This window comes from Acetobacter persici, from assembly GCF_018256955.1.
Taxonomy (GTDB): Bacteria; Pseudomonadota; Alphaproteobacteria; order Acetobacterales; family Acetobacteraceae; genus Acetobacter; species Acetobacter persici.
This window is the reverse complement of the sequence record NZ_JAERKU010000004.1, coordinates 115,343-219,853: the sequence shown is the minus strand read 5'-3', so window position 1 is coordinate 219,853 and position 104,511 is coordinate 115,343. Positions and strand designations below refer to the sequence as shown.

96 protein-coding genes, 5 tRNA genes and 1 pseudogene (1 of these 102 running past the window's edge) are annotated in these 104,511 nt (G+C 57.6%); 46 read left to right on the top strand and 56 right to left on the bottom strand.

Features of this window, described 5'->3' with window-relative positions:
* Positions 1 to 446 (top strand): annotated as a pseudogene (locus tag JK199_RS07520) (hypothetical protein); the annotation flags it as partial.
* Between the two features lie 202 nt (positions 447 to 648).
* Positions 649 to 2,664, top strand: a complete 2,016-nt coding sequence (locus tag JK199_RS07515) for a M1 family metallopeptidase (protein WP_244984983.1) — start codon at positions 649 to 651, stop codon at positions 2,662 to 2,664.
* Positions 2,665 to 2,757: 93 nt separating this feature from the next.
* Here JK199_RS07515 and JK199_RS07510 read toward each other — a convergent pair whose 3' ends face one another.
* On the bottom strand, positions 2,758 to 3,225 hold the full coding sequence (locus tag JK199_RS07510; RefSeq protein WP_212374896.1) for a methylated-DNA--[protein]-cysteine S-methyltransferase: 468 nt from the start codon (positions 3,223 to 3,225) through the stop codon (positions 2,758 to 2,760).
* A 220-nt stretch (positions 3,226 to 3,445) separates the two neighbouring features.
* Between JK199_RS07510 and mnmE the strand changes: the two genes are divergently transcribed.
* From mnmE to JK199_RS07480, 6 genes are all read left to right on the top strand, one after another.
* On the top strand, positions 3,446 to 4,768 hold the full coding sequence (mnmE, locus tag JK199_RS07505; RefSeq protein WP_212374893.1) for a tRNA uridine-5-carboxymethylaminomethyl(34) synthesis GTPase MnmE: 1,323 nt from the start codon (positions 3,446 to 3,448) through the stop codon (positions 4,766 to 4,768).
* 18 nt (positions 4,769 to 4,786) lie between these two features.
* Positions 4,787 to 6,658 carry a tRNA uridine-5-carboxymethylaminomethyl(34) synthesis enzyme MnmG gene (gene mnmG / locus JK199_RS07500; RefSeq protein ID WP_212374890.1) on the top strand — a complete coding sequence of 624 codons (1,872 nt, stop codon included), beginning with the start codon at positions 4,787 to 4,789 and terminating at the stop codon, positions 6,656 to 6,658.
* Positions 6,655 to 7,251 carry a 16S rRNA (guanine(527)-N(7))-methyltransferase RsmG gene (gene rsmG, locus JK199_RS07495; RefSeq protein ID WP_212374888.1) on the top strand — a complete coding sequence of 199 codons (597 nt, stop codon included), beginning with the start codon at positions 6,655 to 6,657 and terminating at the stop codon, positions 7,249 to 7,251. Before mnmG ends, rsmG begins: the two co-directional genes overlap by 4 nt.
* On the top strand, positions 7,244 to 8,035 hold the full coding sequence (locus JK199_RS07490; protein ID WP_212374886.1) for a ParA family protein: 792 nt from the start codon (positions 7,244 to 7,246) through the stop codon (positions 8,033 to 8,035). Before rsmG ends, JK199_RS07490 begins: the two co-directional genes overlap by 8 nt.
* Positions 8,029 to 8,955, top strand: a complete 927-nt coding sequence (locus JK199_RS07485; protein ID WP_212374926.1) for a ParB/RepB/Spo0J family partition protein — start codon at positions 8,029 to 8,031, stop codon at positions 8,953 to 8,955. The genes JK199_RS07490 and JK199_RS07485 overlap by 7 nt, the downstream gene beginning before the upstream one ends.
* Before the next feature lie 67 nt (positions 8,956 to 9,022).
* Positions 9,023 to 9,098 (top strand) — tRNA-Lys (locus JK199_RS07480).
* A gap of 870 nt (positions 9,099 to 9,968) precedes the next feature.
* On the opposite strand, the gene JK199_RS07475 is transcribed toward JK199_RS07480, so the two are convergent.
* The 9 genes from JK199_RS07475 to JK199_RS07435 form a co-directional block, all read right to left on the bottom strand.
* Entirely contained in the window at positions 9,969 to 10,538 is a 570-nt protein-coding gene (locus JK199_RS07475) for a recombinase family protein (RefSeq protein ID WP_212374884.1), read from the bottom strand.
* Positions 10,539 to 10,766: 228 nt separating this feature from the next.
* On the bottom strand, positions 10,767 to 12,677 hold the full coding sequence (locus JK199_RS07470; RefSeq protein ID WP_212374882.1) for a DUF927 domain-containing protein: 1,911 nt from the start codon (positions 12,675 to 12,677) through the stop codon (positions 10,767 to 10,769).
* Positions 12,646 to 13,716 (bottom strand): DUF7146 domain-containing protein, encoded by a 1,071-nt coding sequence (locus JK199_RS07465; protein WP_212374880.1) that lies wholly within the window; start codon positions 13,714 to 13,716, stop codon positions 12,646 to 12,648. Before JK199_RS07465 ends, JK199_RS07470 begins: the two co-directional genes overlap by 32 nt.
* Entirely contained in the window at positions 13,713 to 14,330 is a 618-nt protein-coding gene (locus JK199_RS07460; RefSeq protein WP_212374878.1) for a hypothetical protein, read from the bottom strand. Before JK199_RS07460 ends, JK199_RS07465 begins: the two co-directional genes overlap by 4 nt.
* A complete protein-coding gene (locus JK199_RS07455; protein ID WP_244984968.1) occupies positions 14,327 to 14,542 on the bottom strand; it encodes a hypothetical protein in 216 nt (71 codons plus the stop codon). The genes JK199_RS07460 and JK199_RS07455 overlap by 4 nt, the downstream gene beginning before the upstream one ends.
* A gap of 202 nt (positions 14,543 to 14,744) precedes the next feature.
* Positions 14,745 to 15,833: a hypothetical protein gene (locus JK199_RS15760; protein WP_244984967.1), complete on the bottom strand. Its 1,089-nt coding sequence runs from the start codon at positions 15,831 to 15,833 to the stop codon at positions 14,745 to 14,747.
* Positions 15,830 to 16,261 carry a hypothetical protein gene (locus JK199_RS07445; RefSeq protein ID WP_244984966.1) on the bottom strand — a complete coding sequence of 144 codons (432 nt, stop codon included), beginning with the start codon at positions 16,259 to 16,261 and terminating at the stop codon, positions 15,830 to 15,832. Before JK199_RS07445 ends, JK199_RS15760 begins: the two co-directional genes overlap by 4 nt.
* The gene (locus JK199_RS07440) at positions 16,258 to 16,698 is read right to left on the bottom strand and encodes a hypothetical protein (protein ID WP_212374876.1); all 441 of its coding nucleotides are present in this window, start codon (positions 16,696 to 16,698) and stop codon (positions 16,258 to 16,260) included. The genes JK199_RS07445 and JK199_RS07440 overlap by 4 nt, the downstream gene beginning before the upstream one ends.
* Positions 16,695 to 16,940: a hypothetical protein gene (locus JK199_RS07435; RefSeq protein WP_212374873.1), complete on the bottom strand. Its 246-nt coding sequence runs from the start codon at positions 16,938 to 16,940 to the stop codon at positions 16,695 to 16,697. The genes JK199_RS07440 and JK199_RS07435 overlap by 4 nt, the downstream gene beginning before the upstream one ends.
* A 144-nt stretch (positions 16,941 to 17,084) precedes the next feature.
* On the opposite strand from JK199_RS07435, the gene JK199_RS07430 reads away from it, so the two are divergent.
* The 4 genes from JK199_RS07430 (at position 17,085) to JK199_RS07415 (ending at position 19,334) form a co-directional block, all read left to right on the top strand.
* Positions 17,085 to 17,318 carry a helix-turn-helix domain-containing protein gene (locus tag JK199_RS07430; protein ID WP_280528590.1) on the top strand — a complete coding sequence of 78 codons (234 nt, stop codon included), beginning with the start codon at positions 17,085 to 17,087 and terminating at the stop codon, positions 17,316 to 17,318.
* 28 nt (positions 17,319 to 17,346) lie between these two features.
* Complete coding sequence (locus JK199_RS07425; protein WP_212374871.1) at positions 17,347 to 17,931, top strand: DUF4238 domain-containing protein; 585 nt, start codon at positions 17,347 to 17,349, stop codon at positions 17,929 to 17,931.
* Between the two features lie 73 nt (positions 17,932 to 18,004).
* Positions 18,005 to 18,953, top strand: a protein-coding gene (locus tag JK199_RS07420) for an IS630 family transposase (RefSeq protein ID WP_212374869.1) whose coding sequence is annotated in 2 segments (ribosomal slippage) — positions 18,005 to 18,345 and positions 18,344 to 18,953 — 951 coding nt in all. Because the reading frame shifts where the segments join, the coding sequence is not laid out codon by codon here.
* 21 nt (positions 18,954 to 18,974) lie between these two features.
* Complete coding sequence (locus JK199_RS07415) at positions 18,975 to 19,334, top strand: hypothetical protein (protein ID WP_342356299.1); 360 nt, start codon at positions 18,975 to 18,977, stop codon at positions 19,332 to 19,334.
* 260 nt (positions 19,335 to 19,594) lie between these two features.
* On the opposite strand, the gene JK199_RS07410 is transcribed toward JK199_RS07415, so the two are convergent.
* A complete protein-coding gene (locus JK199_RS07410; RefSeq protein WP_212374864.1) occupies positions 19,595 to 20,926 on the bottom strand; it encodes a tyrosine-type recombinase/integrase in 1,332 nt (443 codons plus the stop codon).
* 624 nt (positions 20,927 to 21,550) lie between these two features.
* Positions 21,551 to 21,742, bottom strand: coding sequence for a CsbD family protein (locus JK199_RS07405; RefSeq protein ID WP_025828430.1), 192 nt, complete (start codon positions 21,740 to 21,742; stop codon positions 21,551 to 21,553).
* A gap of 503 nt (positions 21,743 to 22,245) precedes the next feature.
* Here JK199_RS07405 and JK199_RS07400 point away from each other — a divergent pair.
* On the top strand, positions 22,246 to 22,665 hold the full coding sequence (locus JK199_RS07400; RefSeq protein ID WP_408742355.1) for a DUF4186 domain-containing protein: 420 nt from the start codon (positions 22,246 to 22,248) through the stop codon (positions 22,663 to 22,665).
* 149 nt (positions 22,666 to 22,814) lie between these two features.
* Here the strand turns inward: JK199_RS07400 and ubiM are convergent, their stop codons facing one another.
* The 9 genes from ubiM to JK199_RS07355 all read right to left on the bottom strand — a co-directional run bounded on the left by ubiM (position 22,815) and on the right by JK199_RS07355 (position 31,111).
* Complete coding sequence (gene ubiM / locus JK199_RS07395; protein WP_212374862.1) at positions 22,815 to 24,017, bottom strand: 5-demethoxyubiquinol-8 5-hydroxylase UbiM; 1,203 nt, start codon at positions 24,015 to 24,017, stop codon at positions 22,815 to 22,817.
* Positions 24,018 to 24,021: 4 nt separating this feature from the next.
* Complete coding sequence (locus JK199_RS07390; RefSeq protein ID WP_025826583.1) at positions 24,022 to 24,612, bottom strand: nitroreductase family protein; 591 nt, start codon at positions 24,610 to 24,612, stop codon at positions 24,022 to 24,024.
* A gap of 41 nt (positions 24,613 to 24,653) precedes the next feature.
* Complete coding sequence (locus JK199_RS07385; RefSeq protein WP_025826581.1) at positions 24,654 to 25,028, bottom strand: histidine triad nucleotide-binding protein; 375 nt, start codon at positions 25,026 to 25,028, stop codon at positions 24,654 to 24,656.
* Positions 25,029 to 25,031: 3 nt separating this feature from the next.
* Positions 25,032 to 25,523, bottom strand: coding sequence for a phosphoribosyl-ATP diphosphatase (locus JK199_RS07380; protein WP_086654534.1), 492 nt, complete (start codon positions 25,521 to 25,523; stop codon positions 25,032 to 25,034).
* Complete coding sequence (gene hisF, locus JK199_RS07375) at positions 25,520 to 26,308, bottom strand: imidazole glycerol phosphate synthase subunit HisF (protein WP_077930747.1); 789 nt, start codon at positions 26,306 to 26,308, stop codon at positions 25,520 to 25,522. The genes JK199_RS07380 and hisF overlap by 4 nt, the downstream gene beginning before the upstream one ends.
* A complete protein-coding gene (gene hisA, locus JK199_RS07370) occupies positions 26,308 to 27,642 on the bottom strand; it encodes a 1-(5-phosphoribosyl)-5-[(5-phosphoribosylamino)methylideneamino]imidazole-4-carboxamide isomerase (protein WP_212374918.1) in 1,335 nt (444 codons plus the stop codon). The genes hisF and hisA overlap by 1 nt, the downstream gene beginning before the upstream one ends.
* Complete coding sequence (gene hisH / locus JK199_RS07365) at positions 27,635 to 28,303, bottom strand: imidazole glycerol phosphate synthase subunit HisH (protein ID WP_212355913.1); 669 nt, start codon at positions 28,301 to 28,303, stop codon at positions 27,635 to 27,637. The genes hisA and hisH overlap by 8 nt, the downstream gene beginning before the upstream one ends.
* 90 nt (positions 28,304 to 28,393) lie before the next feature.
* A complete protein-coding gene (hisB, locus tag JK199_RS07360) occupies positions 28,394 to 28,990 on the bottom strand; it encodes an imidazoleglycerol-phosphate dehydratase HisB (RefSeq protein ID WP_025826575.1) in 597 nt (198 codons plus the stop codon).
* Between the two features lie 69 nt (positions 28,991 to 29,059).
* The gene (locus tag JK199_RS07355) at positions 29,060 to 31,111 is read right to left on the bottom strand and encodes an NAD(+) synthase (protein ID WP_212374860.1); all 2,052 of its coding nucleotides are present in this window, start codon (positions 31,109 to 31,111) and stop codon (positions 29,060 to 29,062) included.
* 199 nt (positions 31,112 to 31,310) lie between these two features.
* Between JK199_RS07355 and JK199_RS07350 the strand changes: the two genes are divergently transcribed.
* Positions 31,311 to 31,385 (top strand) — tRNA-Gly (locus JK199_RS07350).
* 186 nt (positions 31,386 to 31,571) lie between these two features.
* On the opposite strand, the gene JK199_RS07345 is transcribed toward JK199_RS07350, so the two are convergent.
* Complete coding sequence (locus JK199_RS07345; protein ID WP_212374858.1) at positions 31,572 to 34,733, bottom strand: glycosyltransferase; 3,162 nt, start codon at positions 34,731 to 34,733, stop codon at positions 31,572 to 31,574.
* A 320-nt stretch (positions 34,734 to 35,053) separates the two neighbouring features.
* On the opposite strand from JK199_RS07345, the gene JK199_RS07340 reads away from it, so the two are divergent.
* Both JK199_RS07340 and JK199_RS07335 read left to right on the top strand, forming a co-directional pair.
* Positions 35,054 to 36,475 carry a beta strand repeat-containing protein gene (locus tag JK199_RS07340; RefSeq protein WP_202205794.1) on the top strand — a complete coding sequence of 474 codons (1,422 nt, stop codon included), beginning with the start codon at positions 35,054 to 35,056 and terminating at the stop codon, positions 36,473 to 36,475.
* Between the two features lie 114 nt (positions 36,476 to 36,589).
* Positions 36,590 to 39,484, top strand: coding sequence for a glycosyltransferase (locus JK199_RS07335; RefSeq protein WP_212374856.1), 2,895 nt, complete (start codon positions 36,590 to 36,592; stop codon positions 39,482 to 39,484).
* Here JK199_RS07335 and JK199_RS07330 read toward each other — a convergent pair.
* Positions 39,423 to 40,382, bottom strand: coding sequence for a rhamnan synthesis F family protein (locus JK199_RS07330; RefSeq protein WP_212374854.1), 960 nt, complete (start codon positions 40,380 to 40,382; stop codon positions 39,423 to 39,425). The two genes, JK199_RS07335 and JK199_RS07330, sit on opposite strands and share 62 nt — an antisense overlap.
* Positions 40,383 to 40,496: 114 nt before the next feature.
* Between JK199_RS07330 and JK199_RS07325 the strand changes: the two genes are divergently transcribed.
* On the top strand, positions 40,497 to 40,766 hold the full coding sequence (locus JK199_RS07325) for an HU family DNA-binding protein (RefSeq protein ID WP_025826565.1): 270 nt from the start codon (positions 40,497 to 40,499) through the stop codon (positions 40,764 to 40,766).
* A 113-nt stretch (positions 40,767 to 40,879) separates the two neighbouring features.
* Here the strand turns inward: JK199_RS07325 and JK199_RS07320 are convergent, their stop codons facing one another.
* The 6 genes from JK199_RS07320 to JK199_RS07295 all read right to left on the bottom strand — a co-directional run bounded on the left by JK199_RS07320 (position 40,880) and on the right by JK199_RS07295 (position 44,787).
* A complete protein-coding gene (locus JK199_RS07320; protein WP_077930742.1) occupies positions 40,880 to 42,127 on the bottom strand; it encodes an MFS transporter in 1,248 nt (415 codons plus the stop codon).
* 85 nt (positions 42,128 to 42,212) lie between these two features.
* Positions 42,213 to 42,287: transfer RNA gene (locus JK199_RS07315), tRNA-Gln, on the bottom strand.
* Between the two features lie 84 nt (positions 42,288 to 42,371).
* A complete protein-coding gene (locus tag JK199_RS07310; protein WP_212374853.1) occupies positions 42,372 to 43,007 on the bottom strand; it encodes a TetR family transcriptional regulator in 636 nt (211 codons plus the stop codon).
* 59 nt (positions 43,008 to 43,066) lie between these two features.
* Positions 43,067 to 43,891 (bottom strand): pyrroline-5-carboxylate reductase, encoded by an 825-nt coding sequence (gene proC, locus JK199_RS07305; protein WP_212374851.1) that lies wholly within the window; start codon positions 43,889 to 43,891, stop codon positions 43,067 to 43,069.
* Positions 43,891 to 44,391, bottom strand: a complete 501-nt coding sequence (locus JK199_RS07300; protein ID WP_025826560.1) for a type III secretion system chaperone family protein — start codon at positions 44,389 to 44,391, stop codon at positions 43,891 to 43,893. The genes proC and JK199_RS07300 overlap by 1 nt, the downstream gene beginning before the upstream one ends.
* A 96-nt stretch (positions 44,392 to 44,487) precedes the next feature.
* Complete coding sequence (locus tag JK199_RS07295; RefSeq protein ID WP_086654544.1) at positions 44,488 to 44,787, bottom strand: accessory factor UbiK family protein; 300 nt, start codon at positions 44,785 to 44,787, stop codon at positions 44,488 to 44,490.
* Between the two features lie 253 nt (positions 44,788 to 45,040).
* Between JK199_RS07295 and JK199_RS07290 the strand changes: the two genes are divergently transcribed.
* Positions 45,041 to 45,217: a hypothetical protein gene (locus JK199_RS07290; RefSeq protein WP_167552538.1), complete on the top strand. Its 177-nt coding sequence runs from the start codon at positions 45,041 to 45,043 to the stop codon at positions 45,215 to 45,217.
* The gene (locus tag JK199_RS07285; protein ID WP_212374849.1) at positions 45,214 to 46,119 is read left to right on the top strand and encodes a DnaJ C-terminal domain-containing protein; all 906 of its coding nucleotides are present in this window, start codon (positions 45,214 to 45,216) and stop codon (positions 46,117 to 46,119) included. Before JK199_RS07290 ends, JK199_RS07285 begins: the two co-directional genes overlap by 4 nt.
* A 76-nt stretch (positions 46,120 to 46,195) precedes the next feature.
* Here the strand turns inward: JK199_RS07285 and JK199_RS07280 are convergent, their stop codons facing one another.
* Positions 46,196 to 46,603 (bottom strand): hypothetical protein, encoded by a 408-nt coding sequence (locus JK199_RS07280; RefSeq protein WP_086654546.1) that lies wholly within the window; start codon positions 46,601 to 46,603, stop codon positions 46,196 to 46,198.
* Positions 46,604 to 46,778: 175 nt separating this feature from the next.
* Between JK199_RS07280 and JK199_RS07275 the strand changes: the two genes are divergently transcribed.
* Positions 46,779 to 47,057: a hypothetical protein gene (locus JK199_RS07275; protein WP_212374930.1), complete on the top strand. Its 279-nt coding sequence runs from the start codon at positions 46,779 to 46,781 to the stop codon at positions 47,055 to 47,057.
* A gap of 84 nt (positions 47,058 to 47,141) precedes the next feature.
* Here the strand turns inward: JK199_RS07275 and JK199_RS07270 are convergent, their stop codons facing one another.
* The 4 genes from JK199_RS07270 to JK199_RS07255 all read right to left on the bottom strand — a co-directional run bounded on the left by JK199_RS07270 (position 47,142) and on the right by JK199_RS07255 (position 52,437).
* On the bottom strand, positions 47,142 to 47,783 hold the full coding sequence (locus JK199_RS07270; protein ID WP_212374847.1) for a uracil-DNA glycosylase family protein: 642 nt from the start codon (positions 47,781 to 47,783) through the stop codon (positions 47,142 to 47,144).
* A gap of 145 nt (positions 47,784 to 47,928) precedes the next feature.
* Positions 47,929 to 49,344, bottom strand: coding sequence for a c-type cytochrome (locus JK199_RS07265; protein WP_025826551.1), 1,416 nt, complete (start codon positions 49,342 to 49,344; stop codon positions 47,929 to 47,931).
* 56 nt (positions 49,345 to 49,400) lie between these two features.
* Complete coding sequence (locus JK199_RS07260; protein ID WP_077930736.1) at positions 49,401 to 51,629, bottom strand: PQQ-dependent dehydrogenase, methanol/ethanol family; 2,229 nt, start codon at positions 51,627 to 51,629, stop codon at positions 49,401 to 49,403.
* 232 nt (positions 51,630 to 51,861) lie between these two features.
* On the bottom strand, positions 51,862 to 52,437 hold the full coding sequence (locus JK199_RS07255) for a 2'-5' RNA ligase family protein (RefSeq protein ID WP_212374845.1): 576 nt from the start codon (positions 52,435 to 52,437) through the stop codon (positions 51,862 to 51,864).
* A gap of 86 nt (positions 52,438 to 52,523) precedes the next feature.
* On the opposite strand from JK199_RS07255, the gene JK199_RS07250 reads away from it, so the two are divergent.
* The 5 genes from JK199_RS07250 to cyoD all read left to right on the top strand — a co-directional run bounded on the left by JK199_RS07250 (position 52,524) and on the right by cyoD (position 57,792).
* Positions 52,524 to 53,300: a Bax inhibitor-1/YccA family protein gene (locus JK199_RS07250; protein WP_212355895.1), complete on the top strand. Its 777-nt coding sequence runs from the start codon at positions 52,524 to 52,526 to the stop codon at positions 53,298 to 53,300.
* A gap of 634 nt (positions 53,301 to 53,934) precedes the next feature.
* On the top strand, positions 53,935 to 54,858 hold the full coding sequence (cyoA, locus tag JK199_RS07245) for a ubiquinol oxidase subunit II (protein WP_025826547.1): 924 nt from the start codon (positions 53,935 to 53,937) through the stop codon (positions 54,856 to 54,858).
* Positions 54,859 to 54,863: 5 nt separating this feature from the next.
* Entirely contained in the window at positions 54,864 to 56,855 is a 1,992-nt protein-coding gene (gene cyoB, locus JK199_RS07240; RefSeq protein ID WP_212374843.1) for a cytochrome o ubiquinol oxidase subunit I, read from the top strand.
* On the top strand, positions 56,855 to 57,460 hold the full coding sequence (cyoC, locus tag JK199_RS07235) for a cytochrome o ubiquinol oxidase subunit III (protein WP_025826545.1): 606 nt from the start codon (positions 56,855 to 56,857) through the stop codon (positions 57,458 to 57,460). Before cyoB ends, cyoC begins: the two co-directional genes overlap by 1 nt.
* Positions 57,460 to 57,792 carry a cytochrome o ubiquinol oxidase subunit IV gene (gene cyoD / locus JK199_RS07230; RefSeq protein ID WP_025826543.1) on the top strand — a complete coding sequence of 111 codons (333 nt, stop codon included), beginning with the start codon at positions 57,460 to 57,462 and terminating at the stop codon, positions 57,790 to 57,792. Before cyoC ends, cyoD begins: the two co-directional genes overlap by 1 nt.
* Positions 57,793 to 58,138: 346 nt before the next feature.
* Here the strand turns inward: cyoD and fdxA are convergent, their stop codons facing one another.
* Together fdxA and JK199_RS07220 are read right to left on the bottom strand one after the other, a co-directional pair.
* Complete coding sequence (gene fdxA, locus JK199_RS07225) at positions 58,139 to 58,471, bottom strand: ferredoxin FdxA (protein ID WP_025826541.1); 333 nt, start codon at positions 58,469 to 58,471, stop codon at positions 58,139 to 58,141.
* A gap of 167 nt (positions 58,472 to 58,638) precedes the next feature.
* Positions 58,639 to 61,236, bottom strand: a complete 2,598-nt coding sequence (locus tag JK199_RS07220; RefSeq protein ID WP_244984963.1) for a helicase-related protein — start codon at positions 61,234 to 61,236, stop codon at positions 58,639 to 58,641.
* A 106-nt stretch (positions 61,237 to 61,342) separates the two neighbouring features.
* On the opposite strand from JK199_RS07220, the gene JK199_RS07215 reads away from it, so the two are divergent.
* The 3 genes from JK199_RS07215 to JK199_RS07205 all read left to right on the top strand — a co-directional run bounded on the left by JK199_RS07215 (position 61,343) and on the right by JK199_RS07205 (position 64,003).
* The gene (locus JK199_RS07215; RefSeq protein ID WP_212374840.1) at positions 61,343 to 62,788 is read left to right on the top strand and encodes a leucyl aminopeptidase family protein; all 1,446 of its coding nucleotides are present in this window, start codon (positions 61,343 to 61,345) and stop codon (positions 62,786 to 62,788) included.
* Positions 62,789 to 62,947: 159 nt separating this feature from the next.
* Positions 62,948 to 63,364, top strand: coding sequence for a MarR family transcriptional regulator (locus JK199_RS07210; protein WP_212374838.1), 417 nt, complete (start codon positions 62,948 to 62,950; stop codon positions 63,362 to 63,364).
* Positions 63,365 to 63,544: 180 nt separating this feature from the next.
* Positions 63,545 to 64,003: a hypothetical protein gene (locus JK199_RS07205; protein ID WP_025826533.1), complete on the top strand. Its 459-nt coding sequence runs from the start codon at positions 63,545 to 63,547 to the stop codon at positions 64,001 to 64,003.
* 28 nt (positions 64,004 to 64,031) lie between these two features.
* Here JK199_RS07205 and JK199_RS07200 read toward each other — a convergent pair whose 3' ends face one another.
* Entirely contained in the window at positions 64,032 to 65,141 is a 1,110-nt protein-coding gene (locus JK199_RS07200) for an MraY family glycosyltransferase (protein ID WP_212374836.1), read from the bottom strand.
* Here JK199_RS07200 and JK199_RS07195 point away from each other — a divergent pair.
* Genes JK199_RS07195 through JK199_RS07185 form a run of 3 tightly spaced genes read left to right on the top strand, consistent with a single transcriptional unit; the run spans position 65,135 to position 68,801 of the window.
* Positions 65,135 to 67,186: a polysaccharide biosynthesis protein gene (locus tag JK199_RS07195; RefSeq protein WP_212374834.1), complete on the top strand. Its 2,052-nt coding sequence runs from the start codon at positions 65,135 to 65,137 to the stop codon at positions 67,184 to 67,186. The genes JK199_RS07200 and JK199_RS07195 overlap by 7 nt on opposite strands.
* Entirely contained in the window at positions 67,183 to 68,322 is a 1,140-nt protein-coding gene (locus tag JK199_RS07190) for a DegT/DnrJ/EryC1/StrS family aminotransferase (RefSeq protein ID WP_212374832.1), read from the top strand. Before JK199_RS07195 ends, JK199_RS07190 begins: the two co-directional genes overlap by 4 nt.
* Before the next feature lie 14 nt (positions 68,323 to 68,336).
* Positions 68,337 to 68,801 (top strand): hypothetical protein, encoded by a 465-nt coding sequence (locus tag JK199_RS07185; RefSeq protein ID WP_025826527.1) that lies wholly within the window; start codon positions 68,337 to 68,339, stop codon positions 68,799 to 68,801.
* Between the two features lie 83 nt (positions 68,802 to 68,884).
* Here JK199_RS07185 and JK199_RS07180 read toward each other — a convergent pair whose 3' ends face one another.
* The 4 genes from JK199_RS07180 to JK199_RS07165 all read right to left on the bottom strand — a co-directional run bounded on the left by JK199_RS07180 (position 68,885) and on the right by JK199_RS07165 (position 74,021).
* Positions 68,885 to 70,171 carry an Hsp70 family protein gene (locus JK199_RS07180; RefSeq protein WP_212374830.1) on the bottom strand — a complete coding sequence of 429 codons (1,287 nt, stop codon included), beginning with the start codon at positions 70,169 to 70,171 and terminating at the stop codon, positions 68,885 to 68,887.
* A gap of 3 nt (positions 70,172 to 70,174) precedes the next feature.
* Positions 70,175 to 71,569: a dihydroorotase gene (locus JK199_RS07175; protein ID WP_077930727.1), complete on the bottom strand. Its 1,395-nt coding sequence runs from the start codon at positions 71,567 to 71,569 to the stop codon at positions 70,175 to 70,177.
* Between the two features lie 129 nt (positions 71,570 to 71,698).
* Positions 71,699 to 73,096, bottom strand: coding sequence for a glutathione-disulfide reductase (gene gorA, locus JK199_RS07170; protein WP_212374828.1), 1,398 nt, complete (start codon positions 73,094 to 73,096; stop codon positions 71,699 to 71,701).
* Between the two features lie 67 nt (positions 73,097 to 73,163).
* Entirely contained in the window at positions 73,164 to 74,021 is an 858-nt protein-coding gene (locus JK199_RS07165) for a ferredoxin--NADP reductase (protein WP_086654595.1), read from the bottom strand.
* Between the two features lie 299 nt (positions 74,022 to 74,320).
* Here JK199_RS07165 and JK199_RS07160 point away from each other — a divergent pair, with 299 nt between their 5' ends.
* On the top strand, positions 74,321 to 76,687 hold the full coding sequence (locus JK199_RS07160; protein ID WP_212374826.1) for a helicase-related protein: 2,367 nt from the start codon (positions 74,321 to 74,323) through the stop codon (positions 76,685 to 76,687).
* Between the two features lie 45 nt (positions 76,688 to 76,732).
* The gene (locus JK199_RS07155) at positions 76,733 to 77,290 is read left to right on the top strand and encodes a nucleotidyltransferase family protein (protein ID WP_212374824.1); all 558 of its coding nucleotides are present in this window, start codon (positions 76,733 to 76,735) and stop codon (positions 77,288 to 77,290) included.
* A gap of 28 nt (positions 77,291 to 77,318) precedes the next feature.
* On the opposite strand, the gene JK199_RS07150 is transcribed toward JK199_RS07155, so the two are convergent.
* Both JK199_RS07150 and JK199_RS07145 read right to left on the bottom strand, forming a co-directional pair.
* Positions 77,319 to 78,269, bottom strand: coding sequence for an SDR family oxidoreductase (locus tag JK199_RS07150; RefSeq protein ID WP_212374822.1), 951 nt, complete (start codon positions 78,267 to 78,269; stop codon positions 77,319 to 77,321).
* The gene (locus JK199_RS07145; RefSeq protein WP_025825926.1) at positions 78,266 to 78,868 is read right to left on the bottom strand and encodes a DedA family protein; all 603 of its coding nucleotides are present in this window, start codon (positions 78,866 to 78,868) and stop codon (positions 78,266 to 78,268) included. The genes JK199_RS07150 and JK199_RS07145 overlap by 4 nt, the downstream gene beginning before the upstream one ends.
* Positions 78,869 to 79,208: 340 nt before the next feature.
* Here JK199_RS07145 and JK199_RS07140 point away from each other — a divergent pair, with 340 nt between their 5' ends.
* Positions 79,209 to 81,173: a prolyl oligopeptidase family serine peptidase gene (locus JK199_RS07140; protein WP_212374820.1), complete on the top strand. Its 1,965-nt coding sequence runs from the start codon at positions 79,209 to 79,211 to the stop codon at positions 81,171 to 81,173.
* 158 nt (positions 81,174 to 81,331) lie between these two features.
* Here JK199_RS07140 and JK199_RS07135 read toward each other — a convergent pair whose 3' ends face one another.
* From JK199_RS07135 to JK199_RS07120, 4 genes are all read right to left on the bottom strand, one after another.
* Positions 81,332 to 82,966, bottom strand: a complete 1,635-nt coding sequence (locus tag JK199_RS07135) for an NAD-dependent malic enzyme (protein ID WP_212355223.1) — start codon at positions 82,964 to 82,966, stop codon at positions 81,332 to 81,334.
* Between the two features lie 338 nt (positions 82,967 to 83,304).
* On the bottom strand, positions 83,305 to 83,835 hold the full coding sequence (nusG, locus tag JK199_RS07130) for a transcription termination/antitermination protein NusG (RefSeq protein ID WP_025825928.1): 531 nt from the start codon (positions 83,833 to 83,835) through the stop codon (positions 83,305 to 83,307).
* 9 nt (positions 83,836 to 83,844) lie between these two features.
* Positions 83,845 to 84,039, bottom strand: a complete 195-nt coding sequence (gene secE / locus JK199_RS07125) for a preprotein translocase subunit SecE (protein WP_025825930.1) — start codon at positions 84,037 to 84,039, stop codon at positions 83,845 to 83,847.
* A gap of 114 nt (positions 84,040 to 84,153) precedes the next feature.
* A tRNA-Trp gene (locus JK199_RS07120) sits at positions 84,154 to 84,230 on the bottom strand.
* 224 nt (positions 84,231 to 84,454) lie between these two features.
* On the opposite strand from JK199_RS07120, the gene JK199_RS07115 reads away from it, so the two are divergent.
* From JK199_RS07115 to atpC, 6 genes are all read left to right on the top strand, one after another.
* Positions 84,455 to 84,528, top strand: a tRNA-Gly gene (locus JK199_RS07115).
* A 493-nt stretch (positions 84,529 to 85,021) separates the two neighbouring features.
* The gene (gene atpH, locus JK199_RS07110) at positions 85,022 to 85,606 is read left to right on the top strand and encodes an ATP synthase F1 subunit delta (protein WP_212374818.1); all 585 of its coding nucleotides are present in this window, start codon (positions 85,022 to 85,024) and stop codon (positions 85,604 to 85,606) included.
* The gene (gene atpA / locus JK199_RS07105) at positions 85,606 to 87,141 is read left to right on the top strand and encodes a F0F1 ATP synthase subunit alpha (RefSeq protein WP_077930719.1); all 1,536 of its coding nucleotides are present in this window, start codon (positions 85,606 to 85,608) and stop codon (positions 87,139 to 87,141) included. Before atpH ends, atpA begins: the two co-directional genes overlap by 1 nt.
* A 17-nt stretch (positions 87,142 to 87,158) precedes the next feature.
* On the top strand, positions 87,159 to 88,058 hold the full coding sequence (locus tag JK199_RS07100) for a F0F1 ATP synthase subunit gamma (RefSeq protein WP_212374816.1): 900 nt from the start codon (positions 87,159 to 87,161) through the stop codon (positions 88,056 to 88,058).
* A 31-nt stretch (positions 88,059 to 88,089) separates the two neighbouring features.
* A complete protein-coding gene (gene atpD, locus JK199_RS07095; protein ID WP_025825939.1) occupies positions 88,090 to 89,562 on the top strand; it encodes a F0F1 ATP synthase subunit beta in 1,473 nt (490 codons plus the stop codon).
* A 28-nt stretch (positions 89,563 to 89,590) separates the two neighbouring features.
* Positions 89,591 to 90,001 (top strand): ATP synthase F1 subunit epsilon, encoded by a 411-nt coding sequence (gene atpC, locus JK199_RS07090; RefSeq protein WP_077930717.1) that lies wholly within the window; start codon positions 89,591 to 89,593, stop codon positions 89,999 to 90,001.
* Positions 90,002 to 90,174: 173 nt separating this feature from the next.
* Here atpC and queF read toward each other — a convergent pair whose 3' ends face one another.
* Positions 90,175 to 90,645 (bottom strand): preQ(1) synthase, encoded by a 471-nt coding sequence (queF, locus tag JK199_RS07085; RefSeq protein ID WP_025825941.1) that lies wholly within the window; start codon positions 90,643 to 90,645, stop codon positions 90,175 to 90,177.
* A 128-nt stretch (positions 90,646 to 90,773) separates the two neighbouring features.
* Here queF and rnd point away from each other — a divergent pair, with 128 nt between their 5' ends.
* Positions 90,774 to 91,961 (top strand): ribonuclease D, encoded by a 1,188-nt coding sequence (gene rnd / locus JK199_RS07080; RefSeq protein ID WP_212374814.1) that lies wholly within the window; start codon positions 90,774 to 90,776, stop codon positions 91,959 to 91,961.
* A gap of 66 nt (positions 91,962 to 92,027) precedes the next feature.
* Here the strand turns inward: rnd and JK199_RS07075 are convergent, their stop codons facing one another.
* On the bottom strand, positions 92,028 to 93,026 hold the full coding sequence (locus JK199_RS07075; protein ID WP_077930715.1) for an adenosine kinase: 999 nt from the start codon (positions 93,024 to 93,026) through the stop codon (positions 92,028 to 92,030).
* 194 nt (positions 93,027 to 93,220) lie between these two features.
* Here JK199_RS07075 and JK199_RS07070 point away from each other — a divergent pair, with 194 nt between their 5' ends.
* Positions 93,221 to 93,934, top strand: a complete 714-nt coding sequence (locus JK199_RS07070) for a bactofilin family protein (RefSeq protein ID WP_199897405.1) — start codon at positions 93,221 to 93,223, stop codon at positions 93,932 to 93,934.
* 111 nt (positions 93,935 to 94,045) lie between these two features.
* Here JK199_RS07070 and JK199_RS07065 read toward each other — a convergent pair whose 3' ends face one another.
* Together JK199_RS07065 and JK199_RS07060 are read right to left on the bottom strand one after the other, a co-directional pair.
* On the bottom strand, positions 94,046 to 94,648 hold the full coding sequence (locus JK199_RS07065) for a GcrA family cell cycle regulator (protein WP_212374812.1): 603 nt from the start codon (positions 94,646 to 94,648) through the stop codon (positions 94,046 to 94,048).
* Positions 94,649 to 94,792: 144 nt separating this feature from the next.
* Positions 94,793 to 95,404, bottom strand: coding sequence for a LysE family translocator (locus JK199_RS07060; RefSeq protein WP_244984961.1), 612 nt, complete (start codon positions 95,402 to 95,404; stop codon positions 94,793 to 94,795).
* 114 nt (positions 95,405 to 95,518) lie between these two features.
* Here JK199_RS07060 and JK199_RS07055 point away from each other — a divergent pair, with 114 nt between their 5' ends.
* Positions 95,519 to 96,964, top strand: coding sequence for an aminotransferase-like domain-containing protein (locus JK199_RS07055; RefSeq protein WP_212374810.1), 1,446 nt, complete (start codon positions 95,519 to 95,521; stop codon positions 96,962 to 96,964).
* Between the two features lie 179 nt (positions 96,965 to 97,143).
* Positions 97,144 to 98,259, top strand: coding sequence for an S-(hydroxymethyl)glutathione dehydrogenase/class III alcohol dehydrogenase (locus tag JK199_RS07050; protein WP_077930712.1), 1,116 nt, complete (start codon positions 97,144 to 97,146; stop codon positions 98,257 to 98,259).
* A 51-nt stretch (positions 98,260 to 98,310) separates the two neighbouring features.
* Here the strand turns inward: JK199_RS07050 and arsC are convergent, their stop codons facing one another.
* Together arsC and JK199_RS07040 are read right to left on the bottom strand one after the other, a co-directional pair.
* Entirely contained in the window at positions 98,311 to 98,661 is a 351-nt protein-coding gene (arsC, locus tag JK199_RS07045) for an arsenate reductase (glutaredoxin) (protein ID WP_212374808.1), read from the bottom strand.
* Positions 98,662 to 98,722: 61 nt separating this feature from the next.
* Complete coding sequence (locus tag JK199_RS07040; RefSeq protein ID WP_077930710.1) at positions 98,723 to 99,184, bottom strand: Lrp/AsnC family transcriptional regulator; 462 nt, start codon at positions 99,182 to 99,184, stop codon at positions 98,723 to 98,725.
* Between the two features lie 115 nt (positions 99,185 to 99,299).
* On the opposite strand from JK199_RS07040, the gene JK199_RS07035 reads away from it, so the two are divergent.
* The gene (locus JK199_RS07035) at positions 99,300 to 100,772 is read left to right on the top strand and encodes an aminotransferase class V-fold PLP-dependent enzyme (RefSeq protein WP_212374806.1); all 1,473 of its coding nucleotides are present in this window, start codon (positions 99,300 to 99,302) and stop codon (positions 100,770 to 100,772) included.
* Between the two features lie 198 nt (positions 100,773 to 100,970).
* Positions 100,971 to 102,647 carry a SulP family inorganic anion transporter gene (locus JK199_RS07030; RefSeq protein WP_212374804.1) on the top strand — a complete coding sequence of 559 codons (1,677 nt, stop codon included), beginning with the start codon at positions 100,971 to 100,973 and terminating at the stop codon, positions 102,645 to 102,647.
* Between the two features lie 346 nt (positions 102,648 to 102,993).
* On the opposite strand, the gene JK199_RS07025 is transcribed toward JK199_RS07030, so the two are convergent.
* The 3 genes in view from JK199_RS07025 to JK199_RS07015 are tightly spaced (at most 27 nt apart) and all read right to left on the bottom strand, a layout consistent with a single transcriptional unit that may run on beyond the window.
* Positions 102,994 to 103,197, bottom strand: a complete 204-nt coding sequence (locus tag JK199_RS07025; RefSeq protein WP_025825954.1) for a hypothetical protein — start codon at positions 103,195 to 103,197, stop codon at positions 102,994 to 102,996.
* 14 nt (positions 103,198 to 103,211) lie between these two features.
* A complete protein-coding gene (cydB, locus tag JK199_RS07020; protein ID WP_212374802.1) occupies positions 103,212 to 104,351 on the bottom strand; it encodes a cytochrome d ubiquinol oxidase subunit II in 1,140 nt (379 codons plus the stop codon).
* 27 nt (positions 104,352 to 104,378) lie between these two features.
* On the bottom strand, positions 104,379 to 104,511 hold the 3' end of the coding sequence (locus JK199_RS07015) for a cytochrome ubiquinol oxidase subunit I (protein WP_212374800.1). It continues 1,484 nt past the right edge of the window; the window shows 133 of its 1,617 coding nt (coding positions 1,485-1,617); its start codon lies beyond the right edge, outside the window; the stop codon is at positions 104,379 to 104,381.

The following is a 104,511-nucleotide window of genomic DNA, read 5'->3' as shown; positions in this document are numbered from 1 at the left end:
GCTTCAGGGGCGGCTTTCACGGCGGGCCCGGCTGGGGCGGCAGGCCGGGTGGCTTTTACCGTGGCGGCGGCTGGGGTTACCCCGGTTACGGCTGGGGGTATCCGGGCTATGGCTGGGGATATGGTGTGTGGGGCAGCCCCTACTGGGGTGGCGGCTGGGGCTGGGGCGCGCCTTTTGCGTTCGGGTCCGTGGTTGGTCTGGCTATAGGCGCTGCAGCAGCCTCTGCTGCGGAGGAGAGCTATCAGGCACCTCAGACCATGTATGCCCCTCCGTCTTACTATGCTGAGCCTACGGAAGCGCCTGTGGCGCAGGGAGGGTATCCCTCTGATACGCAACCGGCTTATTACGGAACGGCCCCTCAGGCGGCGCCGCAGGGGTCTGATGTGGTGCATTGCAGCGCCGGGCGGTTCTTCAATTCCTTAACGGAAAGCTGCGATAAACGCTGATCTCTTTTTATCAGTTCTGAAAAGGCCGTCTTGAGAACATACCCTCTCAGGCGGCCTTTCTTTTATTCCGGCACCATTCTGGTTTACCCTCTCGGACAGACAAGAATCTGTGTGAAAAGGTGGTGCGACGGTGTCTGGCAGTTTTGAAAAAACGTGGCTTTTTAAATTCATCCGTCCAGCCCGCACAGGGCTTCTGACGGCCCTGCTGGCCGGGAGCGCCTTCTCGGCCGTACAGGCTGCGGAGCCGGATCCGTTCCAGATTTTTGCGCCGCTTTCATACCCTCAGCCGGTCAATCTTTATCATTCCGGTAACGGGGCTCCCGGCCCTATGGCCTGGCAAAACCGGTCTGATTACACCATCCATGTGCATATTGACCCCGCCACACATACCCTGTCTGGCAGTGAAACGCTGACTTACACCAATAACAGCCCGGAAAGTCTCTCAACGCTCTGGCTGCAACTGGACCAGAATATTTATCAGCAGGGCTCACGCGGGGCCTATGCCGCGCCACAGCGCCTCCAGAACCACACCGATGGGATGGTGATTGAGGCTGTGGCCGTGAGTCTGGATGGGCATGAAACACCTCTCACACCGCTTGTTTCAGACACCCGGATGCAACTCTCCCTGCCGCAGCCTCTGGCGGGGAAGGGCGCGCATCTGAGCCTGAAGATTTCATGGCATTATACGATCCCTGCGGAATGGGGCGGCCGTACGGCTTACAGCCAGAACCGGGATGGTGAGATGTATGAACTCGCCCAGTTCTACCCCCGCATGGCGGTGTATGACGCCCAGCGCGGCTGGGATACAGCCCCGTATCTTGGGCAGGAATTCTATCTGGATTACGGAGATTTTGACTACAGTGTTACCGTGCCAAAAGGATTTCTGGTGGCGGGGAGCGGTGTGCTGACAAACCCGGATGCCGTGCTGAGCGCGCAGGAAAAAGCCCGTCTGGCTCAGGCGGCTACCAGCGAGACGCGTGTGCAGATCCGCACGGCGGATGATGTAAAGGCTCTTGTGCGTCAGCCTCAAACGGAGATGCAGACCTGGCAATTCCATATGGCCAATACGCGGGATGTTGCTTTTGTGGCGTCTCCCACATTGCTCTGGGATGCTGCACGGCTGGACCTGCCCCCACTTGAGAAAGGGGATGCCAAAAATCCTGCCCCGCGTCTGGCGATGTCGGTTTACCCCGCAGAGGCTGCCGGAGCTGCAAAATGGGATCGTTCAACCGAGTATGTAAAACATGCCATTGAGTATTTTTCGGGCAAATGGTTTGCATATCCCTGGCCGAACGCGGTGAATGTTGGCGGGCATGGTGCCGCCATGGAATATCCGGGCATAGTTTTTGACGGTAAGGACGATGCCGGAGCAGAGCTGTTCTGGGTGACAACTCATGAACTGGGGCACGGCTGGTTCCCCATGATTGTTGGCTCCAATGAGCGCCGGAATGCCTTTATGGATGAAGGCTTCAATACGTTTATTGACGTGTATGCCTCGGACCATTTCAACCACGGGGAATTTGCCCCCAAAAAGGATGTGGAGTTTGCGCCGCAGACCGGGCGCCCGGCCGATGATATTGTGCCGGTGCTGAAAGATAAATCAGCCCCGGTTCTGATGACGCCGTCTGACCTGATTTCTGAAAAATATCGTCATAGCGTGACGTATTTTAAGGGCGCCTATGGCCTGCAACTGCTGCGGGAGCAGATACTGGGGGCAGAGCGGTTTGACCGGGCGTTCCAGCATTATATTGCGCTCTGGGCCTTCCGGCATCCCACACCGTCTGACTTCTTCCGGGTGATGGAAAGCGAGGCCGGGGAAGACCTCTCATGGTTCTGGCGGGGCTGGTATTTCCATAACTGGGGGCCGGATTACAGCCTGAAATCTGTTTCTTACGTCAATGGGAATCCCGTGCAGGGGGCCCGCGTGCAAGTTGAAAACAAAGGGTGGCTTCCTCTGCCTGTGGTGCTGGCCATTACATGGATGGACGGAAGTTCTGCCCGGCTGACCATTCCTACGGAAACCTGGTATCAGCGCAATACGGTCACGCTCCAGATTCCGGGCAAACAGGCCATTCGCTCCGCGGTGCTGGACCCTGATCACATGATCCCGGATCTGAACCGTGCGGATAACAGCTTCAGCGTCAAGCTGACTTCGGCGCATGCCGCGGCTCCCGCAGCCACGCCTGCACCAACTCTTCAGGGCACCCCCGTGCCCTGACAGACGTGCCCTGACAGGTGTGTCTGTTATAAAGAGTGTCCGTATAAGAGTGGCATATCAGGAAGGGGCGCTCCAGCCATCAGGCAGGCTGTTTCAGCTGCCTGATGGAATGGGTGCCCCTTCAAGATTCAACAGCCAGCGTTTATCGTCTATGCCACCGTCACCAGAATATCCGCCAAGTCCGGTCTGAGAGACAATGCGATGGCAGGGGATCAGAATGGGAATGGGGTTGCGGCCAACGGCCTGCCCGACAGAGCGGGCGCTTCCCCCCACGTCTTGTGCCAGTTCCTTATAGGTTTTAACGGTCCCGACCGGGATCGCGCAGAGCGCGTTCCACACCCGCTTCTGGTAGTCCGTGCCAAAGATGGGTTCCAGCGGGAACGGAAAATCACCTGCGGCTTTCGGATCATCAAACCATGTATCCAGCCAGTCCCGCGCGGCGCAGAGCATGGGTGTTTCTGTCTGGTCTCGCCCCCAGCCCCAGTCGAGCGAGATGATTTTGTCGTCCTCTTCCGTCAGGGTCAGCGGCCCGATGGGGGAATGGAGAGAAAGCTGGGGCATGGGTCTTTGTCCGTCATAATGGGGGCTTTATAAGGCCCATAGTATGCGCGGCAGCCTGAGGCTTGTCATGTTAAGAAAGACAGCGCGACTGTCTGGCTGGAAACACGGATGCGTTTTTAGCTGCCACTTGCATGCCGATTTGTTTTAGAAAGCGCGGATAAAGCCAGTATTTCAGAACACTCAGGCTTTTCAGAGATTATGCAGGAAGGAAAACATCCCCGTGGCGTATCAGGGTGAAGACACAATTTTTGCATTATCTACCGGGCTTGGGCGGGCGGCGATTGCTGTCATGCGCGTCAGTGGTGCGGGAAGTGAAACACTGTTGAAAAAGCTGATTGGCCCCCTTCCGGGAGCACGCTGCGCAGCACTTCGGCGCGTGTGGCAGGATGCTGAAACCCGGAATAACCTTCTGGATGAGGCACTGGTGCTCTGGTTTCCCGGCCCCAGAAGCTACACGGGGGAGGATGGGTTTGAACTCCATCTGCACGCCGGCCCAGCCGTCATCAAAGCGGTGGCGGAGGCTCTGGTTGAAGGCGGCGCCCGCCCGGCAGAAGCCGGAGAATTTACCCGCCGGGCATTTATGAATGGCCGCATGGATCTGGTGGAAGCTGAAGGGGTCGCCGATCTGGTTGAGGCGGAAACCGAAAGCCAGCGTAAACTGGCTCTCGCGCAGACAGACGGGGCGCTCAGCCGCCTCTATCAGGACTGGGCTGACCGGCTGAAACGTGTTCTGGCGCATCAGGAAGCCTTGATTGATTTCCCGGATGAAGACCTGCCACCGGAGGTTGAACAAGGCCTTCTGGATGAAATTCATGCGCTGATCGCCGCTATGCAGACGCATATTCAGGAAGGGGATCGCGGGGAGCGTATCCGCCGTGGGGTCGTGTTTGCGATTACCGGCCCCCCCAATGCGGGCAAATCCAGTCTTTTAAACTGGCTGGCAGACCGGGATGCCGCTATTGTCTCCCCCATAGCGGGAACGACGCGGGACGCTATAGAAATCAGCGGTATTCTGGCCGGGGTACGTGTGACGTTTGTTGATACAGCAGGCCTGCGGGAGACAGAGGATGCCATTGAGGCTGAGGGCGTAAAGCGCGCATTGTTTCACGTGAAACAGGCCGACTGTGTGTTGCAGATGTTTGCCGGAGGCGACGCACCGCAGGAGGTGTTTCCTGCGAGTGTGCTGATCGGCAACAAGACGGATCTTGGACCTGTGCCGCAGGCTGTTCAGGGGCATCGGGTGATGCCGGTCAGCCTTGAAACAGGGCAGGGGCTGGACCAGCTTAAAGCTATGCTGGAGCAGAAGGTGGAAGTTCTGACGGCCTCCTCAGCCTCTGGTGCACCGCTTTTGACCCGTGCACGGCATAAAGCAGGTGTTAAAGAGGCCTGTGCGTGTCTTGAAGGGGCCTTGCAGCAGGACTGGCCGGAAATGCGTGGGGAAGAATTACGGCTTGCTATGCGGGCTTTGGGGCGGTTGACGGGGCATGTGGGGGTGGAAGACCTTCTGGATGCTGTGTTCGGCCAGTTTTGTATCGGAAAATAAAGGTAAGGCGGCAGGATTATGGACCGTTCGTTTGATGTGATTGTGGTCGGGGGTGGCCATGCGGGGTGCGAGGCTGCTGCTGCTGCTGCCCGGTGTGGTGCGCGCACGCTTCTGCTGACGCATCGCAAAGATACCGTTGGGGCAATGTCCTGTAACCCGGCCATTGGCGGTATTGGCAAAGGGCATCTTGTGCGTGAAATTGACGCGCTGGATGGCATTATGGGGCGCGCTGCGGACCGTGCCGGGATTCACTTCAAACTGCTCAATCGCTCCAAGGGGCCTGCTGTGCAGGGGCCCCGCGCTCAAGCTGACCGCTTTCTTTACAAACAGGCCGTGCAGGATCTGCTGGCTGAAACGCCTAATCTTACCTGTGCTGAAGGCGCTGTGAGTGATCTGCTGTGCTCGGAGACAGGGGCTGTGCAAGGTGTTGTGTGTGAAGATGGCACACACTGGCAGGCCAGTGCGGTGGTTTTGACAACCGGAACCTTTCTGGATGGTGTTATTCATATTGGGCATAAAAGCCAGCCTGCCGGGCGCGTGGGAGAACAACCTGCGGTTGCGTTAGCCAGGCGCCTGAAGTCTTTAAACCTGACCATGGGACGCCTCAAAACAGGCACCCCGCCGAGGCTATTAAAAAACAGCATAAATTGGGAGAGTCTGGCGGAAGATAAGGGGGATGCGTCCCCCGAACCCTTCAGCCGTCTGACCACTACAATTACAAACCCGCAGATGGTATGTGGCATCACGTTCACAACAGAAAAAACGCACGATATTATCAGGGAGTCTCTGCATCTCTCGGCAGTCTATGGGGGGGCAATTTCAGGCCGTGGGCCGCGTTATTGTCCGTCGATTGAAGATAAAGTCGTGCGGTTTGCGGAAAAAACCAGCCACCAGATCTTTCTGGAACCTGAAGCTCTGCCTGAGCACGAGGGCGGGCATCTGATCTATCCGAACGGTATTTCCACCAGCCTGCCTGCCGACGTGCAGGAGGCGATGATTCACTCAATCCCCGGCCTTGAGAACGCAGTGATTGCCCAGCCGGGCTATGCGGTTGAATATGACTACGTGGACCCACGGGAACTCACGACGTCTCTGGAACTCAAAAAATGTAAAAACCTGTTTCTGGCCGGGCAGATTAACGGAACAACAGGGTATGAAGAAGCTGGCGCGCAGGGGCTTCTCGCAGGTGTTAATGCCGCGCGCAGGGCTGCCGGGCAGGAGGCTGTCAGCCTTGATCGCGGGAAAGCCTATATTGGCGTGATGGTGGATGATCTCACTACGCAGGGTGTGAGTGAGCCGTATCGGATGTTTACCTCCCGCGCGGAATATCGTCTGACTTTGCGATCCGATAATGCGGATATGCGACTGACACAGATTGGCCTTGACTGGGGCTGCGTTGGGGAAGAACGACGCGCTGTTTTTGAAAAAGACTGCGCAGATATCAAGGAACTGACTGAAAGAGCCGAGCAGGAGGGCTGGCTGCCGCAGGCCTTGGCGCAGGCCGGGCTGAAAGTGGCACTGGACGGGCGGCGCAGAACCTTACTGGAAATTCTGGGATATGGTCTTGAGGATGCTGTGCTGGAAAAGCTGGCTCCCTGGTATCTGGCCGCACCGGAACGTGCCCGACATTACGTGACGACACAGGCGCGCTATAAAGGCTATCTTGTGCGGCAACAGCGTGAGATTCGTCAGCTTGAAGCAGAGGCTGAAATCCGTTTTCCCGGAGATATGGATTTTAACGCAATCGGGGGGTTGAGTTCAGAAATGAAGGAACGTCTTGAGCGTGCCCGTCCAGAAAATTTTGGGGCAGCCCAAAGAATTCCGGGCGTGACCCCCTCTGCTCTGGTGGCGGTTCTGGCGCATGTCAGGCAAAAGGCGTCTGCGCGATGATGAACCTGCCAGAAACAATGCATGTTTCACGTGAAACGCAGGAACGGCTGGAAACGTTTGTAGCTCTTCTGGAAAAATGGAACCCGAGGATCAATCTCGTCTCCTCGCGGGATATTGCCAGTGTGTGGGGCCGGCACGTGCTGGACAGCCTCCAGTTGGCCCCACTAGTGGCCGGGCAGGCACGGTTTATTGATATGGGGTCCGGTGGGGGCTTCCCCGGTGTGATTGTCTCAATCGCAACGGGTGTGCCCGGAACATTGATCGAGTCTGATCAGCGTAAGGCGGCCTTCCTGCGGGAAGCTGCACGGGCCACGAAGGCTCCCCTGACGGTGCTTGCTGAGCGGATTGAGCAGGCTGAGGTCCTTCCGGCCCCTGTGGTAACGGCCCGCGCCCTGGCCTCACTGAGCAGGCTTCTGGACTGGACTGCGCCCCTGCTGGAAAAAGATGGGAAAGCCTTTTTCCTGAAAGGGCAGCAGGCGGATGAAGAGTTGACCGAGGCCCGACGCAACTGGCACATGGATGTGCGCATCCACCGCAGCATAACAAGCCATGATGGTGTGATTCTTGAAGTGAGCAATCTTGAACGTGTCTAAGTCTGACAAAAAAACAAAAACGTGCCGTATTCTGGCAATTGCAAACCAGAAAGGTGGGGTTGGGAAAACAACCACGGCCATTAATGTTGCCGCAGCTCTGGCGGAAGACGGTGCACGGGTCGTGCTGCTTGATATGGACCCGCAGGGGAATGCCTCCACTGGGCTGGGTGTCGGGTATGATGCCCGGCAGGGCGGGGCTTATGCCCTGCTGATGCATGAAAAGCCCGCAGCCGACCTTTTACAGCCAACCGAAATAAGCGGTCTGTCCGTCATTGCCGCTAATACCGAGCTGGTCGGGGCTGAGATTGAACTGGTGGACGCGGATGAACGGGAAACCCGTCTGCGCGAGGCCCTTGTCCCGCTGGCGGAGAGTGCGGATTACATCATTATTGATTGCCCGCCCAGCCTCAGCCTGCTGACCCTGAATGCCCTTGTTGCCGCTGATGGTGTGGTGGCTCCCTTGCAGTGTGAGTTCTTTGCGCTGGAAGGACTGGGGCATCTGGTCAAGACGATCGACCGGGTGAGAAAAAAGCTCAATCCCGCCCTGAAAATGGCCGGTATTGTGCTGACAATGTATGACAGACGAAATAACCTGTCCGAGCTTGTTGCAGCGGATGCCCGGAGCTTTTTCGGGGATGATGTGCTTGAAACCATTATCCCGCGTAATATCCGTATTTCTGAAGCACAGAGCTATGGGCAGCCGGTTATGACGTATGACCCGCGGGCCAGTGGTGCCGCCTCTTACCGGGCTTTGGCGGCGGAAATTAAGGGGAGAGCATCCTAGGCATGTCTCAGCGTAAATCTTCTGCCCGCCCTAAACTCGGTCGCGGCCTTGCCGCCTTGCTGGGCGACGTTGCTCCCTCGGTTGCCGCGTCTTCTTCAGGGGACGCGCAGCCTGCTGCTGTGCCTAAGACGATACAGCCTGTCAGTTCTTTATCGGTAGACGTGCTTGTCCCCGGACCATTTCAGCCCCGTCAGGATATGGAACCGGGCGCTCTGGAGGAACTGGCGGAATCGATCCGGGCGCGGGGGATTCTTCAGCCTATTCTTGTAAGGCCTGACCCGGACAAAAAAGGGCAGTATCAGATTATTGCCGGGGAACGCCGCTGGCGTGCCGCACAACTGGCGCAATGCCACACAGTACCCGTGCATGTGCGTGATCTGGATGAAGTAGACGCCATGGCGGCGGCTCTGGTTGAAAATCTTCAGCGGGCCGACCTCAACCCCATCGAAGAAGCTGACGGTTTCAGCCGCCTGATGGAAGATTACAGCCTGACGCAGGACGAACTGGCAAAAGCCATTGGCAAGTCCCGTCCGCACGTTGCTAATACAATGCGCCTGCTCCGCCTGCCAGAGAGCGTGCGGAAGGCCGTTGGGGCAGGGGCCCTGTCTGCCGGGCATGCCCGTGCTCTTCTCGCGCATCCTGACCCGATTGCGGCTGCGAAAGAGGTTATTGAAAAAGCGCTTTCCGTAAGACAGACGGAAAAGCTGGTGCAGAAGGCACTGGAAAGCAAAGGGAAGCCTCAGCCTGCTCCGGTGAAGAAAACAGCAGAACCGGAAATTGCCGCACTGGAGCGGGATCTGGGCGCAAGGCTTGGTCTGAAAGTCCAAGTTCACTTCGATGGGCGGAAAGGGGGCTCGCTGCAAATTCACTATAAGAGCCTTGATCAGCTTGATGATGTGCTGGCACGTTTAAAAAGCTGAAAATTCAGACTTGTCTTAAAAGAAAGTGGGTGATAGAAAGCATCCACTTCAGTTCAAAGAACTGTAAGGGCGCATAGCTCAGTTGGTAGAGCAGCTGACTCTTAATCAGCGGGTCCAAGGTTCGAGCCCTTGTGCGCCCACCAATCTTTTCAAAGGCTTAGGTGGTTTTCAGGCTTTAGAGTGCTTCACCCTCATAGCTTTCCGGAGTCAATCCGGAGTCATTTGATGGGCCTTTATGTGCTGACAGGGTAGGGGGTTTTTCCCGAGTCTGCTCAGAGCACCTTCCGGCTCAGTTATCTCCGCAAAATTTTGATCGCTGGCTGGTGACTTTTGCCTGCAATTTCGCGGGTATGAAAATTTGCCTATGGCGCGGTCCCGGCACTCATAGACCCTAGAGATTTAGCACCCCCCACCCCTTTTCGGGCACTAGACCCCAAATCAGAGGAAAAATGGCTGTTTCCTGCTGTTTTTCCTGATTTTTTATCTCTTCTCTTTGATTTTTTGATTAATTTCAAAAACCTGCGAAAAATCTGCGCGTGAGCCTGATGCGGTTGCGGTGCCCAAACGGCATGAGACTTTAATCAGCCCCCCTCGGCTGAGACAGGTAGAGCCATGCGCTGTCTGCATGGACTGAGCCAGTTCTCTTACGGCCACACTTCCAACCCTTACCTAAAAAAAGGTGTACAAGGTGTGACAGGTGTAACAAACCCCATAACTATCTGTTTTATAATAGAAAATCTGTTACACCTTTTTGGTGTCAGCCGTTACACCCGGTCCAAAAAGGTGTAACAGCCTGAATGTAGGAATGGCTGTTTTCTGCCATTTATGAGCAAACCCCCAAGAAAACACCTTGCCAGTCTCTCTTTTTGAGACAGGAAAAAAGATTGTTTCCAGCCTGTTTTGTCATGATCTGAGCGCATAGCAAGCGACCTTATTCATTCCAAAGGCTAAAAAACGCGGGAAAGAAACCCGCGCGCTGCCCGCGCACACCCAGCCCACGGCACAATGCCTCGTCAGGAAGTAGCAGAAGCCACCAGACAGCGATAAACAGAGGTCCGGCCCATGCCCAGACGCTTCGCTATCTCCGTAGCACTCACACCCTTAGCCGCCAGTGCCTGCACCTGTTCCGCCTGACTCCGGGCTGTAGGCTTGCGTCCTTTATAGCGGCCATCCGCTTTGGCCTTGGCTATGCCCTCACGTTGCCGCTCTTTCATAATGTCACGCTCAAACTCAGCGACAGCGGCGAGCATGGTCAGCATCATCTTGCTGGTGGGGCTGGTGGTATCCAGTGTCATGCCGTTCATGGACAGCACGATCAGGCCGCAACCCTTTGCCTTAACCTCTTCCACAAGCCGCAACAGGTCCGTAGTGGAACGGGCCAGCCTGTCCGGCTTGGTGACTACCAGCACATCACCGGCCCGCATGTGATCGAACGCCGCACTCAACTGAGGCCGGTCTGTGCTGCTACCACTCACCTGTTCACGGAAGATACGTTCACACCCATTGGCTGACAGGTCACGGGCTTGCGCTTCAAGCCCTGCCACCTGATCGGTGGTGCTAGTCCGTGCGTATCCAATTTTCATGTGAGGGTGTTCCTAAAACTGTTCCAAAAGGTCTAGACCCTAGATCTATATAGTCCCAAAAAACGAAAAACAACCCTATTGGAACAGAAAACGAGGGTAAAAGTGTTCCATATCATTTGTACCAATAGATCTTGCCCTAATGGAACACAGCAAGCCATTCTGAAAACGCATGGCGAGGCAGGAACGGAAAGCACGGAGGGCTATCGCTTACCCTCCGGCCTGTCCGGCTTACTTGTCACCCGTGGCAACCGCCAGAATATCGTGATGCACTTGGTAGAGTCTGACTTGCCCCTGACCCGGAGGGCGTAAGATTTCGGAGAATTTGCCATCTTTGGCCGGAATGAGCAGGCCGCGCTCAACAAGCATTTTCTTGGCATCCCGTGCGTTCAAGCCGTTCAGGGCTTCATTCATGCCCGCAGAGGTCAGCAGGTAGCGCCAGACATAGCGGCCATCCGGAGCTTTGACCCAACATCGCCAGCCAGCCCGGTTCATGGTGCGGTAGCGTTCTGCCGGTGGTTTGCCATCTTCTCCGCTCTGAGGCTGTTCCTCTGCCGACTTATCCACCCAATCTTCAAACCGGGCAGACGCATTGCGCGAGATGAAGTCCCGGAGTTGCTGGATTGCCTGTTCGTCTTCCCTCCGGCCTGCTGTGCCGCGTAACCGCAGCCAGTCGGCAAAGCACAGACCGACCAGCACTTCCGGCGTGTCACGGTCCCAGCCGGTCAGGTCAAATTCTGTGGCCAGTTCTCCGGCCAGAGCAATCATGGCAAAGCGCCGTGCTACAGAGCGCACCTGTCCGGAAGCCTTAGGCCAATTTTGCAAATAGGCGGTTGCTATAGTGTCCATCCGTGCCAGCAGGACTTCACGGAATTCTCTCATGCCCTCCGCTGCCAAGCGGTCTGCCAGATGCTCCATAAAGGCCCGGAAGGGTGCGCCATAGAATTGCCCGCAGGCGTTTGCCAGATAGTCCGCAAATTCTCCGGGGGTGTCGCAATGGTGTATTTCCTCAAATAGACCCATACCGGCTCCGGCATCGGCTGGTGTGTCCACAAATCTCACCTCCATCCCGGCCTTGGTGCCTTTGCCGGATTCCTTGTTCAGATCATCCAGTGTCTTTTCACCTGTTGAGAGGAACAGCACCCGCCAGCGGGCTGTAACCCGTGCGCCACCTGTGCGGCTGGCCCGTACCTTGCCTTGCCCGTTGGCGAGCATGTAGGCCACGTCACCAATTTCTTTCGGGTCTAGCTGGCCGATTTCATCCATAGGCAGCAGAGCATCACAGCTTGCCAAGGCCACGCTTTCCAAACCGTTAGAGGTAGAACGCCATGACCGGGCATAGCCCTTGGCTCCGCCTTCTGGCGTTCCTCCGCACACGCTGGACGCAACCACAAGGGCCGTGGACTTGCCTGCACGGGATGCACCCACAAACGAGACGCCACCACCATCCAGTCCCAGCACATCCAGCAAAGGGGCTGCAAAGCCTGTGGATGCTGCCAGAACAAGGCGTGAGTTTCCTTTGCAGAACTGGCCGATATTGCTTTTCCAGCCTTCTGCAGAGCCAGATACGCCAAAAAGGTTTGTTTCCTGTTCGGAGGTTTGTAGAACAACCCGCTCTTTCAGGTTGCCGTAGGTTCCGTCTGGAAGCACGTAAACCTTGCCACCGTTCAGAGTGTGCCAGCCTATCCGGTTGACGGAAAACGCGCGTTCCTCTGTGGCGATGGAAGCCAGCCAGTCTGCAAAAGCGGCTTTGGCGGCTGGGCCTGCCTGAAGGGTGAGGCCTCCGTCTGCTAACTGGCTCCGCAGTTCCGCACAGTCACCTGCAAACATGGCACGAGGAAAGGCCTGTTCATGCTGTTGGCCGTCCCGGTCTGTCCAGCCGAGCAAAATGCCCCAGCCTTTACCGTCTGCCCCGCGTGTTTCGGCTATGATCCAGACAGGCCCGGAAAGCTTCATGTCTGTTTTGCTGTTGTCCGCTGCCTTCCGGAACAGCCCGTGAGCATCACAGAAAAACCGGCCGCACTGAGACTCTATGCGCTTGCCTGCCGCTTTGCTTTTTGCGCCGGGCATGGAAACAACTTTGGCGGAGGTCAGGCCTGCGCGCACACCGTCACGACCGTTCTGGCCCTGTGTCTTTGTCATGATGTGTCAGGACATTATTCCAGTCCTGCCCCTGTATTTCAGGCATAGCGAGCCGAACAGTGCGGCCCTGCTGTGCGAATTGTGAGAGTGCAGCATCCAGCGCCTTCCGTGCGGAGGCATTGCCGGTATCGTTATCTGCTGCGACGATAATTTCCGTGAGTGTGTCGGGAAGTTTCATGGCGGCCATGTTGCTGAGGCTGACAGCAGAAAGAACCCTGTGTTCCGGGCAGGCGATGGCACAGGACAAAGCGGTTTCTATGCCCTCGGCAACAATCGCTACATCCCCTGCCGGTGCTAAATCCAACGCCTTGCCGGAAACTCCGCGCCAGAGGCGGATGCAACCACCAGAAAAACCACCAAGAACCTTCTTTGCGTTTTGAAGGTCAGCTTTGGCCCATGTGCCGGAGGGCGATTGCGCCAGCCATGTCCGATGCACGGCCACCAGCTTTCCGGTAGGTCCGCAGATTGCGGCCAGCATGGCGGGGAGGGGTTTACGCACCTCCGCACACCAGACGGCAGGATGAAACCGCAAGGCACCGGGAGCGCGGCCCAATGCCCGGAGGTCTATGCCACGCCCTGCCAGATAGGCCTCAACAGGTGTGCCAGCTATTCCGGCTGAGGTGTCCATCCATAACCGGCGAGCCTTGGCCCTCCGCTGCTGTGCTTCTTTGTCCAGTTCCTGAGAGTTATTCAGTTTTTCTTGAATGGGACGGCGCTGGATAGGGGCTGCATTGGTGGTTTCACTCAGCCCCAGCCAGTTAGAGCCCCATGCCATAGCCTGCTTACGGTCACCACCAAACAGACAGCCCGCCACAAGGTCCAAAGAATCGCCACGCTCACCGCTGGAAAAGTCAGCCCATACGCCCCGCCGTGCGCCGGAAAGACGCACCGCAAGGGATTGCCCCGGCTCTCCAGCCAGACTGCCCACGCGCCATTCTGCGCCGTCCTTTTTGCCACGTGGTAGCAGTTCCGGCGCAAGGCGCGTGATGTGGTCAGCCAGAAGGCGCGCCAGTTCGGAGGCATTAGGCCGGGACCTCATGCCGCAGCCTTGGCGAGATAGTCAGCTATGTCAGGCTGCGGACCAGTTCCACCCGCACGCACCCATTGCTGCATTGCTTCTTCCCAGTCACGATCAGCTTTTTTTCGTGCGCGGGTATATGCGGGCTTTTCCTCAATATAGCAGCCATATGATACAGCGTGACCAGCCAGCACTAATTTAATGGCAGCATCGCGTTTCTCAGCCTGTTTGAGAATAGAGGCCCAGCCTATGGAAAGGAGCCATTTTTTTGCTTCAACGGCTCTAAGATCGTTTTCTATTCCATGCCAGAACCAGCGGAGGGCAGGGGCCATAGGAATGAAGCGTTCTTCCGCTCCCTCCGTTTTGCTGCCGTCAGAGAGTTCCTCATAACTTTTTTCTGCCACTGTAAGCTTACTGAGGTGCAGCCACGCCTGAGACAGGCCTATGACAACATTTTCTGAAAATCCCGGCGTAAAGTCCCTGCTGTATTCTTTTACAAGGTTGGACATATCGGAATTGAATGGGGTGGCATGTAACTGCCAGTCAATTTGCCAACAGAGATAAAGGAAGCGGGTAAGCAAAGCAGGCTTTCCGTTAGAATCACCCCAATTCCATAATTCTACGGGGCGCTTCATGCTGCACCTCTGGCTTTTACAGAGGCTTCAGCCGTGCTTTTGCAGGACTGTGCAGCAACCCAGATACGGAGGGCTTCTACCGCGTAACCAATACGGCGCTTGGTGAGTTGCACGTAAGCCGGGCCGGTGCCATCCAGCCTCTTTGCCTGCAAGGTGCGAGGCGCAAGGTTGAGCAAGGCAGCTGCTTTGGCTTCTGATAGCACCAAAGGCATGACAGCCTCTTTATGGTGCTGAGACGGAAAGGGGGCAATGTGGCCCGTAGTTCCAGTCGTTTCATTCTGAACTGTCGCCATAGAAGGCATGTGAAAATCTCCCTGTTTCACAAGCACCGGGCTGCATGGCTATGCGCGCCGGGTGATGTGAGGGAATAAAAACCGTAAGTGAGTTAAGAGGTCAGCCGATATGGCCGAAAACCTAGTTTTCGGCCTTTGGGGGACGTTGTTTCATCTCAGTCGTATTTTCACTGCAAGCGCGGACGAAAGCTTTCGCATCGCTTTCACTTGGCAGGGGGCGACCATCTTCCTCCAGACGATTGAATAAATATTCGACAGCCTGAGCTTGTGATCCACGTTCATTAGGATTTGGTTCACCGTTGTCGAGTATATAACGGACCATAATTCCAGCTATATAAGCCCAATCATGCTTAGAAGGCCGACCGCCAGTATTCCTTTTTGACGAAGGCTTAGTATTACATTCTGCTATGAAGGTATTAGAATTTTTTGATATAAGTATATCAGTCCAATTGGGATTGATTTTTCCCAAAGAAGGTAAGTGCCAAAAAAGTGGGAATCCATTTATATCATATAAATTCCAAGATTCTTTTGATATTTCTTCTCTTTCTCCTAAACTGTTATAGCCGTTGTCTACAGCGGTTGCAGTTAATTCACCGGAAAGTAACTTTTCACGAATATCGTTTTCAAGCTTGCTATGTAGTGCCCCGAATCTTTTGCTTTCAGGACTATTAGGAGTAGGTATTTTTTTATTAATCACACGTTGATAGGTATACTCAGCCAATTCTTCAGCATATTTTGGGGTTCCAAAAACATAAAGAGCGATGAATGGGGTTAAATCGCTATCGCCAAATTCTTTTTTGATACAAAAAAGAAAAGGAGAATCAATATTTTTGTTTATTTCTTCAAATGATTTTAAAAGTCTATGTGATATATTTTCTTTCTGTGATGCATCATTTTTTTTATCGCTTTTTTGATTAAAACCAAGTGAGGTTCTTTGAAGGTATTCTTCCTCAGTTCGTTTCATCAAAGCCCGCAGTTTAAGTTCTTCCTGCTCTTCGTTCTGAGCGCCTTCAAGTATTTCCCGTAACGTCGCCATTTCAACAACCGCCCCACGCCGGCTATCCCCATGAATCATAGACGGGAGCGCGGCGGGCCTGTCATGGGGGTCAGGCGTTCGGCGGCCAAACCTAGCCGCGCTCACCTCATTAATCGGGAACAAAAGCGGAATAGGCAATAGGGAACCAGCGGAGGGCTGCTGTATAGCAATCATGCTGCACCTCCGGCCACATCCCGCGCCAGAGACAAGACCAGCCGGATTTCAGGTATATCTGCTCCGGCATCACACCAGAGCAGGCAGGGTGGCAAACACCTTTCAAGAACCGTGGCTTTGCCTCGCTGGCCCTCAGCCGTCATGGCCCGCAAATCCGCCATCTGGCCTATTGCCACCGTACGGGATGCTATCAGGCGATCAAACCGTGATTCCCATGCGGGATACTCTGGAGCCGTGAAAGAGGGTTCAGGCACGGCCTCCATAGCTAGAATGGAGCGTTCTGCCTTCCAGTAGCGGGCCAGCACATCCATAAGCAGGGCGTCCGGCCCCGGAGCAGGGCAGGAAGAAGCCACAGCAGGAATGGCCGCAGCCGTGGCAGCGAGAGACGCCCCCAGAACGCTACGGCGCGGAATGGAGGGCCTGCTCATACGTCGACACTCCCAGCCAGATCACGCAACAAGCTCATGACCAGATGCATTTCTGCGGAGTCTTCACCGATATAACAGTCTCTCAATATGCCGGGTAGCAAGGTCTGTAAGACAGCGGCTTTGACTTTCAGGCCGGACGGCGAGCAGGCTGGTATTTCAGCCATTTTCCTCACCATCTGGCCTTCCTGCCTGCAAAGGTCATTGGTTCTCGCTTCCCGCTGCTGCTCTTCATAAGAGCCAAATTCGTATTCCGGTGCGTCATCAATCGCCTGTATTTGCGCATTGACCCGGCAGAACTTCCGATAGAGCGCGAGTAGGGCTGTATCCTTGCCGGTCGCTGCTGTGGCTACGGCAGGGAGTGCGGCGCATGTCGCGGCCAGCACAGAGGCAAGGGCACTGCGACGAGACAAGCCGGAGGGCTGTGTGGTCTGGCTCATTGCATTACCTTCGCACCAACAGCAGCAGAAGCCACCAGAACAGCGTGAGAGCTGCTGTGGTGGTGCGTGTGGGTGGCCACCCCTCCGGAGGGGCGGTGCAGGTGTTCAGGGTGCAGTAAGCCAGCCAGAGCCAGCAGAGAAAGGCCAGCCACAGCAAAGGCGGCCAGAGCATCGCCATGCAGGCGAGCAGGTGTAAGCACTGCCCAGCGTGTGCCGGGCATGGTATAGGCGCGGTCAGCCATTACCGTCTCCTAGTGCGAGCGGTTGTGGTTAGGCCAAGTGTGGGAGGGTCCAAGCTCCCCATTTGGCCGCAAATTGCATTGCCCTATTATCCGAACATAGTTACGATAAATCTGCAATGAAAAAATCGTATCAGGGTTCGGATTTTGTTAGCTGTTCAGTGTAAAATGGCCCGTGCAGCTATAGGCTGGGGAGTGCGTGACCTCGCAAAAGAGGCAAGTGTTTCGCCTGATACCATCGCCCGCCTTGAAAGAGGCGAGGAACTGAAAGCCAGCACTATAGAAGCCATCCGTTCCGCCCTAGAAGCCGCAGGGGTTGAGTTTATCCCTGAAAATGGCGGGGGAGCTGGGGTGAGGTTGAAGAAAAGCAAGTCACTATAGAATAGTAAAAATAAACGTAGGATTTTTTATGTCTGAAGATGAAACAAGAAAGCATCATTACATACCTGTATTTTATCTTAAAAAATGGCTTTCGAAAAATAATGCAAAAAATGACAGCCTTACGATAACAGAATTTCAAAAAACGCCCGCAGGAGTAAAATATAAATATAAAACTCCTGCTCAAACAGCCTATGGAATAGATTTATACAGGCGGGATGATTTGCCTCAATCTATTAGAGATGTTTTAGAAAAAAAAGTTATGTCCATAATTGATAATGAAGCATCTATTATTCATGAGGCTTTGCTGGAAAATAAAATACCGAATAACACTCATGATCGTTCCGTGTGGGCGCGGTTTATTATGTCAATAATACATAGGAATCCAGAAAGAGTTTATGATTTAACGCATAGTTTTGAGAAATCAATGCAAATGGTTTCCGAAGATATTAGAAAAAATTATGGGAAATATAGGAATGATACAAACCCACATTCTTATCAAGAACTGGAAAAGCAGCTAGATCCCTTCCAAAATGGATATGATTTTAGTCTACTACTTAGTAATTTAATGAATGATAGAGAGTTCGGAAATGTTCTAGAGCATAATCCGATCTAACGGGTTCATTTTAGGATTCCCATACTGGTGGAAATCTGATTCATACTGTGTGCCGGCATGGAGGCCGGTCCATATGACCCGAGCCCTGTCTGCTGATCTTCGCCGCCGCACGATTGTGGCTGTTGCCTCTGGCATGACCCGTCGTGCGGCTGCGGTTCGCTTTGGTGTGTCTTCGTCGAGCGTTATCCGCTGGGTAGCTGAATGGCAGGCCAGCGGTCGTGACCACGCCCTTAAACAAGGCGGTGATCGCCGTTCTCACCGGATCGAGGCCTGGTCAGCCTTCCTGCTCGCTGCGATTGAAACGAAGGCCGATATTTCCCTCGTCGAACTGGCGGAGAAACTTGCGGCGGAACATGGTGTCCGCTTTGCGCCGAGCACGATCTGGCGCTGTCTTGACCGTCACGACATGACCGTCAAAAAAAACGGCGCACGCCAGCGAGCAGACACGGCCCGACGTCGCACAGCGGCGCGAGGCCTGGTTCGACGGTCAGCCTGACCTTGATCCGGCAAGGCTGGTCTTCATCGATGAAACTGCCGTCTCGACGAAGATGGCCCGCCTGCGGGGACGGTCACGCCGAGGCACGCGCTGTCGGATGTCCGTGCCCCATGGGCATTGGAAAACCACGACGTTCATCGGCGGGTTGCGCCTGTCCGGCATGACCGCGCCGATGATGCTGGACGGCCCCATGACCGGTGAGTGGTTTGCCGCCTATATCCGCAAGGTGCTCGCGCCAACCCTCTCGCCGGGAGATGTCGTCATTCTGGATAATCTTCCAGCACATAAAGGGGCCGCAGCACGGGAGGCAGTAGAGGCAGTCGGTGCCCGTCTACTATTCCTGCCGCCCTACAGTCCCGACTTCAATCCGATCGAGAACATCTTCGCCAAGATGAAGGCGTGGATCAGACGGGCTGCTCCCAGAACCCTCGACGCCCTTCAGAATACGATCTGCGGGGCGATGGACGATATCTCTCATAGCAATGCCGCCGCCTGCTTCACCGCCGCAGGATATGAACCAGAATGATCGGATTATGCTCTAGTTGGTATGTTTTGGAACGTGGTCGAGACAGATAAATTTCCAATCATGACCTCTGATAGGCCTTTAGTAGGAAGTAATGGTCTCCTTTGTGGTAATAATATTCGAAAAACTGATGGCCATCTTTGTATGGCTTTAAGTCCAAGAAAAATATTTTTGGCGACTAATACAAAAGAATACATGAATAATATACTTAAAAAATCAAATAGACCATTTTATACATTTAATAAAAGAATTTCTGAGTGCTGTAAGAAGTTTGTGTATAGTAACACATCAGATCAGTATTATTTTATAAAAAGACATTTTGGTAGAGAGAAACCCGTAAATCTTGGAATTCCAGATGAAATAATGAATTTTACAGATGCGTAGAGAATGCTTTGATTTTGATTATAGGTAAGAAATTGATTTCAAAAAATTCTGCTTTTGGAAACCAACGGACAGCGTGATTTCCATAATTGACAAAACACGTCTGACACCAAGTTATAACCCTGTGCGCTGCCCTCTAGCCGTAACTGGCAGATCAGCATCTCAAGACCTCTTCAGAGGCCACCGTGCAGCGAAGCCATGACAAGCTTATGTACGGTGTAGATATAAAGGGCACACATTCTTCGCGGATGGGTGCCCTTTTTTCACCTCCGCATAAGCACCACATTCCCTGCCGTGGGTTCGATTCCCGTCGCGGAAGCCACCTTCAGCACATGCCCGGCCCAAGCATCCAAAGCCGCAGACCGTTCCTTCAGGAACTCATGTCGCTGATACACGGCGGCCACGCCACTTATGGCTCCCTCCGTATGGTTCAGCACCTTATCAGCCACATGGGGGCCAATGGCTAAACGGGCCATTGTGGTCACACCCGTGCGCCGCAGGTCATGGAGCCGCCATCCGCTTGCGGGCAGGGCGGAGGGCTTCTTTCCCGTGTTTTTTGGTCCTCCGGGGGCGTTGGTAGCCCGCTCCTGTTCCATCAGAGCTTCCAGCCGCTCTTTGCCGTCAGAAAAGCCAGATATGGGCGTCCGGCCCGTATTGGTGAATACAAACGGAGAGACGGCCCCGGTTTTTCTGTCAGTCTGCCGGTGCAGGGAGGCCAGAACCTGCCGGGCAGGCTCGGACAGGTGGACGATATGCTCTTTGCCGTTCTTGGTGCGGCTGGCCGGAATGGTCCATGTGATCAGGTCTGGCGTTATTTCTTCCCACCGCATCCCCGCAACCTCACTCCGGCGCTGGAGCGTGAGAACAAGCAGCCGAAAGAACGGGCCAAAAGCATAGGGCATCTGGCAGGCGGCTCGCCATGTCGCGCCTAACTCGGCATCGGTCAGCACACGGTCACGGGATACCTCACGGCCTTCTACCACGACATGAGCAAAGGGGTTTTCCTCCACCAGTTGGCGCTTCACCGCCCAGCCATACAGAGCGCGGCCATAGGACAGCAGGCGGCGGGCTGTGGTCGGGTGCTGTTCCGCCACATCATCCAGCCGAGTCTGCACCTCCGCCACGGTCATGGCATGGGCTGGCCGGTTCAGCATGTCCGCAAAATTAAGCCGCAGGCGGCGCGGGGCTTCCGTGCGGTGGCTCTCGCTACTGTCCCGCAGGGCGTTGCTGGTCCAGCGGTCTATGAGGGCTTCAAACGTGAGGGCATTGGCCGCAGCCTGTCTGGCATCCTCTATGGCCTGCTGCTGGAAGGCCTGAGCAACGGCTTTCTTCTCTTCGGCAGGGTGGCCACCCGCCAGAACCTTGCCGCGAGCCGCCTCTGCCAGCTTGCGGGCATGTGCCAGGGTCAATTCCCCATACTGGCCCAGCACCAGCCTGCGGCCCTTACCTCCAAAGCGGTAGTTGAACACGAAGGTCTTGCTGCCGGTTGCGTTCACACGGATGGCAAAGCCCTTCACCTCGCTATCCGTAAACATCACGTCCCGCTTTCCCGGCGGACAGGTGAGGGCGTCTATTCCCGATTTTGTAAACTTCATGCCGAACCTTCTGTTACACCTTATACACCTCACCAAACCGTGAGGTGTAGCAGTCTGAGAAGGAAAAAACTGAGGGAAAACAGTATATTATCTATGAGTGTTACACCTATACACCTTGTACACCTGCTTTTGGTGTAGCGCCGCCCTCCGTTTTTCCTCTCTCACCCGCTGATAGACTTTTCCGGAGTCGCTCCGGAGTCATTTGAAAAGGTAACCCGTGCAGCTTGCTGCGTCACGTTGCGTCATAGCCGTTCGGTAATATGAGGGAAAACAAGGGTTTTTGCGGCTCTTTGCATCTGCCTGCGTCTTAACGGTATCTCACCGCCACTGACTCTTAATCAGCGGGTCCAAGGTTCGAGCCCTTGTGCGCCCACCAATCTTTTCAAAGATTAAGGTGGATTCCAGACGCTAGAGTCTGATGATGGTTGTTTAAGACCGTTCACGCCATTTCATGCTTTTACAGTCCAATGGGGCCGCTAGTTTTCTATTGGAAAACAGTGCGTAACGTAATCTGGCGTCCTGATCTTGTAGAAACTCAGTTTTATTTCTGTATTTCGAAGATAATAAAAAGCCCCGGCATATTTTTGATGCCGAGGCTTTTTACAAACGAAAGCTTTTGGACGCTTAGAGTTTATCGATCCCGCTTTTAACGGTATCTTTTACGTCACCGGTAGTTTTCTGCACTTTGCCTTTCAGGTTCTGTGCAATGCCTTCGGCTTCAAGACGTTCATTGTCTGTCAGCTTGCCGGTTTCTTCCTTCACCTTGCCTGCAACCTGATTAGCAATGCCGGTTACTTTGTCTTTCATGGAGCTCATTGAGATATCCTCCTTAATTCTATGCAATCTAAACGTAGGGATTTGAGTTCAGTTCCTCGAAGAACGCACAAAAAATTTTAGACGTGGCATTCTGGAAGTGATTTCGCGATGAATTATCTTTTCGACCTGTGTTCAGTCGCGTGGCAAAAATCTTTTGAAGCAACTGTTTGTTATTCAGTCTAAATATAACAGTTGTGGCTGCTTAATGTCCCATTACAGCACTAATGACTAATGCCATCTGGTGATGAAGGATAAGCAGACGAGCTCTGATTATGGTTCTTGGTGGTCTGTTGCTTTACATTGACTGTAAACGCCTCCCAAGACTGTAAAAATATGAGGAGATGCTTTTTCCTTGGCGGAGTGTTCTCCATGCTGAGTTGAGTTCTCACCGTAATTTACGCTGTGTATGATGATAAGGTGGAGCGTTAGGTCAGTAAGTGCGAAAAAAACGTAGATACAAAATATGTAGATACGAAATGTCTGGCGAGGGTATGGAAAGCGTGTTGTCTCAGGGTGATCTGTTCAGTGTATGGGACGACGAGCGTGATGAGCGCGCGTTGCCTCCTGTTGAACAGGAACTTTGGGAGAAGCTGGCGCGGTCCGCATTCCGGAGAAAATTTCATTTAAATAAAGATGATTTATCATATCTCGAGGATAAAACTCTGCCCGTTGTGCTGGAACATGGGGCAGAGTTTATCACCAGACGGCTAGCTCCTGCGCACCCGGCTCGTGATGGCAAACAGACCCCATGGAAGGGGCATCCTGTTTTTGTAGCCCAACATGCCACAGCAACATGCTGCCGATCCTGTCTTGAAAAATGGCATCATTTTTCAAAAGGAACTCAGTTAACTGTCTGGCAGCAGCGCTATGTCCTGGCTGTTATTGCGGCGTGGCTGGAGCGGGAAGTGCCACGAGACGAATAGACGGGCGCTTGACCCGTGAACAAATTTTTGACGCCGTCTTTGATCTGATCTGACTTCAACTTTTGCTCTGCCATTATAGAAAGCGACAGAGCAGAGTTAGTAAAATCCCTGTTCTGCCCAATGGAAGAGCTAAAAAATCCTGAGATAATTCATGAAGCTTTAGGGGGCTGAACTTCCCGGTCCATCAGCAGGGCTGTCACAGCATTTTTGAAAGGTGTGAACGAGTCCGCAAGGCGAATACCGGCCTGTCGAAGCTGGCGGAAAGGCGCGCCATCATGTGTATAGAGCGTGGCAATTCCGTTGGTTCCGGCAAAGAGCGGAGCTGTTATCAGGCGGTGCTGGCGTTCAAAGCGTCGTAAAGCCCGTGCATCTCCGGCATCACCAACGGTTGAAAATGCTTTAGCAACTTCTGTTGCCAGTGTTTCCTGCCCGCGCAGACCAAGATTGAAGCCATGAGCGGTAATCGGGTGCATTCCTACGGCGGCATCGCCCACAAGTGCTAGGCGGCGCGCGGCAAAGCGATGTGCATAGACACCCTTCAGCGGGTAAGCGTGCCGGGTGCTGACAAGGCGCATCTGGCCCAGCCGGTTGCCAACGCGCTGCATGATTTCCTGATTAAAGGCATCTCGGGGCATATCCAGCAGGCGCTGGATATCGTCCGGGGGGAGTGTCAGCACGATGGAGGACGCCATGCCATTGACGGGCAACAGGGCGACCGTCTGGCCCTCATCAAACCATTGCGTTGCAACATTGTGGTGCGGGGACTCATGCGCCATGCGGCACACCAGCATGCTGCGTTTGAAGTCATGAATAATCGCCCCGATCCCGGCACGCCGCCGGGTGGGAGAGAAACGCCCGTCTGCCCCGACCACCAGTTGCGCAGCCGTCTGGCCATGCGAATGGTGGACAACAGCCTCTGCCGGGTTTTGCCGGACCGTTTCAACGGATGTGGAGTCCAGCAGCGTGATGCGTGGGCGTTCTGCCGCCGCCGCAAACAGGGCGCGCCGGATATGGTTGTTGGAGACAAGCCAGCCCAGAGCATCCACCCCTTGCCCGTTTGTATCAAAACGTAGCGGGTGCGGAAACTTGCCTGTTTCTACGCGGGCTTCCCGAAGCGGGCAGATGGCGGATTCCGGAATATAATCCCACGCACCATTTTTTTGCAGGGTATGAACTGCATGGTGCGTGAGGGCAATTTCCCGCCCGTCAAAAGACGGCTCTGCCCAGACGGCACGGGGAGCGCGTTCCAGCACCGTGACAGACAGACCGGCACTTTCGAGAGAAAGTGCTGTAGCCAGTCCGACCGGCCCCCCTCCGATAATGGCAACATCTGTCTGTGCTGGTGTGGTCATGGTCTCAGGTCCTGTCTGCGGCAAAGGTGACGGGTTTGCCAGTCCATGTCGCGGTAAACTCTGCCGGGTCCGGCCGTTTGGGTGTAGGCAGATCACCCTGCGGTGTACCGATAAACAGGAAGCCCGCCAGACGGTGAGGTGCCGGGAAACCGATCTCTTCCGCAAGAACAGGATCTTCCACTACATCGCCAGAAACCCAGACGCCGCCAAAGCCTGTCGCGTGCAGGGCGTTCAGCACGTTCATGGTTGCAGCGGCAACGGCCATTTCCTGCTCCCATAACGGAATTTTATGGTCAGGGCGCAGATGCATGCCGAGGGCCAGAATCAGCGGCATGGTTGAAAAACGCTTACGGCGCTTTTCAATTTTAAATTCCGGAGCCTCTGCATCCAGCCGCTTCATGCTGGCGATGATGCGTTCGGCCATAACAGGACGGGCTTCCCCCTGAATAATGACATAACGCCAGGGCCGCAGCTTGCCGTGGTCAGGGGCGCGCATGGCGGTAGCCAGAATTTCGGCAAGCTGGGTCTCTGACGGGGCGGGGTCTGCCAGATGGTCGCAGGAGGCGCGGGTCAGAAGCATGTCCATGGGTGTCATGATCAAAGGTCCTGTTTCAAACAATGAAGAAAGAAGCCTGTTCAGACGGGGAAAGGCGGCAGAGGCTGGCCTCCCAGCAGGTGCAGGTGGAAATGCGGCACTTCCTGCCCGCTATTTTCCCCCGCATTGGTAATCACGCGATATCCGGTTTCATCCAGCCCGAGATCGGAGGCAATTTTTCCGGCGGCCTTCATGACACCGGAAATTTCATCCTCAGATGCGCTTTTTGTAAAATCAATAAATGAGACATAAGGTTTTTTTGGGATAATCAGCACATGCACCGCCGCTTTGGGGGCAATGTCCTGAAACGCCAGAACCCACTCATTTTCAAAAACCTTTTTGCAGGGAATATCTCCCCGCAGAATTTTGGCAAAAATGTTTTCCGGGTTGTAAGGCCCTGTTCCTTTAACAGCCATAACTTATCCCTTTTTTGACAAATTTTCTTTAGGACGAGAGGCTTTTTCGGCAATACCGCTTGTCCCTTCGCGGCGGCGCAGCTCCGCCCAGACGTCTTCTGGCGCTACACCCGCATCCACCCACAGAACAATAAGGTGGTAGAGGACATCGGCACTTTCACCAACCAGAAGATCCTTGCGGCCAGCCACGGCTTCAATCAGACATTCTACCGCTTCTTCCCCAAATTTCTGGGCGACCTTGTATGTGCCGCGAGAAAGAAGGCGGGCGGAGTGGCTCAGGCTCGGGTCTGTGCCCTTACGGCTCAGGACAACCTGATACAGCCGGTCCAGCACGGTTTCATCCGCGGACTGAGAAAGCGTGTCTTCCAGAATCTCTTTGGCCTTCACACTCTTTTTTGCAGGCGCGGCCTTCTTCGGACTGCTTTTTGGCGCGGCTTTTGTGCTGGCTTTGGAAGGGGCCTTTACCGGCGTCTTGATGCTGGGCTTTTTGGTCATGTGCGGGGATTTGCCTGAAAAGAGAGTGGGTTGGGACGGACGGGCAGACCGGCTTCAGCCAGCGCGGTTTTAACCTGAGACACTGTAAACTGGCCAAAATGAAAGACGCTGGCGGCCAGAAGTCCGGTGGCGCCTGCTTCTGCCCCTTCCACAAAATGCTTTAGCTCTCCCACACCGCCTGAGGCGACAATAGGAAGTCTGACGGCCTGTGTTGCTGCTTTCAGCAAGGACAGATCAAAACCTGAGCGGGTGCCGTCCCGGTCCATGGAGGTCAGCAGGATTTCTCCGGCGCCTCGCTCCGCTACGTCCCGGCACCAGTCAATTACGTCGCGTCCGGTCGGGGTGCGGCCACCGTGGGTATAGACTTCCCATTTGCCGTCCGATGTCTGGCGGGCATCAACGCCGACCACTACGCACTGGCTGCCGAATTTCTGAGCAGCCTCGTTAATCAGGTCTGGCCGGGAGACGGCTGCGGAATTCATGGCGCATTTATCCGCCCCCGCCAGCAGCAGGCGGCGCATGTCATCCGTGGTGCGGACCCCCCCGCCGACCGTCAGCGGCAGAAAAATCCGTTCTGCTGTGCGGCCCACAACATCCAGAATGGTATCACGGTTTTCATGGCTGGCTGTGATGTCCAGAAAGGTCAGTTCATCAGCCCCGGCGGCGTCATACAGGGCGGCCTGTTCCACAGGGTCCCCGGCGTCACGCAGTTCAACAAAGTTCACGCCTTTGACAACGCGCCCGTTCTTGACGTCCAGACAGGGGATAACCCGGAGTTTCAGCATCAGGCCAGAACCTTCAGAGCCTCAGCCGGGGAGACCCGGCCATCATACAGTGCCCGGCCAACAATTACGCCTTCAAGGCCCGGTGTGTCATCTGCTGCTTTGCGCAGAGCGGCCAGATGGTCGAGATTGCCCACCCCGCCGCTGGCGATCACCGGCACCGAGACGGTGTTGGCGAGGGCGACGGTCTGGTCAATATCCAGCCCGTCCAGCATGCCATCGCGGCTGATCTCCGTGAAAATAATGGCGGCCACCCCGGCTTCCTGCATCCGCAGGGCGAGTTCTGTTGCCTGCATGTCAGAAACTTCGGCCCAGCCTTCCGTTGCGACATGGCCGGAGCGGGCATCAATCCCGGCGACGATCTGACCGGGGAAAATGCGGCAGGCTTCTCTGACCAGAGCGGGATTTTTCACCGCGACCGAGCCGAGAATAACCCGCGTGACACCGGCTTCCAGCCAGGAGGCAATGGCCTTCATATCCCGCAGGCCGCCGCCAAGCTGCATCGGCACCGTGGTGGCATTCAGAATGGCCTGTACCGCAGGAGCATTGGCAGACTGGCCTGCAAAGGCTCCGTTCAGATCCACCGCATGCAGCCATTTGAACCCGGCATCACACCACGCGCGGGCCTGAGCCGCCGGATCATCTGAATAGACGGTCGCATCTTCCATTTCCCCGCGGCGCAGGCGCACGCAGGCTCCATCCTTCAGGTCAATAGCCGGGTAGAGAGTGAGCGGGCGGGAGGAAGGAGAGAATGCAGTCATGTCCGGTGTTTCAGCCTGAGAGGAGAAGGAGGGCTCCACAAGGGGAGAGCGCACGGTATCAAGAAGTTTGGTGAAGAACAGCCCGCTCACCGTCTGGTCTCCCATTCGCGCAAAGTGCGGATGGGTGCCCCAGTGCAGGAATCCGGCTTTCTGGAACAGGGAGATGGCGGCTGTCTGGGTGTCGGGCACATCCATATTCATGACCCGGAAGCCCATGCTGCGGGCGGCGTTTTCCACCTCATGCAGCAGCGCGCCCCCCAGCCCCCGGTTGCGGGCGTAAGGGGCAACAAACAGGTGCATCAGCGTGATGCACATAGCCTGACATTCATTATTGCGCGGGGCACGGACGAGCTGGGCGCAGCCGACGATCTCTCCCTTCAGCCGCACCACAAACAGCATGCGCTCGGGGACCAGCAGCAACCCTTTGAAGTAGCGTTCCAGAACCTGCCGCCCCTGCGGCTGGCCCCACCCAAAACCACCGCCATCCAGAATGGCGGCGTCCGCGGCTTCACACAGAGCCTGAAGATCATCATCCGTCAGGGAGAGAACGCGCTGAACAAGTTTGCTTTTAGACATAGACATCGCAGAGGGTTTCCGGAGTCCAGCTCAGAAAATTGGCCAGAATCTGCAAGCCAACGGTCTGGCTTTTTTCGACATGGAACTGTGTTCCGGCAACATTCCCGTTGCACACGATGGCAGGGACCGCACCGCCATAATCCGTGGTGGCAATCAGGGTATCGGGCTTCGTGTTTCTCAGCGCATAGGAATGGACAAAATAGCCGTGGGGGGCGGCGCCGAGCCCTTCCGTGAGCGGGTGAGAACGGGTGAAGTTCAGCTCATTCCAGCCCATCTGCGGCATCCGCAGGCCGGGGGCGTCCATGGGGGCAATTTCGCCCGCAATCCAGCCAAACCCTTCCGTTGTGCCATGTTCCAGCCCGCGCTCGGCCATCAGCTGCATGCCGACGCAAATTCCCAGAAAGGGCGTGCCCGCGCGGGTGGCCGTCAGAATGGCGTCTTTCAGGCCAGAGACGGACTCGAGCCCGCGGGCGCAGTCAGCAAACGCCCCCTGACCGGGCAGGATGATGCGGTCCGCCGCTCGGACATCTGCCGGGGAGCTGGTAATCCGTACCGAGGCTTCAAGGCCCGAAAGCTCTGCCGCCCGTGCGGCCGCACGGGCGGCAGAAGCCAGATTGCCGCCTTCATAATCAACGACGGCAATGGAGAGGGATCTGGTCATAAGGACCTCGCACGTCTGATTCCTCTCAGGAACCGGGCCTTCCCGGCGTCTGAGCAGAATGAGGTTCGGGGAAGAAAGTCTCGGGGTGCCTTATAGCACACCCTTGGTGGAGGGAATGCTGCCCTGCATCCGCGGGTCTGCTTCCACGGCCATGCGGAGGGCTCTTGCCAGCGCCTTGAACGCGGCTTCCGCAATATGATGGCAGTTTTTGCCGGCCTTTTGCGTCAGGTGCAGGGTGAGCATGCCGGACATGGCAAAGGCGCGGAAAAACTCTTCCACCAGTTCCGTATCCAGTTCCCCAATCCGGTCCCGGTCGAAGGTTGCGTCCCATGCCAGAAACGGGCGGCCAGAGAGGTCCACCACGGCTTCACACAGGGCTTCATCCAGCGGCACCAGCGCATGGCCAAAACGCCGCACGCCGCGCTTGTCACCAAGTGCCTGCCGCAGGGCCTGCCCGATGGCAATGCCGGTATCTTCCACCGTGTGGTGGCCATCAATATGGAGGTCACCTTTTACAATCACGGTCAGATCCAGCAGGCCATGTTTGGCGAGGGCCGTCAGCATATGGTCAAAAAAACCAATGCCCGTATCAATGTTGGCCTGTCCTGATCCATCCAGATCAAGAGTGACGGCAATATCGGTTTCGCTGGTAACGCGATGCAGGGTGGCGTGGCGTGCTGTGTTCATGGTGGGGAGCTTTATAGCGGAAGACCGGCCCCGACACCATGAGGCAGGTGCCGGAAGGCTGGAAGTGTGTCAGCTTTTTGGAACATTCTGCTCAAGTTCCGCAAGCCACAGGGCCGCATTGCCATCGGAGGGGGCGCGCCAGTCCCCGCGGGGTGAGAGACTGCCTCCTGCCATGATCTTTGGCCCGTTGGGCATGGCGGAGCGTTTGAACTGGCTGGTGCCAAAAAAGCGGCGCAGAAAGATGTGCAGCCAGTGGCGGATGGTGGGCAGGTCATACGCCATGCGGTCCTGCTCCGGGAAGCCGGGAGGCCAGCTACCGGAGGAGGCATTCTGCCAGACCTGTTCCGCCATGAAGGCAATGCGGGAGGGCGTAAAGCCGTAACGCAGCACGTAAAACAGTGTGAAATCATGCAGGGCATACGGGCCGATGATATCTTCCGTGCTTTGCGGCCCGTTTTCCCCCACCGGCACCAGTTCTGGCGAGATTTCCGTGGCCAGAATGGTGGAGAGCAGGGGGGTGACGTCCGGTGAAAAATGCCCCGAGGCAATGGCCCAGCGGATAATGTGCTGGATCAGTGTTTTCGGGAGTCCGGCATTGACGTTGTAATGCGCCATCTGGTCCCCCACACCGTAGGTGCACCAGCCCAGCGCCAGTTCTGAAAGGTCGCCGGTGCCGATCACCATTCCCTGATGCATGTTGGCGAGCCGGAACAGGAAATCTGTCCGGAGTCCGGCCTGAACATTTTCAAACGTAATGTCATGCACAGGTTCACCCTGAGCAAAGGGATGTTTAATTTCGCGCAGCATCAGGCTGGCGGCCGGGCGAATATCCAGAACCTCGTTCCCGGTGCCCAGTGCGGCCATCAGAGCTTGTGCGCTGGCCAGTGTTTTTTCTGTCGTGCCGAAGCCGGGCATGGTGTAGCCCAGCACAGCGCTGCGGGGCCAGCCGAGTTCATCCGCGGCTCTGACGGCCACCAGCAGAGCCTGTGTGGAGTCCAGGCCGCCCGATATGCCAATCACCATGCGTTTGACGCCACTGGTGCGGAGCCGCTGCTTGAGGGCGGAGACCTGAATGGTAAAGGCCTCAAAACAGTCCTGCGCCAGCCGCTCCGGATCATTGGGAACAAAAGGAAAGCGGGAGAGGGGGCGGCGCAGGCCAAGACTGGTTACGGGCGGAGCAAGGGTCAGGCGGATGCGCCGCCATGCCGGGGTCTTGGGCTGCATGGCATGGGCATTGGCGGCAAATGTGCCCATGCGCAGGCGCTCCTGCCGGAGCAGGGTGAGGTCAATATCCGCCACCACATGCCGGGAGCCGGAGGGGAAGCGCTCACTCTGAGCCAGCACCTCACCATTTTCAAAAATAGCAATCTGGCCGTCCCACGCGACATCGTTTGTGGATTCGCCCTCTCCGGCGGCGGCGTAGAGGTACGCCGCGACACACCGGGCAGACTGCGCCCGGCACAGCAGGGTGCGGGTTTCCGCTTTGCCCACAGTAATATCGCTGGCGGAGGGGTTTACCAGAATGGTGGCCCCGGCGAGGGCGGCCAGTGTTCCCGGAGGCACCGGCACCCAGAGGTCTTCACACAGTTCCACCCCAAGGCAAAATCCCGGCAGGTCTTCTGCTTCAAATAACAGATCTGTGCCGAAGGGGACGTCCGCGCCGTTCAGGCGCAGTGATTGGCCTTGTGTGGCGATACCGGGCGTAAAGTGCCGGGCTTCATAAAATTCACGGTAATTCGGCAGGTAGCTTTTGGGCACGACGCCCAGCACCGTGCCCCGATGGATGAGAACGGCACAGTTATAGAGTGCATTGTCATGCCGCAGAGGGGCCCCGACCACTAGTACGGGCAGCAGATCGGCCGAGGCGGATGCCAGATCCGCAATGGCCTGTTCGATAGCATCCAGCAGGGTTTCCTGCTGGCGCAGATCATCTATTGCGTATCCCGATAACCCCAGTTCCGGAAAGACACACAGCACAGCGCTGTCCTGCCCGCAGGCCTGAGCGGCTTCCAGTGTGCGTTGCATGTTGGTGGCCGGATCTGCCAGGGCAACAGGAACAGTGCAGGCTGCGACACGGGCAAACCCCTGATGATACAGCGCGTGAAATGCAGAAGCCGACAACGTGTTCCATCCTTATCCTGATGGGCAAAGAACTCCTGAACATGATTGCAGAGAAGTGGAGTTGCGCCAACTCAGGGACTTTCAGGGTTTTCTGTGGGGCACGGTTGGGGAGGGGAGAGGCCTTTCAAAATAAACGAAAAAAATATCAAAAAGCCTCTTGCGTGTTTGGCCGAACCCCCTTAGAAGGAGGCCATCCAATGCGGGCGTAGCTCAGGGGTAGAGCACAACCTTGCCAAGGTTGGGGTCGTGGGTTCGAATCCCATCGCCCGCTCCAAATTTTCATGAAAATTTGAGTGGTTAGCATAAAGGTCGCGTGAGCGGCCTTTTTTGCGTTTTGGGGGGGTGAAGTGCCTCCTACTGAAGTCTGTCCAATCCTCCTTTCTGGCGACTTCGGAGGGTGCTTAATCCTGTGGCTCCCAGACTAAGGCCACAGGAAAAAACGGGCGGATTAAGAGAGTTTTTAAGACTCAGCCGTTCGGTCTTTGGCTGCTCTCTGCACCAGCCTGATCCAGTCATGGCGGCTTTCTACCAGTTCAACCACGCGCTGTTTATGCGCCTCCTGCTCCGTCACGCTGCTGGTCATGGAGGTGTGATGAACGCGATATTCCGCCAGAATTTTTGGAACATGCGTGCCCTGTAGGCCAAGTTCCGCAAAAGAGCACCACAGGTCATAATCTTCCCACCCCATGGCGGAGCGGCTGACATAATAGCCTCCGGCAGCGGCCCATGCCCATTTTGCGACAAGCGCCATGGCATCAATATAGTTACCAGCAACAAGTTGCATCGGGTGGTAGGGTTTATCGCCCAGCAGTTTGTGCAGAGTTGGTTCTCCAAACTGTTCCAGAATCGGGTAGGCATAGGCCGTCATGTCGTTTGTGGCGGCCGCAAGGTCCGCACAGGCGTCTTGCAACAGCCGGTTATCGGCATCCAGAGGGAGGAAAAAGGGTGTTTCTGCATGGGTGACGCCGCAGTTCCGTGCTCCGCCCAGCCCTGCATTGACGGTTGTTTTGAGCAGAATAAGCCGGTTGAAGCGTGCGCTGTGTCGCGTCATCCATGCGGTTATTAAAGGAACGGATGCGTCTGAAGAGCCATCATCCACCACAACCAGATCAAGCACAGGCATGGTCTGGGACCGAACCGAGTCCAGAGCCTCCAGAATAAAGGTTTCATAATTATAAGAGGTGATAATGACGGTGACAGGTGCTTCCTCCAGCCCGTCCTGATGGAACAGAACCTCATGCGGAGGGACATCCGGCAGGCCTTTGCCACGGTAAGTGCCGCGGGCAATCTGGAGTTCAGAAGCACGGGCTGCCGCCTGTTCTCCGCCGAGTCCTTCAAGAAGACTGTCAAATACCAGAGCCTGTCGCTGCGGGCCAAAATACCACAGGGACCCATGATAGGCTGCGTCCGCCATGCGCTGGCGTAAATCCGGGTTATCCAGCAGGGCAACCAGAGCGGCTTCCCACTCCTGAGGTGTATCCGCCAGAAAACCGCTCACACCCTCCACGACGCACTGCCTGAACGGCGTGGTCGGGGAAACAATGGAGGGAACACCGGCCAGAGCGGCTTCAAAAAACTTCAGTTCACTTTTGGCGTTGCAGAAAAGGGAGCCGCTTTCCAGTGGAGCGATGGCGATATCAAACCGCGCGGTTTCCGCAGGCAGGTCGGGCAGCGGGACCATATCCCGCCATTCAATCTGGTGCGCTACTGGAGTCAGTTCCGGGAATTCATTCATCAGCAGCACAGGCTGGTGATTGCCCGGTTCCCGGAACAGAACGAGGCGAAGGTCCGGCCGCTCCCGCATCAGGTTGGCCAGAATACCTGCAACACCAGCAAAATCACGCTGATGCGTGCGGGAGCCGGTGGCATAGCCGATGCGTAGAAGACCATCTGATCCGGTCCATCGTTTTTTACGCATGGCCATGCGGCTACGGCGCAGAGCATCCGTATCAAATGTATTGGGGACAGTATAGGTTAGCGGTTTATTGATGCGCATCAGCCCTGCGAGTGTATCGGTCGGGGCCAGACACAGGTCAGAACGCATCAGAGTGCGTCGCATTTCTGTGAAAACGGTCTCAATACGTTGCTCGGTCGCACCAATGCTGCGGATACCGTCAATAATATCAAACCGTGCCATATGCGGCAGGAACGTGATGTCATCGGTATCAAAAATAACGTCCGCCCCGTTTTCGCGCGCCAGTTGCAGCAGAATATCGACGTGCCCGCTAAACTCCACGCGCCAGAGAATCACGACAGTTGCCCAGCTCAGATCATCCGGATTGACCTCTGCGCAGGGCTTCCAGCGGGCTTCATGACCAGCCCGGATGCAGGCTGCCGCATTCCGGATACAGCGATATTGTACGCCGGGGGACTCCGGCTCACCCGCCACAAACAGGATTTTGCGGCGCGGGCTGCGCTGCGCAACAGGCGGACAGGAGGGGAGTTTTTCTTCCTGTTCAGACGGGGGAGGCGTTGCCGGTTCACTTGAGGGCGCACTGATCAGAACGGGAGGTTCGGGCTGATCCAGTTCAACGGGCGGTGGAATGGCAATATCTGGTGTGTACAGAGTGGGTGGAATCGGCAGGTCAGGCACAAAAGGGGCCATTGTGCCACGCACCATTGTGCGGGCCAGTGAGCGGAGGAAGCCCGCCGGGGTTGAGAGAAAACTCCGCAGGGCATTCAGCCCTTCCGTGCGGCTCATGATTTCCTGAGAAAAGGCTGACCACACGTCCGCGTTCTGCCGAAGATGAGAGAGAGCCTGAGACAAAGCCTGCGAGAGGGCCGTATTGGCCTGTGTGAGTGCAAGACACTGGTTGCGCCAGAAGGTTCCATAAGTAACAAGAGTTGAAATGTCAGAATTCAGACGATTTTTTTCAGTATTCAGTGTTGTTTCGAGAGATGTTTTATCTTCTCTGAGGTCTGAGAACCGTAGGCGTTCCTGACAAAGCTCGGTCTGAAGGCGCTGTATCTGTTCCTTCTGGCGTGACAGTAAAGCCTTATCCTCCCAGAACTGCCCGGCCTGACTGAAGCGCTCACGCAACAATGTTTTTTTGAGGAGGGCGTCTCCAGAGCCACTGGCGGCTTTGGTGAGGAGGAAATGGATATCCGGGGTTTCGGGAGCGGTTGTTGCAAAAACGCCCAGCCCGTTCGCGTGGAAAAAACTGAAAGTCGGGTACGTCTTCTCAAGCTCTTCCCATATTTTTCCCGCGGCAGGAGCGGCAATGCCGCTGAGCAGCACGAGAGATCCGGCGGGAAGCAGGCCCAGTTCCATTTTCAGATGGTCAGGGTTCTGCCATGCGGGGTGAGCGTAATAATATAATGTGGAGTCGGCAGCGCTACTGGCGGAAAAATGCCGCGCTTCTATGAAGCGTGTTGGCAGACTCCGGGTGTGGATGGCCTGTTTCAGGGTCGTGCTGACGGAGCGGCTTGCGCCGATGAGAACCAGAGTCTCCGGGGCTAGCGTTTCAAGCAGCCAGAGCATAAACGGCAGATGCCCGCAGTCTGCTGTGTCGCCCTCCACCAGAGTAATCTGTGTAAAAAAAGCCTCAGACTCCATGGCGCAGAGCGATGCAACAGAGGAGACGGGCTTACGGGACGGTAAATCTGATAAAGATGCAGGCATGGAGAAGCACAGAACCCTGATTTTAAGTCGGGAGACTATTTTGCCGGGAACTGTCTATTTGACAATCTGAAAGCAGATTTTTCCGACATTTAGTACTAATAATGACAGGATCGGGTTGAACATTGTTCTTTATCTAATTTTGGTTACCTGTCTCTTTTTAAAAACTTTTGCGAAAAAAATCGTTAAAGCTTGAGAATACTCATAAGATGCTTGCATGTTCGTGTTGGCTTCGCCTAAAACGAAGCCTGACGTTAGTGTGCCGCTATATGGGTGTGAGCCGATCGTGCCTTGTAGAGCGGGCGTAGAAAAGGACGGATAAAATGGCGATTATCACCGTTGCCGGTGCGTCGGGAGGGACCGTACAGGTCACTGTTGACGGGGCTATGAACACCGCGTTCGTAGGCCGGACACAGGCTCTTGCGGACCAGCTTTCTGACCAGCTTAACAATCAGGGCATTCTTGATGCCCGCTATCTGAACACTGGTTCAAATAGTAAAGCCTCCAGCACCAGCAACCAGTCCGGTTATGGTGTGATCACGGCTGCTGGTTCCTACCAGGTTTCCGGCGACTTCCGCTGGCTGACCGTTGGTGCGAACTCTGCAACGACGGCTCCGAGCACGGCTCTGGACGCCTGGGTCAACATCGATGCGACCAAAGTCAGCACCGAATATCTGAGCGTTGTTGCTGGCACCACGCAGGGCGTCAGCTTCCGCGCTGGTTCTCAGGGCGGTCTGTTCGTCGGTGGGTCTGGTGACAACCTGTTCCAGGGTGATTATCTGGACCACAACCCGGGTGCATGGGATATCCGCACGGGTGCGGGGAATGACATCATCAACAGCGGCAATGGTAACGACACCATTTACGCTGGCGCCGGGAACAACACCATCACTCTGGGCACGGGCGTGAACTATGTTCACTCCGACGGTCAGGACACGATCACGGCAACCTCTGGTGTGCAGAGCATTACCCTGAACGGTGGCAGCTCCTTCGTGAACGTGGGCAACAACTCTCTGGTTGTTGACGCTGCGGGCAACGAACAGATCACTGTTGGCGGTGCAAGCACGGTAACGGGTGGCACGCACGACTCCATCAACATGGCCGGCACAACCGGCACGGTTGAAGGTGGTCTGAAGAACACCATTTCCGCTGCACATGGTGACCTCTACACCACGCACACGGATACGGCACTCATCAACGTCAGCGGCGCGCTCACCTTCGTTGGTGGCACGGGCGACACGACCATTACGGCTGGTCAGGCAACCATCTTTGGTTCCAACAACCTGTATGCTCGTCTCGACTCCACCGATGCAACATCCCTGTTCGTTGCAAACGATGGCAACGAAACGCTGGACGGCGCGTCTTCCGCATTCGGTATCCACGCATTCGGTAACGTTGCGGGCACGACCGGTACGCAGACGTTCATCGGTGGTTCTGCTTCCGATACGCTGGTTGGCGGTGTTGGCAACGCAACCCTGACGGGTGGCTCTGGCGCAGCAAACGTCTTCGGCTTCCGCGACGGGATCGCAGGCGCTGACTACACGATCACCGACTTCGGTAGCGCTGCTGGCAACTCTGTGCTGCTGGTTGACTATGACTACACGGCGTCTCAGTTCCAGCAGGATGTGCTGGATAAGGCTGCTCATAACGGCAACAACACGACGATCACCCTGTCTGACGACAGCAAGATCACTTTTGTTGATGTCTCCAGCCTGACGTCCAATCAGTTCAGCGGCCTGAAGTAAAATTCAGCCCTCAATTGGTTTGAGTGTTAAAGGGAACCGGGCCGAAAGGCCCGGTTTTCTTTTGTGAGGACTACTTTTACTTATTTTCCAAGTCTTTATTGTGCTGAGAGAGTGATGCCTGTGAGTGATTTGAGTGAAGATTCAGAAAAAATCAGACAGGTTTTAACGCAGGCCGAAGCCTTGTCAGCCAGCTACCGTGCCAGCGCCCGGATTCAGGGTATGCGGGTTGATGGCCTGCTGCATGAAGCTGGCAGCCTGCGTCATGCGCTGGAAACACAGCGGCATACACTCTCATGGCGTGTTACGGCCCCTTTGCGCGTTGTCCGCCATCTGATGAAAGGGCAATTGCCAACCGGGCAAAAAATCCCCGTCGTCTATCAGCGCGTTCGGGAAATCTATCAGGATGAAGGCCTGCAGGGGGTTACGCAGCGTCTTCAGGCTCGCCTGCCGGGCACCCGGCTGGGGCGAACCGTGGCCCGGTATAGACCGGGTGGGCAGAAACCGGCACCTGCACAGGAGTCTATGTCTCAAAATCCCGCGCTCAAACATAGCGCAGAGCTGAGGCCCGTTACGCCGGAAGAACGGCAGAAAGCGCTTGAGGCCGTTTATACACGACCCCTTGAGGCGGACACTCTTGACCAGCTTACACCGCGTATTCTGATTATTGCCGAACTCACCTTACGGCAGTGTGCAAAATACCGCGTCTGGCAGAAAGAGGAGCAATTGCGGTCTCTGGGATGGACAGTCGATGTGGTGGACTGGCGGGACGCCCAAAAAGCACTTTCAGCGCTGCAACTCTGTACAGAAGTTATTTTTTACAGGGTTCCGGCATTTGAATCTGTTGAAAATCTTCTCCATGAAACGCGGCGGCTGGGTCTGTCCCCCTGGTGGGAGGTGGATGATCTGATTTTCTCTGCTGAACTGTATCAGGAGAACGGAAACCTCCAGACGCTGGACACTGCGGAACAGAAACAGATCCTGTTTGGTGTCAGGCTGTTCAGGAAATGTCTTCTGTCCTGTGACCGCGCGATAGCGTCCACCCGCGTTCTGGCGCAGGCCATGCTGGATGCCGGGATTCCCTCAGCAGTGGTGATTGAAAATGCACTGGACCAGCAAACCATAGAGATTGCGGAAAGTCTGTCAGAACGCGGCGTGCCCACGCATGATACAACGCAGGAAATCCGGATTGTCTATGGCTCCGGCACCAAGACGCATGATGCGGATTTCCGGGTGGCGGCGAGCGGGATTCTTGCCGCGATGCAGAGGGACTCGCGCCTGACCCTGCATATTATTGGCGATCTCACCCTTCCCGAGAGTTTTGAGGCCGTTAAAGAACGGGTGCAAACCCTTGCCGGGCGTGATTACGCGGCCTATCTGGGGCTTCTGGCGCAGGCCGATATAACTATTGCACCTCTTGAGCCAACGATTTTCAATGATGCCAAAAGTAATATCAAATTTCTTGAAGCCGCCGTCCTGAAAATCCCCTCAGTCTGCTCTCCGCGTGATGCGTTTTTACAGGTCATGCAGGACGGGAAAAACGGGCTTCTGGCGGAGGAAGAAAAACAGTGGCGGGATGCGATCCTGCGTCTGGCGGCTGATCCTGACCTGAGAGCACAGCTTGGTCAGCAGGCTTATGAGGATGTTCTGGACCGGTACAGTCCTGCCCAGATTGCCCGGCAGCAGGTTCTGCCGGTTTTTGGACGCCCTGTTGATAAACGGTCTGCCACCAGCCTGCGCGTGCTGTGTGCCAATGTCTACTTCACGCCCCGCTCTTTTGGAGGCGCGACATTTGTCGCGGAAGAGATGGTGCGCCGGTTACAGCGCCTGCCGGATATGGATGTCTCAGTGGTGACATCCCGTCCGGAACTGCACAATCGGGGCAATGCGTCTATCCGCTATAGTGCGGAAGGCGGTCTTGTTCTGGGCGTGCGTGTTCCGCCGGATCATGACCGGGTTGGCGCTCTGGATAATGAGGCCGCAACGGACCTGTTCCGGGGCTGGCTTGCCGCGGTGAAGCCGGATGTTGCCCATTTTCATGCCACGCAAGGCCTTGGTCTTGGCATGTTGCGCGCCTGTATTGAAGCCGGTGTGCCGTATATTGTGACGGTGCATGATGCCTGGTGGCTGTGTGAGCGCCAGTTTATGGTGAAGGCTGACGGGCAGTATTGTTTTCAGGAAAAAATCAATCAGCGCGTGTGTCAGATGTGCGTGCCGGAAGCGCGCCATCTGTCAGAACGGGCGGAAATGATGCGGGCCGCGCTGGAAGGGGCGGCATTGCTGCTTTCGCCCAGTGAGACCCATCGCCAGTTGTTTATTGCCAACGGGGTTTCTCCGGAGCGCATTCTGGTAAACCGGAATGGGTTTGTCTGGCCTGCACAGCCTCGGACCCCGCGTAAGCCCGGCAGCCCGCTGCGTTTTGGGTATGTTGGGGGCACGGAAGATATCAAAGGCTATTCTCTGGTGCGACGGGCGTTTCAGGCTCTGGCGGACAGCAACTGGGAGTTGCGGGTTGTTGATAATAAGCTGAATCTGGGCATTCGCTCCGTTTATACGGAATCCTGGAAAGTCAAAGGGACCGTTACGACCATTCCGGCTTATAAGCCTGAGACAATGGATGCTTTTTTTGACGGAATTGATGTGTTGCTTTTCCCGTCTCAGTGGAAAGAAAGCTACGGTCTGACTGTAAGGGAAGCCCTTGCGCGCGATGTATGGGTGATTGCGACGGGGCCGGGCGGACAGTCCGAAGATCTGGTAGACGGCGTGAATGGTACGGTCATTGCCATTGATGGGCGGCCGGAGACCTTGCAGAAAGCCGTTGAGGCGCTTCTGAAAAACTCTGAACGCCTGACAGGCTACGTCAATCCGTTCAAGCAGCAGCTTGCGACGTTTGAAGAGCAGGCTGCGGAACTGGAAGGGATTCTGCGAGACGTGGTGGAGACCAGAACCGCTAGCGCTCAGTGCCTCGCCGACGGTCTTTCCGCCATTTCAGCCGATCCCACTGATTCATGAGCGTGTAGACCGCGCGCCCTTTCCATGTGGGATGCAGGGTGAGGGGGCGCGACGGATGCTGCCGCAGATAGGCTTCAATCCATTCCGGCTGGAAACCGTTTTCAGTCGGGATAAGTGTGCGCCAGTCTTCAAGATGCGGAATACTGAACGGATTGTCCCGTAAGACTTCCTGTTTGAGGAATGGCACAGTTTCCGTCTGAACCATGTCGCGCCAGTGTGTGTGCATCGGGTTGGCAGGGAAAAAGCGGGCGAGTGGCCTATCAAGATCACTCCATGCCGCATGAAGGGGAATGTTCGCGGCTTTCAGGGCGACGGACAGGCCGAGTTCACCATGCCAGATGATTTCATCCCGCGACATTTCGGCAAATGGAAGGGTCAGAACACGCTGGACTGAGGGCGTGCGAAAGGCTGCCTGCGACAGTCCGATAAACCAGGATTGCAGATGCGGGGTTATGGCGCGTGAGGCCACCAGCCCCCAGGCGGGACGCTGATTTGCCTTCAGTTTTTTCAGCAGAGGAGGCAGCGGCGTGAAGGGGCCAAAAACGCTGTCATTAGCAAAAAGGATGTAAGGCGCGTCTTCAACGAGTCCTTTTTGCAGTAAAAATTGCCATGCTCCAAAATCCAGACCGCCATTTGGCCTCTTCCACGCCTGAATTCCATGGTTATTACAAAATTTCTGTGTGCTTTCATGAATAGTCTCTGCACCAGAGAGAATAATGTGCAGAACAACACCACAAGATAATAGGTTTTTCAGGTAAAAACGGGTATGAAGAGGAATGTTCCCATCCGGGACATAGCATGCAAACAGGCAGATTGTTCCTGTGGGCAAAACGGTGGATGAAGTGCTTTCAACCTGTTTTTTTGTGATGCCTGCGGGAAAAATCGGAACTGATTGCATTTTTAATTTGGTTTTTCCGGTGAAATATGACTATCAAGCCGCGAGCGTTGCTGATTATAGTAGCCTAAGAATTGTTACTCACATAGTTCTGTCTGAAAGGGAGTTAAAGTCTCAATGAGCAAGGCCTTTATTGCTGCGGTGATCCAGGACTCGATCAACTGCACCGGCGTTGCCGCCAATCAGGCTGCGAACGACCTTCTGGATGCGATTGTAGAAGAATTGAAGCGTGAAGGCGGGTTTACCCTTCCGTCTTTCGGCACATTCACAGTTCGCAAGACAAAGGCGCGCAAAGCTCTGAATCCGCGGACGGGTGAGCCTGTAAAAGTGAAAGCCGGTAAGACGGTACGCTTTAAAGCCAGCCCCAATCTGAAAAAAGCCGTCTGAGTATTTTTTACGTTACGGTGTGCTTTTTTAAAACGGCTCTGAGGACATCCTCAGAGCCGTTTTTTTGTCTTTTTTGCCAGAGCTGGTGCTGACTTCCGGTAAACCCGAAACCTTTAAAGAGGCTTTTCGTCGGGTGTGATATCGTCCAGCCGGTCAAGCTCCCGCAGGCCGGGGAACAGCGCCATCCACACTGCTGTAATAACCAGTGTGCCAATACCGCCAACAACCACGGCGGGAACCGCCCCTATGGCGCTGGCCAGCATCCCGCTTTCAAATTCACCCAACTGGTTTGAGGACCCGATAAACAGCATGTTCACGGCGGAAACGCGCCCACGCATTTCATCCGGTGTGCCAAGTTGAACCAGCGCACTCCGCACCATGACGCTGATGACGTCCGCACCACCCAGCACGGCCAGAGCCAGGATGGAAACCGGAATGGAACGGGAGAGGCCAAAAATAATGGTGGCAACCCCGAAAATCATGACAGAGACAAACATCCACCGGCCCGCATGGCGGCCGAGCGGATAGCGGGCCAGCACTGTGGCAACCAGCAGGGCACCAATGGCCGGAGCAGCCCGCAGCAAGCCGAGTCCCCACGGGCCTGCATGCAGGATATCCGTGGCAAAAAGCGGCAACATGGCCGTCGCACCGCCCAGCAGAACGGCAAACAAATCAAGGGAGAGTGCGCCCAGCATCGCGGGCTTCCGGCGCAGGAAGGAAATGCCGCCAAAAACAGCCGCCAGTGTGGCGGGTTGGCGGGGGCGGGCGGGAAAGCGCAGCGTCATGCTGGTTGTTGCCAGAGCGGCAATGGCAAAGCCTGCCGCACAGAGTGCGTAACAGACGCCTGCTCCGAGCCCGTACAGCAAGCCCCCCAGAGAGGGACCGGCAATGGAGGCGACCTGAAACAGGGAGGAGGAGAGGGCGGCCGCCCGTGGAAACACCGAGGTAGGCACAAGAGACGGCAGAAAGGTCTGCTGCGCGGGCATTTCAAAGGCCCGGCAGACGCCAAACAGCGCCACCAGCCCGTAAATCATGCCCGGTGCGAGAAAATGGGCAAAAGATGCCAGCGCCATGAAGGCTGCGGCCAGTGCCTCAATGGCCTGACAGGTGATGACAATGCGCCGCCGGTCATGCTGGTCCGCTGCGTGACCAGCGGGGAAAATAAACGCCACCATCGGCAAAAACTGGGCAAGCCCGACAAACCCGAGGGCTGCCGCGCTATGGGTCAGCGCATAAATCTGCCATCCGACAGCAACGGCCTGAACCTGAGAAGAAAATGCGCCGAGTGTGCGGGATGTGAGGGCCGCAACAAGACCGGGCTGTGATAAAAGAGGGGGAGGGGCTGCCGGATTATTTTCCATAGAGACGAGTCATAACAGGAGGGGCTGGTAACCGCCTATCCTTTTGGAGCAGCGTTCTTTTAAATAAAATGCGATGTGTGGAAAGTGGCTGGGGCGGGAGGATTCGAACCTCCGCATGGCGGAATCAAAATCCGCTGCCTTACCGCTTGGCTACGCCCCAAAAATGCGGTTGGCTCTTATTAAGGCCAACCTGTAGGATTCGTAAAGAGTGGGAACGCGCTGTTTTTTCTTCCCCGGGAAATTTTCAGGCGTGTGAGGGGGCGGCAGGAGCATCCGGTTCTTCAAAATCCAGATCCGGCAGGCCGTCGTCTTCCAGTGCGCTGTCTGCCGGGAACAGGCGGAAGCGGGCTGCTTTATTCAGTGCCAGATCAAGCGCTGCCATGGTGGAGCCCATATCCGCGCTATCATCTTTTTCCCAGGCGCGCAGCGTATGCGTCCAGATGGCAACCACCATATTGATGCGGACCAGCCCCCCCAGTCCGGTAACGCTGATCCCGGCGGCGTCGGCCATCCAGCGCATGCTTTCCAGCGTGGCGCCACCCAGCAGCAGGGTCAGCGGCGGGTCCATCGGCAGGGCACGCAGAACGGCGCGGATGCCGTGCCGATACTGCTGAAAAACGTCCAGACGGCGCATCAGCAGATCAAACAGACGTTCGCGCGGTGACCCAAAGGTTGTGTTATCGGCCAGAGCGGACTCGTCAGCCATGCGGCCCAGCCGGAGCAGCAGAGAGGCCCGGCAGGGAAAGCGTTCGCGCGTCTGCGGGAAAGACAGGCCCGCGGCACGGGCGGCATCCAGCAGAGAGACAGACGCCCAGCCCCCGTGTTCCGCCTGTGTCATGGCGGCACTCAGAAGGGCGGCGTCAAAGTCATCATGATCCATAAGAAGAAGCCTGTTCGCAGAAAAATAGAGACTTTAAGGCAGCCTGTCAGGCGCCTGTGTCAGGTTGAAAGCTCTTTGGCGCGTCTTGCCGCGGCCGCAACGGCACGCGGCACACTGGCAGGCCATGCGTCAGGAGCCATGAAGATTTTAAGGGCTTCTGCCGTGGTCCCGCCGGGGCTGGTGACGCGGCGGCGCAGTTCCTCGGCATCTGCCGGAGACTGGTTGAGCAGAGCTCCCGCGCCATAAATGGTTTTACGGGCCAGTGTGCGGGCCGTTTCAACGGGAAGCCCCTGTTCCACACCAGCCTTTTCCAGCAGTTCCGCCAGCAGGAAGATATAAGCCGGGCCACTGCCGGAAATAGCGGTGACGGAGTCAATCAGCTCTTCCCGCTCAACCCAGACTGTTTCCCCCACAGCGTGCAGCAGCGCGTCACACTGCGCTTTTTGCGTGTCGGTCGCGTGAGGGGGCGCATACAGTCCGCTCATGCCGGCACCAATAGCACAGGGGGTGTTGGGCATGGCGCGGATAATAACGGGCTGCACCTGAGGGTTCCCGTGCTGGTAGCGGTCCGTCAGGCTCTGCACCGTGCGGCCTGCCATAACGGAGAGCAGCGTCGCTTTGGGGAAGCGCCGGGCCAGAGCTTCCAGCGTCGGGTCGGCTTTCTGGGGTTTGACGGCCAGAATAATGACGTCTGGCTGAAAGTCGGCCGGGACATCGTCCAAGGTAGCGGCCAGATGATGAGGAGCGGGCAGGGTGCGGTCATGCCGGTCCAGCACGACGGAGGGTTTCAGGCCGTGCGCCATCCAGCCTTCCAGCATGGCGCCCCCCATCTGGCCGCAGCCAACCAGCAGAACAGATGGCAGGGGAGAGGTTGGGGCCGTCATTACGCTTCTCCCTGACAATCCAGCATGGCAACGGCCAGCGCATCCGCCGGGCTTTGCCCACCCCACAGGAAAAACTGAAAGGCGGGGTAAAAGCGCTCACATTCCGTCAGAGCGATGTCGATCATATCTTCAAACACTTCGATGGAGAGACTGGTGCCACGCAGAAGCAGCGCGTGGCGGAACAGCAGCACGCCATCGTCCTGATCGAGACTGAAATGGCCGATCCACATGCGTTCATTGGCCATGCCGATCAGCTCATACAGCGGGCGCTGCTGCGCCTGCGGCGCTTTGAGGTCAAAGGCACAGGTAAAATGCATGGCCCCGAGTTCTGCTGACCATGAGAAAAACAACCCGTAATCACACCATTTGCCGGGTGCTTCCACGGCCATTTCGGTCGCGTTGCAGCGTTCAAAATTCCAGCCATGTCCACAAATGACCTGTTCCATCAGGTCCAGCGGATTAACGGGGGCGGAGGGGGTGTTTGTGCTTAACGCGGGCATGGCTCACTCTCGGCTGCAAGGTGAAGCGGGCAGATTACAGTCTGACCGGAAGCGCAGGGCACGCAGGCCCGGCCTGTTCCCGGAAAGACGATGCGCTCAGGACGTATGCGGGGCGTGGTGTGCGTGGGTGGTGTGGCTGGACTGCTCCAGCGCTTCAACACGCGCTTCCAGCGCGGCCAGACGGCGTTCCGCTTCTTCCTGCCCGATACGGGCGCGGGCGGCGAGTTCACGCACGACTTCAAATTCTTCACGCCGCACAACCTGAAGGCTGGTCAGCACTTCATCCACGCGGCTGCGCACAATGGCGTTCAGCTCTTCCTTAGCGCCTGTCAGGGCGGACAAAGCACCGCCGGCCACACCAGCAAGATCATCAAAAAAGCGCGGTTTGTCAGACATTGCCGGTTCTCCGTTCAGAAAGTTCAGTCGTCTTCCTTAGGCTTATAGTCAGTCTGCGGGCAGGAGGCTATCGCTTCTTTGGAAATGTCTGGACAGCGTTTATCTGACCGGGGTGCAGTTCACGCCTGCCTTTGTTGTCCATTGACCGCGCCCCGGAGCGTTCCCATTATTTAAAGTAAGAATTTGAAACCATGACACGGGCCGCACGGACAAAGGATGCGGTCTGTGTACGAGACGCGGAGAAACAGACTTTATGGATAACATGACGGCGGAGGCATTTCTTAAACCCCGCCTTGAGGCCCTTGTGCGGGACGCTGACAAAGCCGGATACAGTCAGGACGTGACGGTCGCCCTGCTGATCAGCCTGCTGGACACACTGAATTTTGGGGCAGACCCCAATCCGCCGTCTGATCAGGGAGGTGCAGCATGAGTGTGCGTGATCCGTATGAGGTTCTTGGTGTTTCCAAAACGGCCAGTCAGGATGAAATCCGTAAGGCCTACCGTAACCTTGCCAAGAAATACCACCCGGACCTGAACCCCGGAGACAAGGTCGCGGAAGAACAGTTCAAGGCGATCGGGCAGGCGAATGATCTGCTTTCCGATACGGAAAAGCGCGGCCGGTTTGACCGGGGAGAAATTGATGCCTCCGGGCAGGAGCGCCATCCCGGTTTCGGGGGTGGTGCAGGCTACGGCAACTATGGGGCCGGGCCGGGTGGCTTCCGCTACAGCGGTGGTGCCGGGCATGGCTTTTCCGAGGAAGACCTCGGGGATCTCTTCAGCGGCATGTTCACGGGCCGTGGGCGGCGTTCTGCCGGGCCGCGGAAAGGGGCTGACCGGTCTTATTCGCTCAAGGTCAGTTTTCTGGACTCCGTCACGGGCGGGAAATCCCGCATCACGCTGCCGGAAGGAGCGACGCTGGATGTCCGAATTCCGCCGGGGATTGAAGATGGGCAGACCCTGCGCCTGCGCGGCAAAGGTGGCCCCGGTGTGCAAGGCGGTCCGGATGGCGATGCCCTGATTACGGTGACAGTCCAGCCCGACCCGACTTACACGCGCGATGGGTTTGACCTGACGGAAGTGCTGCCGGTGGATCTGAAAACAGCCGTGCTCGGTGGGCCGATTACGGTCCCGACGCCGACCGGCCCGGTAAAAATGAACGTGCCCCCACAGTCCGATAGCGGCACCAAGCTGCGTTTACGCGGCAAGGGCGTGCAGGCGCATGGAGCGCGGGAGGCCGGTAATCTGTACGTGACGTTGCAGATCAAAATCGGAAAGCCGGACGCCGCGCTGGAAGAGTTCCTGAAAAACTGGACGCCTGAGAGCGCCGAGTAACGTCAGACCCTCCTGTGCCTGAACCATAGACGGGGCAGGCACAGGGAGGTCGCCCGTTCGGGGCGAAAAGGATGCGTCAGTTGTTTCGGTAGAGGGGGAGATCCAGCTTATGGGTGCCTTCTCCCGTAATCTGGATCTGTGCGCTGTTTTCTGAAACCAGTCTGAAGGTCACCGTCAGGTCGTCCTGCTTGCCGGACCATGCGGTGCCAGACGTGCGGGAGAGGCTGAAATGGTCCTGTCCGACAATTTTCTTCAGGGACTCAGGCAGCGTAACCAGCAGCCGTTCTGCCGGTCCGGACGCCTTGTTAGCAGCAACAGTGATCGGGTCCATCGCCATAATGGCCCACTGGCCTGCAAAGGCTGAGGTCTCATAATGCGTCTGAGCAGCCGGAGCCTGCACCGCAGTCTTCGCGGCCTGTGCGGGGAGCGGCAGAGCAAAGGCCAGACCAAGCGGAATAAGGGCAGAGGCAAAAAGCGGCTTCATGACAGGCTCTCCTGAAAACTGATCTTTTCATGTGCCTGTCTACAGGCTTTCCGTCCACCCCGGCGGCCGGAATGTGATCGGGTTTATTTAGGCACCGGACTTGACGGAGCGGTGTTTCAGACCCAGATAAGTAGGCGTTACAAATCTGCATTGCAAAAACGGAAGGGGTCTCGCCATGTCAGGAACAGATTCATCACATGATGCATCCGTGACCGCACAGGATCATTCCTCTGAATCCGCTGTTTATGCAGAGCATGAGGCAACAGTGCAGGAAGCCCACGCCGTGATGGCCGATCCGGTGGTGCCTGTTACGGCAGCCCCTGTCCCGTCCGCGTCTCAGCCGCATCCTGAACATGTGGCGGTTAAGGAAGTCTTCCAGATGGTTGGGGCCATGGTGTTTGTCTTCTGCTTTGCCGCCCTTGGCTTTAACGCCATGTATCACGCGGGTTATTAAGGGCAGGGACTCCTCAGGATTTTTGCGGAGAAATGCGCAAAAATCTGAGCTTATGATCAGTCAGACACCGCCGACACAAAGAGCCTAGACGTCCAGCGCGTGCCGGACAGCCTCCCGCAGAGCGGGGATAACACTATTCTGAAATTCCGGCGTTTTTCGTTCCCACGCTCCTGTCCGCCAGGACGGATGCGGGAGGGGGAAATAATCCGGCAGATAAGATCTGAAATCCAGAACCCGCTCAAACACCTTTCCTTTCCCCAAAACGTAATTCTGCGCATAGGACCCGACAAGCAATGTCAGGCGCAGGTTGGGCAGGTAGGATAAGATGCGTTCCCGCCAGAGGGACGCACATTCCGGTGGCGGCGGCTTATCACCACCTTTTGGCAAAACACCCGGATAGCACAGGGCCATCGGCACAATGGCGATTTGTTCGGTATCGTAAAAGACGTCCGGGCGCATATCCAGCCAGGACCGCAGGCGCTCGCCTGAGGCATCGTTAAACGGGATGCCGGTGTTATGCACATGGGTTCCGGGCGCCTGCCCCGCAATCAGCAGCCGGGCGCGGGGGGAAATGCGGATAACGGGGCGTGGCCCAAGCGGGAGCTTGTGTGCACAGGTCTGACAGCCGCGGAGTTCCTTCAAAAACTGAGCGAGAATGTCGTCCTGCTGCTCAGCCGTGCTGTTTGCCGGAAAGCCGGATGTGTGTCTGGAAAAAAGCGATGCCATGTTCAGGGAGATGGGGTGAAGTCCTCTGTTGCACAATATGCGGTGCAGCACGGAACAGGCCCATAAAAAAACACCGCGCCGGAAAACCTGCGCGGTGTTTTTAAGGTCTGCCCCGGTTAAGGGGCAGAGTGGAGGAAGAAGCGGCTTACTGTGCTGCGTCTTCACCCGTGTGGGTCTGCGGAGAGAACGTCCAGCCAGCACCGTAAGGCTGCGGATGGAAGACACCCCATGTTGCCGTGTCATCCCCACCAAAGCCCCAGGAGGTGGTGGAAATCGGTGCATGGTCAACACGCAGCTTCTGGATATCAGAGGCCGTGACATTCGCCGGAGCCTTGTTACCCCAGGAGGTACGGATGAAGTTCACGACGTCAGCCATCTGCTGGTCAGACAGAACGTTCTTGTAACCCGGCATTGCCACAGCGGACGGAGCCCAGTTGGTCGGCGGAAGAACCGCACCCGCCACAATGATGTGGGCAACGGAGGTGGGGTTTTCAGACACAACAACCGGGTTTCCTGCCAGCGGCGGGAACATACGGGCGACACCACCCCCATCATTACGGTGACAGATAGCGCACTGCTCAACATACACGCTGGCGCCGGGGGTGCCGGACGTGTTGTTGGAGTCCAGAGCCTGTGCCGTAGAGGCGTCATACTTGTAGTCACCCCGTGCCGGCGGAACCGGGGGCAGGGCCTTCAGATATTTTGCCATGGCGTGCAGGTCGGCATCCGTGAAGTACTGGGTGCTCCAGCCCACCACGTCAGCCATGCCACCAAAGACGGCGGAGTGGTCAATACGGCCGGATTTCAGGAACTGGTAGACGTCTTCTTCAGACCAGCGACCAATCCCCAGAACCGGATCGTTCCGCAGGCTGGGGGCAATCCAGTTATCAATCGGAGCGCCACCGGCCAGGAAGTCAGCCCCGCCCGTTGCATCCAGAGCCTTTTCCTGCATGCCAAAGCCGCGCGGCGTATGACATGCACCGCAATGGCCCGGACCCGTTACAAGATATTCACCACGGGCAATATCGGCATCCGTACCGGGAGCCGGGGTGAAGTCCTTGGGTGCCGGAGCAAATACGGAGCGCCAGATGGACAGCGGCCAGCGCATGGACATCGGCCAGGAAATGCCAACCGGCTTGTTCGGCTGGGCGACCGGCTTCACGCCGTGCATGAAGTAGGCATACAGCGCCTTCATGTCGTCCTGCGTCATCCGTGCAAAGGACGGATACGGCATGGCCGGGTAAAGCGTGCTGCCATCCTTACGGACGCCGTGACGCACGGCTTCATCAAATTCCTTGAACGTGTAGGTGCCGATCCCGTGCGTGGGATCAGGCGTGATGTTCGTGGAATAGATGGTGCCAATGGGGGTCTGGATGGACAGACCGCCCGCATACACCTGCCCATGCAGCGCAGTATGACAGGCTACGCAGTCACCCAGACGGGCAACATACGCACCTTTTTTCACCAGTTCATCATCGGTGCTCTGGGCATGGGCCAGAGAAGTTCCTGCCAGAAGCCCGACAGTGACCGCCCCCAGGGCGGCTTTTAGTCCTTTGATCATCGTTTTTACCACTGTATCGCTTGTGTGCCGAATGACGTCATGACTCTGCCGGACCATTACGGCGTGATGCCGAGGGTCGCGTTTTCAGGAATGCCCTTGTCATTCTTACGAGCATCCACTTCACGCTGGTACGTTTCGTTCGCACGCTTGATGATGAACTGGCGGATGGCCTCAATTTCATCAGGCTTCATGCTCGTGTCAAAACGATCCATGCCGTAGGCCGTCAGCGCACCGCGGCCGACAACATTGTAGAAGGCATCCTGATGGCGGATTGAGCCGGACCAGCGCAGATCAGGCAGAACGCCCGCACCTTCAGCGTTATCGCCATGGCAGGCGGCGCAATAGGTCTGGAATTGGAAGTACCCGTTATCCGTCACTTTGGTATCATACTGGGCCGGCGGCTTGACGGGCAGGAAGCCCTTGTCGTTCTGCGGGGGCAGAACAGCATTGCCGTCCAGAGAGAAAGCAACAACGCGGGAGTGGTTGACTGTCCAGCCGGATGTACGGGCCAGACCACCGAGGAAGAACGGATAGATCCCGCCCCAGCCCACTTCTACAGCAACATACTGCTTGCCCTGAGCCTTATAGGTGATGGGCGGAGCAATAATGCCGCTCTGCGCATCAAAGTGGAACAGGTCAGCGCCGTTTGTGGCGTCATAGGCGTGGAATTCACCGTTAGCCAGACCCTGGAACAGGAGGTCACCACCTGTGGCCAGAATACCGCCGTTCCACGGACCTTTATGGTCAACAACCCATGCGGCTTTCTGCGTCTTGGGATCCCAGGCGATAATCCAGCCCTTCAGATCTTTCATGAACGCGGTGCGGGCTTCCGGGGTATCCGGCAGACCAGCCTTGTTCATGTCCAGACCAAGGTTCCAGGAGTCCGGGTGGGCTTTAAAGCCACCAACCTGGTTCTTGTAGAGGAACGGCACCTGCTGGCCAGGAATATAGACCAGACCCGTTTTGGGGCTGTAGGCCATGGCAGCAAAGTTATGCCCGCCCAGATCGCCCGGAATGCCATACCATTCCTTGCCGTTCAGGGTGTAGAGCGCATCCGGGTTGTAGATCGGACGGCCGGTCTTCGGGTCCAGACCCTGTGCCCAGTTCTGGTACACATAGTTGTTGCCAGACAGGAATTCACCCGTTTTGGCGTCCAGAATGTAGAAGAAGCCGTTCTTCGGTGCATGCACAATCACGTGGCGCTTTTCACCGTTGATCGGCATATCAAGCGTCATGATCTGCTGGACAGAGGTATAATCCCACTGGTCCATCGGCGTTTCCTGGAAATGCCAGACATATTCGCCAGTCTCAGGCTTCACGGCGACGATGCTGCCCAGGAACAGGTTATCGCCAATCCCGTCGGAACGATATTTGTAGTTCCAGGGGGAGCCGTTACCGACAGCCAGATAAACCAGATCGGCTTCCGGGTCATAGACAATGGAGTCCCAGACCGTGCCGCCGCCGCCCTGCTTTGTCCAGGCGCCCGTGGGGCTCCAGGTCTTGTAGGCTTTGGTCATCAGTGCGGAGTCTGATGCTGCGTGGTCAGGCTGGTTCTTGTTGTTGGGAACCGTGTAGAAGCGCCAGTCCAGCTTGCCGGTTTCTGCATCATAAGCAGACACAAAACCACGGGCACCGAACTCGGAACCACCGTTACCAATCAGAACGCGGCCTTTTGCAACACGCACAGCGCCGTCAACCGTATAGGAGCGCTGCTGACCCAGAGAGGCATCTTTGGGGATGGTGTTTACGCTCCACACCAGTTTGCCGGTCTTGGCATCCAGTGCGATCAGGCGGCCATCAAACGTCCCGAAATAGACCTTGCCGTTCCAGTAGGCCGCACCGCGGTTAACCGTATCGCAGCAGCCTTTGTCCGCAATGTTGCCGGGCGTGCGCGGGTCATAGGCCCACAGCAGCTTGCCGGTGGCGGCATCCAGCGCTTTCATCTTGGACCAGTTGGTGGTGGCGTACATTACGCCGTCCACAACCAGCGGCGTACCTTCCTGCCCGCGGTTTGTGTCCAGATCATAGAACCAGGCGAGCTTCAGGTTACCAACGTTGGACCGGTTAATGTCCTCCAGAGGGCTGAAGCGCTGTTCCGTGTAGGTCCGGCCATAAGACAGCCAGTTTTCGGGATGATCATCCGCGTGGATAATCGCTTCCCCGGTGTCGGTTTGGGCGTCGGCGTAAGCAGGAACTGCCGCATACGGCAGCGATGCGGCGCAGATCGTTCCAGCCGCGAGAATTCCTAGCAGCGAACGTCTCTTGGCGGAGGCGGGGCGGGTCATGCGTTAGCGTCCTCGACTGATATTAAGGTGAGGAAAGAAGAAAAAAGCCGGCAGGCCGGTTTCCCACACTCAGCCAAGAGGCCCTGTTTCTGTCAATCACGCCAGATGAATAGCTGCCTCCATGTTCATGGATATTATCTAGCCGTTACAGCAGCGTAGAGCCGGTGTACCCGCTTCTAGCTGCGGGATCACGAACTGTAATGGTTTATGTTATAACGCGTGAGGGAATGACCTAAATACTTCCGTTAAAATGATATTCCTCCTCCGGAATAATGAGGGGGATTTCCTCGTTTTTCCAAGAGCTGAAAAGGGTAATTTCGGAAATGCTTCCTGTGGAAAACGTCTGCGGATGATGCATCTGAATCCACTGACTGACGGTGGGGGGAGGCACGTCCGTAATCCGCGCCAGAGGAATGGTGAGAGGGTTGTGCGCCCTTGGGTTTTGCACCCCGGCGCGCTGCATGGCCGCACGGATTTTCACGGAAAGGTGATCAAGCTGTGAGGGCTGTATCTTTATTCCAAGCGAGATTCGGTCCTTGCGCAGAGAGACTTCAAATCCATCTGTTGTGAAAGAAAGCGGCGCACGAGGGCAAACGTTCCGCAGGGCATGATCAATTTCTTCCAGAAGCCCGGGGTGCGTAATGGTCCCGAGTGTGCAGAACGGCAGGAAGAGGTAGGACTCCGGCACCCAGCTCTTGTCCGGAAAGTGGGCCTGAAGGCCGAGCAGGGTTGTCCGCAGTTCCGCGGGGAGAGCCGCGCCAATTATAAGGTACATGGTCAGACCTTCATCAACTCTCATGCTGGTCACGAAAGGGATTGCTAACCCTTGACGCAGAGGCAGGGCAGCCACAAGTATAAAGCAACGCCGGCTTGTCCGGACAAGGAGAGGAAAAGATGTCGTTCAGTCACGACTACCGTTCACCTACAGCATCTTCAGGCTGGAACGCCCAGGCCGGCGCGCTGGATGCAGGGCTTCGGGCCTACATGCTGCGCGTTTATAACTGGATGGCGTCTGGCCTGCTGCTGACAGGCATCGTGGCCTACGCCGTAGCCTTTACCGGCCTGCGGAATCTGTTTTTTCATCTGGCCCCCACAGCGGGTGGTCTGGCCCTGCGCCCCACACTGCTTGGGGATCTGGCCATGATTGCGCCTCTGGGATTTGTGCTGGTGATGTCCTTTGGCGTGAACCGTCTGTCCCGGCAGGGAGCACAGGGGCTGTTCTGGGCCTTCTGCGCCACCATGGGTGCCAGCATGGCCAGCATTTTTCTGGTCTATACCGGTGTTTCTGTGGTGCGTGTGTTTCTGGTAACGGCCTGCACCTTCGCTGCAACATCTCTGTGGGGATACACGACCAAGGCGAACCTGCTGCGCTTCAGCTCCTTCCTGATGATGGGGCTGTTCGGGATGGTGATTGCCGGTCTGGTCAACATCTTCCTGAAAAGTTCGGCGGTGTATTTCGTCTACAGCATCATCGGGGTGTTTATCTTCACGGCGTTCAGCGCGTTTGACGCCCAGCGCATCCGCGTGACCTACCCGCAATACGCGGCGTATGAAGGCCCGGATGAAGCCGCTAAACGCAGCGTTTATGATGCGCTGAGCCTGTATCTCAACTTTATCAACCTCTTCCAGTTCCTGCTTCAGTTCATGGGTGTCCGGAACTCTAATGACTAACCCCTGAGTGGAAACAGAAGCAGCGGACTCCCCGGATTGAGGAGTCTGACCAAATCAGGAAAGCCCGGTCTGCAAAGGCCGGGCTTTTTTGTGTGACCAGCTATGCAGTGACGGAAAGGGCTTCTGCCCATTCGGAATACGTTCAAAATAAGACTTATGTTGTGCACGATGAAGTGGGTCACGACTCTGTGATTTGGGATGTATTGCTATAAGTGTCTGATTTCAAAAAGAAAAAAAATCAGGACATTTTTGGTATGAAATATTTGGTAACAAATAGTGAAGTCTTGCCACCCTCGAAATTCAGCGAAATAACACAGGGACGGAATGTTCTTTCGGGAATAGATCGACTGTGACGAAAGGCTGATGGAACTTTTCGGACATTGAGAATCTGCGCTTTAGGAATAAAGTAGGGCGCAAGGCGTTTTCGCTGCCCGAGGAGCCTGTTGAACTGTCGTTCCGACGCGGACTTCTCCCTTCTCTTTTCCGGAGGAGAGGGATGGTTCGGGCGGGGTTGCCGGCATTTTGGCACCCAGGGGCGCCGGAGCGCGGTTTCTTGCTGTTGTCGGGCTTCTATGGCAGCAGGAGCGAAGAGTCTTTGTGAGGCTAAGTAGATGTCAGAACCAAGAGGCGTGCGATGAAAAACAAGTTACTGGCGAGAATGGCGCGATTGGGCGGCCTATCGTCAGCGTTGCTGCTTGCCGGGTGTGAGATGGATGTCTTGGATCCGAAGGGCCCGGTTGGCGATGGGGTGAAATCACTGATCGCCACCTCTACAATCGCAATGCTGATTGTGGTCGTTCCGACCATTATTCTGTCTGTGTATTTTGCCTGGCATTACCGCCAGTCAAACACCAGCGCAGAATATCTTCCGAAATGGTGTCACTCCAACAAGATCGAGCTGATCATCTGGGGCGTGCCCTCCCTGATCATTCTCTTCCTTGCCGTGATCACCTACCAGACGTGTCATTCTCTTGACCCGTACAAACCGCTGGAAGCCGAAGCAACCACCAAGCCGCTTCATGTTGAAGTTGTGGCTCTGGACTGGAAATGGCTGTTTATCTACCCGGAGCAGGGTATTGCGACTGTCAACCAGCTGGCTATTCCGGTTAACACCCCCGTCGATTTCGTAATCACCTCTGATTCCGTGATGAACTCTTTCTTCATCCCGCGTCTTGGTTCCATGATTTACGCAATGGCCGGTATGCAGACTCAGCTTCATCTTCTGGCTAACGAGCCGGGCGACTACCTGGGTGAATCCGCCAACTACAGTGGCCGTGGCTTTTCTGACATGAAATTCCGCACGCTGGCTGTAAGCGGTGATGAATTCAATGCATGGGTTGATAAAGTAAAGTCTTCCTCCGAGCAGCTGGATGGTCAGACCTATCCGAAGCTTGCTGCGCCGAGCGAAGCAAATCCTGTCGAATATTTCGCGCATGTTGAACCCGGATTGTTCAACACGATCGTGGCCAAATACAACAACGGCATGGTCATGGACAAAAGCACTGGCAAGATGATTCAGGTGCAGTCCGCGATGTCCGACATGAATATGAAGGAATAGGATCTATGCTAGGGAGACTATCGTTCTCGGCCATTCCGCTGGATGTGCCGATTCTGGTTGGGACGTTCCTGGCCGTGGCCATTATTGGCGTCGCGGTACTGGGACTGATCACCTATTACGGCAAGTGGGGCTATCTCTGGAAAGAGTGGCTGACGTCTGTTGACCATAAGCGTCTGGCTGTCATGTACATTGTACTGGCGCTGGTTGCTCTGTTCCGCGGTTTTGCGGACGCTATCATGATGCGTACCCAGCTTGCGCTGGCCTACGCGGGTAACCCCGGCTACCTGCCCCCGCATCACTACGATCAGATCTTCTCCGCTCACGGAACGATCATGATCTTCTTCCTGGCCATGGCTTTCATGACCGGTCTGTTCAACTTCGTTGTGCCGCTTCAGATCGGCGCCCGCGACGTTGCCTTTCCGTTCCTGAACAACCTCAGCTTCTGGATGACCGCCATTGCATTCATTCTGGTGAACGTCTCCCTGTTCATCGGTGAATTCTCACAGTGTGGCTGGCTGGCTTATCCTCCGCTGTCTGAGACTCAGTTCAGCCCTGGCGTTGGTGTGGATTACTATATCTGGGCCATTCAGCTTTCCGGTGTCGGCACGCTGCTGACCGGCGTGAACTTCTTCGTGACGATCGTGAAGATGCGCGCTCCGGGCATGACCTGGATGAAGATGCCTGTCTTCACCTGGACGGCTTTCTGCGCTTCCATCCTGATCATGGTCTCCTTCCCCGTGCTGACGGTTGCCGTCGCTCTGCTGGGTCTGGACCGTTACTTCGGTATGCACTTCTTCACCAATGATGGTGGCGGCAACCAGATGCTGTATCTCAGCCTGATCTGGGCCTGGGGTCATCCTGAAGTTTACATTCTTGTTATCCCCGCCTTTGGCGTGTTCTCTGAAGTTGTTCCTGCCTTCTCCGGCAAGCCGCTGTTCGGCTACGGCACCATGGTTTACGCAACCTGCTCCATCATGGTTCTGTCCTTCATCGTGTGGGTTCACCACTTCTTCACCATGGGTGCTGGTCCGGACGTGAATGCGTTCTTCGGCATTGCAACCATGATCATCTCGATCCCTACAGGCGTGAAACTCTTTAACTGGATGTTCACGATGTATAAGGGGCGCGTCCAGTTCCATGCCTGCATGTACTGGGCTGTTGGCTTCATGGTGACCTTCACCATCGGTGGTATGACCGGTGTGATGATGGCCATTCCGGGCGCTGACTTTGTTCTGCATAACTCCCTGTTCCTGATTGCTCACTTCCATAACGTGATTATCGGTGGTGTGTATTTCGGTTACATCTGTGGCATGAACTTCTGGTTCCCGAAGGTCATGGGTTTCAAGATGAACGAGGCCTGGGGCATCCGTGCCTTCTGGTTCTGGTTTGTTGGCTTCTACTTTGCGTTCGTTCCGCTGTATGTCCTGGGCTTCGACGGCATGACCCGTCGTATGAACCATTATGACAACCCGCAGTGGCATGTTCTGATGCTGATTGCTGAAGTTGGCGCTGTGCTGATCCTTCTGGGGATCGTCTGTCAGCTGACCCAGCTTTACGTGACAATTCGTGACCGTAACCTGCCCGCAAACCGTGATCTCACGGGTGATCCGTGGAATGGTCGCGCTCTGGAATGGTCCACGTCTTCACCGCCGCCGCCGTACAACTTTGCTATCGTTCCTCATGTTCATGAACTCGATGCGTTCATGCACGACAAGGAAAACGGCATTGATACGCGTTGCGCTGGTGGGCCGTATGCTCCGATCCATATGCCGAAAAACACGGCTGCCGGGTTCCTTGTCGGTGCGTTCAGCCTCGTCTTCGGCTTTGCTGCAGTATGGTATATCTGGTGGCTGGCAGCCATCGGCCTGATCGGTGTGATCGGGACGGTTATTGCCCGTAGCGCCAACAAGGATATCGATTACTACATCCCTGCTGAAGAAGTTGCCCGGATCGAGAACGAGCATTCCCGTAAACTCATGGCACAGGCAGCTGAGTAATGGCGCACGACACAACTGTTCAGACCGCAGGCCACGACGAACACCATCACGAGTCCCCGGTGGTGTTCGGGTTCTGGGTCTATCTGATGACCGACTGCATTATCTTCGGCTCACTTTTTGCCGTGTTTGCAGTTCTCCATAACCAGGTTAACGGCGGCCCGAGCGGTCGTGACCTGTTTGAATACAAAGGACTGGCAGAGGAAACCGCTCTGCTGCTGATCTCTTCCATCACTTATGGGTTTGGCATGATTGCCGCCCATAAGAATGAAGTCAGCAAAGTCATCATGTGGCTGGGTGTAACCTTCCTTCTGGGTCTGGGCTTTGTTGGCCTGGAACTGAATGAATTTGCGCACATGATCCATGAAGGAAATGGCCCGGATCGCAGCGCGTTCCTGTCCTCCTTCTTCACACTGGTGTCCACGCACGGTCTGCACGTAACGTGTGGTCTGATCTGGATCGTGACCCTCATCGTTCAGCTGATGGGCACGACCGAGATCCCGGAACGTATGATGAGCAAGCTCACCTGCCTGAGCCTGTTCTGGCACTTCCTGGATATCGTCTGGATCTGCGTCTTCACCTATGTCTATCTGGCGAGCATGATCTGATGAGCGATCTTCACACATCCCCCTCGGGTGAGAGCCACGGTAGTGTATCGTCTTACATTATCGGGTTTGTTCTTGCTGTTATCCTGACGGCGGCGGCTTTTGGTGTTGTTGTAAGCCATAGCCTCTCTCCTTCAGGCACGCTGACGGCACTTGCGGTTCTTGCCTTCGTTCAGGTGCTGGTGCACCTGCACTACTTCCTTCATATGGGTAACGGGTCCGAACAGCGCTGGAACAACATGTGTTTCTTTTTCACTGTTGGTTTCGTCGTGATTCTGATCATCGGCACCATGTTCATTATGAACAACACCGCCCTGCACATGATGTCCCGCTAATAAGGGACAGCTTTGCCGGTTTCATACCGGCAAGGTCTTGTGTCAGGTTAAGAAAAAGCCCCGGAAGACATTCCGGGGCTTTTTTTGTGCTTTGGTTTTATCTGCTCAAGGGAGCGCGCTTGCGCCAGACTATGGTGCCAAGGTACTTGCGGCTATGGCTATGGCTATGGCTATGGCTATCGCTATCGCTATCGCTGATGCTGATGCTGATGCTGATGCTGATGCTGATGCTGATGCTGATGCGGGGCCGCGGCATCTGTCATTTGCAGTAGGCCAAAAAAAACGGCGCGGACCGCCCGGTTGGGGGTCAACGCGCCGTTTCTAAAATCTCCTGAACAGGAGGAGATCAGCCTTTGTGCGGCTCCGGAGAGAGCAGGCCAGCTTTATCAGGCTTGTCTTTCCATTCTTCCGCATCAGCCGGGGGTGTGCCCTTGCGGGTGATGTTCGGCCATTTGGTGGAATAGGATGCGTTGAGTTCCGCCCATGCTGTCGCGCGATCATCACTATCCGGGAAAATCGCTTCTGCGGGGCATTCAGGTTCACACACGCCGCAGTCAATACATTCGTCCGGGTTGATCACCAGGAAGTTTTCGCCGGCGTAGAAGCAGTCAACAGGGCAGACTTCCACACAGTCCATGAATTTGCAGCGGATGCAGTTTTCAGTGACCACGTAGGTCATTGCCATCTCCGAAGATTTTGGGGGATCGGAGTGCGTCCGGTCCCGGGGTAAATGGCATGGTCATTCCGGGCCATGCCACCAAGGATGGCGAAGATATGAGGGGCTTTTTGTTCCGTGGCAACCCGCTTCTATTAGGTATTACTGTTTCTTGCTGAGCAGAGCTTGCGTTAACGACGTTTTTGCAACACTGCGAGGGCCGCAAACGGACCTGTCACAGGGGGCATTGTACGTCTGCGTTCTGTCAGGGCGCTCTGTTGTCGCCTTTTGCCATTCGGGGCTGATGTCCGGGGTGGCAGAAGCAGGGTGGGGGTGGCGGGGCCAAAATGTTTTTTGCCCAGAACGGACGCTTTCTGCACTCTCAGTCCAAGGCTGATCAGCACATCAGGCAGATCTGCCGCGGGCACCCCCAGACGGGAGGCCATACCCGGCTGAAGCGGGCAGCCACCCGAGCGGACGGCAAGCTCGGATAGTGTTTTGTAAGTCTCCTGCGCAATATCCAGCCGGATCAGGAAGTCCTCCGTACAGTGCCAGCCTATTTGCAGCAGTAAGGCTCGATCTTGTGCGGAAAATCTGGTGTCCGGGGGCTGGCGGCGTGAGACAGCTCCCGGTTTGGGGAGCGGTGGGACAGCGTGGCCTGTGTAAAGCTGTATGAGCAACGCCCGCAGCGTCATGGGCTGTGGGCGCAAAAGCTGCGGGCAGAACAGAATATCTTTCCCCACCCGCAGTCCCAGCTTATGCAGCGCATGGGCGTCCTTTTTAGGGAGGACGCTGTTGCCGGGCAGCGTCATGATCCCGCCCTGTTCCATCAGGCCATGAATCAGGCCGCGCAGGGCGGGTTTATCCGCGACGGTCTGCGCGGCCCGGTAAAGTGGTGCAAGTGTGCTGTGCAGCGTTGCCGCTACAAAGGCGGTCAGCCGCATCCGGATGCGTTCGCGGTGAGAGGGTTCCAGAAATTCCGCTGTGGTGACATGCACGGCGGGCCGCAGGAGCTCTTCGCCTTTTTGCAGATGCCCGATGGCATCGCCCTCCCACAGCAGGATGCCGGTGGCCGGGTCCAGCGTCAGGCTTTCATCCGGCGTTTGCAGAAAGTGGGTGACACGGCGCGGGATTTCACTCCGGGCCGCACGGCGGGCCGCGCGCATGAGCAAAGGCTGGTCTGACCGGGCGGCATCCTGATCCGGAATAAACGCAAAGCCCTGCATGTGGCCTACGGCATGGCCTTCCACGCTCACTTCCCCGGTGCGGGTAATGGCGGACAGAAGCGGTTTGCTGTCTGCTTCTTCCAGCCTGCGGGCCAGACTGGTCGCGCGCTTATCCACAAAACGTGCGGCCAGACGTTCATGCAGCAGGTCTGAGAGTGTATCTTCAATGGTCCGCGTGCGGGTGCGCCAGAGTTGCGGGTTTTCCACCCAGTCGGACCGGGTCGCGACATAGGCCCAGATACGGATGCCCATCAGGCGTTGCATCAGGGCGTCAATATCGCCTTCGGTACGTTCCAGATTGGCCAGCCGGGGTTCTAGCCAGCTTGAGGGCAGGAGGCCTTCCTTTACCAGTACCGTAAAAATCTGGGCACACTGGCGGATATGGCTGTCTTCTCCCAGTTTGCGGAAATCCGGAATCTGGCAGACTTCCCAGAGCAGGCGGGTCCGGCCCGGCTCTCTGGTCAGGCTCTGGATGGCTGTGTCCCGCATCAGGGCGCTGAGCACAATGATATCAGAGGCAGGCTCGGCGGCCCGCAGGCCGGGATAAGGCGGCTTCTGGCATAAGCTGGCATACAGCGCGCGGGGGGATGTGTAATCCAGCGCGCTGTTCCGCCAGTAGAGATGGTGCAGAGCCTCAAACTGATGGTTTTCTACGGCTTCCACACTGCTTTCTGGCAGCGGCGGGCAGTCGCCTGTGGTGCCAAAGGTGCCATCCTGCGTGCCGCGTCCGGCACGGCCAGCAATCTGGGCGATTTCCGCCGGGGCCAGCAGCCGGCGCTGTGACCCGTCAAACTTGGAGAGGCCAGCAAAGGCAACATGGTGGATATCCATGTTCAGCCCCATGCCAATAGCATCTGTGGCGACCAGATAGTCCACCTCCCGCTTCTGGTAGAGGTCCACCTGTGCATTGCGGGTGCGGGGGGAAAGCTGCCCCATGACAACAGCGCAGCCGCCGCGCCTGCGGCGGATAGCCTCGGCAATGGCGTACACCTCGCCTGCGGAAAACGCGACAATGGCGGAGCGGGGCGGCAGGCGGGAAAGGCGCGTAAAGCCGGTATAGGTTAGCTCTGACAGGCGGGGCCGGGACTCGATTTCAATCCCCCGGATCAGGCTGCGCAGCAGCGGCGCGATGGTTTCCGCGCCCAGAAACAGGGTTTCAGACTGTCCGCGTGCATTCAAAAGCCGGTCTGTAAACACATGGCCGCGCTCAGGGTCCGCACAGAGCTGGATTTCATCAACAGCGATAAAATCAACCGGCCGGTCCATCGGCATGGCTTCCACCGTGCAGGAAAACCAGCGGGCCCCTGAGGGGATGATTTTTTCTTCCCCCGTAATCAGCCCTACGGCGCGCACGCCTTTGAGCCGCACCATGCGCTCATAATTTTCCCGCGCCAGCAGGCGGAGCGGGAACCCCATGATTCCGGAGGTGTGGGCCAGCATGCGTTCAAGCGCCAGATGGGTCTTGCCGGTGTTGGTCGGCCCCAGTACAGCGCGCACGGGCGCATCTTCCGGGCTGGCGGGGGGCCGCAGGCGCGTGGCCTGCCGGCTTGGGGTATCCATCATCCTGCCATGGTCCGCTGGTATGCGTTCAAAAGCAACCCGTTCCCTTCTGCGGGGGCATTGTGCCGGAGGCGCTCCCGGCGCAGGTTTAAAGAAGGAGGAACTGTCCATGTCCGTGAGTGAACCTGACTGTCTCATCGTCTCCCGTAGCCGCCGCAAGGCCGGAACGGGTGCCTTGCGCATCGTGCACGGGGTTAGGGGGGCTGACCAGAAGGCTCTTGTGCCGCTGCTGGGGGCGGAAGGGACTGCCTTTGCAATGGCCTGTGGTTTTACCGGCAGGCCGGGCCAGCTGGTACTGGTGCCCGATGCGCGCGGCGTGCCGGTAGGGCTGTTTGGCGTACCGGAAAAAGGCCAGCGTGACCCGTATTTGTTCGGCGCTCTGGCGCAGGACCTGCCTGCCGGAGACTGGCAGGTGAGCGTGCCTGCCGATATTGCGCGGGATGATGTGATTCTGGGCTTCTGCCTTGGAGCCTATCAGTTTTCTCTGAAATCCGCTGCGAAACCGGCAAAGCAGGCGCGACCGCGTCTGGTCGTGACCGCGGCTGAGGAAACCGGTGTGGCGGTTGAGACCGCTCTTTCCATCTGGCTGGCGCGGGATCTGATCAATACGCCTGCGAACCTGCTCGGTCCTTCTGAGCTTGCGCGTGCGGCCCGCGCGGCGCTGACGCCGTTTGGCGCGGATGTTGAGATTATCAAAGGCGCTGCCCTTGATAAGGCTTATCCGTTGCTGGCGCATGTCGGGAACGGGTCTGACCGTGGGCCGCGTGTGGTTCTGGCCCGCTGGAAAGGGAGCAACGCAGGAAAAACCGTACCGCTGCTGTCACTGGTCGGGAAGGGCGTGTGCTTTGATTCCGGCGGTTATGACATCAAACCCTCCTCCGGCATGCTGCGCATGAAAAAGGATATGGGCGGGGCCGCGAGCGTTCTGGCGCTGGCACGGCTGATCATGACGCAGGATCTGCCGGTGCGGCTGGAAGTGCGGCTGGGATGCGTGGAAAACAGTGTGTCTGGCCACGCCATGCGGCCGCTGGATGTGGTGACAAGCCGGGCGGGCCTCACGGTGGAAATTGGTAACACGGATGCGGAAGGCCGGCTGGTGCTGTGTGACCTGCTGAGTGAAGCCGGTGAGCAGACACCAGACCTGCTGCTGGACATTGCGACGCTGACCGGCGCTGCGCGTGTGGCGCTGGGGCCGGATCTGCCCGCTTTGTTCTGTAATGATCAGGGCGTTGCGCAGTCCATTCTGGCTGCCGGGCAGCAGCAGGCAGACCCGTTATGGCAGTTGCCTTTATGGCAGGGTTACGCCGGATGGCTGAAAAGCCCTGTGGCGGACCTGAACAATATTTCCTCCAGACCTATGGCCGGGGCAGTAACAGCGGGACTGTTTCTTGAGCGTTTTGTAAATGCAGGCCAGCGATGGGCGCATATCGACAGCTATGCCTGGAACGATAACAGCAGGCCCGGACGCCCTGAAGGCGGCGATTCTCCTGGGATTCGCGCACTTTTCGATGCGGTGTGTCAAATTTTTGAGACGCACTCCGACGCGATATCGTAAAGAAATGTCACATTTCTGGAACTATTTTTAGAGTACAGGTTTTAAACACCTGAACCGGCTCCTATATAAGCGTCACCAAGTATGCCGGAAGTAAAAATGCAAAAGCCGGAAATTGCCCGTTCCGGGTGGTGGCCGGAGTTTTTGAAAGGATAAAATCTGATGGCACAGACTGCCGCCCAGGCTGAAGAGCTGGTTAAAACTCTTCGCGATACCGTCGTCTCTCTGGTGCGTGGCGAAGGCCCTGACCTCTCTGCACGCCAGCTTGCGGTTTTCCTGACCTGCTATCTGGATGAATCCGGCCATACGGTGCGTGGTTTGGCCTCCAGCCTGAACGTCTCCAAGCCGGCCATTACCCGCGCGCTGGACCGTCTGGGTGAGCTGGATCTGGCCCGCCGTAAGGTTGACCCGCTTGATCGTCGCTCCGTTCTGGTACAGCGCACGCCCAAAGGTGCCTCCTACCTGAAAGAAATTCGCTCCATCATGGGTGAAGCGGCTGATGATGAAGCCAAAAAGGCACGTCAGGACGACAAACCCGCACGCCGTGGCGCCACGCTGCGCCGTGTGGCCGCTGCCTGAGAACACCGTATTATACGGGCCTGTCCGTTTGTTTCTTTTTTTCAGGGAAACAACAGACAGGCCGGTTCTGAGAAACTTTTTTTCGTATCGGGCGTTTTTTTCTCAACACTTCCCACAAGCCTCTGGCCTACCGCCGCAGGGAAACGGGGAAGGGATAAAAAGAGAATAAGGAACGTTCCAATGCGTTTTTCTTCTGTTGCTTCCGTGGCCGCTGTGGCGGCACTGGCATTCTCTTCAGCCAGCATGATGCCCGCCGCATATGCGGCTGACGCGATGGGCACACCCACCGGAAAAATCACCCTCAGCGCAAAATCAGCCGATGTCGGAGTAGGGTATACCTGGGGTGATGGTAAGCTGACCTATGGGGGTCACACCTACAAATTCTCTGTTACAGGTGGCACGATTGCCGCCGTCGGTTTCTCCAAAATTGAAGGGGTTGGCACCGTTTACAATCTGCACCGCGTGCAGGATTTTGACGGCACCTACGGCGCTGCCCACGGGGAAGCGACGCTTGGAAACGGTCTGGGCGGGGCTGTTCTTGAAAACAAGAACGGGGTCCGTATCAAGATCGAGACCGCCACCAAAGGTGCACGCCTTGCAAGCTCTGCTGAAGGCCTGACCCTGAAGATTGAAAAATAAGCGTCTGACGCCTTTAAAAATACGCCGCCTACCACGGGCCAACCGGGTGGCGGCGTGTTTGCAGGACGGCAAACCCTGTCCAGAGAAGCTGGGGGACAAGCAGTAACCCCAGCCCGCAGGCCAGACCGGGGAGGACAGGCAGCGGTGCGATAAAATGCGCCACTACCGCTCCCCACACAACAAATCCCCATTCAGCCAGCGTAATCAGGGCCGGGTTCACACCGCTGCGGTGCAGAACCTGATATAAATGCCCACGGTGGGCCTGTACCAGAGAATGTCCGGCCAGCTTGCGGCGGACCAGCGTAAACAGCACATCATAAATCAGCGGGAAGAGCAGGCACGGGCCCAGAAGCCAGCCGGACGGCAGAGGCGTGGCATGGGCCACATGGAGTGCTGCAGCGCCCGCCAGCAGCCCGCAGCCCTGACTGCCGACATCGCCCAGAAAAATTCGCGCCTTTGGGTAATTAAAAGGCAAAAAGCCACACAGACAGGCGCAGAGCAGCAGCGCAGGCCAGAAGAGGTCTGGCACACCAAACGCGGGGCCAGTCAGCGCAATGAGGAGGCAGCCTACAGCCAGAGAGCCGGAAATCAGCCCGTTCAGCCCGTCCATAAAATTGATCGCGTTGGTGATAAACACCAGCCAGAGAGCGGAAATGAGCGCTCCGGCTATCGGGCCGCCCCATGTCATGGGTAGTGGCAGGGACGTGCCTCCGGCCACCACCAGCGCGGCAGCCAGACATTGCGCCGCAAATTTGATGGAAGGCGGCCACTGATACAGGTCATCCAGCCAGGACACACCGGCCAGTAATGCCGTCGCCAGAGCAGTCAGCAGCACCGGCGCGCTCAGCACGGGCTGGCCTGTTTCAGCAAGCAGAATGGGGCACAGCACAAAAAATGTGGCCATCACCCCCACGCCGCCGCCTTTGGGGGTTGGGCGTTCATGCGCGCTTCTGTGCCCCGGATGGTCCAGAACGGCCACGCGGATCATCATTTTCACCAGAAAGCCAGTGAAAAAAACGGCGCTGATCAGGCAGAAAACCGCCAGAAAAGAAGAAGAGGGGGCGATGGACATGGTCTCGGCTGGTTGTGCTGCTTCTAGGATGGCAGGTGCTAGGCTATAGGTGCAAGGTAATGGCACTGCAACGCTCTGAGTCTCTGCACCGCAGCCCCCGGCTGCGCCCGCTCAACAGAATCATGGTCAACATCCTGCTGGACGGGATGCTGGCGGCTCTGGCTGCGCCGTTCGCCCGGTGGCTGGCTGCCCCGCAGGACGGACTTCTGCACCCGCTGTGGTTTCTGGCCGGGGGAGCGATCACCCTGCTGGTTAGTGGTCTGCCGTTCAGAATGCCGCAGCAATACTGGCGGTTTTCAGGGGTTTCTGACCTTCTGGGCATTGCCGGTGCCTCGGTGGCCAGTGCGGTGCTGTTTTCTGTCGGACTTGTCTATGCCGGGTTCCGGCTCCCCAGCCTGACCTTCCCCATTATTTACGCGCTTGTATTGCTGATCATGCTGGGCGGGCTGCGGATTGGTTACCGTCTGGCGCATCGTCTTGCGGCCCGGAAGGCTGACCAGCGGCGCGTGGTGCTGGTGGGGGTGGATACCGAGGCAGATCTGTATCTGCGGGCTCTGGAGCGCAATCCGGCGGCGGGGATCCGCGTTGTGGGGATGGTTGCCCTCGGCACCCATCAGGCTGGGCGCAGGCTGCATAATGTGCCGATCCTCGGGCATGTGAATGAAATTGACGTGGTGCTGGACCGGCTGGACAAAGCCGGAACCCTCCCCGAGTCGCTGGTGGTGACAGATCCGTCCTTTAGGGGGGCTGCGCTCACAAAAGTGCTGGATGCCGGGGCCGCGCATGGCATTTCCGTGCTGCGCACACCCGCCCTGACGGACCTGACCCCAGCCGAGCGGGTGGAACTGCGGCCCGTGCCGATTGAGGATCTGCTTAACCGCCCTCAGGTGCCGCTGGACCGGGCAGGCATGGAGCGGCTGGTTGGCCATAAAACCGTGCTGGTGACGGGGGCTGGCGGCAGCATCGGCTCGGAACTGGTGCGGCAGATTGCCATGCTGGGGCCGGATAGGCTGATCCTGCTGGACCACGGTGAGTTTGAACTCTGGCAGATTGACACCGAACTGGCTGAATGGGCGTCCCACGTGCCGCGTGAGGTTGTGGTCGCGGATGTGCGGGATGAACCACGCATTGAAGACGTGATGGGCAGATTCCGGCCCGAACTGGTGTTCCATGCGGCGGCCCTCAAACATGTGCCGATTGTGGAAGCCAACCCGGCGGAAGGTCTGCTGACCAACGTGCATGGCACCCGCGTGGTGGCCGATGCCGCAGCCCGTAACGGCGCACGGGCGATGGTCGTGATTTCAACCGACAAGGCGGTGAATCCTTCCAGCCTGATGGGGGCCGCCAAACGCGCTGCGGAAATGTATTGTCAGGCGCTGGATATCAAAGCGCGGACCTCCGGCAATCCGGAGGCCATGCGCTGCATTACCGTGCGGTTTGGCAATGTGCTGGGGTCTACCGGCTCCGTCGTGCCGCTGTTCCGGCGGCAGCTTGAACGGGGCGGGCCGCTGACCGTCACGCACCCGGATATGCGCCGGTACTTCATGACCGTGCCGGAGGCTGTGGGGCTGGTGCTTCAGGCCAGTGTGCGCGGGACATGCGGTGTGGATGGGTCCGGCACGGATGCCCTGCTGCGGGATGGCGGGATTTTTGTGCTGGATATGGGTGAGCCGGTGAAGATTGTGGATCTCGCCCGGCAGATGATCCGTCTGGCAGGTCTCCGTCCGGAAGAAGACGTTGCTATTCGCTTTACCGGCCTGCGTCCGGGTGAAAAACTGTACGAAGAACTGTTTCACGGGCGGGAGGCCCCGGTGCCCACGGATGCGCCGGGCCTGCTGATGGCAACTCCCCGCGTGGTGGACCTGACGGATGTGGCGCAGGCAGTGGACCAGATTGCAGCCTGTGCACGCAAAGGGGATGTGAAGGCAGCCCTGCACATTCTGTCATTGCTGGTCCCGGAATTCGATCATAACCCCACAGGAGAAGTGCGCTCTGTTGCCCCGCCGGGAGCCGCAGAGGAAGCTGGAACGGCCGCAGGACACTCCGGGGCGATACAGACCAGAGGCCCCGTGGAGGGGCCGGACGGCAGCAGGAAACAGGGGACATCATGACCGATAAGACAGCAGATAAACCGATTGCGTTTCTTGATCTTCCTGCGCAGCAGAAGCGTCTGGGTCCGGCCCTGCGCGCCCGTGTGGATGCCGTGCTGGACCATTGCCGCTTTGTGATGGGGCCGGAGGTGGCTGAACTGGAACAGCGTCTGGCCGACTGGTGCGGGGCGAAGGAGTGTGTTGGCGTTTCTTCCGGCACGGATGCGTTGCAGATTGTCATGATGGCGGAGGGGATTGGCCGGGGGGACGCGGTGTTCCTGCCCGCCTTTACCTACACCGCGACGGCTGAGGTGCCGCTTGTGCTGGGGGCAACCCCGGTGTTTGTGGATGTGGACCCCAACACGTTCCAGATCGACCCCGAGCATCTGCGCGCCCGTATCCGCGCCGTGAAAGAGGCCGGAAAGCTGACAGCCCGCGCTATTGTGGGGGTGGATCTGTTTGGTCAGCCCGCGCCCTGGCCGGAACTGCGTAACATTGCGGAAGAAGAGGGCCTGTTCCTGCTGGCGGACTGTGCGCAGTCTTTTGGCGCCGTGCTGGAGGGCAAACCGCTGGGGCGGGAGGCAACAGCAACGACCCTCTCTTTCTTCCCGTCCAAGCCGCTAGGTGGCTATGGGGACGGCGGCGCTATTCTGACGGACGACCCGGAGCGGGCGGCGCTGTACCGCTCCCTGCGGACGCATGGGGAAGGCGGCACGCGGTATGAAGTGCTGCGCACCGGCATGAACGGGCGTCTGGACACCTTGCAGGCAGCTGTGCTGCTGGCCAAGCTGGATGGGTTTAAGGAAGAACTCTCCCGGCGGGACGCCATTGCACAGGCCTATGACGCGGGGCTTGCCGAAACTGTGCAGGTGCCGGTGCGGGTTCCGGACAGTGAGAGTGCGTGGGCCATCTACGCCATTCTGCTGAAAGACCCGGCAGAGCGCGCACCGCTTCAGGCCCGCCTGAAAGACCGGGGTGTGCCCTCCGCCATTTATTATCCGCTGCCGCTGCACAAACAGCCTGCGTATCGGGACCATCACGACGGCACGGTGCTGCCGGTATCGGAAGATCTGGCACAGCGTATTCTCGCACTCCCCATTCACCCGGAACTGACGGATGATGACGTCGCCCGCGTGATTGCGGCTGTGCGCGGTTAAGGAGAGATAGGGGAATGAGGAAGGAAACCGCGTTTCTGATCGGGTTTCTGGTGCTGACCATCGGCACGGCATCGTTAATCTGGATGGTGGCGCTGCCCAATTTCAAGCCCGTGGAGTTCCCTCAGGTTGCCAGTGGCGAGATTGAGGTCGGCCCCATGCGGCACAAGCGGGTGCTGAGCGCTGAGGAAGTGAAAACCGTCAACACATGGCTGGAAGAGCATAAAGGGGGTTGGGGGCCGCTGGGCCGCACCCCGCCCTCTTCCGGCGATTCGCGCATTATGCTGAAAGACGCCAGCGGTAAGGATGTGCTGGCGCTAACACTCTGGACCGGCATCAGCGCTGCGGACTGGAATGATACGGTGTTTGTGGAAGCGCCGGATGGCTCCAAAGTGCATACAGAAAGCTTTTCTGACAAAGCCTTCGCGCCCCTGCGCGCACTTGTGGATATGCATGTTTTTAAGCGGTCTGCTTTTCCGTAAAATAAAAAGGGCGCGGGATATGTTCTCCTGCGCCCTTCTTCAGACATTCCGGGTTTTCCGGTTCCGGATGAGCCGGGTTGGCCTCAGTCTGCGCGGCCTGACATCAGCGCCAGCCCTTCGGCTACGGAGACAAACTCGCCTCCGGCATCCACGCGCTCTTCTCCAAAACGGTTGATGAACAGAGAGCGCACCGCAGGCACAAAGGATGTGCCGCCGGTCAGAAAGACGCGGTCAATATCGGACGCGGCAAGGTTTGAATTTTCAAGCGCCTTGTCCACAGCACCGGCAAACTGGGCGAGGTCCGGGGCAATCCAGCTTTCAAACTCCTGCCTCGTGATGGTGCGTTCTACCTTCAGCCGTTTATGCTGGAAGGTCAGCACCGTGCTCTCTGCGGAGGAAAGCGCGCTTTTGGCGGCCCCAACAGCGCGGTAGAGCGCCTGCCCCTGCTGGTCATTCACCAGATCAAGCAGAGCGCGGAGTTTTTCCGGCTCGGCTGCGGTGCGGATAACGTCTTCAATATCACGCAGGGTCTGCGGCGTGCGCATCAGGGCCAGACGGTGCCAGTGGCCAAGGCTTGCGTACCATTCAATCGGCACCGGTAAGGGCTGGCCGCCCATAATGCGGTACGTGCTGTCCCGCCCCAGCAGGGGCGCAATGACGGTGTTGATAATGCGGTAATCAAACTGATCCCCCGCAATCCCGACGCCCGCATGCCCGAGCGGCGTGGCGCGGCCTGTGGCCGGGTCAAACCGCAGCACCGAGAAGTCACTGGTGCCGCCGCCAAAATCGCCCACCAGAATGGTGGTGGGTTTTTCCAGCCGCTGCGCAAAGCGCCAGCCTGCCGCTTCCGGTTCCCACGCAATGCCAATGGGGCCGAACCCTGCTGCGGTAAAGCTGTCCCGCAGGCGCTGCTCGCCCAGCGCATCATCCGCGCGGTCTCCGGCAAAATGCACGGGCCGGCCGACCGTGACCTGCACGGAGGCCGGGTCAATCTTCACGGCCTGCATCAGATGCGTCAGGAACCGGGCAATCAGCATTTCCAGCGTCATGCGACGGCTGAAAATCTGTGTCTCGCGGAAGGATTTCTGCGCGAGGTAGGACTTCATGGACATGATCATGCGGCTTTCCGCAGGATCTTCCAGATAGGCATCCACTGCTGCCGCCCCAATGCCTTCATGCAGCTTCAGGCGGCCGCCCTCTTCATCATGCCAGAAGCAGAGCAGGGTGCGGCAGGTCTCAGACGCGCCGTGGTGCGGGAAGGTAAACCGGGCGGTCTCTGTGCGTCCGTCCGGGTGGGCCAGCACCACCACGCTGTTGGTGGTGCCGAAATCAAGACCAATTTTCAGGCTGTTGGAAGGCGTCGTCGTCATGTTTCAGCGGGCAGCCTGCGGTCTGTCGGTTGCGTCAAAACGGAGCGGTTCGCCAAGGGCTTTGTCCGCCAGCGTGCCTTCCCACATGACCTGATTCCCACGGATGATGGTGCCCACCGGGCGGCCCGTGACGGTCTGGCCCGCAAAGGGAGACCAGCCACAGCGGGAGGCCATCCAGCTCTGTTCCATCGTCCAGCGGGACTTGAGGTCCACAATGGAGAAATCCGCATCATACCCCACGGCAATACGGCCCTTGCGCACCAGCCCGAACAGGCGCTGCGGCCCGGCGGACGTCATGTCCACAAGGCGGCGCAGGGTGAGGCGGTTATTGGCGACGTGATCCAGCATCAGCGGCAGCAGAGTTTGCACGCCCGGCATACCGGAGGGGGAGGCCGGGTAGGGCTTTTCCTTGGCGGAGAGCGCATGGGGGGCGTGGTCGGAGCCGATAATGTCCGGCATGCCCTGACTGACCCAGTGCCACAGGCCATCCCGGTGCGCGCCGGAGCGGATGGGCGGGTTCATCTGCGCCAGCGTGCCCAGACGCGGGTAGGCTTCTTCCCCGGCCAGCGTCAGGTGCTGCGGCGTCAGCTCACAGGTAGCAATGTCCCGGTTTGCTGCAATCAGTTCCAGCTCCGCAGGCGTGGTGATGTGCAGGATATGCACCCGCCGCCCGGTTTTGCGGGCCAGATGCAGCGCGCGGGTGGTGGCGCGCAGGGCGGTTTCATCATCCCGCCAGACGGGGTGGGAGGATGGGTCTCCCTCCACGCGGTAATCCATCCGTTCCTTCAGGCGGGCTTCATCTTCCGCATGAATGGCCACACGACGCATGCCGGACCGCAGGACACGCTCCAGCATATCATCTTCTGAAATCAGCAGGTTGCCGGTGGAAGACCCCATGAACACTTTGACGCCTGCCGTGCCGGGCAGCTTTTCCAGTTCACCACACTGGTCCGCGTTGTCCACGGTCGCCCCCACGTAAAAGGCGTGGTCACACCACATACGGTGTTTTGCGCGGGAGAGCTTGTAGGCCACAGCTTCCGGCGTGGAGGTCGGCGGGCGGGTGTTGGGCATTTCAAACACGCCCGTCACGCCGCCCAGAACAGCGGCGCGGCTGCCGGATTCGAGGTCCTCATTAGCCTCGGCACCCGGTTCACGGAAATGGACCTGCGTATCAATCACGCCCGGCAGAATGGTCAGCCCCGTGCAGTCTATGGTGCGGCCTGCGTCAGCCTGCCCGCCTATGGCGGCAATCAGCCCGTCCCGCACATACACATCCGTCTGCACGGTGGCGTCTGGCAGCACAACGGTGCCGCCTTTCAGAACCAGATCGTAAGACCCGCGGGCCTGAGCGGCAACGCTGCCCGGTGTCGGGCCAGAGGATGTGGGGGAAGAGGACATGGCGTTTTTTCCTGTTCTGGCGGAAGGCAAAAGGAAAAGGCGAGGGGAGAGCGCGGGGTAACGGGAGAAATGAGTCGGAAAGGCTCAGAAGGCGGGAGAGGCCGCGCCGGAGCGCAGCCCGTGCCGTCCTCAGGATGCGGCGGGTGTTTCCCGCGTGCGGGTGCGCAGGGTCACCAGTTCCTCGGCGGAGGTGGGGTGAAGACCAATGGTGCGGTCAAAATCCTGCTTGGTCAGACCAGCCGTGACAGCCACGGCAACGCCCTGCAACATCTCCGGAGCATCATCGCCCAGAATATGTGCGCCCACGACTTTCTGGCTGTCCTGCTGCACAACCAGCTTCATGACGGTCTTGCGGTCCTTGCGGCCACTCAGCGTGTGGCGCATGGGGGTAAAGCGGGTGAAGTAGATGTCCACCACGCCATGCTGCGCGGCTTCCTCTTCCGAAAGACCGACAGAGGCCAGCGGCGGTGAGAAGAAGACGGCCTTTGGCGTGGTATCGAACGCCCACTCACGCGGCGGTTCCTTGCCGAACAGGCGATCAGCAAGGTTATGGCCTTCCGCAATGGCGACGGGGGTCAGGTTGATGCGGTCCGTCACGTCCCCAATGGCATACACGCCGGGTTCCGTGGTCTGGCTACCCGCATCCACCGTAATCTGCCCGTGTTTGCCGATTGCGATGCTGGTCTGGTCCAGCCCAAGTTTTTCAATCTTGGGTTTTCTGCCGGTCGCAAAAAATACGCAGTCCGCTTCCAGCGTCTGCCCGTTATCCAGCGTGACGGTATAGACCTCACCCTCTTTGGTGATGTGCTTCGGGGAGGTGTGCGGATGCTGGGTAATGCCGCGCACGGTAATGGCTTCAGCCATAGCGGCGCGCATGTCTTCATCAAACCCGCGCAGGGGCAGGTCCTGCCGGTAGACGAGGTCAACCTGTGACCCAAGACCTGCAAAAATCCCGGCAAATTCCAGTCCGATATAGCCGCTGCCCACAAGCACCACGCGCTGGGGGCGGGCGGGCAGATGGAAGGCGTCATCGGACGTAATGGCCAGCTCAGCGCCCGGAATATCCGGGCGGACAGGCGTGGAGCCGGTTGCAATGACGATATGTTTTGCCGTGACGGTGCGCGGGGCCTCATCCGGGGCGAGCGGAGAGGCTTCAACCCGCACGGTATGCGCATCCACAAAACGGGCATGGCCCGTCAGCAGGGTGATGCCTGCCTTTTCCAGCATGGAGACGTAAATGCCGTTCAGGCGGGTAATTTCTTTGTCTTTGGCGGCAATCAGGGTGGCCCAGTCATGCGTGCCGCGGGTGGAGGACCAGCCAAAGGCGTGGCTGTCATCCACCATATCGCCATACTCGCTGGCCTGAACCATCAGCTTTTTGGGCACACAGCCCAGATTGACGCAGGTGCCGCCCCAGTGGCGGCTTTCCACTACGGCCACGCGCGCGCCATGCCCTGCGGCAATACGGGCGCAGCGCACCCCGCCGGAGCCTGCTCCGATGACAAGAAGATCAAAATCATGCGTCATGGCGCAGCCTCCGTTTGGTCAGTGTTGGGGCGCTGGCAGCCCGGAGACCGCCAGCGGGCAAAAAGCCTCAGCGTTCAGCAAAGGCCTTTTCCACGACGTACGAGCCGGGGTTGGACATATTGCCTTCATCAAACCCGCGGGCCTGAAGCAGGGCTTCCGTATCGGCCAGCATTTCTGGTGACCCGCAGATCATCACGCGGTCATGCTCGGGGTCCAGTTCCGGGATGTTCAGGTCCGTAAAGATCTTGCCGGATTCGATCAGCTTGGTGATGCGGTCGGTCACGGCAAAGGCTTCACGCGTCACAGCCGGGTAGTACAGCAGCTTGCCGGACACGTCCTCGCCCAGAAACTCATGTTCCGGCAGTTCATGGCGGATGTGGTTCGCATAGGCCAGTTCACCGGAGATACGCACGGTGTGGCTCAGGATCACATGCTCGAACCGCTCATAGCAGTCCGGGTCCTTGATCAGGCTCATGAAGGGAGCCAGACCCGTGCCGGTGGACAGGAAATACAGGTTCCGGCCCGGGCGCAGGTTATCCAGCAGCAGCGTGCCGGTCGGCTTGCGGCCGATCAGCACCGTATCCCCCACTTTAACGTGGCGCAGGCGGGAGGTCAGCGGGCCATCCGGCACGGCAATGGAGAGGAATTCCATTTCATCGGCGTAATTGGGGGAGGCAATGGAGTAGGCGCGCAGCAGCGGCTTGCCGTCCAGCTCGATCCCGATCATGGCGAACTGGCCGTTTTCAAACCGCAGGCCGGGGTCACGCGTGGTGGTGAAGGTGAACAGGCGGTCCGTCCAGTGATGCACCGTCAGCACTTTGGCCGGATACAGGTTGCCGTATTCCTTGGTGGGGGGGGCAAGGTGCCACACACCGTCCTGACCTTCGACCGGCAGAAGGCCTGTCGGGACTTCAGAGGCCGTCATTTTCGGCAGAATGTCGGAAAATGTTCCGGTTGACGTTTCAGACATGGTTTCAGACATGGGCCGCTTATACTCCGCTTGCAGCAGATCGAGAGGATATGCCCCGTAGCCGGCCTGTGGTCCCGGTGCGGACTCTTGAACGGCACGGAGGCGTGCTTCTGGTCGTGGCGCGTTTCTAAGGGGCAAGGCGGCGCGACGCCAGTGCAAATTCATCACGCGTCGCTTTCTGGCAGTGCACAGGTGCGGTTTTATTGCTGTTTCAGCCATTGTTCCGCCCGCGCGGATGCCGCATGAATACGGCTATGACATCAGAGACTTTCGCATCCCCCGCCCGTGAGGCCTTTGCCCGTGTTTCCGCCCGCACCGGGCTGAGTATCGAGCCACGGGAAGAGCAGGATGTTCTGCGCCGTATTGCCCGCGCGCTGGAACCCGGTGCGCGGGATATTCCGGATGAAACCTACCGCGAGATTCTGTGCGTTGCCCGGCGCAAGAAACGCGTCTCGCGCCTTGTGGACCTGACGCGGCGCAGTGGCCGGATCTGGGTTTCACGGGATGAAATTGAAGAAGCCGTTGGAACGATAGAAGATCCGGAAGCGGATGACAGAGCGCTGGAGCGTGCTCTGGCCCCCGTCTCCCGCGCGCGGCTGCGGTCTTACGGGGCCAGCCCGCGCGCGGTGTTTGAGACAGTTCAGGCGGATCTGGTGGATACCGGGCGCGTGCTTTCCCCGCCTCAGACAGACCTGTTGCTGATGGCTATTGCGCTGGCGTTTGACCTGCCAGAGGGCGACCCGTTTCTGGATACCGCCCGGCGGGAGGAAGCACAGCGCCAGAAGGTTGCCAGCACTATTGAGCGCACGGCGCGGGAAAAGCGTGAGAAAGAAGAATCGCGCCTCCGCACGTGGGAAGAAAGTCTGGTGCCGTTTCAGGAGGTGCCGCGCCTGCTGCGCTGCTCCCATAAGGAAGCGTTGCGCTGGATTGCGGAAAATCGCCTGCCCGTCGCGCGAAAAGTGCGCGACTCGGGGGACCGGGAACGCTGGGAGTTTGACCCGGCGGAACTTATTGCCCTGCGCGGCAAGCTGGGGGAGTGGCGGAACGGGGGTGTGCCGGCTGCTGTCGGGGCAGGCGGCAAGGCTCCGGACATGGGCCGGAAGGTGGCCAATTCCGTTATTGCCCGCGTGGCGGCGCTGGACCGGTACGTTGCTCATTTCCGCACAGCGCGGGCGCTCAACCGACGCATTACTCTCGTCACCGGCCCGACCAACAGTGGCAAATCCTACACGGCGCTGAATGCGCTGGCGCAGGCGGAAAGCGGCCTTGCGCTGGCTCCCCTCCGCCTGCTGGCGCATGAATTTAAGGAAGCACTGGCTTCGCGCGGGGTTGAGGCCTCTCTGGCAACCGGGGAGGAGCGTATTGTCGTGCCCGGTAGCCGCCATCTGGCGGCCACGGTGGAAATGTGCCCGTTCCATAATCCGGTGGATGTCGCGGTCATTGATGAAGCACAGATGCTGTTCGATACCGATCGCGGAGCAGCATGGACGGCGGCGATCATGGGGGCTCCGGCCCGCCATCTGTATGTGCTGGGCGCGCCGGACTGTATTCCCATGGTGCGGCGCATTGCCGAACTGTGCGGGGACCCGCTGGATGAAATCTCTCTGGAGCGCAAAAGCCCGCTCAAACCGGCGTCCCAGCCGGTGCGGTTGCAGGAGCTTCAGGCCGGGGATGCGCTGATTGCCTTTTCACGCCGGGAGGTGCTGGACCTGCGGGCCGCCCTTATGCAGCACGGACGGCGCGTGGCGGTGGTGTATGGCGCGCTCAGCCCGGAGGTCCGCCGGGCGGAAGCCCAGCGTTTTAATTCCGGCGCGGCGGATATCCTGATCGCGACAGACGCCATTGGCATGGGGCTGAATCTGTCCATCAAGCGCGTGGTGTTTGCCGCACTCAAAAAGTTTGATGGCAAGCAGACGCGGGATCTCACGGTGCAGGAGGTCAAGCAGATTGGCGGTCGCGCCGGGCGCTACGGCAAGCATGAAGTGGGCGTCGTGTCTGTTCTGGCAGGGGCGGGCAGTCCGGCCTTTATCCGCCGTCAACTTGATGCGGATGCTGAAATTCCGGAAGATCTGCGGCCTTTCGTTCAGCCGGATGCGGATATCGTCAAGGCTGTTGCGGCGGAAATCGGGTCAGAAAGCCTGTACGGCGTGCTCTCCCGTATTCACCGTGCGGTGTTGCGGAAGGATGACCCCAATTATCGTCTGGCGGATATGGAGCAGGCGTTTGCCATTGCCTCAGCACTGGAAGGGGTGGAGGGGCTGGATCTGACAACCCGCTGGTCTTACGCCATGTGCCCGGTGGATGACCGGGATAATGGCATCCAGCGTTTGGTTGGCTGGGCGGCGGATCATGCCGCAGGCCGCCGCGTGCTGCCGCCGGGCACCGGGCGCCTGCCTCCCAGTGAGCGTGCCAGCCGGGAAGAGCTGGAGCGCGCGGAAAAGCGGCATAAACGTCTGGTGGCATGGCGGTGGCTGGCTTTACGCTTCCCCGAATTCTACCCGGACCGGGAGGACGCCGAGGAGACTACGCGCCGCCTGAATGAATGGATTGAAAACGTCCTGCGCCAGCAGAGCCGCACCCGGAGTGCCGCACCGGGCGGGAGTTCCCGCAGGCGGGGTTAAGAGAGGTATCGCGTGTGACGTCGCCGCGAAGGAGCCTTCATCATAATGGATGCTTTGCGCGAAATATCGACTTTGCTTAAGGCAGACCCATTCCGGTGGCGTCTGCTAGGACTGGTGCGTGACCTGAGATTGCCGGATGCATGGATTGGCGCGGGCTTCATACGAAATGCTGTCTGGGATCATTTACATGGTCGGACAGGATCTGAGTTGCTCAGCGATGTGGATGTTATCTGGTATGATCCAGCACGGCCGGACCCTGAAACAGACCGAAGCTATGAAGCTTTCCTTCGGGCAGCAGAGCCCAGTGTTTCGTGGTCAGTGAAAAATCAGGCGCGCATGCATGAGCGTAATGGCGACCAGCCTTATTCATCCAGCATTGATGCCATGCGTTACTGGCCTGAAACAGCAACAGCGCTCGCTGCCCAACGCAGCATGACCGACGCGTGTTATCTAGCGGCCCCTCTGGGCACAGACGACTTGATGAATCTGGTCCTGCGGCCAACGCCGCATTTTGCCCGTAACAGAATGAAGGACTACCACGAACGGACGCAGGCAAAAGGATGGACCAGCATCTGGCCACGCCTGACGCTGGTTAGCGGATAATAGATAGTCTGTTGCCGCCGGTCGTGTCCTACCAGGCCACCCCGGTCAGGCGTTCGGATGCATCCCACAGGCGGGCTGCCGTGCTGATTTTTTGTGCGGAGGGCGGTACGTGGGCCGGGCCGGGTGGGCCGCGCCGTTCGCCCGCGCCCTGCGGGCCGTAATAATCGCCATCCCGCGCGGCGGGTGAGAGTGCGGCATATAGCAGCGGTTCCGCGCCACGGGCGGCAGACTGCCCCATAACACGCAGGATCGCGGTGCCAAGCACGCGTTCGGCCTTGCCCACAGCATCCGGCAGGCTGGAGGCCGGGCCGTTGGCGATAATGGAGGTGGAAGACCAGCCCGGATGCGCTGCGCGGGAATGGATGTTCCAGCCATTTTCTCCGGAACGGCGGGCCAGTTCCCGTGCAAACAGCAGATTGGCCAGTTTGCTTTGCTGATACGCGCCAAACGGGCTGTAGCGATGGCGGGACTGCAAATCATCAAACTGGATGGTGTTTTTGCAGGCGGCCAGACTGGCGACGGTCACAACCGTACCGCCACCGGAAGCGGCTTCAAGCAGCGGGCGCAGGCGGGTGGTGAGTGCAAAATGGCCCAGATGATTGGTGCCAAACTGCATTTCAAACCCGTCTGCCGTTTCCTGTCTGTGGGCAAGGGCCATGACGCCAGCATTATTCACCAGAAAATCCAGCGTGCGGGTGCGACTGGCCACGTCCGCGGCACAGGCGGCAATGGAGTCGAGCGAGGACAGGTCAAGCGTCAGCAGGTCCACCTCAGCACCGGGGCAGCGGGTCTGAAGGGCCGCCAGAGCGGCTTCGCCTTTTGCTTTACTGCGTACGGGCAGCAGCAGGCGCGCGCCACGTGTGGCCAGACCACAGGCAACTTCAAACCCAAGGCCGCTATTGCCGCCCGTCACCAGCGCCACACGGCCTTTCAGGCCGGGCTGGCGGTTGGTTACGGCCCATTCGTGCTTGCCGATCATGAAGGCATAATCCGCAGGCGTTCATCTTTTTCTGCTGCCGCCAAGGCTTCCTCCGTCAGACGTTTTTCATTGCGTTTCAGGAAAAGGAACGAGACGACGATGATTGTCGCGGCGCAAACCCCAAAGACAATCCCCAGTGGTCCGGAAAGCCGCAAAACCTCGTTCCCCAGCAAATAGGTGCAGATGGCATAGCCGCCTGCCCAGCAGATGCCGCCCAGCGCATTATGCCATAGGAACGTATGCCAGGGCATATGGTTCGCCCCGGCCAGCAGCGCGACAAACATCCGCAGCACGGCAATAAAACGGCCAAAAAAGACAACCGACCCACCGTGTTTGAGGAACACATAGCGTCCCAGCAGCAGGCGGTTGGGGGTCAGACCAAATTTGGGCCCATATTTCTGTAACAGCCGCAGGCCCAGCGCCCGGCCAATCAGATAGCCAAAATTATCCCCCATAATCGCGCCAATCACGGCAGCAATGACCACCCCACTGATATTGAGCTTATGGGTTGTCGCGCAGAACAGCGCGCCGGTGATGATCAGACTCTCGGCAGGCAACGGAAACCCCATGCTTTCAAGCATGACCACCACACCAATCACGGCATAGCCGTAATGGGAGAACAGGCTGTTCAGGTAATGCAGTGAAAAAATGGATTCGAGAGAGTGTAACAGGATAAAAAATCCACTTCAGGCTGGGCGTGTGACAAAGGGTGCAGCAGGAACAGTCTCCGTTGCAAGCTGTCAAGTGCTGCGGTGTTACAGGTTGCAGGCCAGCAGAAGCGGCGTGGCGGATACCCTTCTTTTGCCCGCATATCTGCCGGGGCCGGTTTTTCGGCCGGTTTTTCCTGCCGGATGTCTGTCTCTGGCGTCCATATTACGGTCTGATGGCGTATAGATTACGGTTTGAGAGAACCGACAGCAGCAGCCTTGGAGAGCCTTCATGATGTCTGATCTGACTTTTTCGTCCTCCACACGGCCTCAGGGCGCGCCGCCTGTGCCCTGCGGCACATGGCCCTCGCGCGTTACGGCGGCTCTGGTGGCGGGGAAAACGCTCTCGCTGTCTGAAGTCAGTGCCGATGGCAACGCCGTGTTCTGGCTTGAGCGTCGCCCGGCGGAAAAAGGCCGGTCTGTTCTGATGCGCTGGACCGAACAGGGCGGGGCGACGGAAGCTCTGCCTGCCAGTTTTGATGTCGCGACCCGTGTGCATGAATATGGCGGGGGCGCTTATGCCGCACGCGCCGGGCGTCTTGCGTTTTCGGACAAACACACGGGCGCCGTCTGGCTGGTGCCGCAGGCGGGCGCGCAGCCTGTCCGCATCACGCAGGGGCAGGATCTGCGCTATGCGGATCTGCGATTTGACCGCCTCGCGACAACCGTTCTGGCTGTGCGGGAAGATCATCGCGCCTCCGGTGAGGCCAAGGCCGCTCTGGTGGCGCTGAAACTCCCGGCAGGCAGCGCGCCGGCGGAAGAGGTTGTTCTGTATAGCGGCCCGGATTTTCTGTCGTCTCCGTCGGTTTCGCCAGACGGCGCGCGCATGGCGTGGGTGGAGTGGCAGCATCCGGACATGCCGTGGGACGCCACGCGCCTGTGTCTGGCCGATGTGGAGCACGATGCGGAAGGCCGGATTACCGCTCTGCGTAACCGCAGTGTTCTGGCCTGGGCAGAGCAGCGCGAATCCGTCCTTGAACCTCGCTGGACGGAAGACGGGCACCTGCTGAGCATCTCGGACCGTTCGGGCTGCTGGACGGTCTGGACTGTTCAGCAGACCGGGGGTTCTGCTGCGCTGGTACCCTGCACCATGCCAGAGGGTGAAATTGGCCAGCCTGCGTGGGTGTTTGGTCAGCGCAGTTATCAGCCATTGCCAGAGGGAGGCTGTCTGGTGCTGGCGGTGCGCGATGGCCGGACGGCCTGCCTGCATCAGCCCGAGCATGGGCAGGCGACTGCATTTATGGCCCATGCTGACCAGTGCCCTGTGCCACTGGCGGATGGACGGTTTGCCTGGCTGGAGGTGCCGGGGGACGCTCTGCCTGCTGTGGTGGTCGGGAGCGGAGCGCAGGGGGTGGAACAGGTTCTGCAACGCGCCGCAGAGCTGGATCTTGCGCCTGCAGATATTGCACGAGCGGAAACCATTCGTTTCCCCGTGCCGGGGCAGGAGGGTGTTGCGGGCCACGCTCTGTTCTACCCGCCCGCCAACAGCCGGGCCTCCGTGCCGGAGGGCACGTTGCCCCCCATGATTGTGCAGGTGCACGGCGGGCCGACAGCCCGTGCGCAGGAAGGGTTTTCCTTCAAGGTGCAGTGGTGGACGTCTCGCGGATTCGCGGTGCTGGATGTGAATTACGGCGGCTCCACCGGATTCGGCCGGGCATGGCGGGAACGGCTGAATGGCGCATGGGGTGTGGTGGATGTGGCGGATTGTATCGCCGCTTGCCAGCATATGGTGGCCACAGGCCGCGTAGACCCGAAGCGCCTCGCCATTCGTGGTTCCAGCGCGGGCGGTATGACCGTGCTGGTGGCCCTTGCCGAATCGGACCTGTTTGCGGCCGGTGTCAGTCTCTATGGGGTGACAGATCTGCGGGCACTGGCGCAGGAGACGCATAAGTTCGAGGCGCGGTACCTGGACGGGCTGATCGGCCCATGGCCGGAAGCCGAGGCCATCTATCTGGCGCGGTCACCGCTGTCTGTTGCGCATAAAATCAAGGCGGCCGTTCTGCTGTTGCAGGGCTCTGATGATAAGGTTGTGCCGCCGGGGCAGGCGCATGCCATGGCCAGAGCGCTGGAAGAGGCAGGCTCTCCCTGCTCTCTGCATGAATTCCCCGGTGAGGGGCATGGCTTCCGGCAGGAAGAGACAATTCGCAAAGCGCTGAAAGAAGAACTGGCCTTTTATGGTCGCGTTTTCGGGTTTTAACCGCCTGCGCAGGGGATACGTTTTTGTGATCAATAAAAACCTTCCGGCGCGGCGACGTTTTTTTATCTGCGGACGTTAAGACCCAAAAAAGGAAAAGGCCGAATCCTCCTCCCGGACGATTCGGCCTTTTTGCATGCGCTGGCGGGTTATCGCCGGGGTCAGTCTTTATAGCCCGGCGTATAGATCAGGCTTTCAATCCATGCCCGAATATCCTGCGGGCGTTCCACCGTGGCTGCGCCCTGATCAAAAATGAATTCGGCAATGCGGGTGGCGGAGGTGATGGAGACTTCCAGAATCTCGCTCTGCGGTGGGAACAGGCGGCCACGCTCCTGTGCGGCAGGATCAACCTGATCCGCCAGTGCCTTTGCGGCTTTGATCACCATATCATCGGTAATCAGGTCCGGGCATGTGGCGTAGACGGCCAGCCCCAGAGCCGGGAAAATATAGAAATTATTGGCTTGCCCCGGATAGAAGGTCTTCTCGTTCAGCGTGACTTCCGGATATTGCAGGCCTGCGGCAAACAGCGCCCGGCCATCGGACCAGCTATAAGCCTGTTCAGCCGTGCATTCTGCGTTTTTGGCAGGCAGGGAGAGCGCAAAAATCACGGGGCGCTCATTCAGCGCCGCCATTTCTTCCACAACGGCCTGCGTAAAGGCCCCCCCACAGGTGGAAACACCAATCAGAACGGTCGGTTTTACAGCTTTGATCGTGGCCAGAAGGTCACGTGAGGGTGGCATGTCCTTCGCAAAACGGGCCTGCTGGGGGGAGAGGTCGGTGCGGGAAGTTTCCAGCAGCCCGTCCACATCCATCAGCGTCATGCGGGAGACCGCATCAGCTTCTGACAGGCCTTCCTTCTGCATGGCCGTAACCAGCATATTGGCAATGCCCAGACCAGAGGAGCCCGCACCGAGGAAGAGGACGCGCTGCTTCGTCAGAGGCTCGTTCTTGATGCGGAGCGCGGTAATCAGGCCCGCAAGAGTGACTGCCGCCGTGCCCTGAATATCATCATTATAACAGCGGACACGCGGGAAATATTTTTCCAGATACCGGATGGCATCCGTGCCTTTCCAGTCTTCAAAATGCAGGCAGCAACGGGGGAAGACGGTCTGCACAGCCTGCACAAACTCTTCCACAAACTCGTCCAGCACGTCCTGAGAGGGCGGTTCGCGCCGCAGGCCGAGATAAAGGGGGTCAGCCCGCAACGCACTGTTGGTTGTACCGATATCAAGCTGGATGGGGAGCAGCACTTTCGGCGGCACAGCCCCGCAGGCCGTATAGAGGTTCAGTTTGCCGATGGGGATACCCATCCCGTTCACGCCGATATCGCCCAGCCCCAGAATGCGGCCACCCGTGGTGACGCAAATCACCCGGACATCATCCACCGGCCAGTTGCGCAGCACCTCTTCAATCCGGCCTTTCATCTCCAGACTAATGTACATGCCACGGGGGCGGCGATAGATATGGCTGAACTGCTGGCAGACGGCAGCCAGTGTCGGCGCATAGATAATCGGCACAAACTTGGCCGGGTTGGACATCAGAACCCGGTAAAACAGGGTCTCGTTCTGGTCCCGCAGGCCGCTCAGATAAATATAGCGCTCAAGGTCGCTGGGTTTGGCTTCCAGATGCCGGTGAATACGCTCAACCTGCCGGTCCAGACTTTCAACATGGGTTGGCAAAAGCCCTTCCAGACCATACTGCCGCCGCTCCTCAGCCGTAAACGCTGTACCCTTGTTCTGACTGGCGTCATTCAGGAGGGACATTCCCCGGGGGTGAGGTGTGGAGGCTGTTGGCATTATAAACCCTTCAAACATGTGAGACCGGCAAACACATTTCCCGACGAAAAACGGCAGAAAAATGCGGTTCTTATTTTTATGGCGTCGAAAGTAACAAAATTTTCAGTGCGGAAGTCTGAGAATTTCAAGAGGGAGCCATGTTCTGCGCAGAAAATAACAGGAGGCTGCCACCCGCTCTGCCACCGGAGTTTTCCATGCATGGCCAGAGAGAGGGAGGTCTGCTTTGTGTCCTCAGAACGCTGCATCGCGCAGACAGTTCAGGAACGCAGCGCATAAAAAAAGAGGCGGCACAGGGCCACCTCTTTTTAAAATATCTCAGATCCGCAGACTGGACAGGTTCAGAGTTTTTCAACCTGACCATATTCCAGATCGACCGGGGTCGAACGACCGAAAATGGAAACGCTGACTTTCAGGCGTCCCTTTTCTTCATCAATTTCTTCAATTACCCCGTTGAAGGAGGTAAACGGCCCATCCGCCACGCGGATCTGCTCACCCACTTCAAACGTCACGGCAGAACGCGGATGCTGGATGCCTTCCTGCGCCTGCTTGATGATCCGTTCAGCTTCTGCTGCGGAAATCGGGGTCGGGCGGTTCTTGGTGCCAAGGAAGCCCGTAACTTTCGGGGTATCCTTTACCAGATGCCAGGACTCATCCGTCATTTCCATCTTCGCCAGCACATAGCCGGGGAAGAATTTGCGCTCAGCATTCACTTTCTGGCCGCGACGCATTTCGATGACTTCTTCTGAGGGAACCAGAATTTCATCAATATGGTCAGCAAGGCCCTTCTGTTCTGCCTGCTCGCGAATATGCTGGGCGATTTTTTTCTCGAAGCCCGAATAGACGTGGACCACGTACCAACGTTTGGCCATGTCGTTTCCTCAGCCTCCCAGCCCGAACAATTGACGCACGCCGAGACCAATCAGCTGGTCAACGACAAAAAAGAAAACAGATGCAAGCCCGGCCATGGCAAGAACAGCACCTGTTGTGATGAAAGTCGCACGTCGGGACGGCCATGTGACCCGTTCGGCCTCGGCACGCACATCACGCAGAAACTTACCGGGACTGACCGACACGCACTATCCTCTCTCCGCTGCCCGGCCCGGTGTGATCCGGACAGACGGCGCAGCCAATATTCTCTCTGTCAGAAAACGCCGCAGGTCCTGCGGGGCTTTCCAGCCAGTGTTGTCTGGCAGGGGTGGAGGGTCTCGAACCCGCAACCTCCGGTTTTGGAGACCGGCGCTCTAGCCAATTGAGCTACACCCCTGCAGTCCGACAAGCCGACGCGGAAAGCAGGTATAACGGAAATCCGTCAGCCTGACCACCCATAGCGGCCCGTGCAGGAGGCGGAAGAAAATATGTTGCGGCCCTAAAGTCAAGAGGCAGAAAACAATATCCTGCCAGAATGTGACAAGACGGTGAAAAAAGTCCCCGTGTCAGGGGCTTGCGAAAGGCGATGCTTTGGGGGTAAGAGAAACCCACAAACCGAGCGCGGGCGTAGCATAGTGGTAATGCAGTAGCCTTCCAAGCTTCTGAGGAGGGTTCGATTCCCTCCGTCCGCTCCAGTAAATTCCCAAAAATAAAAAAATTTCTTCCCCGTGGTGAGATCTGCTTTTGCGGTATCCGGATGCCGTGGGCTGCTGCCGGAGGCCAGGTGGTCACGGACTCAGGCACGCGGTGATATGGATTCGCACTTTTTTCGGTGCCCCCTCCATTCCAGCCCTGCAAAATCTGCCCGGACCCTTCCTTCCCGCGTCCCGTCGATTGAGGGCCACATTTCAGGAAAAGATTTTCGGTGTTGTTTTTCAGGGCGGCGGATACGGAAAAGCAGAGTGTGCCGTCGCTTCCTGAGATGTTTTTTTGCCGGAAAGGTCATTTTCCTGCCGGTGGAGGAATGAAAACCGGGGGTGCCCGCTCATTTTGGGCGAAGCTGCCGGTTGCGTGGCAAGTTTCAGCATGCTAGAGGCCGCGCCGACGCATGCTTGTGGCTCCTATACAGCCAGAGGCGGAGTCATGTATGTGGAATGCCGGCGCGCACAGAAGGAAAGAGCCTAAAGAGTGGTGGCCTCGGGCGTAACGACAGCACAATCTGTTGCTTTTGCTTCCAACGGTCTTGAAGGCCGTTATGCAACTGCGCTTTATGAACTCGCAGCGGAACAGCAGCAGCTGGATGCAGTGCTTGATGAATGTGCGGCACTTGCCCGCCTGATTGATGAAAGTGCTCCGTTGCGCACTGTTCTGGATGATCGGCGGCTTGATATCCGTGTTTCCCGCAAGGCTGTTCTGGCCGTGCTGGACGCACAGGGTTTTTGCCAGACTCTTAAGAATTTCGTGGGTGTTGTTGCTGACAACCGCCGTCTGCCAAAACTGCGGCAGATCATGGCGGCAGTCGATGCCCTCGCTTCCGCCCGCCGTGGGGAAGTGGTTGCGGATGTTACGTCCGCTCAGCCGCTTACCACCACGCAGCGCGCCCAGCTTCAGGTCCGTCTGGCCGAAGCCGGTTATTCCCGCATTACTATCCGTGAGCGTGTCGATTCCTCCCTTCTCGGCGGCCTTGTCGTCCGTGTTGGGGCCAAGCTTTATGACGCCAGTCTTCAGACCCGCCTGTTTCGTTTGCATTACGCCATGAAGGGAGCCGCGTGATGGAAATCCGTCCCGCAGAGATTTCGGATATCCTCAAGCAGCAGATTGCTTCGTTCGACAAAGAATCTGATGTTGTCGAAACCGGCACTGTTCTGTCTGTCGGCGACGGCATTGCCCGTGTGTTCGGCCTGCAGCATGTGATGGCAGGGGAGCTGGTTGAGTTCCCGGGCTCCGGCCAGAAAGGCATGGCGCTGAACCTTGAGAGCGATAACGTTGGTATCGTGATCTTCGGTGATGACACCAACATCCGTGAAGGTGACACCGTCAGCCGTTCCGGTGTGGTGGTTGAAGTCCCGACAGGCAAAGGCCTGCTTGGGCGTGTTGTTGACGGTCTGGGTAACCCGATCGACGGCAAAGGCCCGCTGGCCGATGTTGAAATGCGCCGCGCTGAAGTGAAGGCGCCCGGCATCATGCCGCGTCAGTCCGTCAGCGAACCGATGCAGACCGGCATTAAAGCCATTGACGCCCTCGTGCCCGTCGGCCGCGGCCAGCGTGAACTGGTGATTGGTGACCGTCAGACCGGCAAGACCACCATTCTGACCGATACGATCCTCGCGCAGAAAACCGTTAATGACGAAGGCGACGATAAAAAGTCCCTTTACTGCATTTACGTTGCAGTTGGTCAGAAGCGTTCCACGGTTGCACAGCTCGTGCGTCTGCTGGAAGAAAAAGGCGCGATGAAATACTCCATCGTCGTCGCTGCAACCGCGTCCGATCCGGCTCCGCTCCAGTATCTGGCACCGTATGCTGCCTGCGCTATGGGTGAGTATTTCCGTGATAACGGCATGCACGCTCTGATCTGCTATGATGACCTGTCCAAGCAGGCTGTGGCGTATCGCCAGATGTCCCTGCTGCTGCGTCGTCCGCCGGGCCGTGAAGCTTATCCGGGTGATGTGTTCTACCTGCACTCCCGTCTGCTGGAACGCGCTGCAAAAATGTCTGACGCCAACGGCGCCGGCTCTCTGACGGCTCTGCCGGTCATTGAAACGCAGGCTGGGGACGTCTCTGCTTACATCCCGACGAACGTGATCTCCATCACCGACGGCCAGATCTTCCTTGAGACCGATCTGTTCTACCGTGGTATCCGTCCGGCCGTGAACGTGGGTGGCTCCGTCTCCCGTGTTGGTTCCGCAGCACAGATCAAGGCGATGAAGCAGGTTGCCGGCAAGATTAAGCTGGAACTGGCTCAGTATCGTGAAATGGCTGCGTTCTCGCAGTTCGCGTCCGATCTGGACCCGGCAACGCAGAAGCAGCTTGCCCGTGGTGCCCGTCTGGTTGAACTGCTCAAGCAGCCCCAGTCTTCTCCGCTGACGGTTGAAGAACAGGTGATTGTCCTCTTCGCAGGCACCCGTGGCTTCATCGACGGCATCGCTGTTGATAAGGTTGTGGCGTGGGAACACGCTCTGCTGGCTGATCTGCCGAACGGTGGCAAAGATATTCTGGCAACCATTGGTAAAGAGCGTCAGTTGTCCAAAGACACTGAAGCCCGCCTGACGGAATATCTGACAACCTTCAACCGCAACTTCGGCGGCTGAGGAGCAGGACCTAATCCATGGCTTCCCTCAAGGAACTCCGCGCTCGTATCGGAAGTATCAAGTCGACACGGAAGATCACCAGCGCGATGAAAATGGTCGCGGCCGCAAAATTGCGCCGCGCCCAGGCCAGTGCTGAGGCGGCTCGTCCGTATGCAGCCGCCATGCGGCGGATGCTGGGTGAACTTGCTGCTGCCACGAAGGGGGAAGAAGGTGCACCGCGTCTTCTGGCCGGAACGGGGCAGGATAAGGTTCATCTGCTGATCCCGATCACGAGTGATCGCGGACTGTGCGGTGGCTTTAACTCCAACGTGCATCGCCTGACGCTCCAGACCATCAAGAAACTTCAGGCTGAAGGCAAAACCGTCAAACTGCTGCCGGTTGGCCGTCGCGCCCTGAACTTTTTTAACCGCGAACATGCAGACCTGATCGTTGATAAGGTCATCGGCTTTAGCGGCAAGGAAGTTCCGTTTTCTGTGGCGAGCGACCTCGGCGATAAGGTGAACGCCCTGCTGGAATCTGGTGAAATCGACGTTTGCACGCTTGTGTTCAACAAGTTCCAGAACGCGATGACGCAGACACCGGCCTGCCTGCAGCTTGTCCCGATGGTGATGGATGATGCCCCGGCAAAAGCTGGTGCGGTCGCTGCCACGGCAGAAGATGCGGCACAGTATGAATTTGAACCGGATGAAGCAACGCTGCTGGCAATGCTGCTTCCGCGGAACCTGCAGGTTCAGATCTACGCTTCGCTGCTGGAAACAGCCGCAGGTGAGAACGGCGCCCGCATGACGGCCATGGATAACGCAACGCGCAATGCAGGCCGGACCATCGACAGTCTGAGCAAGGTCTATAACCGGACCCGTCAGACCAATATTACTAACGAACTGATCGAAATCATTTCGGGCGCACAGGCTGTCTGAGCCCGCTCGTTTGCCCCGCAGGAGCTGACCCATGTCGGATACCACAACCCAGACCCAGGCCCCTGCGGCCACGAAGACCAATTCTGTTGGCCGCATCACCGAGATCAGAGGGCCGGTTGTTGACGTGCAGTTCGAAGGTGAACTGCCGAAAATTCTCAACGCCCTTCATGTGAAGCTGGGTGAACAGACTCTGGTGCTCGAAGTGGCCCAGGAAATTGGCGAGCACGAAGTGCGCTGCATCGCCATGGATACCACTGACGGTCTGGTCCGTGGCGCAGAAGTGTCCGATACCGGCACGCAGATTTCTGTTCCTGTCGGTCCTGAAACCCTTGGCCGTATCCTGAATGTCATCGGCGAGCCGATTGACGAAAAAGGCCCGATCAAGACCGCACGTCGCGCCCCCATCCACCGTGATGCGCCTTCTTTTGAAGAACAGGCAGCGGCTTCTGAAATCCTGATGACGGGCATTAAGGTTGTTGACCTGCTCTGCCCGTACCTCAAGGGCGGTAAGGTTGGCCTGTTCGGTGGTGCCGGCGTCGGCAAGACCGTTATTATTCAGGAACTCATCAACAACATCGCAAAGGCGCACGGTGGTGTGTCCGTGTTTGCGGGTGTGGGTGAGCGTACCCGTGAAGGGAACGACCTGTATTACGAAATGCAGGATGCTGGCGTTATCAAGCTGGATGAAAACAACAACACCGATGGCTCCAAGGTGGCTCTGGTGTTCGGTCAGATGAATGAACCGCCGGGTGCCCGCGCCCGTGTTGCTCTCTCCGGTCTGACGCTGGCTGAATACTTCCGTGACGAAGAAAGCCAGGACGTTCTGTTCTTCGTGGACAACATCTTCCGCTTTACGCAGGCTGGCTCTGAAGTGTCCGCTCTGCTGGGCCGTATTCCGTCCGCAGTGGGCTATCAGCCGACGCTGGCAACGGAAATGGGCGCGCTGCAGGAACGTATTACGTCCACCAAAAAGGGCTCCATTACGTCCGTTCAGGCCGTATATGTCCCTGCGGATGACCTGACCGATCCGGCTCCGGCTGCAACCTTCGCGCATCTTGATGCAACAACCGTGCTGAACCGCTCCATTGCTGAAATGGGCATCTACCCGGCTGTTGACCCGCTGGATTCCACGTCCCGCTCTCTGGACCCCGCGATTGTGGGTGAAGAGCACTACAACGTGGCTCGCGATGTGCAGCGTATCCTGCAGACCTATAAGTCCCTGCAGGACATCATCGCCATTCTGGGTATGGATGAACTGTCTGAAGACGATAAGCTGATCGTGGCCCGTGCACGCCGCATCCAGCGCTTCCTGTCTCAGCCGTTCCACGTGGCTGAAGTCTTTACGGGCGCACCGGGTAAGCTGGTTTCCATTGCTGACACGGTTCGTTCCTTCAAGGCGATCTGTGCCGGTGAGTATGATGATCTGCCGGAAGCTGCGTTCTACATGGTTGGCACGATTGAAGAAGCCGTTGCCAAGGCAGAAAAAATGAGGGAATCGGTCTAACAGCCGGTTCCGGGAAGGAACAGCATTCATGCCGATCCAGATCGAGATCATCAGCCCTGAAAAGGTTCTGGTGTCGCGTGAAGTAGATATGGTTGTCATGCCGGGTGCGGAAGGCGATATCGCCGCCATGCCCGAGCGTGCGCCCATGATGCTTCTGCTGCGTGGTGGTGTTGTCTCTCTGTACGAAAATGATACCGTGACGGATCGCTATTTCGTCGGTGGTGGCTTTGCGGACATGACGGCAACCCGTTGCACCATTCTGGCCGATAAAGCCGAGCCTGTAAGCGAAATCTCTATTGATAACGCAACGGCTGCGCTTGAAGCCCTGACGGAAGCCTGGGACAAAGCCGACAAGACCGATACCTCGCGTCTGGACGTGCTTCAGGATAAGATTCTGTCTGTCCGTGCGGAAATTGAGGCCGGTTCTTCCGCATCCTGACCTGAGACCGGTTTTCCGGCACAGCACATCAGATGTGAAAAAGCTGTCTCGTTATAAAAAAAGCCACCTTTGCGGTGGCTTTTTTTATGTAGCGTTATCAGCCTCAAAGCCTCAAAGCCTCAAAGCCTCAAAGCCTCAAAGCCTCAAAGCCTCAAAGCCTCAAAGCCTCAAACTCAGCCACGGCCGCGATAAGTCGGGACATCCTGTGAAGGAATCCAGACGTCAGCCGGGGGGGCACCGGTTTGCCAGAAGACATCAATCGGAATGCCGCCGCGCGGATACCAGTACGCCCCGATACGCAGCCAGACCGGGTTCAGGCGTTCAACCAGAGTTGTTGCAATCTGCACCGAGCAGGCTTCATGAAAAGCGCCGTGGTTACGGAAGCTTGTCAGAAACAGCTTGAGAGACTTGCTTTCCACAATCCACTGGTCTGGCACGTAATCGATGACGATATGCGCAAAATCCGGCTGGCCGGTGACGGGGCAGAGGGACGTAAACTCAGGTGCAGTAAAGCGCACCAGATAGTTCTTGCCGGGATAAGGGGCAGGCACACGTTCCAGAACGGCCTCTTCCGGGCAGGTGGGGGCAGGTGTGGCGCGGCCAAGCTGGGTGAGCGCATCGCTGCCATCATCAGGGCGGGTCATGCTGTATCTTTCCGTTAGGGTCACTGTGCCTCTCATGTCGAAGCTGCGCAGGGTTTCGTCAAGCTTTTCAGAAAGTGCGGCGCTGCTGTCCGCTTCTTTTTCCTGTCAGGTGGTGTATGAAGGCAGACATGGCCAGAGCTTTCTCCCCCGCATTTCCTGAACCCCGCCTCATTTCCACAACGGACGATCTGGCGACCACTCTTACCCTCCTGCGTGCAGAGCCGTATCTGACGATTGATACGGAATTCATGCGTGAGCGCACGTACTGGCCGGAACTGTGCCTGGTGCAGATTGGAGGTGCGCAGGAGGTGGTGCTGATCGACACCATGGCGGAAGGGCTGGATCTTGCTCCGCTGGCGGAGCTGATGGCGGATACCTCTGTTCTGAAGGTTTTTCATGCCTCCCGGCAGGATCTGGAAATTTTCCTTCATCTGTTTGATGCTCTGCCTACGCCGCTGTTTGATACACAGGTGGCGGCCATGGTTGCCGGCTATGGGGATCAGGTGGGGTATGACAGCCTTGTCGGCTCCATTACCGGCCATGCGATTGATAAGAGCCATCGGTTTACGGACTGGTCCGTGCGTCCCCTTTCTGCGGCACAGCTGACCTATGCGGCGGGAGACGTCACGTGGTTGCGTCTGGTGTATGAGCGTCTGCTGAAAAAGCTGGAGCAGGAAAAGCGGCTGGACTGGGTCGCTGCTGAAATGGCGGTGCTGACAGACCCGGCCACCTTCCGGGCTGACCCGGAAAAACAGTGGGAACGCCTGCGTGCGCGCACCAGTAACCGCCGTATGCTGGGCATTTTACGCGCTGTGGCGGCTTTGCGGGAACGGGAGGCGCAGCGCGTGAATGTGCCGCGCCAGCGTTTGCTGAAAGATGAAAGCCTGCTGGAAATTGCAGCAACAGCACCGACCACGCCGGATGCCTTGACGCGGGTCCGCGGTGTGTCTCGCGGGCTGGCCGAAGGGCGGACAGGGCAGGGTTTGCTGGATGCAGTCAGGCAGGCTCAGGCTTTGCCAGATGCAGAACTTCCGCGCTTGCCCAAAAACCGCAGCAAGGATGCGCCGCGTGCGTCGGCCGCCCTGATGGCGCTGCTGAAAGTCCTGCTGACCAGTTGTTGTGAGGAGCATGACGTTGCTCCCAAACTGGTCGCTTCCATGGAGGATCTTGAAGCTCTGGCGCTTGATCCTTCAGCACCGAATCCAGCTTTGTCCGGCTGGCGTAAAGCGGTGTTCGGGGATGCCGCTCTGGCGCTGTGCAATGGAGAAATTGCACTGGCTGTTAAAGGCGGGAAAGTGGATATTCTGAACCGCTGAGGTCTCTGCCTTTCCGAGTGAAAGGAAGACAGAGACCTGTTGCCGGATAAAAGGCAGGTGGGTGTTTTAGAAGCCCATTTCCTGCCAGAGGTTGGCCAGCGGGCGCGCCCCGACGTGTGAAATGATTTCAGACGCCGCGACAGACGCCAGACGGCCACATTCCGGCAGGGTGCGGCCAGAGGTCAGACCCGCCAGAAAGCCTGCGGCATACGCATCGCCTGCGCCGGTTGTATCCACCACCTGTGTGGGCACCGGTGCAACGGGTGTCATCTGCCCATCATGAATCACCACGCTGCCCAGACCGGAGCGCGTCAGGGCCGCAAAGGTGGTGTCCTGTAGCGTATGGCGTGCTGCGGTCTCAAAGTTTTCCGTTTCATACAGTGCGCAGATTTCATCTTCATTAGCGAAGAGAATATCAACATGGCCTTTCACGAGGTCCAGAAATGCCTCGCGGTGGCGGCCAACGCAGAACGGGTCGGACAGGGAGAGAGCGACCTGACGGCCATTCTGGTGCGCAAGGGTTGCCGCGCGGCGGAAGGCTTCCTGCGCGTGCGGCGGGTCAAACAGATAGCCTTCCAGATACACGATTCTGGAGGCCGCAATCATCTCCGGCAGCACATCTTCCGGCGTGAAATGCGTGCAGGCCCCAAGATACGTCGCCATGGTGCGCTGGCCGTCGGGCGTGACCATAACGACGCAGCGTGCCGTCGGCAGGTTTTCAGAAATATGCCCGTCCAGCGGCGTGGAGGGGAAGGTGATGCCGTTATCGCGCAGATCCTGCGCAAATTTCTGGCCTGCGGTGTCATGCGCAACCTTGCCCAGATATGCAACGCGCGCGCCAAACTGTGCGGCTACAACACAGGTATTTGCCGCGGAGCCCCCGCCCATAACCTGCTCCACTTTCAGGTTTTCGGTCAGGCTGTCCGCACGGGCGGCATCAATCAGCGTCATGCTGCCGGGGGTCAGATTCTGCTCAAGCAGAAACGCGGGTTCGACAGTGGCAAGAATGTCCGTAATTGCGTTGCCAATGCCGAGAATATCGTATTTTGCCTCAGAGCCAGTCATGACGATGTCTATTTTCCTGAAAAAATGAGCAGATCCGCTCTTTCGGTATCGCGCTGCCATAAAAAGGGCAACAGCAAGCGGTAAGGGATGCTTGCCGCGCAGTCTGTCCGCTGTATAACAAATTGGCTGCCGGCTTGATGGATCGACGCGGGCAGGTACAGACGTATAACCGCTGTCGCACAACGGCAGCCAGCATGGCGGGGGGATTCTTGTTTAAACGACGCAAGCCTGAAGATAACCGACCGGCCGGGCAAAATGCCGGTCAGAGTACCAGTCAGCCGGGCGCTGCGCGTCCTGCTGGCTCATTTGGTACGCTTTTTCCTTCCTCTCCCGCGGGTTCGCCTCCGCCATCCGGCAGCGGAACGGCACCTGCTCCCCGTCCAGACGCAACAAAGGAGACCTCAATGGGTCGTGCGCCTCTTCCCCCCGGTTCCCCCCTCTCTCCTAACGCTGGCGTGCCCCCCATGCCGGGCGCTGCTGCACGCGGTGTGACACCGCAGCAGCCGAAAAAAGACGTCCCGGACCAGCGGACTCTTGTTGTCGGCCGTGGCATCAGCGTTCAGGGCACCGTGCAGGATGCCGAACGTCTGGTTGTGGAAGGCACTGTGGAATCCAGCATGATTTCCGCAAAGGAACTTGCTGTGATGCCGGGCGGCCTGTTCCGCGGTGGTGTGGAAGTTGAGAACGCAGAAATTGCCGGAACGGTTGATGGCTCCCTGACCGTGCGCGGCAGCCTGACGGTACGCGCAACCGGCCGCCTGCTGGGCAAGGCCGCCTGCCGCCGCCTGAAGGTGGAAGATGGTGGGCAGATCACCGGTCAGCTTGAAATGCTGAGCGATGACAACAGCGCACCCAAGCCTGCTGCTACAACACCTGCTGCTGATACGCCGGTTAAAGCCGAAGGCTGATCCTGGAGTGATCAGGCGGGGGTGAAAGCCCCCGTCTGCACGCAGGAACAAAAAAGCGCGCCCCTTGCTGATGCAGGGAGGCGCGCTTTTTTATGCCGACTACGGCGTGTGTCAGGCGACGTTATCGCGCCGGTCACGCAGTTTGACATACGCAATCTGCGCATGTTCCGCGCAATAGGGTTTGCCCGGCAGCGGAGTGGCCCCGCAGAAATGGAAACCCGGTGTGCCGGGGTCACCAATTGGCCAGCAGCAGGACGGGCCACGGCGTTTTTTGGGTTCCGGGTCGGAAATGCTGCGCAGAGAGGTTTTGGGCTTTGCCGGAGTGCGCGGAGCCGCCGGCGCTTTTTCGACCTTGGCGGGTTTGACTTCTGCTGCTTTGGGCAGCGGAGCAGCCGGTTTGCTGGCGGGGGTGTCCACACTGGCAGCGGGGACGGGAGCAGGCTGTGTGTCTGCGATAGTGGCTACAGGCTGAGGCGCTTTGTCCTTTACCGAGGCTGCTGCCACCGGAGCGGCTTTTACAGCACTTTCCGGGGTTGCTGCCTTGGATTTGTCACTCCGCCGGATGGGGGAGGGGCGCGGGGGCAGGCTCAGGCGATGCGCTTTGCCCACCACGGCGTTTTTGGTGATGGAGAGCCGACGGCCAATTTCTGCAGTTGAGAGGCCTTCCGCCCAGAGCTCTTTGAGCCGGGCGATCGTTTCATCGGTCCACTCCATGCACAGGCACCTTTTCGTATTGTCACGGGTCAGTGAAGCCAGATGCTTCAGTGCCGGGCATATTAAGGCCAGAGCAGGGGTATCTCAAGGAGAAAGGCCAGAAATTCTTGAAATCATACGGGTTTCATGCTGTTTTCCGGCCTCTTAATGCGTACCCGCTTCCATCATCAGCGGATAGAGGGAGGCCACAAGCAAGGCGGCCATGGTCAGGTTGAAGCCGCGCAGAATGGAAGGCTGGCTCAGCCAGCGGCGCATAAGGGCACCAAAGCTTGTCCACAGGCTGACGCAGGGGAGGGTCATTACCCCGCAGATGATGCAAGCCAGAGCCAGCCCGAACAGAAAATTCTCGTGCGGCAGATAAGCGGAGACAATGCCAATGGCGATAATCCAAGCCTTGGGGTTAACCCACTGGAACCCCGCTGCCTGCATGAGGCTGATCGGCTGGCTTGCGCCGGAGTCTGCTGAGGCCGGGCTTGCTGTGGCAATTTTCCACGCCAGCCAGAGCAGGTAGGCCGCACTCAGATATTTCAGCCAGACATACAGTAGAGGAAACCGCTCAAACACCACACCCAGCCCAAGTCCGACCAGCCCGACCATCAGCACAAACCCGAGGGTAACACCTAGAATATGCGGGATGGAGCGCCGAAACCCGTGGTTCAGGCCGGATGCGGCCAGCATGGTGTTGTTCGGGCCGGGGGTGATGGAGGCCACCAGAGCGAAAGCGGTCAGGGGGCCGAAGCTGCTCCAGAAGGACATGATGCGCAAAACTCCGTTTGCAGAAAGCGGGAGCATGTCAGTATTCAGGAAAATGCCGGAACAGACCCGGTACAGTTTGCACAACAGTTTTCAGACTGTTCCGGAGGAAAAACCATGCCAGTTCCAAAACGCGGCACCGCGGCGCTGATCCCGCACTGGCACCCGGTGCGGGGGAGCGAGACTACGCTGGTGGTGCAGCTTGAGCAGGAGCTGACAAGCCGGATTGCAGACCATCTGCTGCGGGCTGGCAGCCGGTTGCCCTCCGTGCGGCGCATGGCGGAGAGTGCCGGGGTGAGCCGCTTTACTGTGCTGGAAGCGTATGACCGTCTGGTGAGCAAAGGTCTGATCGAACCCCGGCAGGGTGCCGGGTATTTTGTTAAAGCCGCTGTTCCACTCCCGCCATTGGCGGATGCGGCTGTGGCTCCTTCAGCCCTGCCCTCTCAGCTTGATGTGGCCTGGTTGCTCCGAGGCATGTTTCCGGAAGCCGCTCCTGTGGAAATCTCGGCTGCGGCGGGCCTGTTGCCTGAAGAGTGGATGAATACCGAGATGGTGCACACTGCCATCCGTGCGGTAGGCCGGGGGGCAGGTGCGGCCTGCCTTGGCTACGGGCACCCGCGCGGTTATGCGCCGTTACGGGAACAGCTTGCTGTCCAACTGCAAAGTCAGGGGATTGCGGCTCAGCGTGACCAGACACTGATGCTGACAGCAGGCGTCACCCATGCGCTGGATCTGCTGTTCCGTCTCCTGCTCCAGCCCGGTGATACCGTGATGGTCGAAGACCCCGGCTGGTTTCTGATTTTCGGGCGTCTTGCCGCCTGTGGGGTGCGGATTGTCGGGGTGCCGCGCGGGCCGGACGGGCCTGATCTGGATGTGATGGATCATCTGGCGGCAGCGCATAAGCCTAAACTGTTTCTGATTAACAGTGCTGTGCATAATCCAACCGGGCAGACCTTATCCGCCGCGGCTGCGCATGATGTGCTGAGGCTGGCAGAAAAACATGATTTTCTGATTATTGAAGACGATACCTATGCCGATTTTCATCCCGGTATTCCGGTCCGGCTGGCCTCACTGGACCGGCTGAAGCGGGTCATTCTGGTAGGGGGGTATGCCAAAACGCTGGCGGCGGGGTTGCGTGTGGGCTTTCTGGCGGCTGCGCCGGAGCTGATTTTGCGGCTGACGGATCTGAAGTTGCTGGCGGGCCTCACCACCTCTGTTCTGGGGGAATGTGTGGTGCACAGGCTTTTGCAGGAAGGGCAGTACAGGCGGCAGGTGGTGCGGCTGCGGCAACGGGTTGATCAGGCGCGGGAACGCTGTATTGAGCGGATGATTGCCTGCGGCCTGACGGTGCCGCATTTGCCCCATGCGGGCATTTTTGTCTGGGCGGATTGCGGGCGTAATTCCGAGGTTCTGGCGCGTCAGGCGGCGGAAAAGGGTGTGTTGCTGGCGCCGGGTGTTCTGTTTTCACCCGTGCAGGCTCCCTCGTCCTGCATCAGGCTGACAGTCAGCATGGCGGACCACCCAAAGTTCTGGTCTGTTCTGCAAAAGCTGCTTTCCGCCTGACGCCTGGACACCCCTCTTGTTCTGGTTGCGATACAGATGTGTCATGCTGGAAAAGCAGATGTGACCAGAGAACACAGGCCCGGCTGTAGCCCTCGGGTTCAGGCTGGGGTTATTCTGGCGGAAAGACCGGGCTTTCTGCCCGGCACACGGGTCATACCATAGAAAGACAGGGGATAAGCATGGACGTACGGGCCGCCGTAGCTTTTGAAGCGGGAAAACCGCTTGAAATTGAAACCGTGCAGCTGGAAGGCCCGCGTGAGGGTGAAGTTCTGGTGGAAATCAAGGCGACGGGCCTGTGCCACACGGATAAATATACGCTCTCCGGTGCGGACCCTGAAGGACTGTTTCCTGCTATTCTGGGCCATGAAGGGGCTGGGATTGTGGTTGAGGTTGGTCCCGGTGTGCGGCACCTGAAACCCGGTGATCACGTGATTCCGCTCTACACGCCGGAATGTCGGGAATGTAAATCCTGCCTCTCCCGCAAGACCAACCTCTGCACTGCCATCCGTTCCACACAGGGTAAGGGGCTGATGCCGGATGGTACGTCCCGCTTTTCCTTCAAGGGCCAGCCCATCCACCATTATATGGGGTGCTCGACCTTTGCGAATTACACGGTGCTGCCGGAAATCGCTCTGGCGAAAATTCGGGAAGACGCCCCGTTTGATAAGGTCTGCTACATCGGCTGTGGTGTCACGACCGGCATCGGGGCCGTCCTGTTTACCGCTAAAGTTGAAGCGGGTTCGACCGTAGCCGTGTTCGGGCTGGGTGGCATTGGTCTGAATGTCATTCAGGGTGCCAAAATGGTCGGGGCGGACAGGATCATCGGTGTTGATATCAACCCTGAGCGGGAAGCGATTGCCCGCAAATTCGGGATGACGGATTTTGTAAACCCGAAAGACCTTGGCCCGAACGGTGATCTGGTTGCGTATCTGATTGAACTGACAGGCGGTGGCGCCGATTATACTTTTGAATGTGTGGGCAACCCGACCCTGATGCGTCAGGCGCTGGAATGTGCGCATCGTGGCTGGGGTGTTTCGACCATCATCGGCGTGGCGGGAGCAGGGCAGGAAATCAGCACGCGCCCGTTCCAGCTTGTCACCGGGCGGCGATGGATCGGTTCTGCCTTTGGTGGGGCACGCGGACGGACTGATGTGCCGAAAATTGTTGATTGGTACATGGAGCATAAGATCAATATTGATGATCTTATTACCCACACGCTCCCGCTGGAAAAAATCAATGAAGGTTTTGATATGATGGCACGGGGTGAAAGTATTCGCACCGTGGTTGAATATTAAAAGGTTTTCTGGCCCCGGTGTTTTTATGCCGGGGCGTTTTTCTGGTCTGCCTCAGGGCAGCAGGCGCAGCACTGTCTCCGCCGGGCGGCATGCAGCGGCCCCCTTGTCTGTCACAACAATCGGGCGGTTGAGCAACGCCGGGTGTGCGGCAATGGCATCCAGAATCTGATCATCCGTTACGGATGCGTCTTTCAGGCCCAGTTCTTCATAGAGCGTGCCTTTCTGGCGCAGCAGGTCACGTGCGGTCAGGTCTGTCTGCTCTACAAGCTCCGCCAGCTTTTCCCGGCTGGGGGGTGTCTTCAGATACAGGACGATCTCGGGCTCTATGCCAGCATCCTGAATAAGGCCGAGTACTGTGCGGGAGGTGCCGCAGGCAGGGTTGTGGTAAAGTGTAACAGGCATCACAGCATCCTTGAGTCGGGGCTAGAAAAAGGAAAAGTCTCTTCTGAACAGGAGAAACGCCTCAGACAGGCAGAGGGCGGTTATCCGCAATCGCTTCCATCGCCATGTAGGAGGTCACAGTATCTATGTCGATTTTTTCTATCATTTTCCGATAAATCGCATCAAACGCATTCATATCTCTTGCTACGACTTTCAGCATGTAATCATACTCTCCGGCAATACGGTAGAAATCGACAATGTTGGGAATGGAGAGGATGATCTGCCGGAAGTTTTTCAGCCAGTCCTGAGAATGATGCCGTGTTTTGATCAGCACCAGCACGGTCAGATCCAGTTCCACCGCGGCGCGGTCCAGACGCAGCGTCTCTCCCTGCATGACGCCCGAGGCTTTCAGAGCTTGCAGCCGCCGCCAGCAGGCATTTTGAGACATTCCGACCCGCTCCGCCAGATCCCGCTGGGATAAGGAGGCATCCTGCTGCAGGGCGCGTAAAATGGCGCGATCAAAACTATCAAGTTTATGGGTCATAACCGATCATATGATCGAATATAGCGGGATTCAATCATGAAATAGGGAATCTTTTTTGGTCGGAGTTTTCTTAAGATTGCGGAACAGTGTTTTCCAGCGTTTGTGGTTCCGGACTATGATGATCTCTTCTCCAGAAAACGTTTTTTCCCGTTTTGCCGAAAACTTGCAGGGCGGAGATGTTATTGCCCGCCTTCGCGCAGACCTTATTGGCGATACGCTGACAATTCCCGGACCCTTCGGCCCTAAAACGCTGGTTTATGCGGATTACGTTGCCTCTGGCCGGGCTCTGGGCCTTATTGAGCAGACGGTGGCGACACAGGTTCTGCCTTACTATGCCAACAGCCATACGGAAGCATCGTTCTGCGGTCAGGTCATGAACCGTATGCGGCATGAGGCTCGGAAGATTATTGCGCGCCTGTGTGGGGCGGAGCAGGGCTTTGCGACAATTTTTACCGGCAATGGCGCTACCGCAGGCCTCAATCGCCTTGTGCATCTGCTTGGGGTGCGGGATGCCGTGCGGGCAGGGGCACGTCCCCTTGTGCTGATTGGCCCGTATGAGCACCATTCCAACATTCTCCCCTGGCGGGAAAGTGGCGCGGAACTGATTGAAATTGCAGAAGCGCCGGAGGGTGGGCCGGATCTGGCGCAACTGGAGGCGCATCTGGCCGCAGCCGCTCCGGACCGTTTGAAAATTGGCGCTTTTTCCAGTGCCTCCAATGTCACAGGTATTGTGACAGATACTGATTCTGTCACGCGGCTTCTTAAAAAATACGGTGCAAAATCTGTCTGGGATTATGCCGGGGGAGGGCCTTACCTGCCGATCGACATGAAAGCCGGGACAGATGCGGAAAAAGACGCCGTTGTTCTCTCTACGCATAAATTTATTGGTGGCCCCGGCGCGTCGGGCATGCTGATTGTGCGGGAAGCGGCTGTGGCAACGCAGGAGCCGACGCTGCCCGGTGGTGGCACCGTGCGTTTTGTGTCCCCCTGGGGGCATGACTATTCAGGGAGCGTCATCGCACGGGAAGAAGCAGGCACGCCGGATGTTGTGGGGAATATCCGGGCGGCGTTGTGTTTTTTGGTCAAAGATGCGCTGGGTGCGGCATTTATGGCAGAGCGGAATCAGGCTTTGTATCAGCGGGCTTATGCGTGCTGGCATGCTAATCCGCACCTGGAACTTCTGGGAAATGCGCAGGCAAAACAGCATCTGCCGATCTTCTCATTCCGGGTGACAGATCCTGAGGGGAACAGGATTCATCATCAGCTTTTTACCCGGATGTTGTCAGACCTGTATGGTATTCAGGCGCGTGGCGGATGCGCCTGCGCCGGGCCGTATGCGCACCGGCTCCTTGCTCTGGGTGAGGCAGAATCCATGCAGATGCATGAGGCCATCCGCGCGGGGCAGGAAGTAGAAAAGCCGGGCTGGGTGCGGCTGAATTTCAGTGTGCTGATGGATGATAGCAAAGTTGATTATATTCTGAATGCCGTGAATGAACTCGCGGAAAATGCGGCATCTCTCGCACGGTCTTATGTGTGTGATGTTGCGACAGCCCGTTTCCGCTATCAGGAGCCGCTGGCTGCGGAATAAGGCCTGAAAAGCTGCTTTATACAAGCAGAAGAGGCACTGAATTTTCTGATATTTTTTGACGCAGTCCAAGCTCCCCTGTTCCCATACGGAAGCAGGGGGGCTTTTTTAATGAAGAAGACCTGTTTTTTAAAAAGGTGACGCAGCGGCTGATTAACGGCAAAACGCCCTGAGTAGTCAGAAGACTGTGGGGGAGGCAAAATGCTGAAAAACCTGTTCAGAACATGGGGGCAGGGTGACCGGGCCGGTGCGGTGCGGGATACGCTGGCGGGGCTTTCTCTGGCCTGCATGAATATCCCGCAGGTGCTGGGCTATGCCCGTATTGCAGGCATGCCTGCGGTTACCGGGTTGTATACGGTCCTGCTGCCACTGGTGGCGTTTGCAGGTTTTGGGTCCTCACGGCATCTGGTGGTGGCGGCAGATTCCGCAACCGCTGCTATTTTTTCCAGCGCGCTGGCGCGTATGGCTCCCCCCGGAAGCGCGCATTATATGGCGCTTGTCAGCATGGTTGCGTTACTCAGCGCCGGGTTCCTGCTGGTGGCGCGGCTGTTCAGGCTGGGTTTTCTGGCAGATTTTCTCTCCCGCACGGTGCTGGTCGGCTTTATGGCCGGAGTTGGCTTACAGGTTGGCATTGCCATGTCGTATGACATGCTGGGGCTGCACCCCACTGCGCATAATCCTTTTGTGCAATGTCTCGATCTGCTGAAAAACTTACCGCATCTCGTTCCGTTAACGGCCGCCTTGTCCTGTGGCATGTGCCTGTTTTTATATGCGGGAGAAAAACTGGCACCGCATAAGCCGCTGGCACTGGTGCTGGTTGTCGGGAGCATTTTCGCAAGCTGGGCACTCGGGCTGGAGGCGCGCGGGGTAGAGGTGGTTGGCCCGCTTTCTGGCGGTTTGCCGTCCCTGCATTTTCCGCAGGTCGGGTGGAATGATATTCTCAGTCTGCTGCCAGTGGCAACATCCTGCGTGTTTGTGATTATTGCGCAAAGTGCAGCAACATCCCGTATCTACGCTTATGAATTTCAGGAAAATACGGATGAAGATAAGGATATTCTGGGACTGAGTGCCGCAAATGCCGTTGCCTCGCTCAGCGGTACCTTCACGGTTAATGGCAGCCCGACCCAGACCGCCATGGCCGTGCAGGCCGGGGCACGCAGCCAGAGAGCCCAACTGGTGTTTGCCTGTGTCACGCTGGTTGTTCTGCTGTTTCTTACAGCCCCGCTGCGCTATCTGCCGCGCTGCGTGCTGGGCGCTATTGTGTTCAATGTGGCGATGGGGATGATTGATCTGCGTGCGCTATGGCGCATCCGGCAGGAAAGTCCGGGGGAATTCGGACTGGCGCTGATTACGGCCGCCACAGTTGTCGGGATCGGGGTTGAGCAGGGGATTTTGGTCGCTATCGCGCTCTCCCTGTTCCGGCATGTGCGGCATAGTTATGAGCCGCATACAATGGTTTTGCAGGAAGATGCTCATACAAAACTTCTGGAGGCCTCTCTTGTCAAAGCCGGGGTGGAGACGGAACCGGGCATGATTGTCTATCGGTTCTGTGCGGATCTGTTCTATGCAAACTGTAACCGCTTTGCGGATGATCTCCGGTTTCTGATCAGCACAGCCCCTGTGCCTGTCCGGTGTGTGGTGGTGGATGCCAGCGCCATTACGGATATTGATTATTCTGCGGCCTGCCTGTTGCGCACGGTTTTGCAGGAATTACAGGCACAGTCAGTGCTGGTTGCATTTGGGCGTGTTAATCCGTTTTTGCGGGCGGACATGGAACGTCACCGGATTACTGAAGTTCTGGGTGAGGGAAATATCTACGCGCAGCTTCATACAGCAGTTGCTGCTGCCCGCTCTCATGCCGCGTGCGAAGCAGCATGAGAGCAGAAGCTTGTGAGGCTTTTTGTCAGAACAGGCCAGAAGCTGAAGCGTGCGCTCCGCTGGTAAGCCATATGTATAAAATACCATAAAAACATAACAAGAAAACAAATTTATTTATAAAAATAGTATAAATAAAAAAGAGATTTTAAGAATTATTTTTTCTGCACTTAGGTGCGAACCCGCAAAAAAACCCACGCCAGAAAACTGGCGTGGGGTCACATCGTCTGCTTTGCTCTGAAGAGAGTTACGGGAAGAACTTACGCACGACCCGATAAGCAATAAGATAAAGCAGAAGGTAAAATGCAGGAATAAACAGAATGATCCCTTCAAGATCTCCTAACATAGCTCATACCTCCTGATCGGAAGAAGAATTGATTGTGCCATCCTGCTGGGCATCCAGCAGAATTGCTCCGGCACCCGAGATCAGAATGATCATGATGGTGCCAATCACCCAGGCAAAGTACCAGGGGCCCTGATCCCCCACAAAAACGGCAAACAGCAGGGAGACGACCAGAACAGCGGCCAGACCGGCCAGACGCAGAAGTTGCATGGTAAAATTCCCTCTCAGTAGCTGTGACTATCGTTAACGATGTCTGCCGTATGCACCTTGCCGCGCATGACATAATAGCACCATGAGGTGTAGCAGAGGATGATGGGCACAAAGATGAGTGCCACCACCAGCATACAGGTCAGGCCATAGGCGCTGGCAGAGCTGTTCCAGACTGTCAGGCTCTGGTCCGGCGTTGTGGTGGAGGGCATGAAGAACGGGAACATGGCAGCGGCAACCGTGCCGATGGTGCCAATCCATGAGCCAAGTCCGGTCCACCATGCCAGAATGGTTTTATTCAGATGGACTGCCAGTGTTCCGCCAATCATGCTTGCCAGACCCAGCAGTGGCAGAAGCCACAGAACCGGATGGGCTGCAAAATTATGCAGCCAGCCACCTGCAACCATAGCGACGTGCTGGCCATGCAGAGGGGATGCTGGCATGGCCGGGTTGACCGGCGCGGTAAAGACAAACCCCTGCATGCGGGAGATAAAGACACCGCCGATCAGGAACAGCACTGCTGCGGCCAGCCCACCGCGCAGGGCGTAGCGGCGGGCGCGGTCATAAATCGGGTTTTCTGCCCGCAGCATCAGCATGACACCTCCCTGATACACGCTGAGTGCTACAGACATCAGGCCACAGACAATGGCAAAGGGGTTGATCAGGTAAGAGAAAAAGGAACTGTCCTGATAATACTGCCCGGTCCAGCCAAAGTGAAAACCAACACCGTGCAGGATGTTCCCGAAGGCTGCTCCGTAGATAAACATGGGCAGAAAGCCGGAAATCAGAAAAACCCAGTCCCAGCTTGCGCGCCACAGATGAGAGTCGGCCTTTGAGCGATATTCAAAAGCTACCGGACGCAGGATCATGCTGAACAGCAGCAGGATCATCACCACGTAAAACACGGAAAAAGATGTGGCATACAGGGTCGGGAAGGCCGCAAAAATCGCCCCGCCACCCAGAATGAACCATACCTGATTTCCGTCCCAGTGCGGGCCGATAATGTTGAGCGCGGTGCGGCGCTCCCCATCATTCCGGCCCACAAAGCGCAGCAGGGTGCCAACGCCCATATCCATGCCGACCATCAGGCCAAGGCCGATCAGCAGCACGCACAGCAGCGCCGCCCAGACCAGTTTAAGAAGTGCATAAAGTTCCATATCAGGACCTTTCTTTTAACAGAAGCATCAGTGGCCGGACGCGTGGGCGCTGCCCGTGCCTGCATACTGCGGCGCATAAGAGTCTGCACCATGCGGGGCGTCATGAGCCTCAGGGCCAAGGCGGGCGAATTTGAACATCAGATACAGTTCCGCCGCGATG

Bases quoted from the DNA above. Each gene is read 5' to 3' on its own strand.
- JK199_RS07510 (WP_212374896.1), bottom strand. From the start codon at position 3,225: ATGCCCCAGCTTTCTCTCCATTCCCCCATCGGGCCGCTGACCCTGACG.
- mnmG (WP_212374890.1), top strand. From the start codon at position 4,787: ATGGACCGTTCGTTTGATGTGATTGTGGTCGGGGGTGGCCATGCGGGG.
- rsmG (WP_212374888.1), top strand. From the start codon at position 6,655: ATGATGAACCTGCCAGAAACAATGCATGTTTCACGTGAAACGCAGGAA.
- JK199_RS07475 (WP_212374884.1), bottom strand. From the start codon at position 10,538: ATGAAAATTGGATACGCACGGACTAGCACCACCGATCAGGTGGCAGGG.
- JK199_RS07470 (WP_212374882.1), bottom strand. From the start codon at position 12,677: ATGACAAAGACACAGGGCCAGAACGGTCGTGACGGTGTGCGCGCAGGC.
- JK199_RS07465 (WP_212374880.1), bottom strand. From the start codon at position 13,716: ATGAGGTCCCGGCCTAATGCCTCCGAACTGGCGCGCCTTCTGGCTGAC.
- JK199_RS07460 (WP_212374878.1), bottom strand. From the start codon at position 14,330: ATGAAGCGCCCCGTAGAATTATGGAATTGGGGTGATTCTAACGGAAAG.
- JK199_RS07455 (WP_244984968.1), bottom strand. From the start codon at position 14,542: ATGCCTTTGGTGCTATCAGAAGCCAAAGCAGCTGCCTTGCTCAACCTT.
- JK199_RS15760 (WP_244984967.1), bottom strand. From the start codon at position 15,833: ATGATTGCTATACAGCAGCCCTCCGCTGGTTCCCTATTGCCTATTCCG.
- JK199_RS07445 (WP_244984966.1), bottom strand. From the start codon at position 16,261: ATGAGCAGGCCCTCCATTCCGCGCCGTAGCGTTCTGGGGGCGTCTCTC.
- JK199_RS07440 (WP_212374876.1), bottom strand. From the start codon at position 16,698: ATGAGCCAGACCACACAGCCCTCCGGCTTGTCTCGTCGCAGTGCCCTT.
- JK199_RS07435 (WP_212374873.1), bottom strand. From the start codon at position 16,940: ATGGCTGACCGCGCCTATACCATGCCCGGCACACGCTGGGCAGTGCTT.
- JK199_RS07425 (WP_212374871.1), top strand. From the start codon at position 17,347: ATGTCTGAAGATGAAACAAGAAAGCATCATTACATACCTGTATTTTAT.
- JK199_RS07415 (WP_342356299.1), top strand. From the start codon at position 18,975: ATGTTTTGGAACGTGGTCGAGACAGATAAATTTCCAATCATGACCTCT.
- JK199_RS07410 (WP_212374864.1), bottom strand. From the start codon at position 20,926: ATGAAGTTTACAAAATCGGGAATAGACGCCCTCACCTGTCCGCCGGGA.
- JK199_RS07405 (WP_025828430.1), bottom strand. From the start codon at position 21,742: ATGAGCTCCATGAAAGACAAAGTAACCGGCATTGCTAATCAGGTTGCA.
- ubiM (WP_212374862.1), bottom strand. From the start codon at position 24,017: ATGACCACACCAGCACAGACAGATGTTGCCATTATCGGAGGGGGGCCG.
- JK199_RS07390 (WP_025826583.1), bottom strand. From the start codon at position 24,612: ATGACACCCATGGACATGCTTCTGACCCGCGCCTCCTGCGACCATCTG.
- JK199_RS07385 (WP_025826581.1), bottom strand. From the start codon at position 25,028: ATGGCTGTTAAAGGAACAGGGCCTTACAACCCGGAAAACATTTTTGCC.
- JK199_RS07380 (WP_086654534.1), bottom strand. From the start codon at position 25,523: ATGACCAAAAAGCCCAGCATCAAGACGCCGGTAAAGGCCCCTTCCAAA.
- hisF (WP_077930747.1), bottom strand. From the start codon at position 26,308: ATGCTGAAACTCCGGGTTATCCCCTGTCTGGACGTCAAGAACGGGCGC.
- hisA (WP_212374918.1), bottom strand. From the start codon at position 27,642: ATGTCTAAAAGCAAACTTGTTCAGCGCGTTCTCTCCCTGACGGATGAT.
- hisH (WP_212355913.1), bottom strand. From the start codon at position 28,303: ATGACCAGATCCCTCTCCATTGCCGTCGTTGATTATGAAGGCGGCAAT.
- hisB (WP_025826575.1), bottom strand. From the start codon at position 28,990: ATGAACACAGCACGCCACGCCACCCTGCATCGCGTTACCAGCGAAACC.
- JK199_RS07345 (WP_212374858.1), bottom strand. From the start codon at position 34,733: ATGCCTGCATCTTTATCAGATTTACCGTCCCGTAAGCCCGTCTCCTCT.
- JK199_RS07340 (WP_202205794.1), top strand. From the start codon at position 35,054: ATGGCGATTATCACCGTTGCCGGTGCGTCGGGAGGGACCGTACAGGTC.
- JK199_RS07335 (WP_212374856.1), top strand. From the start codon at position 36,590: ATGCCTGTGAGTGATTTGAGTGAAGATTCAGAAAAAATCAGACAGGTT.
- JK199_RS07330 (WP_212374854.1), bottom strand. From the start codon at position 40,382: ATGCAATCAGTTCCGATTTTTCCCGCAGGCATCACAAAAAAACAGGTT.
- JK199_RS07325 (WP_025826565.1), top strand. From the start codon at position 40,497: ATGAGCAAGGCCTTTATTGCTGCGGTGATCCAGGACTCGATCAACTGC.
- JK199_RS07320 (WP_077930742.1), bottom strand. From the start codon at position 42,127: ATGGAAAATAATCCGGCAGCCCCTCCCCCTCTTTTATCACAGCCCGGT.
- JK199_RS07310 (WP_212374853.1), bottom strand. From the start codon at position 43,007: ATGGATCATGATGACTTTGACGCCGCCCTTCTGAGTGCCGCCATGACA.
- proC (WP_212374851.1), bottom strand. From the start codon at position 43,891: ATGACGGCCCCAACCTCTCCCCTGCCATCTGTTCTGCTGGTTGGCTGC.
- JK199_RS07300 (WP_025826560.1), bottom strand. From the start codon at position 44,391: ATGCCCGCGTTAAGCACAAACACCCCCTCCGCCCCCGTTAATCCGCTG.
- JK199_RS07295 (WP_086654544.1), bottom strand. From the start codon at position 44,787: ATGTCTGACAAACCGCGCTTTTTTGATGATCTTGCTGGTGTGGCCGGC.
- JK199_RS07290 (WP_167552538.1), top strand. From the start codon at position 45,041: ATGGATAACATGACGGCGGAGGCATTTCTTAAACCCCGCCTTGAGGCC.
- JK199_RS07285 (WP_212374849.1), top strand. From the start codon at position 45,214: ATGAGTGTGCGTGATCCGTATGAGGTTCTTGGTGTTTCCAAAACGGCC.
- JK199_RS07280 (WP_086654546.1), bottom strand. From the start codon at position 46,603: ATGAAGCCGCTTTTTGCCTCTGCCCTTATTCCGCTTGGTCTGGCCTTT.
- JK199_RS07275 (WP_212374930.1), top strand. From the start codon at position 46,779: ATGTCAGGAACAGATTCATCACATGATGCATCCGTGACCGCACAGGAT.
- JK199_RS07270 (WP_212374847.1), bottom strand. From the start codon at position 47,783: ATGGCATCGCTTTTTTCCAGACACACATCCGGCTTTCCGGCAAACAGC.
- JK199_RS07265 (WP_025826551.1), bottom strand. From the start codon at position 49,344: ATGATCAAAGGACTAAAAGCCGCCCTGGGGGCGGTCACTGTCGGGCTT.
- JK199_RS07260 (WP_077930736.1), bottom strand. From the start codon at position 51,629: ATGACCCGCCCCGCCTCCGCCAAGAGACGTTCGCTGCTAGGAATTCTC.
- JK199_RS07250 (WP_212355895.1), top strand. From the start codon at position 52,524: ATGTCGTTCAGTCACGACTACCGTTCACCTACAGCATCTTCAGGCTGG.
- cyoA (WP_025826547.1), top strand. From the start codon at position 53,935: ATGAAAAACAAGTTACTGGCGAGAATGGCGCGATTGGGCGGCCTATCG.
- cyoB (WP_212374843.1), top strand. From the start codon at position 54,864: ATGCTAGGGAGACTATCGTTCTCGGCCATTCCGCTGGATGTGCCGATT.
- cyoC (WP_025826545.1), top strand. From the start codon at position 56,855: ATGGCGCACGACACAACTGTTCAGACCGCAGGCCACGACGAACACCAT.
- cyoD (WP_025826543.1), top strand. From the start codon at position 57,460: ATGAGCGATCTTCACACATCCCCCTCGGGTGAGAGCCACGGTAGTGTA.
- fdxA (WP_025826541.1), bottom strand. From the start codon at position 58,471: ATGACCTACGTGGTCACTGAAAACTGCATCCGCTGCAAATTCATGGAC.
- JK199_RS07220 (WP_244984963.1), bottom strand. From the start codon at position 61,236: ATGATGGATACCCCAAGCCGGCAGGCCACGCGCCTGCGGCCCCCCGCC.
- JK199_RS07215 (WP_212374840.1), top strand. From the start codon at position 61,343: ATGTCCGTGAGTGAACCTGACTGTCTCATCGTCTCCCGTAGCCGCCGC.
- JK199_RS07210 (WP_212374838.1), top strand. From the start codon at position 62,948: ATGGCACAGACTGCCGCCCAGGCTGAAGAGCTGGTTAAAACTCTTCGC.
- JK199_RS07205 (WP_025826533.1), top strand. From the start codon at position 63,545: ATGCGTTTTTCTTCTGTTGCTTCCGTGGCCGCTGTGGCGGCACTGGCA.
- JK199_RS07195 (WP_212374834.1), top strand. From the start codon at position 65,135: ATGGCACTGCAACGCTCTGAGTCTCTGCACCGCAGCCCCCGGCTGCGC.
- JK199_RS07190 (WP_212374832.1), top strand. From the start codon at position 67,183: ATGACCGATAAGACAGCAGATAAACCGATTGCGTTTCTTGATCTTCCT.
- JK199_RS07185 (WP_025826527.1), top strand. From the start codon at position 68,337: ATGAGGAAGGAAACCGCGTTTCTGATCGGGTTTCTGGTGCTGACCATC.
- JK199_RS07180 (WP_212374830.1), bottom strand. From the start codon at position 70,171: ATGACGACGACGCCTTCCAACAGCCTGAAAATTGGTCTTGATTTCGGC.
- JK199_RS07175 (WP_077930727.1), bottom strand. From the start codon at position 71,569: ATGTCCTCTTCCCCCACATCCTCTGGCCCGACACCGGGCAGCGTTGCC.
- gorA (WP_212374828.1), bottom strand. From the start codon at position 73,096: ATGACGCATGATTTTGATCTTCTTGTCATCGGAGCAGGCTCCGGCGGG.
- JK199_RS07165 (WP_086654595.1), bottom strand. From the start codon at position 74,021: ATGACGGCCTCTGAAGTCCCGACAGGCCTTCTGCCGGTCGAAGGTCAG.
- JK199_RS07160 (WP_212374826.1), top strand. From the start codon at position 74,321: ATGACATCAGAGACTTTCGCATCCCCCGCCCGTGAGGCCTTTGCCCGT.
- JK199_RS07155 (WP_212374824.1), top strand. From the start codon at position 76,733: ATGGATGCTTTGCGCGAAATATCGACTTTGCTTAAGGCAGACCCATTC.
- JK199_RS07150 (WP_212374822.1), bottom strand. From the start codon at position 78,269: ATGATCGGCAAGCACGAATGGGCCGTAACCAACCGCCAGCCCGGCCTG.
- JK199_RS07140 (WP_212374820.1), top strand. From the start codon at position 79,209: ATGATGTCTGATCTGACTTTTTCGTCCTCCACACGGCCTCAGGGCGCG.
- JK199_RS07135 (WP_212355223.1), bottom strand. From the start codon at position 82,966: ATGCCAACAGCCTCCACACCTCACCCCCGGGGAATGTCCCTCCTGAAT.
- nusG (WP_025825928.1), bottom strand. From the start codon at position 83,835: ATGGCCAAACGTTGGTACGTGGTCCACGTCTATTCGGGCTTCGAGAAA.
- atpA (WP_077930719.1), top strand. From the start codon at position 85,606: ATGGAAATCCGTCCCGCAGAGATTTCGGATATCCTCAAGCAGCAGATT.
- JK199_RS07100 (WP_212374816.1), top strand. From the start codon at position 87,159: ATGGCTTCCCTCAAGGAACTCCGCGCTCGTATCGGAAGTATCAAGTCG.
- atpD (WP_025825939.1), top strand. From the start codon at position 88,090: ATGTCGGATACCACAACCCAGACCCAGGCCCCTGCGGCCACGAAGACC.
- atpC (WP_077930717.1), top strand. From the start codon at position 89,591: ATGCCGATCCAGATCGAGATCATCAGCCCTGAAAAGGTTCTGGTGTCG.
- queF (WP_025825941.1), bottom strand. From the start codon at position 90,645: ATGACCCGCCCTGATGATGGCAGCGATGCGCTCACCCAGCTTGGCCGC.
- rnd (WP_212374814.1), top strand. From the start codon at position 90,774: ATGGCCAGAGCTTTCTCCCCCGCATTTCCTGAACCCCGCCTCATTTCC.
- JK199_RS07075 (WP_077930715.1), bottom strand. From the start codon at position 93,026: ATGACTGGCTCTGAGGCAAAATACGATATTCTCGGCATTGGCAACGCA.
- JK199_RS07070 (WP_199897405.1), top strand. From the start codon at position 93,221: ATGGCGGGGGGATTCTTGTTTAAACGACGCAAGCCTGAAGATAACCGA.
- JK199_RS07065 (WP_212374812.1), bottom strand. From the start codon at position 94,648: ATGGAGTGGACCGATGAAACGATCGCCCGGCTCAAAGAGCTCTGGGCG.
- JK199_RS07060 (WP_244984961.1), bottom strand. From the start codon at position 95,404: ATGTCCTTCTGGAGCAGCTTCGGCCCCCTGACCGCTTTCGCTCTGGTG.
- JK199_RS07055 (WP_212374810.1), top strand. From the start codon at position 95,519: ATGCCAGTTCCAAAACGCGGCACCGCGGCGCTGATCCCGCACTGGCAC.
- JK199_RS07050 (WP_077930712.1), top strand. From the start codon at position 97,144: ATGGACGTACGGGCCGCCGTAGCTTTTGAAGCGGGAAAACCGCTTGAA.
- arsC (WP_212374808.1), bottom strand. From the start codon at position 98,661: ATGCCTGTTACACTTTACCACAACCCTGCCTGCGGCACCTCCCGCACA.
- JK199_RS07040 (WP_077930710.1), bottom strand. From the start codon at position 99,184: ATGACCCATAAACTTGATAGTTTTGATCGCGCCATTTTACGCGCCCTG.
- JK199_RS07035 (WP_212374806.1), top strand. From the start codon at position 99,300: ATGATGATCTCTTCTCCAGAAAACGTTTTTTCCCGTTTTGCCGAAAAC.
- JK199_RS07030 (WP_212374804.1), top strand. From the start codon at position 100,971: ATGCTGAAAAACCTGTTCAGAACATGGGGGCAGGGTGACCGGGCCGGT.
- JK199_RS07025 (WP_025825954.1), bottom strand. From the start codon at position 103,197: ATGCAACTTCTGCGTCTGGCCGGTCTGGCCGCTGTTCTGGTCGTCTCC.
- cydB (WP_212374802.1), bottom strand. From the start codon at position 104,351: ATGGAACTTTATGCACTTCTTAAACTGGTCTGGGCGGCGCTGCTGTGC.